Source organism: Micromonospora sp. NPDC023869, from assembly GCF_055559695.1.
In genome coordinates, this window is the sequence record NZ_JBVHKD010000006.1 from 1 (window position 1) to 115,343 (window position 115,343).

87 protein-coding genes and 1 pseudogene (1 of these 88 running past the window's edge) are annotated in these 115,343 nt (G+C 71.3%); 33 read left to right on the plus strand and 55 right to left on the minus strand.

The genetic code is table 11. From position 1 onward, the window contains the following. Positions 1–235: 235 nt before the first annotated feature. Positions 236–1,444 (minus strand): epoxide hydrolase family protein, encoded by a 1,209-nt coding sequence (locus tag ACZ31C_RS18070; protein ID WP_465796256.1) that lies wholly within the window; start codon positions 1,442–1,444, stop codon positions 236–238. A gap of 63 nt (positions 1,445–1,507) precedes the next feature. Between ACZ31C_RS18070 and ACZ31C_RS18075 the strand changes: the two genes are divergently transcribed. From ACZ31C_RS18075 to ACZ31C_RS18085, 3 genes are all read left to right on the plus strand, one after another. Beyond that, positions 1,508–2,506 (plus strand): helix-turn-helix transcriptional regulator, encoded by a 999-nt coding sequence (locus ACZ31C_RS18075; RefSeq protein ID WP_465796257.1) that lies wholly within the window; start codon positions 1,508–1,510, stop codon positions 2,504–2,506. Between the two features lie 97 nt (positions 2,507–2,603). After that, complete coding sequence (locus ACZ31C_RS18080) at positions 2,604–4,049, plus strand: PepSY-associated TM helix domain-containing protein (protein WP_465796258.1); 1,446 nt, start codon at positions 2,604–2,606, stop codon at positions 4,047–4,049. A 239-nt stretch (positions 4,050–4,288) separates the two neighbouring features. Then, positions 4,289–6,151 (plus strand): adenylyl cyclase, encoded by a 1,863-nt coding sequence (locus ACZ31C_RS18085; RefSeq protein WP_465796259.1) that lies wholly within the window; start codon positions 4,289–4,291, stop codon positions 6,149–6,151. Between the two features lie 54 nt (positions 6,152–6,205). Here ACZ31C_RS18085 and ACZ31C_RS18090 read toward each other — a convergent pair whose 3' ends face one another. The 3 genes from ACZ31C_RS18090 to ACZ31C_RS18100 form a co-directional block, all read right to left on the minus strand. Further along, positions 6,206–6,703 (minus strand): GNAT family N-acetyltransferase, encoded by a 498-nt coding sequence (locus ACZ31C_RS18090; RefSeq protein ID WP_465796260.1) that lies wholly within the window; start codon positions 6,701–6,703, stop codon positions 6,206–6,208. A gap of 134 nt (positions 6,704–6,837) precedes the next feature. Next, on the minus strand, positions 6,838–8,022 hold the full coding sequence (locus tag ACZ31C_RS18095; RefSeq protein WP_465796261.1) for a macrolide family glycosyltransferase: 1,185 nt from the start codon (positions 8,020–8,022) through the stop codon (positions 6,838–6,840). 17 nt (positions 8,023–8,039) lie between these two features. Next, a complete protein-coding gene (locus ACZ31C_RS18100; protein ID WP_465796262.1) occupies positions 8,040–9,215 on the minus strand; it encodes an acyl-CoA dehydrogenase family protein in 1,176 nt (391 codons plus the stop codon). 129 nt (positions 9,216–9,344) lie between these two features. Here ACZ31C_RS18100 and ACZ31C_RS18105 point away from each other — a divergent pair, with 129 nt between their 5' ends. From ACZ31C_RS18105 to ACZ31C_RS18115, 3 genes are read left to right on the plus strand one after another with little or no spacing between them, the layout of a single operon-like run. Continuing rightward, complete coding sequence (locus tag ACZ31C_RS18105) at positions 9,345–10,010, plus strand: TetR/AcrR family transcriptional regulator (RefSeq protein WP_465796263.1); 666 nt, start codon at positions 9,345–9,347, stop codon at positions 10,008–10,010. A 37-nt stretch (positions 10,011–10,047) separates the two neighbouring features. Next, complete coding sequence (locus ACZ31C_RS18110) at positions 10,048–11,466, plus strand: aldehyde dehydrogenase family protein (protein WP_465796264.1); 1,419 nt, start codon at positions 10,048–10,050, stop codon at positions 11,464–11,466. Continuing rightward, positions 11,463–12,539: a zinc-binding dehydrogenase gene (locus ACZ31C_RS18115; protein ID WP_465796265.1), complete on the plus strand. Its 1,077-nt coding sequence runs from the start codon at positions 11,463–11,465 to the stop codon at positions 12,537–12,539. Before ACZ31C_RS18110 ends, ACZ31C_RS18115 begins: the two co-directional genes overlap by 4 nt. An 83-nt stretch (positions 12,540–12,622) precedes the next feature. Here the strand turns inward: ACZ31C_RS18115 and ACZ31C_RS18120 are convergent, their stop codons facing one another. Further along, on the minus strand, positions 12,623–14,209 hold the full coding sequence (locus ACZ31C_RS18120; RefSeq protein WP_465796266.1) for an alpha/beta hydrolase-fold protein: 1,587 nt from the start codon (positions 14,207–14,209) through the stop codon (positions 12,623–12,625). Between the two features lie 357 nt (positions 14,210–14,566). Between ACZ31C_RS18120 and ACZ31C_RS18125 the strand changes: the two genes are divergently transcribed. From ACZ31C_RS18125 to ACZ31C_RS18155, 7 genes are all read left to right on the plus strand, one after another. Next, on the plus strand, positions 14,567–15,313 hold the full coding sequence (locus tag ACZ31C_RS18125; protein WP_350696820.1) for a FadR/GntR family transcriptional regulator: 747 nt from the start codon (positions 14,567–14,569) through the stop codon (positions 15,311–15,313). A gap of 73 nt (positions 15,314–15,386) precedes the next feature. After that, the gene (locus tag ACZ31C_RS18130; RefSeq protein WP_465796267.1) at positions 15,387–16,430 is read left to right on the plus strand and encodes an aromatic ring-hydroxylating dioxygenase subunit alpha; all 1,044 of its coding nucleotides are present in this window, start codon (positions 15,387–15,389) and stop codon (positions 16,428–16,430) included. After that, the gene (locus ACZ31C_RS18135; RefSeq protein WP_465796268.1) at positions 16,427–16,645 is read left to right on the plus strand and encodes a hypothetical protein; all 219 of its coding nucleotides are present in this window, start codon (positions 16,427–16,429) and stop codon (positions 16,643–16,645) included. The genes ACZ31C_RS18130 and ACZ31C_RS18135 overlap by 4 nt, the downstream gene beginning before the upstream one ends. Beyond that, on the plus strand, positions 16,642–17,601 hold the full coding sequence (locus tag ACZ31C_RS18140) for a PDR/VanB family oxidoreductase (protein WP_465796269.1): 960 nt from the start codon (positions 16,642–16,644) through the stop codon (positions 17,599–17,601). The genes ACZ31C_RS18135 and ACZ31C_RS18140 overlap by 4 nt, the downstream gene beginning before the upstream one ends. A gap of 24 nt (positions 17,602–17,625) precedes the next feature. Next, the gene (locus tag ACZ31C_RS18145; protein ID WP_465796270.1) at positions 17,626–18,420 is read left to right on the plus strand and encodes an IclR family transcriptional regulator; all 795 of its coding nucleotides are present in this window, start codon (positions 17,626–17,628) and stop codon (positions 18,418–18,420) included. Between the two features lie 89 nt (positions 18,421–18,509). Then, on the plus strand, positions 18,510–19,376 hold the full coding sequence (locus tag ACZ31C_RS18150; RefSeq protein ID WP_465796271.1) for a PaaX family transcriptional regulator: 867 nt from the start codon (positions 18,510–18,512) through the stop codon (positions 19,374–19,376). A gap of 188 nt (positions 19,377–19,564) precedes the next feature. Continuing rightward, positions 19,565–21,721: a DUF6351 family protein gene (locus tag ACZ31C_RS18155; protein WP_465796272.1), complete on the plus strand. Its 2,157-nt coding sequence runs from the start codon at positions 19,565–19,567 to the stop codon at positions 21,719–21,721. A gap of 62 nt (positions 21,722–21,783) precedes the next feature. Here ACZ31C_RS18155 and ACZ31C_RS18160 read toward each other — a convergent pair whose 3' ends face one another. Next, positions 21,784–22,245 (minus strand): MarR family winged helix-turn-helix transcriptional regulator, encoded by a 462-nt coding sequence (locus tag ACZ31C_RS18160; protein WP_131052760.1) that lies wholly within the window; start codon positions 22,243–22,245, stop codon positions 21,784–21,786. A gap of 83 nt (positions 22,246–22,328) precedes the next feature. On the opposite strand from ACZ31C_RS18160, the gene ACZ31C_RS18165 reads away from it, so the two are divergent. The 4 genes from ACZ31C_RS18165 to ACZ31C_RS18180 are packed head-to-tail and all read left to right on the plus strand — an operon-like array spanning position 22,329 to position 26,230. Further along, positions 22,329–23,255: an SDR family oxidoreductase gene (locus ACZ31C_RS18165; RefSeq protein ID WP_465796273.1), complete on the plus strand. Its 927-nt coding sequence runs from the start codon at positions 22,329–22,331 to the stop codon at positions 23,253–23,255. A 24-nt stretch (positions 23,256–23,279) separates the two neighbouring features. Then, positions 23,280–24,161: an amidohydrolase family protein gene (locus tag ACZ31C_RS18170; RefSeq protein WP_396745545.1), complete on the plus strand. Its 882-nt coding sequence runs from the start codon at positions 23,280–23,282 to the stop codon at positions 24,159–24,161. Between the two features lie 16 nt (positions 24,162–24,177). Then, positions 24,178–24,630, plus strand: coding sequence for a MaoC family dehydratase (locus ACZ31C_RS18175; RefSeq protein WP_449949452.1), 453 nt, complete (start codon positions 24,178–24,180; stop codon positions 24,628–24,630). A 58-nt stretch (positions 24,631–24,688) separates the two neighbouring features. Next, positions 24,689–26,230 carry an acyl-CoA synthetase gene (locus tag ACZ31C_RS18180; RefSeq protein ID WP_465796274.1) on the plus strand — a complete coding sequence of 514 codons (1,542 nt, stop codon included), beginning with the start codon at positions 24,689–24,691 and terminating at the stop codon, positions 26,228–26,230. On the opposite strand, the gene ACZ31C_RS18185 is transcribed toward ACZ31C_RS18180, so the two are convergent. The 19 genes from ACZ31C_RS18185 to ACZ31C_RS18275 all read right to left on the minus strand — a co-directional run bounded on the left by ACZ31C_RS18185 (position 26,136) and on the right by ACZ31C_RS18275 (position 50,419). Continuing rightward, positions 26,136–27,023, minus strand: coding sequence for a PaaX family transcriptional regulator (locus ACZ31C_RS18185; protein ID WP_465796275.1), 888 nt, complete (start codon positions 27,021–27,023; stop codon positions 26,136–26,138). The genes ACZ31C_RS18180 and ACZ31C_RS18185 overlap by 95 nt on opposite strands. A 36-nt stretch (positions 27,024–27,059) precedes the next feature. Further along, positions 27,060–27,860, minus strand: coding sequence for an ABC transporter ATP-binding protein (locus tag ACZ31C_RS18190; protein ID WP_396745533.1), 801 nt, complete (start codon positions 27,858–27,860; stop codon positions 27,060–27,062). Beyond that, positions 27,853–28,677, minus strand: coding sequence for an ABC transporter permease (locus ACZ31C_RS18195; protein WP_465796276.1), 825 nt, complete (start codon positions 28,675–28,677; stop codon positions 27,853–27,855). Before ACZ31C_RS18195 ends, ACZ31C_RS18190 begins: the two co-directional genes overlap by 8 nt. After that, positions 28,674–29,474, minus strand: a complete 801-nt coding sequence (locus ACZ31C_RS18200) for an ABC transporter permease (RefSeq protein ID WP_350696835.1) — start codon at positions 29,472–29,474, stop codon at positions 28,674–28,676. Before ACZ31C_RS18200 ends, ACZ31C_RS18195 begins: the two co-directional genes overlap by 4 nt. 66 nt (positions 29,475–29,540) lie before the next feature. After that, positions 29,541–30,512 carry an ABC transporter substrate-binding protein gene (locus ACZ31C_RS18205; RefSeq protein ID WP_465796277.1) on the minus strand — a complete coding sequence of 324 codons (972 nt, stop codon included), beginning with the start codon at positions 30,510–30,512 and terminating at the stop codon, positions 29,541–29,543. A gap of 153 nt (positions 30,513–30,665) precedes the next feature. Continuing rightward, entirely contained in the window at positions 30,666–33,455 is a 2,790-nt protein-coding gene (locus ACZ31C_RS18210) for a helix-turn-helix transcriptional regulator (RefSeq protein ID WP_465796278.1), read from the minus strand. Positions 33,456–33,514: 59 nt separating this feature from the next. Beyond that, positions 33,515–34,162 (minus strand): TetR/AcrR family transcriptional regulator, encoded by a 648-nt coding sequence (locus ACZ31C_RS18215; RefSeq protein ID WP_465796279.1) that lies wholly within the window; start codon positions 34,160–34,162, stop codon positions 33,515–33,517. 120 nt (positions 34,163–34,282) lie between these two features. Next, on the minus strand, positions 34,283–35,554 hold the full coding sequence (locus ACZ31C_RS18220) for an ABC transporter substrate-binding protein (RefSeq protein ID WP_465796280.1): 1,272 nt from the start codon (positions 35,552–35,554) through the stop codon (positions 34,283–34,285). Between the two features lie 14 nt (positions 35,555–35,568). Then, on the minus strand, positions 35,569–36,693 hold the full coding sequence (locus ACZ31C_RS18225; RefSeq protein ID WP_465796281.1) for a branched-chain amino acid ABC transporter permease: 1,125 nt from the start codon (positions 36,691–36,693) through the stop codon (positions 35,569–35,571). Then, positions 36,690–37,568, minus strand: a complete 879-nt coding sequence (locus ACZ31C_RS18230; protein ID WP_465796282.1) for a branched-chain amino acid ABC transporter permease — start codon at positions 37,566–37,568, stop codon at positions 36,690–36,692. The genes ACZ31C_RS18225 and ACZ31C_RS18230 overlap by 4 nt, the downstream gene beginning before the upstream one ends. Before the next feature lie 16 nt (positions 37,569–37,584). Then, positions 37,585–38,310, minus strand: a complete 726-nt coding sequence (locus ACZ31C_RS18235; protein WP_465796283.1) for an ABC transporter ATP-binding protein — start codon at positions 38,308–38,310, stop codon at positions 37,585–37,587. Continuing rightward, positions 38,307–39,134 (minus strand): ABC transporter ATP-binding protein, encoded by an 828-nt coding sequence (locus tag ACZ31C_RS18240; protein WP_465796284.1) that lies wholly within the window; start codon positions 39,132–39,134, stop codon positions 38,307–38,309. The genes ACZ31C_RS18235 and ACZ31C_RS18240 overlap by 4 nt, the downstream gene beginning before the upstream one ends. 219 nt (positions 39,135–39,353) lie before the next feature. Then, on the minus strand, positions 39,354–40,253 hold the full coding sequence (locus tag ACZ31C_RS18245) for an alpha/beta hydrolase family protein (RefSeq protein WP_465796285.1): 900 nt from the start codon (positions 40,251–40,253) through the stop codon (positions 39,354–39,356). Positions 40,254–40,386: 133 nt separating this feature from the next. Then, positions 40,387–42,498 (minus strand): cellulose binding domain-containing protein, encoded by a 2,112-nt coding sequence (locus ACZ31C_RS18250; RefSeq protein WP_465796286.1) that lies wholly within the window; start codon positions 42,496–42,498, stop codon positions 40,387–40,389. Between the two features lie 244 nt (positions 42,499–42,742). Further along, positions 42,743–44,371 carry an acyl-CoA dehydrogenase family protein gene (locus ACZ31C_RS18255; protein ID WP_465796287.1) on the minus strand — a complete coding sequence of 543 codons (1,629 nt, stop codon included), beginning with the start codon at positions 44,369–44,371 and terminating at the stop codon, positions 42,743–42,745. A gap of 83 nt (positions 44,372–44,454) precedes the next feature. Then, positions 44,455–45,705, minus strand: a complete 1,251-nt coding sequence (locus tag ACZ31C_RS18260) for an MFS transporter (RefSeq protein WP_465796288.1) — start codon at positions 45,703–45,705, stop codon at positions 44,455–44,457. A gap of 116 nt (positions 45,706–45,821) precedes the next feature. Then, a complete protein-coding gene (locus tag ACZ31C_RS18265) occupies positions 45,822–46,961 on the minus strand; it encodes a glycoside hydrolase family 26 protein (RefSeq protein WP_465796289.1) in 1,140 nt (379 codons plus the stop codon). Continuing rightward, positions 46,955–48,847 (minus strand): glycosyltransferase family 2 protein, encoded by a 1,893-nt coding sequence (locus ACZ31C_RS18270; RefSeq protein WP_465796290.1) that lies wholly within the window; start codon positions 48,845–48,847, stop codon positions 46,955–46,957. Before ACZ31C_RS18270 ends, ACZ31C_RS18265 begins: the two co-directional genes overlap by 7 nt. Before the next feature lie 51 nt (positions 48,848–48,898). After that, positions 48,899–50,419 (minus strand): glycosyltransferase family 39 protein, encoded by a 1,521-nt coding sequence (locus tag ACZ31C_RS18275; RefSeq protein WP_465796291.1) that lies wholly within the window; start codon positions 50,417–50,419, stop codon positions 48,899–48,901. Positions 50,420–50,958: 539 nt separating this feature from the next. Between ACZ31C_RS18275 and ACZ31C_RS18280 the strand changes: the two genes are divergently transcribed. From ACZ31C_RS18280 to ACZ31C_RS18300, 5 genes are all read left to right on the plus strand, one after another. Continuing rightward, positions 50,959–52,350 carry a glycoside hydrolase family 43 protein gene (locus ACZ31C_RS18280; protein WP_465796292.1) on the plus strand — a complete coding sequence of 464 codons (1,392 nt, stop codon included), beginning with the start codon at positions 50,959–50,961 and terminating at the stop codon, positions 52,348–52,350. Between the two features lie 85 nt (positions 52,351–52,435). After that, positions 52,436–55,177: a beta-L-arabinofuranosidase domain-containing protein gene (locus ACZ31C_RS18285; RefSeq protein WP_465796293.1), complete on the plus strand. Its 2,742-nt coding sequence runs from the start codon at positions 52,436–52,438 to the stop codon at positions 55,175–55,177. A 260-nt stretch (positions 55,178–55,437) separates the two neighbouring features. Continuing rightward, a complete protein-coding gene (locus ACZ31C_RS18290) occupies positions 55,438–58,392 on the plus strand; it encodes a family 43 glycosylhydrolase (RefSeq protein WP_465796294.1) in 2,955 nt (984 codons plus the stop codon). A gap of 94 nt (positions 58,393–58,486) precedes the next feature. After that, positions 58,487–60,898, plus strand: coding sequence for a carbohydrate binding domain-containing protein (locus tag ACZ31C_RS18295; RefSeq protein WP_465796295.1), 2,412 nt, complete (start codon positions 58,487–58,489; stop codon positions 60,896–60,898). A gap of 39 nt (positions 60,899–60,937) precedes the next feature. Then, positions 60,938–61,570 carry a hypothetical protein gene (locus ACZ31C_RS18300; protein ID WP_465796296.1) on the plus strand — a complete coding sequence of 211 codons (633 nt, stop codon included), beginning with the start codon at positions 60,938–60,940 and terminating at the stop codon, positions 61,568–61,570. Positions 61,571–61,644: 74 nt separating this feature from the next. Here ACZ31C_RS18300 and ACZ31C_RS18305 read toward each other — a convergent pair whose 3' ends face one another. The 4 genes from ACZ31C_RS18305 to ACZ31C_RS18320 form a co-directional block, all read right to left on the minus strand. Next, complete coding sequence (locus ACZ31C_RS18305; protein WP_465796297.1) at positions 61,645–64,641, minus strand: glycoside hydrolase family 95 protein; 2,997 nt, start codon at positions 64,639–64,641, stop codon at positions 61,645–61,647. A gap of 392 nt (positions 64,642–65,033) precedes the next feature. After that, entirely contained in the window at positions 65,034–65,627 is a 594-nt protein-coding gene (locus tag ACZ31C_RS18310) for a hypothetical protein (RefSeq protein ID WP_465796298.1), read from the minus strand. 232 nt (positions 65,628–65,859) lie between these two features. Then, entirely contained in the window at positions 65,860–66,621 is a 762-nt protein-coding gene (locus tag ACZ31C_RS18315; RefSeq protein WP_465796299.1) for an SDR family oxidoreductase, read from the minus strand. Then, a complete protein-coding gene (locus ACZ31C_RS18320) occupies positions 66,618–67,643 on the minus strand; it encodes a zinc-dependent alcohol dehydrogenase (protein WP_465796300.1) in 1,026 nt (341 codons plus the stop codon). Before ACZ31C_RS18320 ends, ACZ31C_RS18315 begins: the two co-directional genes overlap by 4 nt. A gap of 224 nt (positions 67,644–67,867) precedes the next feature. On the opposite strand from ACZ31C_RS18320, the gene ACZ31C_RS18325 reads away from it, so the two are divergent. Continuing rightward, positions 67,868–68,563 carry a FadR/GntR family transcriptional regulator gene (locus tag ACZ31C_RS18325; protein WP_131052578.1) on the plus strand — a complete coding sequence of 232 codons (696 nt, stop codon included), beginning with the start codon at positions 67,868–67,870 and terminating at the stop codon, positions 68,561–68,563. Positions 68,564–68,579: 16 nt separating this feature from the next. Here ACZ31C_RS18325 and ACZ31C_RS18330 read toward each other — a convergent pair whose 3' ends face one another. The 5 genes from ACZ31C_RS18330 to ACZ31C_RS18350 form a co-directional block, all read right to left on the minus strand. Then, on the minus strand, positions 68,580–69,455 hold the full coding sequence (locus ACZ31C_RS18330; RefSeq protein ID WP_465796301.1) for an amidohydrolase family protein: 876 nt from the start codon (positions 69,453–69,455) through the stop codon (positions 68,580–68,582). Then, on the minus strand, positions 69,452–70,777 hold the full coding sequence (locus ACZ31C_RS18335; protein ID WP_465796302.1) for an enolase C-terminal domain-like protein: 1,326 nt from the start codon (positions 70,775–70,777) through the stop codon (positions 69,452–69,454). The genes ACZ31C_RS18330 and ACZ31C_RS18335 overlap by 4 nt, the downstream gene beginning before the upstream one ends. Before the next feature lie 75 nt (positions 70,778–70,852). After that, a complete protein-coding gene (locus tag ACZ31C_RS18340; RefSeq protein WP_396746787.1) occupies positions 70,853–71,890 on the minus strand; it encodes an ABC transporter permease in 1,038 nt (345 codons plus the stop codon). Then, positions 71,883–73,424 carry a sugar ABC transporter ATP-binding protein gene (locus ACZ31C_RS18345; RefSeq protein ID WP_465796303.1) on the minus strand — a complete coding sequence of 514 codons (1,542 nt, stop codon included), beginning with the start codon at positions 73,422–73,424 and terminating at the stop codon, positions 71,883–71,885. Before ACZ31C_RS18345 ends, ACZ31C_RS18340 begins: the two co-directional genes overlap by 8 nt. After that, positions 73,421–74,482, minus strand: a complete 1,062-nt coding sequence (locus ACZ31C_RS18350) for a sugar ABC transporter substrate-binding protein (protein ID WP_465796304.1) — start codon at positions 74,480–74,482, stop codon at positions 73,421–73,423. The genes ACZ31C_RS18345 and ACZ31C_RS18350 overlap by 4 nt, the downstream gene beginning before the upstream one ends. A gap of 903 nt (positions 74,483–75,385) precedes the next feature. On the opposite strand from ACZ31C_RS18350, the gene ACZ31C_RS18355 reads away from it, so the two are divergent. After that, a complete protein-coding gene (locus ACZ31C_RS18355; RefSeq protein WP_465796305.1) occupies positions 75,386–76,753 on the plus strand; it encodes an extracellular catalytic domain type 1 short-chain-length polyhydroxyalkanoate depolymerase in 1,368 nt (455 codons plus the stop codon). A gap of 604 nt (positions 76,754–77,357) precedes the next feature. Next, positions 77,358–78,731, plus strand: a complete 1,374-nt coding sequence (locus ACZ31C_RS18360) for a glycoside hydrolase family 10 protein (RefSeq protein WP_465796306.1) — start codon at positions 77,358–77,360, stop codon at positions 78,729–78,731. 77 nt (positions 78,732–78,808) lie between these two features. Here ACZ31C_RS18360 and ACZ31C_RS18365 read toward each other — a convergent pair whose 3' ends face one another. The 3 genes from ACZ31C_RS18365 to ACZ31C_RS18375 form a co-directional block, all read right to left on the minus strand. Beyond that, complete coding sequence (locus tag ACZ31C_RS18365; RefSeq protein ID WP_350696862.1) at positions 78,809–79,798, minus strand: LacI family DNA-binding transcriptional regulator; 990 nt, start codon at positions 79,796–79,798, stop codon at positions 78,809–78,811. A 412-nt stretch (positions 79,799–80,210) separates the two neighbouring features. Then, positions 80,211–82,298 (minus strand): family 43 glycosylhydrolase, encoded by a 2,088-nt coding sequence (locus ACZ31C_RS18370; RefSeq protein WP_465796307.1) that lies wholly within the window; start codon positions 82,296–82,298, stop codon positions 80,211–80,213. Positions 82,299–82,631: 333 nt separating this feature from the next. Next, positions 82,632–83,186, minus strand: coding sequence for a MarR family winged helix-turn-helix transcriptional regulator (locus tag ACZ31C_RS18375; protein WP_465796308.1), 555 nt, complete (start codon positions 83,184–83,186; stop codon positions 82,632–82,634). A 42-nt stretch (positions 83,187–83,228) separates the two neighbouring features. Between ACZ31C_RS18375 and pip the strand changes: the two genes are divergently transcribed. Continuing rightward, a complete protein-coding gene (gene pip / locus ACZ31C_RS18380) occupies positions 83,229–84,197 on the plus strand; it encodes a prolyl aminopeptidase (protein ID WP_465796309.1) in 969 nt (322 codons plus the stop codon). Positions 84,198–84,282: 85 nt separating this feature from the next. Here the strand turns inward: pip and araA are convergent, their stop codons facing one another. The 7 genes from araA to araB form a co-directional block, all read right to left on the minus strand. Next, the gene (gene araA, locus ACZ31C_RS18385; protein WP_131052426.1) at positions 84,283–85,785 is read right to left on the minus strand and encodes an L-arabinose isomerase; all 1,503 of its coding nucleotides are present in this window, start codon (positions 85,783–85,785) and stop codon (positions 84,283–84,285) included. Between the two features lie 27 nt (positions 85,786–85,812). Then, positions 85,813–86,802 carry a galactofuranose ABC transporter, permease protein YjfF gene (gene yjfF, locus ACZ31C_RS18390; RefSeq protein WP_396746813.1) on the minus strand — a complete coding sequence of 330 codons (990 nt, stop codon included), beginning with the start codon at positions 86,800–86,802 and terminating at the stop codon, positions 85,813–85,815. A gap of 156 nt (positions 86,803–86,958) precedes the next feature. After that, positions 86,959–88,023 carry an ABC transporter permease gene (locus ACZ31C_RS18395; RefSeq protein WP_465796310.1) on the minus strand — a complete coding sequence of 355 codons (1,065 nt, stop codon included), beginning with the start codon at positions 88,021–88,023 and terminating at the stop codon, positions 86,959–86,961. A 76-nt stretch (positions 88,024–88,099) separates the two neighbouring features. Then, positions 88,100–89,641, minus strand: a complete 1,542-nt coding sequence (locus tag ACZ31C_RS18400; protein WP_396746819.1) for a sugar ABC transporter ATP-binding protein — start codon at positions 89,639–89,641, stop codon at positions 88,100–88,102. A gap of 185 nt (positions 89,642–89,826) precedes the next feature. After that, positions 89,827–90,831: an ABC transporter substrate-binding protein gene (locus ACZ31C_RS18405; protein WP_350696870.1), complete on the minus strand. Its 1,005-nt coding sequence runs from the start codon at positions 90,829–90,831 to the stop codon at positions 89,827–89,829. 127 nt (positions 90,832–90,958) lie between these two features. Then, the gene (locus ACZ31C_RS18410) at positions 90,959–91,651 is read right to left on the minus strand and encodes an L-ribulose-5-phosphate 4-epimerase (RefSeq protein ID WP_350696871.1); all 693 of its coding nucleotides are present in this window, start codon (positions 91,649–91,651) and stop codon (positions 90,959–90,961) included. Next, positions 91,648–93,330 carry a ribulokinase gene (gene araB, locus ACZ31C_RS18415; protein WP_465796311.1) on the minus strand — a complete coding sequence of 561 codons (1,683 nt, stop codon included), beginning with the start codon at positions 93,328–93,330 and terminating at the stop codon, positions 91,648–91,650. The genes ACZ31C_RS18410 and araB overlap by 4 nt, the downstream gene beginning before the upstream one ends. Positions 93,331–94,334: 1,004 nt before the next feature. On the opposite strand from araB, the gene ACZ31C_RS18420 reads away from it, so the two are divergent. After that, positions 94,335–95,978 carry a glycoside hydrolase family 27 protein gene (locus tag ACZ31C_RS18420; protein ID WP_465796312.1) on the plus strand — a complete coding sequence of 548 codons (1,644 nt, stop codon included), beginning with the start codon at positions 94,335–94,337 and terminating at the stop codon, positions 95,976–95,978. A 162-nt stretch (positions 95,979–96,140) separates the two neighbouring features. Here ACZ31C_RS18420 and ACZ31C_RS18425 read toward each other — a convergent pair whose 3' ends face one another. The 4 genes from ACZ31C_RS18425 to chvE form a co-directional block, all read right to left on the minus strand. After that, on the minus strand, positions 96,141–97,418 hold the full coding sequence (locus tag ACZ31C_RS18425; protein ID WP_465796313.1) for an ROK family protein: 1,278 nt from the start codon (positions 97,416–97,418) through the stop codon (positions 96,141–96,143). Positions 97,419–97,561: 143 nt separating this feature from the next. Next, positions 97,562–98,812, minus strand: a complete 1,251-nt coding sequence (gene mmsB / locus ACZ31C_RS18430) for a multiple monosaccharide ABC transporter permease (RefSeq protein WP_465796314.1) — start codon at positions 98,810–98,812, stop codon at positions 97,562–97,564. Continuing rightward, positions 98,809–100,347 carry a multiple monosaccharide ABC transporter ATP-binding protein gene (mmsA, locus tag ACZ31C_RS18435; RefSeq protein WP_350696876.1) on the minus strand — a complete coding sequence of 513 codons (1,539 nt, stop codon included), beginning with the start codon at positions 100,345–100,347 and terminating at the stop codon, positions 98,809–98,811. Before mmsA ends, mmsB begins: the two co-directional genes overlap by 4 nt. 110 nt (positions 100,348–100,457) lie before the next feature. After that, entirely contained in the window at positions 100,458–101,594 is a 1,137-nt protein-coding gene (gene chvE / locus ACZ31C_RS18440) for a multiple monosaccharide ABC transporter substrate-binding protein (RefSeq protein ID WP_396746838.1), read from the minus strand. 631 nt (positions 101,595–102,225) lie between these two features. Between chvE and ACZ31C_RS18445 the strand changes: the two genes are divergently transcribed. Together ACZ31C_RS18445 and ACZ31C_RS18450 are read left to right on the plus strand one after the other, a co-directional pair. After that, positions 102,226–103,539 (plus strand): hypothetical protein, encoded by a 1,314-nt coding sequence (locus ACZ31C_RS18445; protein WP_465796315.1) that lies wholly within the window; start codon positions 102,226–102,228, stop codon positions 103,537–103,539. 241 nt (positions 103,540–103,780) lie between these two features. Beyond that, positions 103,781–104,389 (plus strand): DUF998 domain-containing protein, encoded by a 609-nt coding sequence (locus tag ACZ31C_RS18450; protein ID WP_465796316.1) that lies wholly within the window; start codon positions 103,781–103,783, stop codon positions 104,387–104,389. 216 nt (positions 104,390–104,605) lie between these two features. Here the strand turns inward: ACZ31C_RS18450 and ACZ31C_RS18455 are convergent, their stop codons facing one another. From ACZ31C_RS18455 to ACZ31C_RS18470, 4 genes are read right to left on the minus strand one after another with little or no spacing between them, the layout of a single operon-like run. Then, complete coding sequence (locus tag ACZ31C_RS18455; protein ID WP_465796317.1) at positions 104,606–105,754, minus strand: serine hydrolase domain-containing protein; 1,149 nt, start codon at positions 105,752–105,754, stop codon at positions 104,606–104,608. Positions 105,755–105,758: 4 nt separating this feature from the next. Further along, entirely contained in the window at positions 105,759–106,586 is an 828-nt protein-coding gene (locus ACZ31C_RS18460) for a carbohydrate ABC transporter permease (RefSeq protein WP_396746850.1), read from the minus strand. Next, positions 106,583–107,554 (minus strand): carbohydrate ABC transporter permease, encoded by a 972-nt coding sequence (locus ACZ31C_RS18465; protein ID WP_465796318.1) that lies wholly within the window; start codon positions 107,552–107,554, stop codon positions 106,583–106,585. Before ACZ31C_RS18465 ends, ACZ31C_RS18460 begins: the two co-directional genes overlap by 4 nt. After that, positions 107,551–108,912, minus strand: a complete 1,362-nt coding sequence (locus tag ACZ31C_RS18470) for an ABC transporter substrate-binding protein (protein ID WP_449947103.1) — start codon at positions 108,910–108,912, stop codon at positions 107,551–107,553. Before ACZ31C_RS18470 ends, ACZ31C_RS18465 begins: the two co-directional genes overlap by 4 nt. A gap of 371 nt (positions 108,913–109,283) precedes the next feature. Here ACZ31C_RS18470 and ACZ31C_RS18475 point away from each other — a divergent pair, with 371 nt between their 5' ends. The 3 genes and pseudogenes from ACZ31C_RS18475 (at position 109,284) to ACZ31C_RS18485 (ending at position 112,318) form a co-directional block, all read left to right on the plus strand. Then, complete coding sequence (locus ACZ31C_RS18475; protein ID WP_449947101.1) at positions 109,284–110,369, plus strand: LacI family DNA-binding transcriptional regulator; 1,086 nt, start codon at positions 109,284–109,286, stop codon at positions 110,367–110,369. 13 nt (positions 110,370–110,382) lie between these two features. Beyond that, positions 110,383–111,339: pseudogene (locus ACZ31C_RS18480) on the plus strand (glycoside hydrolase family 68 protein); the annotation flags it as partial. 64 nt (positions 111,340–111,403) lie between these two features. Next, positions 111,404–112,318 (plus strand): carbohydrate kinase family protein, encoded by a 915-nt coding sequence (locus ACZ31C_RS18485; RefSeq protein WP_465796539.1) that lies wholly within the window; start codon positions 111,404–111,406, stop codon positions 112,316–112,318. Between the two features lie 27 nt (positions 112,319–112,345). Here the strand turns inward: ACZ31C_RS18485 and ACZ31C_RS18490 are convergent, their stop codons facing one another. From ACZ31C_RS18490 to ACZ31C_RS18500, 3 genes are all read right to left on the minus strand, one after another. Further along, complete coding sequence (locus ACZ31C_RS18490; protein ID WP_465796319.1) at positions 112,346–113,311, minus strand: AraC-like ligand-binding domain-containing protein; 966 nt, start codon at positions 113,309–113,311, stop codon at positions 112,346–112,348. 179 nt (positions 113,312–113,490) lie between these two features. Next, complete coding sequence (locus ACZ31C_RS18495; RefSeq protein ID WP_350696888.1) at positions 113,491–114,030, minus strand: flavin reductase family protein; 540 nt, start codon at positions 114,028–114,030, stop codon at positions 113,491–113,493. Beyond that, on the minus strand, positions 114,027–114,929 hold the full coding sequence (locus ACZ31C_RS18500) for a DUF1684 domain-containing protein (protein ID WP_465796320.1): 903 nt from the start codon (positions 114,927–114,929) through the stop codon (positions 114,027–114,029). The genes ACZ31C_RS18495 and ACZ31C_RS18500 overlap by 4 nt, the downstream gene beginning before the upstream one ends. A gap of 348 nt (positions 114,930–115,277) precedes the next feature. On the opposite strand from ACZ31C_RS18500, the gene ACZ31C_RS18505 reads away from it, so the two are divergent. Beyond that, positions 115,278–115,343: the start of an ABC transporter ATP-binding protein gene (locus tag ACZ31C_RS18505; protein WP_465796321.1), read on the plus strand. 759 nt of this gene lie beyond the right edge of the window; only the first 66 of its 825 coding nucleotides appear in the window; the start codon lies at positions 115,278–115,280; the stop codon falls past the right edge of the window.

Sequence of the window (115,343 nt, forward strand, 5' to 3'; positions counted from 1 at the left end):
ACCGATCAGACCGACCCCACCCCGATCGCCGCATAACATCAAACCGGATCCCGCGATGGCCGTCTCTTACACCACTCGCGCGGACGCGACCGCCCGTGTCCTGCCGTATGCCAGCCCGCCGCGGTAGCCCCCATCCACACGGATGGGGGCTACCGCCGATCGACTGTTCCGGGCGGGAACGGCCTGGTCGGACCGCAGGCGTGAATCCCGCGATCAGCGCAGCGTGATCCCGCGGTCAGCGCAGCGTGCCGAAGAACGTGCGCAGGTCGGCGACGAAGAGGTCCGGCTGCTCCAGGGCGAAGAAGTGCCCGCCGGTGTCGTACTCGGCCCAGTGCACGACGTGGTGGTCGCGTTCGGCGAGTCGCCGGATGGTGACGTCGCGGGAGCGGGACACCAGCACCCCGGTCGGCACGGTGGACCGCTCCCCCACGCCCCAGTCGCCCGCCGCGTCGTCCCCGGAGGCGTCGTCGCCGTACGCGTCGCCGTACGCGTCGTCGGACCAACCGGCGGCGGTGATGTCCTCGTAGTAGACCTGGGCGGCGGAGCCTGCCGTGCCGGTGAGCCAGTACAGGGTGACGTTGGTCAGCAGCCGGTCCCGATCGATCACGTCGTCGAGGTGACTGTCGGCGGGCCGGTCGGTCAGCCGGTGGAACATCTCCACGATCCAGGCGAGCTGGCCCACCGGCGAGTCGTGCAACCCGTACGCGAGCGTGTGCGGTGACTTCGCCTGGATCTGGAGGTACCCGTCGTTGTAGGCGGTCAGCGCGTCCAGCCTGGCCCGCTCGACGTCGGTGAGGTTGTCGAGTTCGCCCTCGGCCCCGGACGGGAAGGTGAGCAGCGCGTTGAGGTGCACGCCGACCACCCGCTCCGGGGCCAGCCGGCCGATCGCCGGGGCGACGTACGAGCCGGTGTCGCCGCCCTGCACCCCATAGCGGGCGTAGCCGAGCCGGTCCATCAGCTCGACCAGCGCGCCGGCCATCCGCTCGCTGCCCCAGCCCGGCCCGGACAGCGGGGCGGAGAAGCCGAAGCCGGGCAGCGACGGGATCACCAGGTGGAAGGCGTCCGCCGGGTCGCCGCCGTGCGCGCGGGGGTCGGTGAGCGGCCCGACGGTGTCCAGGAACTCCAGGAACGAGCCGGGCCAGCCGTGCAGCAGGAGCAGCGGGGTGGCGTCCGGCTCGGGTGAGCGTACGTGCAGGAAGTGCAGCCGCTGCCCGTCGACCTCGGTGAGGAGGTGCGGGAGCGTGTTCAGTTCCGCCTCGTGGGTGCGCCAGTCGTAGCGGGTACGCCAGTGCTCGGCCAGGTCCCGGAGGTGATCCACCGGTACGCCCCGGGCCCAGCCGACGTCGGGCAGCTCGGGCCAGCGGGTCGCGGCCAACCGGGCGTGCAGGTCGACGAGCTGGGACTGCGGGACGTCCAGGCGGAACGGGACGATGTCATCGGTCATGGGGTCGACGCTAGGAGCCGGTTAGGTCAGTTCCGGTCCTAAGCCGGTGGCATCCTCGATCACATGTCGACGCCCTCCGCACGCCTGCTCCGGTTGCTGTCGCTGCTCCAGACGTACCGCCAGTGGTCCGGCGCGGAGCTGGCGGCGCGGCTCGGGGTGACCGCGCGGACCGTGCGCCGCGACGTCGACCGGCTCCGCGAGCTGGGCTACCCGGTGCACGCCACGCAGGGCACCGGCGGCTACCGGCTCGGTGCCGGGGCGGCGCTGCCGCCGCTGCTGCTCGACGACGACGAGGCGGTGGCCGTGACGATCGGGCTGCGGACCGCCACCGCCAGCGCGGTCAGCGGCATCGGCGAGACCGCGCTGCGCGCCCTGCACAAGGTGGAGCAGGTGCTGCCGTCCCGGTTGCGGCACCGGGTCAGCGGCCTGCACCGCGCCACGGTCCGCGCCGAGGGCCCCGGCCCGACGGTCTCCCCGGACGTGTTGGTGGCCGTCTCCGACGCGTGTCACCGGCGGGAGCGGCTGCGGTTCGACTACACCAGCCATCACGGCGACCGGTCCCGGCGCACCGTCGAGCCGCACTCGCTGGTGAGCTGGGGCCGGTACTGGTACCTCGTCGCCTGGGACGTCGACCGCGAGGACTGGCGCTCGTTCCGGGTCGACCGGCTGCGTCCGCGTACGCCCACCGGGCCCCGGTTCGTCGCCCGCGAGCTGCCCGACGTGGACGCCAGCGCCTACCTGGCGCGGACGCTGTCCACCGGGCCGTACCCGGTCCGGGTCACCGTCACCATGCACGCCCCCGCCGCCGTGGTGGCCGAGCGGGTCTGGCCGGGCATGGGTGCGGTGGAGGCGGTCGACGAGCGCCGCTGCCTGCTGCACCTCGGCGCGGCCACGGCCGCCGATCTGGCCTGGATGATCGCGGTGCTCGGCGTCGACTTCACCCTGCCCGGCCCACCCGAGCTGGTGACAGCCCTGCGCGAACTGGGCGAGCGCTGCCACCGGGGCGTGCCGCGCGACGACCGCGACGACGGCGGGAACCGCGACGGCCCGGCGTCCGACTAGAGGGCTGAGCGGCGGGCAACCGGGCGACGGCAGCAACACCGACCCGAAGGGCACGGGCGCGTCCGCAGCAAGACCTTCTAGTCCGATCGGAAAAGCCATGTCTCTGACCGAAGTCTCCGGTGCCTCCACACCGGACTCCACGCCCGCCGTCGAGCCGTCGCCCGCCCGCCCGCAACGACGTCTCTCACCGCTGGCCGCGCTCCTGGTTCGCCTGCACTTCTACGCGGGGGTGCTGGTCGCGCCGTTCCTGGTCGTCGCCGCCCTGACCGGTCTGGCGTACACCGTCACCCCGCAACTGGACCGGATCCTCTACGGCGAGGAGTTGACCGTCGCCGCGGTCGGCGACCAGCCGAGGCCGCTGGCCGAGCAGATCACCGCCGCGCGGGCCGCCCATCCGGACGGCAGCCTGTTCGGCGTCTCCCCCGGCAGCGGTGAGCACACCACACGGGTGGTGTTCGCGATGCCCGAACTGGGCGACCGGCAGCACACCGTCTACGTCGACCCGTACACCGCGCAGGTGCGGGGGCAGTTGACCACCTGGTTCGGGTCCACGCCGGCCACCACCTGGCTGGACGACCTGCACCGCAACCTGCACCTCGGCGACCTCGGACGGCACTACTCCGAGATCGCCGCGAGCTGGCTCTGGGTGCTGGCGCTGGGCGGGATCGCCCTGTGGTGGCGTCGGCGCGGCGGACGAGGCCGGGCCACGCACATGCTGGTGCCGGAGATCTCCGCCGGCAAGGGCGTCCGGCGTACCCGGAGCTGGCACGCCACCGTCGGAGTCTGGCTCACGGTGGGGCTGCTCGTGCTCTCCGCCACCGGGCTGACCTGGTCCCGGTTCGCCGGCGGGAACTTCGCCGCCGGCCTGGACGCGCTGGACGCCGGCCGTCCCGCGCTGTCGACCAGCCTGACCGGCGTACCGGCCGACGCGGGCGGCGAGCACCACCACGGTGGGGCGCCGACGGAGACGGCCGACCCGGCCGCCTTCGACCGGGTGGCGACCGCCGCCCGCGCCGCCGGTCTGGACGGGCCGATCGCAATAACCCCGGGCGAGCCGGGCAGCGCCTGGACGGTCGCCCAGTCCGACAACACCTGGCCGGTGAACCTGGACCAGGTGGCCGTCGACCCGGCCGGCGGTACGGTGACCGCCCGTCTCGACTTCGCCGACTGGCCGCTGTTGGCGCAGGTGAGCGCGCTCGGCGTACAGGCGCACATGGGTCTGCTCTTCGGTGTGGTCAACCAGGTGCTGCTCGCTGCGCTCGCCGTCGGCCTGCTCTGCGTCATCGTCTGGGGCTACCGGATGTGGTGGCAGCGCCGCCCCACCCGCACCGACCGGCGGGCGTTCGCCGGGGCGCCACCCGCCCGGGGCGGTCTGTGCGGGCTGCCGCTGTGGGTGCTGCTGGTCGGCGTTCCGGTCACCGTCGCGCTGGGCTGGGCGCTGCCGTGGTTCGGCATCCCGCTGCTCGGCTTCCTGGTCGTCGACACGATCCTGGGGCTGGCCGCCCGGCGGCGCGGCCGGACCGCGACACCCGTCACGCGGTGAGCTGTGCCGTCCCGGTCGGGAAATCCGGCCGGGACGGCGCCCGGCGGATCCACGTGGTGGACGCCCACGGAAATCGATGCGTCCCGACCATGGCGCGCGGCGCGGTTACGGGGTAGAAACATCTCGACCCCTGATTCTTCACACCGTGATACAAGTCCGCCCCGTCGAGAGAGCGCTCTCACGGGTTCACCGCGTCGTCGGGCCGGAGATCGCACCGCCCCGACGGGAAGGACGAACGAATGCCGACTCGACCACACCGCCGGCGGCTCGGTCGCGCGCTGGCCTTCGGCCTCGTGTTGACCACCGCCGCCGTCACCATCACCACCCCGGCCGGCGCAGGCCCACCCCGACCGGTCACCCCGAACTTCGGGCCGAACGTCACGATCTTCGACCCGAGCATGCCGGTCAGCCGGATCCAGGCCACCCTCGACGCGGCCCACACCGCCCAGGTCGACAACGAGATGGGCACCACCCGGCACGCGTACCTGTTCCGACCGGGTAGCTACGGCACCGCCGCGCAGCCGCTCCAGATCAAGGTCGGCTACTACACCGAGATCTCCGGGCTGGGCGCCTCCCCCACCGACGTGGTCATCAACGGCAAGATCGAGGCGTACAACCGGTGCCTGACCGAGGGAGGCACCGGCAACTGCATCGCGCTGGTCAACTTCTGGCGCACGCTGTCCAACCTGTCGCTGCGCATCAACGCCGCCGGCCAGGACGACTGCCGCGCCTCGGCCAACTTCTGGGCGGTCTCCCAGGCGGTGTCGATGCGTCGGCTGGACATCAGCGGCGGTGGACTGTCGCTGATGGACTACTGCACCAACGGGCCGCAGTACGCCAGCGGCGGCTTCATCGCCGACTCCCGGCTGCCGGCCACCACCAACGGCTCGCAGCAGCAGTGGCTGACCCGCAACAGCGAGGTCGAGAGCTGGTCCAACGGGGTGTGGAACCAGGTCTTCTCCGGTGTGGTGGGCGCGCCCGACGACGCCGGGTTCCCCGACCCGCCGTACACCACCCTGGACACCACGCCGGTCAGCCGGGAGAAGCCGTACCTGTACGTCGACGCCAAGGGCAAGTACCAGGTCCGGGTGCCCGCCGCCCGCCGCGACACCCGGGGCATCACCTGGGCCAACGGACTGACGCCGGGACACACCATCCCGATCGGTGACTTCTTCGTCGCCACGCCGTCCGACTCGGTGCAGACGATCAACTCGCAGCTCGCCCGGGGCAAGCACCTGCTGCTCACCCCCGGCGTCTACGACGTGGCCCGCAGCATCGAGGTGCGGCGGCCCGACACGGTGGTGCTCGGCATCGGGCACGCCACGCTCACCGCCGTGAAGGGAGCCGTACCGCTCGACGTCGCCGGGGTGCCCGGCGTGGTGGTCGCCGGAGTCACCATCGACGCCGGCCTCACCGAGTCGCCGGTGCTGCTGCGCGTCGGCCGCAAACACGGCCGCGACCACAGCACGCCGAAGAACCCGACCACGCTCTCCGACGTGTACTTCCGCATCGGCGGGCCGCACATCGGCAAGACCGACACCGCGCTGGAGGTCAACAGCGACCACGTCCTGATCGACCACACCTGGGTGTGGCGGGGGGACCACGGTGTGGAGGGCTTCACCGAGGGGGTCAACGGCGACACCGACCGCTGGCGGACCAACACCGGACGGTACGGCGCGGTCATCAACGGCGACCACGTCACCGCCACCGGCCTGTTCGTGGAGCACTTCCAGCGGTACAACACCGTCTGGAACGGCGAGCACGGCACCACGGTCCTTTATCAGAACGAGCTGCCGTACGACCCGCCCACGCAGGCGGACTGGATGAACGGCACGGTCAACGGGTGGGCCGGCTACAAGGTCGCCGACCGGGTACGCCACCACACCCTGTACGGCGGCGGCGTGTACGTGTTCAACCAGAACAACCCGTCGATCCGGACCGAGAACGGGTTCGAGGTGCCGGTGCGGCCGGGGGTCCGGCTGCACCACATCATGACGGTGAACCTGAGCGCCGGCACCATCGACCACGTGGTCAACGGGGTGGGCGAGGCCGCCGACATGGACCGCGTCGGCGCACCGGTCTATCTGCGCCAGTACCCGTAGGAGTGTAAGGAGGGGTCCCCTGCTAACGCCTGGTGCATAGCAGGGGACCCCTCCTTACACCACGACCGGGCTGCGGCGCTCCAGGAGGACGACGTCGCGCCAGCGGCCGTGGTGCCGGCCCACCCGTTCCCGGGTGCCGACGACGCGGAAGCCGGCCCGCCGGTGCAGCGCCAGGCTGGCGACGTTCTCCGGGAAGACGCCGGACTGGATGGTCCAGACACCGGCCGCCTCGGTCGAGGCGATCAGCCCGTCGAGCAGCAGCCGGGCCACGCCACGCCCCTGGGCGGCCGGATCCACGTAGACGGAGTGCTCCACCACCCCGGCGTACACCGCCCGGGTCGAGGTCGGCGACACCGCGATCCAGCCGAGCACCACATCGTCGGCGTCCACCGCGACCAGCCGGTGCGCCGGCAGCCGACCGGCGTCGAAGGCGGCCCAGATCGGCGCGACGGTCTCGAAACTGGCCTGCCCGCCGTCCAACCCGACCTGGTAGATCGCCAACACCCGCGCAGCGTCCCCACTGCCCATCGGTCGAAGCCTGACGTCGGCCATGAGACTCCCACTCCCCCTCGTGAGGCACCTCGCCCCGATCATCGTGGCAGTGTGGCTGTTCGACACGCCGACCCGGGAACAGCCACACCGCCACGATCACCCGCACCGCCACAATGAGACGCACCGCCACGGCGTCAGCGGGAGGCGAAAAAGGTCTCGACCGCGTCGGCGGCGTGCCGCACGCCGCCGTTCGCCTGCACGTCGGACCGGACCATGTCCAGCCGACGCCGCAGCTCCGGGTCGTCGGCGACCGCGTCCACCGCCGTACGCAGCGTCTGCGCGGTGACCTCCTCGGCCGGCAGCAGTCGGCCGACCCCGGCCGCGACCAGCCGGTCGGCGTTGGCGAACTGGTCCACCGCCTGCGGGATCGCCACCGTGGGTACGCCGCACCAGAGCGCCTCGGTGCAGCCGCCCATCCCGGCGTGTGTGACGAACGCCGAGGCGTGCGTCAGCACCGCCACCTGCGGTACCCGACGGTGCACCTCGACGTGGTCCGGCAGGGGCCCCAACGCGGCCGGGTCCACCTTGTCGCCGACCGCGAGCACCACGTGCCAGCGGGAGTCGGCGAACCCGTCCAGACACGCGCGATAGACCGGCATCTGATCGTTGTACGCGGTGCCGAAGGAGACCAGCAGCACCGGCCGCCCGTCGGCCGGTGGCGTCCAGCCCGGTTCGGCGAGCCGGGCGGGGTCGAGGCACGGGCCGACGAAACGTACCCGCTGCCGCGACACCCGATCGGCGTACGGCTGCATCACCTCGGGGATCAGCGCGAGGACGTGCGACGGGCGACTCAGGTACGCGTGCCCGTCCTGCTGGACGCTGTTGTCGGCGAGCCACCGCTCCAGCGTGGCGTAGTAGTCGCGCCCGGACTCCGAGGCACGCAGGGCGGTGTAGAAGTCCGCCATGTCCTCGTCGTAGCCGTCCCAGGCGACCATCGCGGGCGACAGTTGCACGGCCGGTACGCCGTACCGGGCGCCGAGCAGCGGCCCCGCCAGCCCGCCGATGTCGTACAGCACGAGGTCCGGTCGGTCATCGTCGTAGCGGGCGGTCAGCCGGGGCAGCACCGCCACGGCCTCGTCGAGGAAGACCCGCATCGCCCTACCCGGGTCCTCCGGCCAGGCGGTGTCGCCCTGCGGCAGGATCGTCGGATGGGCGAGCGGCTCCGCCCCGGACGACGCGACCAGGTCGGTCAGCGGTGCGCCGACGGCGTACGTGACCCGGTGGCCCCGGTCGACGAGTTCCCGGATCAGGGCCAGCGAGGGATAGACGTGACTCGGCGCGGTGCTGCCGATCATGGCGATGTGACGGGGTGCGGGCATGCCGACGATTCTGACGACTATCCGGCCAGATGCCCGCCGATTTTCGTGTAGCCGCGCAGCAGGTCGCGGGCGATGATCAGGCGCTGCATCTCGTCGGTGCCCTCGAAGATCCGGTACAGCCGCACCTGCCGGTACCAGCGTTCGATCGGCAGTTCCCGGGTGTAGCCCATGCCGCCGTGGATCTGGAGCACCCGGTCCACCACCCGGTTGACCATGCCCGCGCCGTAGAGCTTCGCCATGGAGGAGGCGTGCCGTGGGTCCAGACCCGCGTCGACCGTCCAGGCGGCACGAAGGATCAGCCACCGGGCCGCCTCCAGCTCGGTCTCCGAGTCGGCGATCATCCACTGGATGGCCTGGTTGGCGCCGATCTTCGTGCCGAAGGTCTCCCGCGTGTTGGCGTGCTCGATCGCCATCCGCAGCGCCCGCTCGGCGATGCCGACGGCGTGCGAGGGGATGGTGTAGCGCCCCTTGCCGATCCACTCCATGCCGAGAGCGAAGCCCTGGCCGATCTCGCCGAGGATGTTGCGGTGCGGCACGCGTACGTCGTCGAAGACGAGCGACGCCGGTCCACCCTCGCCCATCGTCGGGATGAACTCCGACCGCCAGCCCATCGCCCGGTCCACCAAAAACGCGGTCGCTCCGCCGTTGCGGGCGCCCCGCTCGGGGTCGGTGACCGCGATGACGATGGCGAAGTCGGCGTCGTTGCCGCCGGTGATGAAGGTCTTCTCGCCGTTGAGGATCCAGTCGTCACCGTCGCGGCGGGCGCGGAACCGGATGTTGGCCGCGTCCGAGCCGGCGCCTGGCTCGGTGATGGCGAAGCAGGAGAGCCGCTCCCCCTCGATGGTCGGCAGCAGGAACTCCTTCTGCTGCTCGTCGGTGGCGTGGAAGAGGATGTTGTCGGCCTCGCCGCCGAACCGGAACGGCACGAACGTACGGCCGATCTCGGTCCAGATCAGCGACTGGACGACGGCGGGCAGCTCCATGCCGCCGTACCGCTGCGGGGTGGCCAGGCCCCAGAAGCCGAAGGTACGCGCCTTGAGCTGCAACTCGCGCAGCTCGGCGCGTTCCAGGCCGGGCTGGTGGGCCCGTTCCCGGCGCAGCAGCTCCTGCTCCAGCGGCATGACCTCGCGGGTGATGAAGTCGCGGGCGGTGTCGCGGATGGCCCGTTCCTCGTCGGACAGTCCGAAGTCCATGTGCTCACCCGTCCTTTCGGTTGGGCTGGTGACGTCTCTGCGTTTAAACTAGCGCTGCAAGTTTTCGGCTGTCCAGACCTGCGGTGTGGCAGAGTTCCGCCACAGAGCACCGACCCGAGGAGGAAGCCCATGCCCCGGCCACGACAGGCGCTGCTCAGCCGAGAGCGGATCGTCGAGGCCGCGGTGGCGCTGATCGACGCCGACGGGCTGGCCGGCTTCTCCACCCGTCGCCTCGCCGCCGACCTCGGCGTCCGGGGACCCTCGCTCTACAACCACTTCGCCACCAAGGACGCGATCCTCGACGCGGTGGCCGACAGCATCACCGGTCAGGTGGACGTCTCGTACTTCGGCACGGTCGACTGGCGGGTGGCGCTACGCCGGTGGGGCCACACCTACCGCGCGGCCCTGGCCGCCCACCCGAACATCGTGCCGCACCTGGCACAGGGACCCGGACGCCGACCGGCGGCGCTGGCGATGGCCGACACCGTCTACGGCGCACTCGTCACGGCGGGCTGGCCACCGGCCCGGGCAACCCACATCGGCGCGCTGATGCGGTATTTCGTGACCGGCTCGGCACTCGGCTCGTTCGCCCGGGGCTTCGTCGAGGACCCGAGCCTCTACGCCGACCAGTACCCGCACCTGAGCCAGGCGTACCGGCTCGCCGAGCACCAGCAACAGGTCGACGAGGGCGCCTTCACGCTGGGCCTGGACGCCCTGATCGAGGGGTTGTCCCGCAGCTACGAACGCACGGTGGGCCCGCTGTCACCCCTCCCGCCGACCGACGAGGCGTACTAGGGTCGAAACTTCCACTGCTAGGCGAGGTGAGGGCCGCATGGATCTCGCACGGACCGACTTCTACCTGGACGGGCGCTGGGTCACGCCGGGCGGCGGAGAGTCGCTGGAGGTGCACGACCCGACGACCGAGGAGGTTGTCGCGACCGTACCGGCCGGCACCGCCGAGGACGTGGACCGGGCGGTGGCCGCCGCCCGCGCGGCGTTCGGGAGCTGGTCGGCGACCGACCCGGCGGACCGGGCCGCCCACCTCGACCGGCTGCACGCCGAGCTGACCGCCCGCGCATACGACATCGCCCGCACCGTGGTGCGGGAACTCGGCACCCCGCTCAAGGTCGCCACCCGGGTACAGACCGGCCTGCCGCTGACCGTGCTGCGCAGCTACGTCGACCTGGCCGCCCGGCCGCCCGCGCCGGAGACCGTCGGCAACACGCTCGTGGTGCGGGAGCCGGTGGGCGTGGTCGGCGCGATCACCCCGTGGAACTACCCGCTGCACCAGGTCGTGGCCAAACTCGCGCCGGCTCTGGCCGCCGGGTGCACGGTGGTGCTCAAGCCGAGCGAGCTGACGCCGCTGACGGCGTACCTCCTCTTCGACGCCGTGCACGCCGCAGGCCTGCCGCCGGGCGTGGTCAACCTGGTCACCGGCACCGGTCCGGTGGTGGGCGAGGCCATCGCCGCACACCCCGACGTGGACCTGGTCTCCTTCACCGGCTCGACCGCCACCGGTCGGCGCGTCGCGCACCTGGCCGCCGACCGGATCGCCCGGGTCGCGCTGGAGCTCGGCGGCAAGTCCGCCAACGTGATCCTCGACGACGCCGACCTGGCCACCGCCGTCAAGGTCGGTGTCGGCAACGCCTTCCTCAACTCGGGGCAGACCTGCACCGCGTGGACCCGGATGCTGGTGCAGCGGACCCGCTACGACGAGGCCCTCGACCTGGTGGCCAAGGCCACCGAGGGTTACCAGCTCGGCGACCCCCTCGAACCGGCCACCCGGCTCGGTCCGCTGGTCTCGGCGCAGCAGCGGGACCGGGTCCGCGAGCACGTCGTCCGGGGGCTGGCCGACGGTGGCCGGCTGGTCGCCGGTGGGCCGGACGCCCCGGTGCCGGACCGGGGCTTCTTCGTCGCCCCGACGGTGATCGCCGACGTCGACCCGGACAGTGCTCTCGCTCAGGAGGAGGTCTTCGGGCCGGTGCTGGCGGTCATCCCGGTCGACGACGACGACCACGCGGTGACCGTGGCCAACAACTCCCGGTACGGACTGGCGGGCGCGGTCTGGTCCGCCGACGAGGAACGGGCGCTGCGGGTGGCCCGGCGGCTGCGGACCGGTGCCGTCGACATCAACGGGGCGCCGTTCAACCCGATGGCCCCGTTCGGCGGCTACAAGCAGTCCGGTCTCGGGCGCGAGCTGGGCAGCCACGGGCTGGCGGAGTTCTGCGAGATCAAGGCGATCCAACGGTGAGGGGCGTGGTGGCCCGGGCCGCCGACGCGCCGCTGCGGGTGGAGCCGGTCGAGCTGCCCGAGACCGGCCCCGGGCAGGTACGGGTCGGCATCCGGGCCTCCGGCGTGTGCCACTCCGACCTGTCCATGGCGAACGGCACCCTGGCCGCGCCGTACCCGCTGCTGCTCGGACACGAGGCGGCCGGCGTGGTGGAGGAGGTCGGCGACGGCGTGGACCGGGTCTCCCCCGGCGACCACGTGGTGCTCAACTGGGCACCGGCGTGCCGGTCCTGTTGGTTCTGCCGACGCGACGAGCCCTGGCTGTGCCGGCGCAACGGGGCACCCGCCGTGGCCCGGGGACACACCGAGGACGGTCGGCCGCTGCACGTGACGCTCGGTCTGGGCGCGCTCGCCGAGCAGGTGCTGGTGCCGCAGGAGGCCGCCGTGGTGGTGCCGCCCGAGCTGCCGTTCCCGGCCGCCGCGCTGCTCGGCTGTGCGGTGCTCACCGGGGTCGGCGCGGTGCGGCGTACCGTGCGGGTGGCCGCCGGCGACTCGGTGGCGGTGATCGGTCTCGGCGGGGTCGGGCTGTCGGCGGTGGCCGCCGCCCGCGCGGCCGGTGCCGGTGTGGTGATCGGCGTGGACGTCGCCCCCACCAAGGCCGAGTTGGCCGCCGCCGCGGGCGCCACCGACTTCCTGCTCGCGGACGACTCGTTGGTCCGCGCGGTCCGGGGGCTGACCGGCGGTCGGGGCGTCGACCACGCGGTGGAGTGCGTGGGGCGGTCCGCCACCATCCGCAGCGCCTGGCAGAGCACCCGCCGGGGCGGCCAGGTCGTCGTGGTGGGGATGGGCGGCAAGGAGGACATCGTCGGCCTGAGCGCGTTGGACATCTTCCACTCCGCGCGGACGCTGCGCTCCTCCGTCTACGGATCCTCCGACCCCGACCGGGACGTGCCGGAGCTGGCGCGGGCGGTGCTCGACGGCACGCTCGACCTGAGCTACCTGGTCACCGACCGGGCCACTCTCGACGAGGTGCCGGCGGCGTTCGCCCGGATGGCCCGGGGCGAGGGCGCCCGGACGGTCGTCCAGTTCGACTGAGCGCCTCCGGGCCGGTGGACGACGACGGTCCGTGATGGCATCCCTCGGAGGAATGCCACCACGGACCGGTCGGGTGCGTCAGGTCAGCCGGCCTGCGCCGGGCTGCTCTCGGCGGTGTTGTAGAGGCTGTCGCCCTGGTAGCGGGCGGTCACCGGCTCGGTCAGCGGGCCGCTGACGTTGCCCTTGAACTCGGCGACACCGTTGCGCACGGTCGCCGAACCGAGGCGCTTGTCGCCCGCGTAGAAGTCGACCTTGCCGGAGGGCTTGCGGTCACTGGTGGTCACCGAAACGACCTCGGCGGTCGCGATGATGCGGTACCGGTGCGAGTTGCCGGCCCGGATCGACTCGACGTCCAGGTCGACGGTGGTGCTCCGGAACGCGACGGTCCGCAGGTAGTCGTTGAGCATCTGCCGCCACACGTCCCAGACGTGCACACCGTCGATGTTGAACTCGGTCACCTCGACGCCGGCCGCACGCCAGTTCTCGGTGCGGGCGACCGAGTCGGGCGCAATGTTGATCAGCCAGTCCTGGAGACCGGTGCCGACGTGGATGCCGCCGGACACGGCCTTCATCCGCGCCACCTGCTCCGCCGAGGGGTTCACCGCACCGCCGGCCGCGCCCCACGCACCGTGGTAGCCGACCAGGTCGGTGTTGTCGTACAGCAGCGTGATGGCGCGGGCGCCACCGGCGGAAAGACCACCGAAGGCGCGGTCCTCGGCGCGGGTGGAGACGTGGTAGTTCTTCTCCACGAACGGGATGACGTTGTTCCGCAGCTCGTCGACGTAGCCCTGGTTGCCGTCGGGCAGGCCGTTGAAGTCGGTCGAGACGATCACCATCGGCAGCGCCTTGCGGTCCCGGATCGCGTTCTCCAGGATCTCGTGGGCCACGCCCTCCATGGTCCAGTCGGTGGCGTTGCCGCCGCCGCCGTGGCTCAGGTAGAGCGTCGGGTACGCGGTGGCGCGCTTGGCGTCGTAGCCGTGCGGCAGGTAGACCACCACGTCGTGCTTGCCCACCGGGTTGGTGGACAGCGGCGAGTCGTACCAGCGCTGCTCCAGCTTGCCGGCCTTGTTCGCGGCGACCGGCGCCTGGTAGCTGTTGTCGTAGGTGGGGAAGCGCTTGCTGTTCGGCACGTAGACCCGGCTGAGCAGCGCACCCGGCGCGGTCGCGTGCGGCGTGACCTCCAGCGGGTTGGCCGGGTCCGGGTGCAGCGTGCAGCCGCTGGCCGTCGGGCTGTCGCAGTCGTGGGTGAACGCGTACCGGAAGGTGCCGGAGGGCAGCGGCGTGGTGAAGGTCCACACCCCGTCGCGTCCCTGCTGCATCGGCAGCGGACGCCACGGGTCGGCGAGGATGTCGCCGGGCTGCCACTGCGCGCCGGTGCGGGCGTCACCGCAGCCCACGCAGGTCACGCTCGCGGGCTGGGAGAACCACCACTCGCCGTAGATCTGGACCGACTGCACCCCGGCGGGCGCCTCGTAGCGGAAGGTGACCGAGTGGCCGGTGGGGGCCTGGTTGGTCTGCACGACCTTCGGTCCGAGGTCGGCGGCGGGGGCCGCGGACGCCGCGGGAGCCGCGAGGGCTCCGGAGGCGACCGTCAGCCCGGCGACGGCCGAGACGGCCAGCGCGCGGCGCAGCCGGCGGGTCGGCGCGGCTTGAGGATGAGCAACGGGCATGTGTGCGTTTCCCTTCATCGGCTGGTCGCCCGGTTGTTCCCGGGGATGTCGCACGGGCGACCAGTGGTGGGTGCTGACGAGTCCGTCGCTCCCCTGGTGTGTGACCGGTCCGTGACGGTCCGATGAGGACCGGCACGGGCCGGACGGCGCGCCAGGGCGCTTCGATCCCGGTGCGGTGCGGGGTCGCACCGGGCCCGTCGTGCGGCTCCACCTGCTGATTAACGTGATCGTCACACAAAGGTGATATCTTTGTAAACACACTGGTGACACCTTTTGCCGCCGATCCGCACCGCGCCGACCTGGCCGCCGGTACGCGGCGCGCTAGTCTCTCCGCAGGCGAGTGATCGGGGATCCTTGATGGGCGAGGCGACACGCGACGCGGCGCGGGCCGCAGCGCCGGTGCTGCACGACGCCGTGCTCGACGCTCTCGGGTTGGAGATCACCAGCGGTCGGCACGTCGCCGGACAGGCGCTCACCCTGGAGCAGTTGCAGCAACGCTTCGGCGTCTCGCGGACCGTGATGCGGGAGGCGATGCGGATCCTGGAGTCGTTGCACCTGGTGGCCTCCCGTCGCCGGGTCGGCCTGGTGGTCCAGCCGATGCACCGGTGGCGGGTGCTCGACCCGCGCGTGATCCGCTGGCGGCTCGAAGGGCCTGGCCGCGCCGCGCAGTTGCGGACGCTCACCGACCTGCGGGTGGCGGTCGAACCACTCGCCGCCGCCGGGGCAGCCCGGCACGCCACCGCCGAGGAGCGACAGCGACTGCGCGCGTTGGCCGCCCGGATGCGGCAACTCGGTGAGGCCGGTGAACTCGACGCGTTCCTCGCCGCCGACGTCGAGTTCCACGCGCTGCTGCTCCAGGCCTGCCTCAACGAGATGTTCACCGCGCTGACCGGGGTGATCGCCGAGGTGCTCGCCGGCCGGACTGAACACGGGCTGATGCCCAAGTGCCCCCGACCGGTCGCCCTGGACCTGCACGAGCAGGTCGCCAACACGGTCGCGGCCGAGGACGCCCGGGGCGCCGAAACCGCCATGCGGGAACTCGTCGAGGAGGTACGCGACGCGATCGGCACCGCCGACGCGACCGCCCCGACTTTCACTGAGTGAGAAGGCGACTCCCGACCGACCGGCCGCGCCCGGGACCATCCGACTGACCGTCGTACGTCGACAGGAGGTCCGGATGCCGTTCGCACGTGACCAGTGGTACGTGGCCGCGTTCAGCACCGAGGTCGGGCGGGACCTGCTCGCCCGTACCGTGCTGGGCGAACCGCTCGTGTTGTACCGCACCGAGTCCGGCACGGCGGTGGCGCTCGCCGACCGGTGTGTGCACCGGCGCTACCCGCTGTCGGAGAGCCGCCTCGACGGGGACACCGTGGTCTGCGGCTACCACGGCTTCACCTACGACCCGAGCGGCGCCTGCGTCTTTGTACCCGGGCAGCAGCGCATCCCCCGGACCGCGCGGGTGGCCGCGTACCCGGTGGTGGAGCAGGACACCCTGGTCTGGGTCTGGATCGGCGACCGGGACCGGGCCGACGCGTCCACCATCCCCCGCGCGCCCTGGCTCGGCGACCCGCGCTACACGACGGTACGCGGCATGGCGCCGCTGGACGCCCGGTACGGCCTGCTGGTGGACAACCTGATGGACCTGTCCCACGAGACCTACCTGCACGGTGGCTACATCGGCACACCCGAGGTGGCGGACACCCCGATCACGACCGAGGTGGACGAGGATCGCGGCGTCGTCTACGTCAGCCGGCACATGGACGACGCGGCGTGCCCGCCCTTCTACGCCCGCTCGACCGGCATCCAGGGCCGGATCACCCGCTGGCAGGACATCGAGTACCACCCGCCCTGCCTGTACCTGCTGCACAGCCGGATCGCCCCACAGGGCGTCTTCCCACCGGCCCAGGGCGACGACGACCAGGCGTTCCACGCCGAGATCGTGTACGCCATCACCCCGTCGACCGAGCACACCACGTACGACTTCTGGGCGGTCGCCCGGGACTTCGCCGTGGACGACGAGTCGGTCAGCGAGTACCTGTACCAGAGCAACCACACCGTGGTCATGCAGGACGTCACCGCCCTGAACATCCTGGAGCGGGTGATCGCCGGCGAGCCGGAGCGGTACCAGGAACTGAGCATCAACATCGACACCGGCGGGCTGGCCGCCCGACGGCTGCTCGCCCGGATGGTCGAGTCGTCCACGGTGGAGGCGCCCCGGTGACCGCGCCGGTCGGCGGGCTCACCGGCGAGCGGGTCTACCGGATCCACTGGCTGCCGGGCACCGACACGCTGCGCGGCACCTGCCACTGCGGCGCCGAACGGATCGCCGAGGAGCCGATGCAGTTGTGGGAGTGGCTGCTCGCCCATCCCCGGGACCATCGGCCGCCGACGGCGACCGCCCCGTCCCCGCCGCAGCGCGCGGTGGTGCCGGCATGACGCCGACGACGCTGGTGGTCGCCCGCCGCGAGGCGGTGGCCACCGGCGTGGTGGTGCTGACCCTGTGCCGCCCGGACGGTGGCGAGGTGCCGGGCTGGACCCCGGGCGCGCACGTCGACCTGGACCTGGGGCCGGGACTGGTACGCCAGTACTCGCTCTGCGGCGACCCGGCCGACCGCACCGCGCTGCAGGTGGCGGTGCACCTGGCGTCGGACGGGCGCGGCGGTTCCCGGCACGTGCACGAACGCCTGCTGCCCGGCGCGACGGTCCGGGTGGTCGGGCCGCGCAATGCCTTCCGGCTGGTCGAGGCCGACCGCTACCTCTTCCTCGCCGGGGGCATCGGCATCACCCCGATCCGGCCGATGGTCGCCGCCGCCGACGCCGCCGGTGCCGACTGGCGACTGGTGTACGGCGGACGCAGCCGCAGCACCATGGCCTTCGCCACCGACCTACGGCAGACGTACGGCGACCGGGTGCGGCTTCATCCGCAGGACGAGACGGGCCTGCTCGACCTCGACGCGCTGATCGGCGACGCGGACGACGCGGTCGTCTACTGCTGCGGGCCGGAGGGGCTGATCGACGCGGTGCAGCAGCGCTGCCGAGCGTGGCCGCCCGGCCGGCTGCACGTCGAGCGGTTCGCCCCGACGGTGCAGGCCGGTGGTACGGGCGCACGGGCCGGTACGGGCGACCACGCCGTGGAGGTCGACCTCGCGCTCTCCGGCCGGACCGTGCACGTGCCGCCGGACACCTCGATCCTGGCCGCCCTGGAGCAGGCTGGTACGCAGGTGCTCTCCTCCTGCCGCGAGGGCACCTGCGGCACCTGCGAGACGACCGTGCTCGACGGTGTGCCGGAGCACCGCGACAGCCTGCTCACCGAGGAGGAACGGGCCGCCGGGGACACCATGCTGATCTGCGTGTCCCGGGCGCGTACCCGGCGGCTCGTGCTGGAGCTGTGACCGGTCGACGGGGATGATGGCGGGGTGCAGGCACGGCCCGGACGCTCGGTCACCAGCAAGGTGCTGGCGCTGCTCGACGCGTTCAGCCCCGGCGAACCGGCGCTGACCCTGAGCGAACTGGCCCGGCGGGCCGAGCTGCCGCTACCCACCGCGTACCGCCGGGTCGCCGAACTGGTGGCCTGGGGCGCGCTGGAACGGGGTGACGACGCCCGCTACCGGGTCGGCCTGCGCCTGTGGGAGATCGGTTCGCTGGCGCCGCGCGGGCTGGGGCTGCGCGAGCTGGCGCTGCCGGTGCTGGAGGACCTGTACGAGGTGACCCACGAGAACGTCCAGCTCGCCGTCCGGCAGGACCTCGAACTCGTCTTCATCGAGCGGATCGCCGGACGGCACGCGGTGCCGGTGCTGACCCGGGTCGGCGGTCGCTTCGCGCTGCACGCCACCGGTGTCGGGCTGGTGCTGCTGGCGCACGCGCCGGCGCAGGTGCAGGAGCGGGTCCTCGCCGCGCCGCTTACGCGGTACACCGAGCTGACCGTCACCGATCCGGTGCGGTTGCGCCGCCAGCTCGCCGAGGTGCGCCGCGCCGGGTACGCGATCAGCGACCGGCAGGTCACCATGGACGCCCTCTCCGTCGCCGCGCCGATCGCCGGGCCGGACGGGGTGGTGGCGGCGATCTCGCTGGTGGTGGCGTACGACCGAGCCGATCCGCTGGCACTGGCGCCGCTGGTGCAGGCGGCCGGTCGGGTGGTCTCCCGGTCGCTGGGTCGCCCGTCCGCGTCGACCCGGCCGGGGCCGTTACCCCGACGTCCCCCTACGCAGTAGCTTGTCCGGGTGCGTGTTCTCCCCTCTCCGGCCCGTCGTCCCGGCCCGACCGGGTCGCCCGGTGGCCCGCCGTGTTGACCGAGGGCAGGGTGCGGCAGCCGGAGCCCACCACGCCGTCGGATCGGGCGGCGGTGGGTCGGGCCCGGGCACAGCGGCTGCTGGTGACGCTGCTCGGTGACCACTGGCATGCCGGCCGGTCCCCGCTGCCCTCCGGCGGGCTGGTCGCGGTGCTCGCCGAGTTCGGCATCGCCCCGGCCAACGCCCGTGCCACGCTCGCCCGCCTGACCCAGCGCGGCATGCTCGAACGCACCAAGGAGGGCCGGCGGACCAGCTACCGGCTGACCGAGTCGGCGTCGCAGACCCTGCGCCGGGGTGCCCGACGCATCTTCGCCAGCAGCGACTCAGACGACTGGGACGGCATCTGGACGCTGCTCGCCTTCACGCTGCCGGTGGACGACGCGCACCAGCGCCGGCTGCTGCGGGCCCGGCTGCGCTGGCTGACGTTCTGGCCGTTGTACGACGCGACCTGGGTGACCCCGCACGACCGGTTCGACGAGGTGTACGAGCAGCTCGGCGAGTTGGGCGTCACCGACGCCGTGGTGCTGCGCTCGCGGGACGTCGAGCTGCTGCCGAGCACCCGCGCCCGGCTGGAGGCGGCCTGGCGCATCGACGTGCTCGCCGACGGCTACCAGCGATTCCTAGAACGCCACCGGACGGTGGCACGGCGGGCCGAGGCCGGTGCGCTGGGCCCGTCGGCGGCGCTGGTCGCGCGGACCGAGCTGGTCAACGACTGGCGGGCGCTGGTGGGCGACGATCCCGACCTGCCGGCCCGGTTCCTGCCGCCGTCCTTCCCTCGCGCGCAGGCGCGGGTGATGTTCCTACGCACCGCGCAGACCCTGGCCGAGCCGGCGCAGCAGCGCTTCGAGGAACTCGTCCGCACTCCCGAGCGGGGCTGACCGGACTTCCGCGCGGGGCTGACCGGACTTCCGCGCGGGGCTGAGCAGAGCCGACGACGCCGCCGATCTTCGCCATCCATAGATACGATGCAGAATCGTTGACGCGCGATCAGATTTCGCATTATGTTCGCCACACGTGCCTGACCAGCAGGTCCAGCCGTCCGTCTCCGGCTGAAAGGGGTCCCGTCATGCCCACCGATCGACCTCAGGAGCGCACCAGACCACGATCCTGGAAGGGAGCGCTGGCCGTGGCCGCCACGGCGGCGCTGCTCGCCGGCTCCACCGCCCCGGCCCTCGCCGCACCGCCACCCCACGCCGGTCCCGCCGACCGCGACTTCGAGGTGACCGTCCTGTCCGGACGGGCCGACACCGTCAGCGGCGGTGACGCGCTGGTGCGCGTCGCGGTGCCGCGCACCGTACCCCCGCACCACGTGAAGATTCGGCTCGACGGCCGGGACGTCACCGACCGGTTCCGGGCCACCGACGACAAGCGCACGCTGCTCGGTCTCGTGGACGGGCTGGCGCTGGGCGCCAACGAGCTCGAGGTCCGCGCGAACGGGCAGGGCCACGGCCGCCCCCGCGCCACGCTGACCCTGCGCAACCATCCGGCCGCCGGGCCGGTCATCTCCGGCCCGCACATCCCGCTGTTCTGCACCGCGTCGGGCAACCCGTGGAACCTGGGCCCGGTGGACGCGGACTGCCACGTGGCGCAACCCCGGGTCACCTACCAGTACCGCACCACCGCCGGGAACTTCGTCGCGCTGCCGGACGGCCCGCTCCCGGCCGACGTCGCCACCACCACGACCAGCGACGGCCGCACCGTGCCGTACGTGGTCCGGGTCGAGCGCGGCACCATCAACCGCGCGGTGTACGAGATCGCCCTGCTACACCAGCCGGGCACCGCGTCGCCCGACCCGTGGACGACCACCGACGGGTGGAACGACCGACTGGTCTACACCTTCGGCGGCGCCTGCGGCATCGGCTACACCCAGGCCACCAGCACCGGCGGGGTGATGAACCACAGCCTGCTCAGCCGGGGCTACGCGGTCGCCAGCGCGACGTTCAACGTCTTCGCCAACAACTGCAACGACGTCACCTCCGCCGAGACCGCGATGATGGTCAAGGAGCACTTCGTCGAGTCGTACGGGGTGCCGCTGTTCACCATGGGCTGGGGCGGCTCGGCCGGCACCATGCAGCAGTTGCTGATCTCCAACGCGTATCCGGGCATCCTGGACGGGGTGATCGGCCAGATCGGCTACCCGGACGAGCGCTCGGTGACCATCACCGGGCACGAGTGCCGGTTCATCACCCAGGCGGCCCCGGCGGCCGGGCTGTCCACCGCCCAGCGCACCGCGGTGACCGGCTTCGCCAGCCCGAACACCTGTGGCGGCTACCAGAACTTCGACAGCGTCGACTGGCCCGCCACCTGCCCGAGCCACGTCCCCGCCGGGCTGCGCTACCACCCGGTGACCAACCCGGACGGCATCCGCTGCGCGATGGCGGACTTCATCTCCAACGTGTACGGCGTCGACCCGGCGAGCGGCGCCGGACGGCCGATCGTCCCGGACACCGTCGGCGTGCAGTACGGGCTGCGCACCCTGGACGCCGGGGTGATCAGTCCGGAGCAGTTCGTCCGGCTCAACGAGGGCATCGGCGGCCTGGACGTGGAGGGCAACCGCACCCCGCACCGCACCTCGGCGAACGTCGACGCGATCGAGGTGGCGTACGCGACCGGGCGCGTCAACCAGTTCGACGGCGGCCTGGGGTGGACGCCGATCATCGAGACGCGGGGCTACACCGACCCGAGCGGCGACTTCCACGACCGCTTCCGCTCCTGGACCATGCGGGAGCGACTGCTCGCCGCCAACGGCCACACGGACAACCACATCAGTGTCACCAGCGCGTCCGGGGCGGCCGCCTCGACGAGTCAGACCCAGGCGCTGGTGGACATGGACGCCTGGTTGACCGCCCGGACGGCGTTGGCGGCGAGCCGGCCGCACCTGGACGAGGCGGCACTGACCCGGCTCTCCCGTCCGGCCGGGCTGGCGGACCACTGCGTCGCGGCGGACGGGGAGCGGATCGTCGAGACGTTGACGCTCGACCCGGCGGCCCGGTGCAACCAACTCTTCCCGTTCCACCGCAACCCGCGCGTGGAGGCGGGCGGGCCGACCAGTTCCGCCGTGCTCAAGTGCCGGCTCGCGCCGCTGGACCGGGCGGCGTACGGCGTCGACTTCACCGACGAGCAGTGGCAGCGGTTGCGGGCGGTCTTCCCGGACGGGGTCTGTGACTGGTCCCGGCCCGGCGTCGGTCAGGTCCCGCTGACCGGCACCTGGATCCGCTTCTGAGCGCACCGGTGTCGGGCGGCGTCATCCGGCGTCGCCCGGCACCGGCTCGGTCCGACACCGGCTCAGTCCGGGAAGGCGAGCAGGCGCAGCAGTTGCGCCAGCCGGGCGTGGTCCTCGGGGGTGACCGCGGCCAGCAACCCCAGCTCCACGGCGTGCGCGGAGGACTGGGCGCGGGCGAACAGCTCGCGCCCCTCGTCCGTGGCGACCAGGACGTTGGCGCGCCGATCGGCGGGGTCGGTGCGGCGCTCGACCAGGCCGCGTCTCTCCAGGTCGTCGATGAGCGCCACCACCTGGCTCGGGTCCAGCCGGAGGAACTCGGCCAGCTCCCGTTGGGTGGGGCGGGTGTCGTCGGCGGCCAGCGCGAGCACCGAGTACGAGCGGGCCTTCAGGCCGTGTTCGGCCAGGGCGGCGTTGGCCGCGGCGAGGGTGAGCGCGTTGGCGCGCACCAGCAGGAAGCTCAGATCCCGGCCGAGCACGCTGTCCCGCAGGCCGTCGGCCGGTCGGGCTCTCTCGGGAGGGGGCACGGCGACGATGATAGCAAGCCTCACCAATAATTGACTTTCTCAACGATTCATGTTCCGATCGATCTCGACGCGAAGGAGTGCCCATGTCCCTGGACGGCAAAGTCGCAATCGTCACCGGAGCCGGACGCGGTCTCGGCCTCGCCTACGCCCGCCAGTTGGCGGAGCGGGGCGCCGCGGTCGTGGTCAACGACGTGGACGAGCAGGCGACCGCCGACGCCGTCGCGGCGATCCGGGCGGCCGGCGGACGTGCCGTCGCGGTGGTCGCACCGGTCGGCCCCACCGAGACCGCGCAGGCCCTGGTCGCCACCGCGGTCGAGAGCTTCGGTCGGCTCGACATCCTGGTCACCAACGCCGGAGTACTACGCGACACGGTGCTCTGGAAGATGACCGACGAGGACTTCGACACCGTGATCGGCGTGCACCTGCGCGGCACCTTCACCACCGTGCGCGAGGCCGTGCGGCACATGCGCCAGGCCGGCGAGGGCGGGCGGATCATCTGCATCGGCTCCCCCACCGGCCAACGCGGCACCTTCGGCCAGACCAACTACGCGGCCGCCAAGGCCGGCATCGTCGGCATGGTCCGGACCTGGGCGTTGGAGCTCAAGCGGGCTGGCATCACGGTCAACGCCGTCGTCCCGGTCGCCGCGACCGCGATGACCGCCACCGTCCCCTACTTCGCCGCCGCGGTCCGCGCCGAGGCCGCCGGTGAGCCGATGCCCGCCTTCTTCCGGCACGACCTCGGCTTCGGCACCTCCGACGACGTGGCCGGGTTGGTCGCCTTCCTCGGCTCCGACAGCGCCGCCGAGGTGACCGGCCAGGTGATCGGCGTGGGCGGCGACCGGATCCAGATCTGGACCCACCCGGAGGTCGCGCTCACCGCCCACCACGAGGGCGGCTGGTCGTACGACGCGCTGGTCACCGCGTGGCCGACCGAGTTCGCCGGTGCGCTGCGCAGCGTCGGCGAGCGCTTCCCTGAGTTGCCCGAGGAGTTCCGCGACACCGCCTCCTGACCCGCCGGACGAAGGTTCCCGAGCATGTACCAGCCCGCGATCGACCTGGACGCCGTCACCGCGATCGACATGCACGTACACATCGAGATCGACGACCACGGCCACGCCTCGCTGCCCGATCCGCTCGTCGCCGCCGCCTCGAAGTACTTCCGCACCGACGGCCCGCGTCCGGCGGTGGACGCGGTCGCGCAGTACTACCGCGAACGGAACATGGCGGCCGTGGTGTTCAGCGTCGACGCGCGGACGCAACTGGCGCACCCGCCGCTGTCCAGCGCCGACATCGCCCGTGCCGCCGCCCAGCACGCCGACGTGCTCGTGCCGTTCGGCTCGGTCGACCCGCGCACCGGCGAGGCGGCTTTGGAACTCGCCGCCCGGCTGATCGAGGACGAGGGCGTACGCGGGTTCAAGTTCCACCCCACCGTGCAGGGCTTCGACCCGAGCCACGAGGAGTACGCGCCGCTGTGGGGCCTGATCGAGAAGGCGGGACTGCCGGCGTTGTTCCACACCGGGCAGACCGGCATCGGCGCGGGACTGCCCGGCGGCTACGGCTTCCGGCTCGGGCTGTCCAACCCGATGCTGCTCGACCCGGTCGCCGCCGAGTTCCCGGACCTCCAGATCATCATGGCCCACCCGTCGGTGCCGTGGCAGGACGAGGCGCTGTCGGTGGCGACGCACAAACCGAACACCTGGATCGACCTGTCCGGCTGGAGCCCGAAGTATTTCCCGGCCGAGCTGGTGCGCTACGCCAACTCGATCCTCAAGAGCCGGGTGCTCTTCGGCACCGACTACCCGCTGCTCACCCCGGACCGCTGGCTGCGGGACGTGGCGAGCACCGACCTCAAGCCCGACGTGCTGCCCGGCATCCTGAAGGACAACGCCGCCCGGCTGCTGCGCCTGGCCGGATGACGACGGAAGGACACCCGTGACCACCACCATCGCCTACGACCAGCTCGCCGGCCTCGGCGGCACCGACCTCGGGCACACCGAGTACCGGACCGTCACCCAGGACCAGATCGACCTGTTCGCCGACGCGACCGACGACCACCAGTGGATCCACGTCGACCCGGAACGCGCCAAGGACGGCCCGTTCGGTGCGCCGATCGCCCACGGCTTTCTCACCCTCTCCCTCGCCGTGCCGTTCTGGACGGAGTTGCTCGACGTGACCGGCGTGTCCACGAAGGTGAACTACGGCCTGGACAAGGTGCGCTTCCCGGCACCGGTGCGGGTCGGGTCGCGGGTCCGGATGCGGGCCGTCGTCGCCGAGGTCACCGAGGTGGCGGGCGGCTACCAGATCGCCGTCGACCAGACCATCGAGATCGACGGCGGGGGCAAGCCCGCCGTCGTCGCGCGGGGGATCTACCGCTTCTACGCCTGACCTGCCGGGACCACAGCCGCCCGGCCACCCACCGCCCTCCACCACCAGGAGACTGCTGATGCACCACCAAGGGATCGGCGGCTGGCTGGCCAAGCGCCGACTCAAGTCACCGGAGAAGATCGCGCTCGTCCACGGCGAGCAGGCGACCATGACGTACCGGCAGCTCGCCGACGCCACGGACGGTGTCGCGGCGGCGCTGCGGCATCTCGGCGTCGGCAAGGGGGACACCGTCGCGTACCTGGGTGAGAACAGCCCCCAGTTCCTCCAGGTGATGTTCGGGACCACCCGGCTGGGCGCCGCCTTCGTGCCGGTCAACACCCGGCTGGCGACTCCCGAGATCACTCACGTGCTCAGCGACAGCGGTGCCCGGGTGCTGGTCCACGACCCCGAGTTCACCGCCCGGGTGGCCTCGGTCGCGGCGGCGTCCCGGCCGTCGCACGTGGTGCCGACCGGCCCCGGGAGCGCGGAGGCCCCGGGCCTCGATCGGCTGGCCGAGACCGCGCCCCGGGACGACGCGCCCGAACGGATCACCATGCGGGACCCGGCCGCGATCGTCTACACGTCGGGCACGACCGGGCGGGCCAAGGGCGCCGTGCTGACCCACGGCAACCTGACCTGGACGGCGCTGAACTGCATCGTCGACTACGACGTGGTGTCCACCGACATCGCCCTGATGATCTCGCCGCTGTTCCACGTCGCCTCGCTCGGCATGGGCGCGCTGCCGATCCTGCTCAAGGGCGGCACCCTGGTGCTGGAGAAGGGTTTCGAGCCGGGACGCGCGCTCGCCCAGATCGCGCGGCACGGCGTCACCATGCTCAGCGGCGTGCCGACCACCTTCCAGCTGATGGCCGACCACCCGGACTGGGCCACCACCGACCTGTCCACCCTGGGCAAGCTCACTTGCGGCGGATCGGCGGTGCCGGTCCGGGTGCTCAACGCGTACGAGGAGCGGGGCCTGTCGTTCTCGCAGGGCTACGGCATGACCGAGGCGTCACCGGGAGCCACCTCGCTGCCGCCGGCCATGACCCGGGCGAAGCAGGGCAGCGTGGGCCTGCCGCACTTCTTCACCGAGGTACGCGTCGCCGACACCGACGGCGGCCCGGCTCCCGCCGGCAGCATCGGCGAGATCGAGATCGCCGGCCCGAACGTGTTCCGGGGCTACCACCGGATGCCCGAGGCGACGGCCGGCGCGTTCACCACGGACGGCTGGTTCCGCTCCGGTGACCTCGGCTACCTGGACGACGACGGCTACCTGCACATCGCGGGCCGCCTCAAAGACATGATCATCTCGGGTGGGGAGAACATCTACCCGGCCGAGATCGAGCTGCTGCTCGGCGAGATCGACGGGGTGACCGGTGTGGCGGTCATCGGCGTCCCGGACGAGCGCTGGGGCGAGGTGCCCTGGGCGATCATGACGATCCGGGCGGGTGTCGCCGTGGACGTCGACACCGTCCGCGACTTCCTGGACGGCAAGGTGGCCCGTTACAAGCTGCCCAAGAACGTCGTCATCGTGAACGAACTGCCGCGGACCGCGTCGGGGAAGGTGCGGAAGGCGGACCTGCGGAGCCGCTTCGGCGGGTGGTGGCAGCGCGAGTGGTGACCAGCGCGGCGAACTCCGCGGCGGAGGCGTCGGCCAACCGTTCGTGCATCCGTCGGTAGACCTGCGTCGACCGGGCGGCCGGCCACTGCGCGTCCATGAACTCGCGCGGTAGTCGCGGATCGGCGCGCAGCAACGCGAGCCAGTCCGCCACCAGCATCGTGCGGACGGTGAGCGCGCTGGGTGCCTGCGTCGCCGCCTCCGGGTCCTCCCACACCTCGATGAACGCCAGGTGCTCGCGCCGGATCGCCTCGATGTCCCAGGCGGCCCGGACGCTCTCGGCGATCGGGAACCCGGCCAGTTCGCGGGCGTGGAAGGCGATCACCGTGTTCGGCGGCAGGTCCTGACACAGCGGCTCCAGGGACCCGGCGAGGTCGACCTCGCCGGGCGCCAGCCACAGCCCGTCGCGCAGCGGCGCGAAGCCCTCCCAGGTCAGCGTGGACCGCAGCCGGTGACGCAGGGTCCGCTGCCCCTCCGGGATGGTGAACGTGACGAGGGTCCAGCCGGTGCCCTGCGGATCGAACGGGCGTGGGCCACGGACCCGCTCGGTCGCCTCGCGCAGCACCGCCACGCCGTGCTCGGTGAGCGAGAACTGGATCTCCCGGCCGCTCTTGCTGCGGGCGAGGATGCCGGTCTGCACGAGCCGGTCGAGGGTGGCCCGGGTCGCCGGGGCGGCGACCCCCGCCCCCTCCAGCACCCCGATCAGGACACTGGCGCGAACCGGCCCCGGATCGTCGTCGACGACGTGTTCACCGAAGAATGCGAGCAGCAGTTGCTTCGGCTGACGACTGCGCACAGTCCTCCCTCTCGGACGGCTCCGACCTGGCCACGGTCACGGGGCGACGGTCTGGGCGCCCTTGGCGCGCCGGATCTGGTCGTAGACGTGGGTCCGCAGCTCCGTGAAGCGGGGTAGCGCGCGAGTCGTGATCTGGTCACGCTCCGGCGGCAGGTCGATGGCGAGATCCTCCTGCACCCAGGTCGGCGACTTGGACAATACTAGAACCCGTTCGCCCAGGTAGACCGACTCGTCGATGTCGTGGGTAACGAAGACAATCGATATTTTGCGGGTCGCGTGCAGCTCCCGCACCAGGTCCTCCAGGTCCGCCCGGGTCTGGGCGTCGACCGCCGCGAACGGCTCGTCCATGATCAGCACTTCCGGCTCGTACGCGACCGCCCGGGCGATCGCCACCCGCTGCTGCATGCCGCCGGAGAGCTGCCAGGGGTGGCTGCGGGCGGCGTGCCCGAGGCCCACCGCCTCGATCGCGTCGGTGACCAGCCGCTCGCGCGCCGCCCGGGACAACTTCTTGTGCCGCAACGGCAGTTCGACGTTGCCCCGCACGGTCAGCCACGGATAGAGGCTGCGGCCGTACTCCTGGAAAACGACGGCCATGGCGGGACTCGGGCCGGTCACCGGGGTCCCGTGCATCTCGACCAGCCCGCCGGTGGGCCGCAGCAACCCGGCCAGGCATTTCAGCAGCGTGGTCTTGCCGCAGCCGGAGGGGCCGACGATGCAGACGAGTTCACCGGCGGCCATGGTGAAGCTGACGTCCCCGATCGCCTCGACGTCGCCGGACGCGGACTCGTACACCTTCCGTAGGTGCTCCACCTTGAGCAACATGTCCCGCTCAGGCACGGTTGACCTCCCTGATTCCGTGGTACCAACGCAGCACCCGCCGTTCGACGACACCGAAGGTCACGGCGAGCAGGACGCCGACGAGGCCGAGCAGGAGGATGCCGCTCCACATCTCGGCGATGAGGTAGTTCCGCTGGAAGTACGCGATCCGGTAGCCCAACCCGGCGGACGAGGCGAACATCTCCGAGATCACCATCAGGATCAGCGCCACCGAGAGCCCCTGCCGGACGCCGGCCATGATGCGCGGGCTCGCCGCCGGCAGCACGAGGAAGCGCAGCCGCTCCCACCAGGTGATCCGGAACGAGTCGGCGGTCTCGGACATGACGCTGTCGGTGGCCCGGACACCGTCGATGGTGTTCAGCAGGATCGGCCAGACGGCGCCGGAGACGATGACCACCACCTTCATCGTGTCGGTGATGCCCAGCAGCAGCATCACCACCGGGATCAGCACCGGCGGGGGGATGGCCCGGAAGAACTCCAGCAGCGGCTCCAGCAGTTCGCTCAGCCACCGGAACAGTCCGATGAGCGTGCCGAGGGCGACGCCGATCACGATCGACGCGGCGATGCCGAGCACGAGTCGATAGAGGCTGGGCAGCACGTCGTGGACGAAGGCGGGGCCGACCCAGGTCTCCCGGAACGCCTCGCCGATGGTGAGCGGGCCGGGGAAGAACCGGTTCGTCGACACCGTCGACGCCGCACCCCAGACCACCAGGAGCAGGAAGGGCAGCCCGAGCGAGTAGAGGAAGCCCGACGCGACGCGGGACGCGACATCACGCCCGCGCGGCCGGGCGGCGATCCGTTCGGCGCGCGCGGTCATCGGGGCTCCTCGCCTCGGACGGACTGGTGCCAGGACAGTGACCGCCGCTCGACGAACCGGAAGACGAGGTTCACCAGCAGCCCGAGCAGGCCGGTGACCACCACCAGGGCGTACAGGCCGACCGCGTCACCGGCCGAGCGGGACAGCTCGATCATGCGTCCCAACCCGGGGTTGCCGATCACCATCTCCGAGGTGATGGCGAGGATGAGCGCCACCGCCGCGCCCAGCCGGACACCCGTCATCAGGTACGGCAGGGTGGTCGGCAGCACGAGATAGGTCAGGCGCTCGCGCCGGGTGAGCCGGAAGCTGCGCGCGGTGTCCCGGGCCACCGCGTCGACGTCCGCCACGCCATAGATGACCTGCACGAACACCTGCCAGAAGGACGCGTAGATGATGATCACGAGCGCGGCCTTCATCTGGATGCCGAACATCAGCACGGCCAGCGGGATGAGTGCCACCGAGGGGATCGGGCGCAGGAACTCGACCATCGTGTGGGTCGCGCGACGCAGGACGGGCACCAGCCCGACGAGGGTGCCCAGGACGACCGCGGCGACCGTCGCCACGGTCAGCCCGATCGCCCACGAGGTCATGGTGTGACCGAGCCGCCGCCAGAAGGCGACGTCGCGGAACTCCTCGGCGAGCCGGACGAGCACGTCCGTGACGTACGGCAGGTACTGCGAGTTGACCAGGCCGAGCGTCGGCACCAACTGCCAGACGACGAGGAATCCCACCAGACCTGCGGCGCCCAGCAGCACCTTGCGTGGCGGGCGGGTCCGCCGGATGGATGACACGTGCATGTCGCTCCCGTGGTCGGCGGCGACGCCCTCCCCGGCGGTCGGCCGGGAAGGGCGGGACCGCGAGGGCTACTGCTGCTGGATGAGACGGTCGAAGTTCGGCTGCCGATCGAGCACCTGGTACTTGCCGGCGAGCGTGGCGAGCGTGGTCAGGCTCTCCCGGTCCAGGTCCCAGCCGAACTCGGGCAGTCGTACCGAGTCCGCCACCGGCTCGGGAAGCTGCAAATTGTCCTTGATGGCCTGCCGGACGTCCGCCTCGTTGGCGGGGTCCTGCGCCCACTGGAGCGTCTCCTTCATCGCCGTCGAGAAGGCGGCGATCAGCTCGGCGTCGGACTCGGTACGCTCCTTCGTGGTGATCGTGGTCAGCGTGGCGAGCCCCGGGACGACCTCCTGATAGGGCGCGACCACGAAGGCGTCCCCCCGGCCGCGCAGCTGCGTGACGAACGGCTCCGGCACCCAGGCGGCGTCGATGTTGCCGGCCTCCAACTGGGCCGGCGCGTCCGGGAACGCGACCTCGACGAACCTGATGGTGGACGGGTCACCGCCGTCCTTCTCCACCGCGGCCATGATGGTCACGTCACCGGCCGCGCCCAGACTGTTCACCGACACCCGCTTCCCGGCGAGCTGAGCGGGCCGGGTGATGCCCGACGCCGCGGACGCCACGACGGCGTTGATGTCGTCGCCCTCGGCGTACGAGGACGCGTAGTTGCCGATCATCACCACGCCGAGGTCCTGCAGGTCGGCCCGGAACGGACCGAACGGCTGGCCGATGGCGAACTCGATGTCACCGTTGATCAGCGCCGGAATCGCCTGGGCACCGCCCTGCGCGGGCAGCACCTCGACCCCCAGCCCGTGCTTGGCGAAGATGCCCGCCTTGATGCCGCCCCACAGCGCGGCGGTCTCGGTGATGGGTAGCGCCGCGACCCGCACCTGGCGCAGGTCGCCGTCGGACGGCTCGGTGCCGGTCGCGTCGGAGTCGGTACATGCGGTGAGGGCGATCGCGACGGCGGCGACCAACCCGAAAGTGATGACCTTCTTCATGGACGGGGCCCTTCCTGGGCGGGGGCGGTGGGGTGCGTCGACACGGCGGATGCCTCGAAGGTGCGGACGCGTTCGGGTGTGAGTGGGGTCACCCTGCCGTGGTGGCCATGTTCAGTCACCCGAGCACCAGATGTCAAGAATTTCTGACGCCCGTCATGAATAGGTTGAATATTGCGGTGGTGTCCCGTCCAACGCGCGGGTCAGCTCGGTACGCGACCGCACGCCGAGCCGGTGGAATACGTTGCGCAGGTGATGGTCGACGGTCCGGGTGGACAGGAACATCCGATCGGCGATCTCCCGGTTGGTGGCGCCCTCGGCGACCAGCCGCGCGATGCGGAGCTGCTGGCCGGTGAGCAGCCGTTCGGCCGGGCGCTGCGGCACACCGACCGACTCCCCCGCCGCCCGCAGCTCGGCCGTCGCCTGCTCGGCCCAGGTCTGCGCGCCGAGCAGCACGAACGCCTGCCGGGCGCGGTGCAGGTACGCCCGGGCGTCGCGCGGTCGACGGCGACGCCGCAGTTCCCGGCCGAACAGCAGCTCGGTGCGGGCCCGCTCGAAGGTGGCGACGTCGGCCGGGTGCAGTCGCAGGGCGGCCCGGAACGATTCCTCCGCCTCGGTGCTGCCCCGGGGCGCCAGCAGCGCGTGGCACCGCGCGGAGAGAGCCCGTCGCGACGAGCTGGTGGTACTGCCGACCCAGCGGTCGAAGACCGCCAGCGCGGCGTGGGCCTGCGCGGGACGACCGGCGCAGGCGGCGGCCTCCACCAGATGCGGCGTCGCCATCACCTGCACCAGGACCTGACCCCGGCCGGTGCCCGGGCGGGCCAGCGAGGTGAGCCGGTCGGCAGCGTCGGCGTACCGGCCGTCCACCAGGTCGAGCACGGACAACGCCCACTGGGCCAGCGCGTACGGGCGGCTGCCCGGCGCGGCGCTGTCCCCGATCTCGGCCACGTACCGCAGGCCGGCGTCCCGGTCGGCACGGACCGCGGCGAGCACGGCGAGCAGACCGAGGTGCACCCCCGCGCTGGCATGCTGGTCACCGGAGCGGGCCAGCAGGAGCCCCTCACGGCAACTGTGTGCCGCCGCGTCGTGCCGGCCCAACCAGTACTCGCTCATCGCCCGCAGTTCCAGGGCGCGCGGCAGCAGGCACACCTCGCCCCGGGTCCGGGCCAGTTCCACCGCGCGGTCGGCGAGCCGGTGCGCGGCGGCGTCCACCGCCACCAGCAGGCCGGCGACGGCCGCGCCGGTCAGCGCGGTCGGGGTGAGGGCGACGCCGGACCGGCCGCCCAGGACGACCGCCCGGCGCAGCAGCGGCCCACCGCGCGCGTGTTCGCCCCGCAGTGTCGCGGCGACTCCGGCGACCAGGGTGGTCAGTAGTTCCGCCTCCGGGTCCTCGGTGTCGCGACGCTTCGCGGCCGGGTGGCGGGCGACCTCGGCGTAGCGGTACTGCTCCCCGGAGAAGCACACCGCCTCGCCGGCCCGCAGCAGGGCGAGCCGGGCCGCCGCGCGATCGGTGCCGGTCAGCGCGTCGGCGGCGGCCAGCAGCACGGGCAGCGCGGTGGACGGCGTGCCGCAGCGCAGCCGTATCTCGCCGCGCAGCAGGGCGGACCGGCCGCCGAGAGCGACCTCCCGGGGCGTGACCGGTCCACCGAGCCCGGCGCCCTCCGGCGGGTCGGGCAGCGCCCGCAGCAGGGCGCGGGCCTGGCCGGTGCGCCCGATCGTCCAGGCATGACGGGCGGCGGTGAGCCGCCGCTCGGCGGCCAGCGCCGGGTCGTCGGTCAGCTCGGCGGCCCGGGCCAGCGCCGCCGCCGTGTCGACCGAGTACCCGCCGTCGTCGGCGACCGCCACCAGATCGGCGGCCAGCACCGGGTCCGGGGCGTCGGTGGCGGCGGCCCGGTGCAGCGCGCGGCGCAGCCGCTGACCGGGGGCGCCGCAGGCAGCGGCGAGCAGCAGGTGCGCCGTCCGCCGCTCGGTCGCCGAGGCGGTGGCCTCGACCATCGCGCGGGCGAGCGGTCGGGGGAAGGTGACGTCGCCGTACGGGCCGGTCCGCACCAGCCCCGCCGTCTCGGCCGGGGCCAGCGCCTCGACGGCCGTGCCGGCGGTCCGGGCGGCTCGGGCCAGCACGCCGGAGCCGATGTCGGCGGCGAGCGCGGTCAGCAGCAGGACGCGTCGGGTGTCGGCGGGCAGCCGGTCCAGCATGGCCCGGTACGCGCGGCCGAGGTTGCCGTCTGCGGGCGGCGCGCCGGGCAACGGCTCGCGCCCGAGCCACTGGCCCCGGGTGAGCGCGTCGGCCAGGTCCACCAAGGCCTGGGGATTGCCGGCGCCGATCGCGGCCAACGTGGCGAGCACCGAGTCCGGCGGTGGTCCGGGGCACCGGGCGGCGAGCAGCGCACGACTGGCGGTCTCGTCCAGCGGCGGCAGCCGACGGCTGGGAATCCCGGCCAGCGGACTGCCGTCACCGGCGGTGAGCAGGAGCGTGACCGGCAGGTGCCGCAGCCGCCGGGCCACGAAGGCCAGGATCCGGGCGGTCGGCGCGTCCCCGGTGTCCAGGTCGTCCATCGTGCACAGCAGCGGGCGCTCCCGCGCGGCACGGCCCAGCAGTCCGAGGACGGCCACGGTGAGGGTGAGCCGGTCGCCGTCGCCGCAGCCGTCCCCGGTCAGCGCGCGGTGCAGCACCCGACGCTGCCGCTCGGGCAGGTCGGCGGCGTGGTCGCGGACCGGATCGAGCAGCCGTTGCAGGCCCGCGTAGGGCAGCTCGGCCTCGTCGGCCAGTCCGGCCGCGCTGAGCACCGTCCGGTCGGCGGCGTGCCGGTGGGCGTACGCCAGCAGGGTGGTCCGGCCCGCGCCGGGCTCGCCGTGCAGCAGCAGGGCCGCCCCCGGTGGTGTCGCGAGCAGGTCCCGGATCTGCCGACACTCGTGTTGCCGACCGCAGATGAAGGTTATTTGCACTCGTGATGCATTAACCATGCATCGAGTCTCGCCCACGTCGGGCGGCTTGGAAAGGGGGATCAGGCTTCGGCGACCGTCCTGAACAGGGCCTCCACGGTGCGGGTCAACACGGCGCGGGCGGCGTCCACACCGAGACCGAGGCCGTCGCGCAGCGTCGACCAGGCCGGCCAGGTGCTCGCGGCCACCACTGCGTGGACCAGTTGGTCGCGACCGGCGCCGGCGCGCGCCAGCTCGGTGGCGAACAACTCCTCGACCTCGTCGCGTACCCGGGCCAGGTGCTTGAGCCGGTTGCGACGCAGTTGCGCGGAGAACGGCTCGCGCATCTGGGCCGCCCGCGCCGCCGGTGCGATGAGTTGCAGCAGCTTCGCCCGCTGCCGGCAGTACGCGTCCACCCGCTTGGCCAGCGGCAACGTCGGCGAGATCGGCCGCCAGGCGGCGTCCTGCTGGCGCAGCAGCTCCCGGCCGCTCGCCTCGAACAGGGTCTCCATGTCCTTGAAGTTGGTCCAGAGCGTCCGCAGCGAGATCCCGGCCCGCTCGGCGATGCGCTCACCGGTCGGGCGCAGGTCACCCTCGGAGATCAGGGCCAGGTGCGCCTCCACGATGGCCGCCCGGGTGCGCTCGGCCCGGGCGGTCCGCCCGTCGACGCGGCCTGTCGCCTCGGCCGCCGTCGGTGTCGCCGCCCGACCCGCTGCCTCGGCCCTGCCCATCCGCGCCCGCCTCCCCCACCGTCACGTTCCGTCGTGCGAGCCGAGTCTAGACGCGTGCGACGGCGGGGGTTTGCGCCCGATATGCCGTGCTGCGTATCCGGCGAGTCGGAGTACCGGCGGTCAGGTCGTCGGCACCCCGTCGGCCGGGGGTGTCACCGGCGGCGCGGTGTACTCCTCGACCGGCCCGTCCTCCTCGTCGGTCTGGTACGTGGGGCCGAAGTAGCGCTGCACTCCCCCGTCGACCCGGCTCAGCCGGCCGCCGCCGTACCCGGAGTGGTCGGTGGCGGAGAACCGCAGCGGCGCCACACCCGGGCCCTGGAAGCCACCCCGGGCGACGGCCGCCAGCAACCCGTCCCGGGTCAGCTCGGGCCCGGCGGCCAGCAACACCTGCACGAAGAGGTACCCGACGGCCATGCCGTAGACGACGTTGCCGTCGAGCTCCGCGCCGCCGTTGTATTCGGCGTTCACCCGGCTGAAGAGCTGGATCCACGGGTCGCCGGTGTCGGTGGGCATCGGCAGGTAGTTCAGCCCGATCATCCCCTCCAGCAGACCGGCGGCGTCGCCGAGCTGACGGGCCAGGGTCGGCTGGTCGGCGCCGACGTTCGAGACCAGCCACTGCGGGCGGAAGCCCAGCCGGGCGGCGGTGCCGACGGAGAGCGCGGTGAAGCCCGGCACGGTGGCCAGGATGACGACCTCGCAGCCGGCCGCCTTGAACGCACCGATCTGCGGCGCCACGTTGGTGTTGCTGGTGACGTACGTCTGCCGGGCCACGATCGCCTCGGCGCCCAGCACCTTTTCCACACCGACCAGGGCGTCCCGCCCGAAGTCGTCGTCCTGACCGAGGAAGCAGACCTTCCGGCCGGGCAGCGTGGTCCGCACGTGGTGGGCGAGGATCTTGCCCTCGACGGTGTAGTCCGGGTTGAAGCCGAAGGTGCCCGGGTAGCGGTCGGGCTGGTCCCAGTTGCGGCTGCCGGAGGCGACGAAGAGGTCGGGGACCCGGTTGGTGTGCAGGAAGTCGAGCACGCCGGTGTGGGTGGGCGTACCGAGACCGTTGAGGATCGCGAAGACCCGGTCCTGGAGCACCAGTTGCCGGACCACCTGTTGGGTGTTCGCCGGGTTGTACCCGTCGTCCACGAACCGGTAGGTGATCTTCCGGCCGTGCACGCCGCCGTTGGCGTTGACGTGGTCGAAGTACGCCTTCGTGGCCGGGGCGATCTTCGAGTAGCCGGCCGACGCCGGACCGGTCAGCGGCATGTGGGTGCCGACGACGATCTCCGTGTCGGTGACTCCGGGGACGGTGCCGGAGGAATCGTCGCCGCCGCAGGCCACGGAGCCGGCGAGCAGGACGAGCGCGGTGGCGGTCGCGAGACCGCGTCGTGTCGTGGAGCGCATGGGACACCGACCTTTCATCGGTCCGGTGGTGCGGGGTGGTGGGTGGGGTGTGCCGGCTGTCGTTTCCGCAGCGCCCGGCCCAGTCGGGACAGGGCGCCCTGCACGCCACCGGGCGCGGCGATCATGACGACGATCAACGTGCTGCCGAAGATCGCCAACGGCAGGTTGCCCTCCAGTCGTCGGGCGGTCGCCGGGGCGAGGGTGAGCAGGTCGGTCACCGAGTGCGCGAGGTCGGGCAGAGCGACCAGCGCGACGGCGCCCCAGACCGCGCCGGCCAGCCGGCCGAGGCCGCCGATGACCACCGCCATCAGCAGGAACAGCGACAGGGTCAGGCCGAACGCGCCGGGCGACACGCTCTGCGCCAGCACCGCCAGCAGGGCACCGCCGAGACCGGCGGCGGCGGCGCTGACCACGAACGCGACGACCTGGGTACGGGCCACGTGGATGCCGGCGAGGCGGGCGGCCACCTCGTCGTCGCGTACCGCCCGGAAGGCGCGGCCGTACCGACTGCGGACCAGGTTCGCCAGCAGCACCAGGCAGAGCAGGGCCGCCGTGGCGGCCGACCACAGTTGCCAGCGCTCGTACGGGAACGCGGTCCCCAGGGCGGCCGGTGCCGGGGCGGTCGGCACCGCCAGGCCCTGTTCACCGTTGAGGAGACCGTCGAAGGTGACCGCCGACGCCGGCACCACGACTGCGACGGCCAGGGTGAGCCCGGCCAGGTACGGGCCGCGCAGCCGGGCGGCGGCCACCCCGACGACCGCACCGACGACCACGGTGACCAGCACCGCCGCGCCCAACGACACCGGCAGCACCGCGCCGGAGGTGACGCCTCGGTCGGCGAAGGCGCGCTGGCACAGCGCGACGGTGTACGCGCCGGTGGCCATCAGCGCCCCGTGCCCGAGGGAGAGCTGCCCGCACAGTCCGGTCAGGACGGTCAGCCCGGCGGTCGCACAGACGTACGCGGCGACGGTGGCCAGTTGGAAGTTGCGGAACGGGTCGAGCTGGTAGCTGAGGACCAGCACCACCAGCGCGGCGACGAGTGCCACGGCGAGGTGTCGCAGCAGGGTCGGCACCGGCCGGACTCCGGCGCGCGTGTCGACGGCGGGGCGGGGCGGCGACGCCGCCCGGGTGGCGCTCACACCCGCCTCGCGTTCACCGGGGCGAACAGGCCACCGGGACGCAGCAGCAGCACCGCCAGCAGCAGGGCGAGCACCGCGAGGGGAATGAGGTCGCCGCCGGCGTACCCGCTGACGTAGGAGAGCAGCAGCCCCACGCCCAGACCGCCGACGACCGCGCCGGGTGGGCTGTCCAGCCCGCCGACCACCGCTGCGGTGAACGCGGTGACGAAGACCAGGTCCATGGCGTGCGGGTGCAGGCCCAGTTCGGTCGGCACCACCAGCATGCCGGCCAGGGCGCCGACGCCGGAGGCCAGCGCCCAACCGAGGGTCCGCATCCCGGCCACGTCGACCCCGAGCAGCCGGGAGACCTCGGGCGCGAACGCCGCCGCGCGCATCCGCAGGCCGACCGCCGTCCGGGTGAAGATCCAGACCAGGGCCGCGCCGACCACGCCGACGGTGGCGAGGACGAACAGGTCGTACGGCGAGAGCACGGCCAGGCCACCGGCGGTCAGCGCGGTACGGCTCAGCGGGGCCTGGACCGGCAGGTACTCGTTGCCGTGGACCATGCCGAGGACGGCCTGGATCAGCAGCACCAGCCCGAGCGCGACGATCACCGGGTTGAGTGGTGAGCGGTGGTCCACCAGCCGCATCACCGCCACGTCGACGAGTGCGCCGAGCAACAGACCGGCGACCAGCGCGGCGGCGAACCCCACCCAGTACGAGCCGGTGGCGGCGGTCACCGCGTACCCGGCGTACGCGGCGGCGACGGCCATCGCGCCCTGGGCGAAGTTGACGATGCGGGCGGCCCGCCAGATGAGCACCAGGGCGAGGGCGAACGCCGCGTACACCGCCCCTCGGGACAGCCCGTCGAGGGTGAGGAAGAGGAAGCGGTCCAACGATCCTCCTTCTGCGTCAGAACCCGAGGTAGGCGTGGCGCAGGTCGGCGTCGTCGCGGAGCCGGGCCGCCGGGGCGGCGAGCACCACCCGGCCGAGCGCCATCACGATGCCCTGGTCTGCGACGGCGAGCGCGCTGCGGACGTTCTGCTCGACCAGCAGCACGGTCAGCCCGGTGTCGTCGCGGAGCCGCCGCAGCAGCGCCATGGTCTGCGCCACGACCCGAGGTGCCAGGCCGAGCGACGGTTCGTCGAGCAGCAGCAGCCGGGGTCGGGCCACCAGGGCCCGCCCGAGCGCCAGCATCTGCCGTTCCCCGCCGGAGAGCTGGTGGCCGAGGTGGCGTCGGCGCCGGGCCAGCGGTGCGAAGAGGTGGTAGACCTCGTCGAGGGCGCGGGCGGCGTCCGCCCGGTCCGCCCGCCACAGCGCGCCCAGCCGCAGGTTCTCCTCCACCGTCAACTCGCCGATCACGCCACGCCCCTCCGGGACGTGCGCCAGGCCGCGCCGGACCAGGTGCTCGACCCGGACGCCACGCAGGTCCTCACCGGCGAAGCGGACCGTGCCGGCGGTGGGACGCAGCACACCGGAGAGGGCCCGCAGCAGGGTGGTCTTGCCGGCGCCGTTGGCGCCGAGCACGGCGGCGATGGTGCCGGTGGTCACCCGCAGGTCCACGCCGTGCAGCACCGGCACCGGGCCGTAGCCGACGGCCAGCGCCTCGACGCTGAGCAGAGCCGGCGGCGCGCTCACGACGCGGTCCCGCCGGGGTGCGCCGCGTCCTGCGGCACCGTCGCCGCGTCCTGCGGCACGGCCGCGCCGAGGTAGGCGTCCAGCACGGCCGGGTCCTCGCGGACCTGCTCCGGCGTTCCGGTCGCGACGACCCGGCCGAAGTCGAGCACCACGATCCGGTCGCAGACCGCCATCACCAGGTCCATGTGGTGTTCCACCAGAAGGACGGCACAGGGGTCGGCGGCCCGGTGCGGGAGCGCGCGGACCAGGTCCGCCAGGGCGGCCACGTCCTCGCCGCCGAGCCCTCCGGCGGGCTCGTCGAGCAGCAGCAGCCGGGGGCGGGCGGCCAGCGCCCGGGCCAGGCCGACGCGTTGGCGGATGGCGAGGGGCAGGGTGTCGGGTGCCGCCGAGGCGTACGCCGCGACGTCCAGCTCGGCCAGGACGGTCATCGCGTGCCGGCGCAGCCGACGCTCGTCGCGGTCGCTGCGGGGCAGCCCGAGCAGCGCCGGCAGCAGGCCGGTCCGGCTGAGGTGCGAGGCACCGGCCATCACGTTCTCCAGCACGCTGAGCCCGGCGAACAGCCCGGTGCCCTGGAGTGTCCGGGCGATGCCGAGCTGGTTGAGGCGGTGCGGTGCGGGCCGCAGCGACCGGCCGTCCAGGGTGAGCGTGCCCCGGTGCGGGGTGACGAAGCCGCAGACCACGTTGAACAGCGTGGTCTTCCCGGCGCCGTTGGGGCCGATCACGCCGACCACCTCGCCCGGGGACACCCGCAGTGAGACGTCGTCGAGCGCGGTGAGGCCGCCGAACCGCACGCCGACGTCGTGCAACGCGAGGCCGTCGGTCATCGACCCACCTCCTCGCGTCGGGCCAAACTAATTACACTCGGAGTGTACGTTTCTCCGTGATGGCGTCAAGCCCTCGCAGCCCGTGACGACGGTGCCGGGAAAGCCACCGAGCGGTGTCACCAGGCACGCCACCGATCGCCGTTCCATGCACTCCTCATGCACGGTGAGGCCGCCGGTCGGTGGACCGGCGGCCTGCGATCCGTGGTGGCGCGCGTCGGATCAGTGCGGGCAGGTGGTGCGGTACTCCTCGACGGCCAGGCCGCCCGGCCCCGGGCAGAGGAACTGCTCGTACCGGGTGTCGTCGTCGACGAACCGCTTGAGCCAGGCCACCGCCTGCTTGGCGGTCGGCGTGTTCACCGTGTTCGGGAAGAAGTGCCCCGCGTTGTTCAGCTCCAGGTACGCCTTCTCCGCCGAGGCCGGGATGCTGGTGTAGAACGGCTCGGAGTGCGTGGCGACCGGAGCGGTGCTGTCGCTCTCCCCGCCGATGATCAGCGTCGGCACCCGCAGGTTCGACCAATTCTTGGTCAGGTTCCACGGAGCCAGCGGCACGGCGGCCTGCAACGACGGTCGACTCGCGGCGGCCTCCAGGCTGCCGCCGCCGCCCATCGAGTGACCGGCCACCGCCAGCCGATCGGCGTCGATCCGGCCGCGCACCGAGCTGCGCTGGGTCAGGTAGTCCAACGCGGCCAGGAGCTGACGCCCCCGGCTGGCCGGCTGGTCCAGACGGGTGATGGTGTCGATGCCGATCACCACGAACCCGTGCGAGGCGATCCGGGGACCGAGCCAGCTCAGGCTCGACCAGGAGGCGGTGTAGCCGGGCGAGATGGCGACCGCGCCGAAGGTGCCCTCGCTGGTGCTGGTCGGGTAGTAGATGACGCCGCCGCCGAAGCCACTGACGCTCAACGAGGAGACGTTCGTCGAGGAGGTGGCGAATGGACCGCGACTCGCCTCCAGGATCGCGTCGGTCGGTGCCGGGCCGCGCTCGTACGGGCTGGCGGCCTGGGCGGGCGCGGCGGTGGCGACGAGGCCACCGGTGGCGGCCAGCACGGCGGCCGTCGCCAGCCGGGCCACCAGGGTCGCGGAACGGGAACGGGAACGGGTGGTGGTGGATGATCGCACGTCGGGCACTCCCTCGGTCCGGGCGGTATCGACTGCGATCAGTGTTCGAGATGTCCGGCCGGCAGCGCATCGGCAAAATCGCCAGTCACCGGGGTCGCCGGTGGACGGTCTCCACCGGCGACCCCGGCCCGGTTCACCGCACCGTGCAGAGCGTGCCGTTGAGCCGGAAGGCGGTCGGCGTCACGTTCGGGCCGCTGTACGCCCCGACGAACCCGGCGGTGACCGTGCCCCCGGCCGGAATCCGGCGGTTGTCGTCGGTGCCGGTCACCCGGACGGAGGTGCCGACCTGTTCCCAGGTGGCGTTCCAGCCGCTGCTCACCTGCTGCCAGCTCGTCGGCCAGGTCCAGGTCAACGTCCAGCCGTCGACCGCGCCCGCCCCGGTGTTCGCCACCTCGACATCGGCCACGTAACCGTTGCCCCAGTCCGTGGTGCTGGCGAACCGGACGGCGCAGTTGCTGGTCGCCGGGCTCCCGGTGGTGAAGGTGAGCGGCGGGGACGCCCAGGAGACCCGGCCCGCGGTGTCGCGGGTCAGCACGTTGACCGTGTACCGGGCGCCGGGGACGAGGTTGTCCACGGTGAGACTGGTGCCCGAGGTCTCCCCGAGCTGTTCGCTGACCGCACCGTGCTGCCGGTACACCTCGTACTTGGCGATCGGGGCGGCGCCCCGGGTGGCCGCCGGCCAGGAGATGGTCGCGCTGCGGTGGGTGACGCCGTCGACCGTGGGTCGGCCGGGTGCGCCCGGCTGACCGCCCGGCGCGGCGGCCGGACGCACCACGAGCGTGGTCAGCGAGTACGGCGGCAGGATCCGGCTGGTCGCGCTGCCGGTCTGCGCGGTGGCGACGGCGGTGGCGCCGTTGGTGTGGGTGTGCACCGTGGGCGCGGCGGCCGACGGGGCGAACCCGGCGTAGTCGATGTCGACCTCCCGCGCGTTGTCCGGGTCCTTGTTGATCAGCAGCACCGCGACCTCCCCGTTGGCCCGGCGTACCGCGTGCGCGGCGACCAGCGGGTCACTGGTGCCGGCCCGGACGAACTGGTCGCCGGTGCGCGCGAACCGGCTCATCATGGTCAGCCCGTGGTACGACGCGAACGGCGTGTTCAGCGGCGGCTCGCAGACCGACCCGTCCGAGGTGCAGGTGCCGCTGGAGAGCATCCCGAAGTCGCCGTAGTCGGTCTGCCCCGCCACGGTCGTCACCTTGCCGATGCCGTTGCGGACGTTCCACCACTGCACGGTGAAGACCCCGTTGGCCAGCAACCCGCTGTAGGCGTCGGCCAGGAACAAGGCGGCCGGTTGGCTGGTCATCCCCTCGGCGGTCACGTTCACCTCGGTGAGACTGATGCCGATGCGGTCCGCGTCCGGTCCGGCGTACCGGCTGATCTGCTGCCGGAGCAGGTGCACCGCGTCGGTGATGTGGCTGGTCCGGGGCAGCGACTCGGCCGGGCTGCCGCCCGGGTACCAGTGCACGTCGACAAAGTCGATCTTCGGTCCGGCGATCGACAGCACGGTCTGGTTCCAGGGGCCCGGGTCCGCGCCGGCGGTCAGCCCGTCGGGCCAGTTCGCCGGCATGGTCAGCACCGCGCCGACCTTGATGTCCGGGTCGACGGCCTTCATCGCGTCGGCGTACTCGACCACCAGGTTCGCGTAGTAGGTGGCGCTCTTGTCCGGGTGCTCGTCGGCCTCCCAGGCAGAGCCGTAGTGACCGTTGCCGTAGTTCTCGTTGCCGACCGCCCAGTAGCGGGCGCCGTACCCCTTGGTCACGTTGGCGTAGCGCACCCAGTCGGCCGCCTCCTGCGGTGTGCCGGTGCCGTAGTTCGCAATGATCATCGGCTGGGCGCCGGCCCGGCGTACCCCGGCCATGAAGGTGTCGAAGTCGGTGTTCGGCGCGACGTACCCGCCCGGTGCGGTGTGGTCGCGCCAGTGGTAGATGTCGGCGTACGAACCGCCGGGGTACCGCATCATCTGCACGCCGGCTGCGCGCAGCAGGTCCGAGGTTTCGGTGGTGCCCAACTGCGAGTCCCAGATGGCGTGGTTCACGCCGAGGGCGGTGTCCGGCACGGCGGCCAGCCCGGCCCGCGCGTTCACCGTCACCGCCACCGGTGCCGTCGCCGCGCCGACGCTGGGCGGCGCGACACCGAGCAGCGCGCCGGTGGCGAGCAGCAGGCTCGCCGCCAGGGCCGCCCGGCCGCGCCGGGAGAGTCGCAACGGCGGGTTCAGAGGTCGAACACCGTGCCTGTTCGAGATGGTCATGGTCGTCCTTCGTGTGTTCACGGCGGCGACCCGCCCGGCCCGGCGTCCGAGGCAGGCAGCCTCGGACGCGGGCGGACGCCACGACAACAGCTCGTCCGCCGCCTCCCGGGAGGCCGTGGCGGCTCCGGGTGCCCCTGAGGCGACGGTCAGCGCGCTCACGCGACCGGCATCGACGCATCAGAATCCCACACGCTCCGACGTGGACTCAACGACGCGCCGGACCGATCCGGTGGCAAGCCAGCGGTCAGGCCACCTCGGGGGTGGCCCGGTCGATGATCGCGGCGAAGTCGACGCCGGCCGGCAGGGTGCCGTACGCGTGCCCCCGGTCGACGCCGAGGCGGGAGGCGCAGAAGGCGTCGGCGACGGCCGGATGACCGTGGCGCACCAGCAGCGCGCCCTGCAACACCAGGGCCAACTGCTCGACCACCCGACGGGCCCGCACCTCCAGGTCCACCGGGTCGTCCAAAGCGACCTGGAGCTGGTGCACCGCGGCGTCGAGTCGGGAGTCCACACCGGCGGCCATGCCCACCTCGGCCTCGAACGCCGCCCGCACCTCGGGCTGCCCAGCCAGCGCCCGCAGCACGTCCAGCGCGGCGACATTGCCGGACCCCTCCCAGATCGAGTTCAGCGGCGACTCGCGGAACAGCCGGGGCATCCCGGACTCCTCGACGTACCCGTTGCCGCCCAGGCACTCCAGCGCCTCGGCGGCGTGCCCCGGCCACCGCTTGCAGACCCAGTACTTGCCGACGGCCAGGGCGATCCGCTTGAATGCGGTCTCCACCGCGTCACCCCGCACCGAGCGGTCCGTCGCCCCGGCGAGGCGCATCATCAGCACGGTCGCCGCCTCGGACTCCACCGCGAGGTCGGCCAGGACGTTACGCATCAGCGGCTGGTCGGCCAGGTACCGGCCGAAGACCTGCCGGTGCGCGGCATGGTGCGCGGCGGTGATCACGCCCTGCCGCATCCCGGCCGCCGCGCCGATCACGCAGTCCAGCCGGGTCAGGTTGACCATGTCGATGATGGTGCGGACGCCCCGCCCCTCGTCGCCGACCCGCCAGGCGACCGCCTCGTCGTACTCGACCTCGGCGGAGGCGTTGGACCGGTTGCCGAGCTTGTCCTTGAGGCGCATCAGCCGCATCGGGTTGCCCTCGCCGTCGGGCAGCACCCGGGGCACCAGGAAGCAGGTCAGCCCATCCGGCGCCTGGGCCAGGGTGAGGAACAGGTCGCTCATCGGCGCCGAGGTGAACCACTTGTGCCCGACCAGCCGATAGCTGCCGTCGGCCTGCGGGCGCGCGGCGGTGGTGTTCGCGCGCACGTCGGAACCGCCCTGCTTCTCCGTCATCGACATGCCCGCCAGCAGTCCCCGCTTGCCCAGCGGCTCGCGCAGCCCGAAGTCGTACACCCGGGCGGTGAGCAGCGGCTCGTAGCGGTCGGCCAGCTCCGGCGCGTGCCGCAGTGCCGGCACCACGGCATAGGTCATCGAGATCGGGCACCCGTGACCGGCGTCCGGTCGCCAGGTGTAGAACTTCGCCGCCCGCGCGACGTGTGCGCCGACCCGTGGGTCGGCCCAGGGCGCGGCGTGCAGCCCGTGGCCGACGGCGGTCCGCATCAGCTCGTGCCAGGACGGGTGGAACTCCACCTCGTCGACCCGACGGCCGTAGCGGTCGTGGGTACGCAGCGTCGGCGGGTGTTCGTTGGCCAGCCGGCCGTGTTCGGCGGCGGCCTCTCCGCCCGCCAATCGGCCGAGTTCACGCAGGTCGGCCGTTGCCCACTCGGCGCCCTCGCGGGCCAGCCCGGCCAGCAGCGCCGGGTCGTCGGCGACGTCGTGGCCGACCAACGGCGGAACCTGGTTGAACACCTCGTGCGTGGCCACGTGCGGGACTCCCCTCGGCGGTGCGGGCGCGAACCATCATCCAGTCTCCACCGGCGCGGGCCGGTAACCCCGAACGTGGCCGGTCAACGCCGCAGGGACGGTGAGGTCAGTGCCACCAGCCCGGCCACCGCCAGCACCCCGGCGCAGCCGTGCAGCACCGTCGAGACCCGCGCGGCCTCGGCGAGCGAGCCGAGCAGGTTGGTGGTCAGCAGCAGTGGAAGGCTCTGCACGAGCACCAGCACGGACTGCACCCGGGCCAGGTGCGTGACCGGGGCGGCGGCCAGGATCAGCGGGCCGATGTGGGTGCCGAAGAGTCCGGACCCCGCGCCGACCGCCACCCCGGCCGCCACCGCCGACTCCGGCGAGCCGCCCGCCGCCAGCGCGGCCACTCCGGCGGCGGCCACCAGCAGTCCGGTGGCGGCCGCCCGGCCGGCGCGGGGCAGCGCGCCACGGGCCAGCACCGTCACCGCGGCGGTGGCCGTACCCAGCGCCACCGCCGCGACGACGGCACCGGTGACCTGCGGCGACCACACCCGCTCCCGGGCCAGCAGCGGCACGAGCAGCGAGGAGACCGGCAGCAGGAACCCGGCGGCGACACCGGTGAGCAGCAACGCGGGACGCAGGGCACCGCGCGACGAGACGACCCGTACTCCGTCCAGACAGGCCCGCCACAGCGACGGCGCCGGGTCCGTGGGCGGCTCCGGGTCCGCACGGGCTCGTAGGTCCGCCGCTCGCGGCTGCGCCGACCGACCTGCCTGCGACCGCAGGGCCAGCAGGACCGACAGCATCACCAGGCAGGTCACGGCGTTGGTCAGGGCCGCGCCGGCCAACCCGGCCCCGGCCAGCAGGAGACCGCCCAGCGACGGCCCGGCGAGCAGAGCGAGTTGGCCGGCGAGTTGGCGGGCCGACATCGCGCGAGCCAGCGCGTCCGGCGGCACGAGACGACGGGGCATCGAGCCCGTGCTGGGCAGATAGAAGGCGTCCACGACCCCGATGGCCACGGCGGCGAGCAGCAGCGGCAGCCGTGGGTCGGTCGAGGACCACGCGGCGGCGGCCAGCGCCAGCGTCACCGCGACCATCACCGCGTCCGACACGACCATGACGCGCCAGGCGCCGACCCGGTCGGCCACCGCGCCACCCACCAGCAGCAACAGCGCGCGGGGCAGGTTGATCGCGGTCAGCACCACCGCGGCGAAGCGGCCCCCGTGCCCGGCCGCCACCCAGGTCATCGCGAAGGCCATGGCCTGTACGCCGACCAGACTCAACGCGGTCCCGCCGAGCCACGCCCAGTACGCGCCGGGCACCGCCGACCGGACACCGATCGCCGCAACCACCACAGTCCTCCCCGTCCACCGCCGACGCGCCAGGCCGGCACCGCTGGTCGCGGTACCGGCCGGTGTCCCGGTGAGGCACTGTGCGGCCTCGACCCGGTGGAGGGTCAAGCCGCGCGCTAGTCCTCCAGTTCGGTGCGCGGGATCAGGTCGGGCGACCAGGTGAAGCGGTAGCGTTGGTCGGCCACCCCCTCGGCGAAGGCCTTGGTCACCGCCGGGGAACTGACGATCCGCCAGTCCCGTTCCTTGTTCACCTCGAACCAGATCAGCCCGATGATGTCCGCGTGACGCGGCAGCGACCGGAACGTCTCGGTAATCCACTCGGCCTTGCGTCCCACCATGTCGGAGGCAGCGGTCTCGGTGATGACCAACGGCTTGCCGGTGAAGGTACGGATCTCCTTGATGGTCTCGGCGAAGATCGCGTCGAAGGTGCGGTACTTCGAGAAGGCGCCCATCCCGTAGTAGCCCGACAGCCCCACCCAGTCGACGTAGTCGTCGCCCGGGTAGAGGTCGGCGAGGTCCGGCGTCGAGTTGCTCCACCTGGCGTTCGGGCTCCACACCCAGATCACGTTCGTGGCACCGGCGGCCTCGAAGAGGTCGTGCACGTGGCGCCAGGCCTCGACGTAGTCGCCCGGCTGGTTGCCGTTGGCCATCTCGCACCACGGGTACCAGTTGCCGTTCATCTCGTGCGCGAACCGGATCGCCACCGGATGCCCGAGCGCCTTGATCCCCTCGGCCCAGGACCGCAGGTACCGGTCGAAGTCGCCGCGGGTGATGTGGGACAACCGGTAGTCGGGCTGGTTCGAGCGGAGCTTGTCGATCTTGTGGCGCTCGGTCCCCTTCTCGCGGGCCTCCTCGTCCAACCGGTAGTCCCACGGTTCCCACGCCAGCATCGGCAGCATGCCGCGGTCGCTGATGCCCTCGAAGAGCGCCGGGTCGAAGGTGTCGGTCGCCCAACCCGAGCCGAAGAGCATGACCTGCGGCTGGTGACGCGCCGCCGCGGTGAAGGCGTCCACCGGCGTGAAGTCGTACGGCCCCTCCTTGGTCGCGACACCGACGAACGTCTTCCCGGCCGGCGGGAAGACCGCCGCCGGTGGCGACACAGCGGGCGACGGAGCGGCGGTCGCCTCGGCGACCAGGGCCCGGGACGGGTCGGGTCGCTTCCCCGCACCGTTCATCGGCGCGATCGCGAAGGCGTAGGCCAGCAGGAGCGCACTCAGCAGCGCCACCGTCACCCGTGGCACGGTCAGCCTCACCATGGTGTCCCCGGTTCCACCGCAACCCGGGCCTTCCCCCGGGCGCGCTCCGCCTGCACGGTGCCGGACTCAGCGGGTACGGCCGGCTCGGTCCGGGCCGTCAGGCTCGACCCGAGTGCGATCAGCGGCGGGCCCAGACCGGTCAGGATGGTCAGGATCGGCCACACCCGGAGCAACGTGAAGTCGTTGTCCAGCGCGAAACTGGCGGCGAGCAGGCCGGCGGCGGCTGCCGCCCAGCACAGGTGCAGGCGAAAGGTGCCCAGCGACTCGGTGGTGCGCAACCGGCCCTTCGCGGTCACCACGAAGCCGAGCTTTCGGCGCAGCAGCGCACCGAAGCCGGCGGCGACGTAGATCGGACCCGCGAAGAGCGCCAGCGCCATGCCCACCAGGCCGATCTCCTCCCGCTCGTGCGGCGCGATGTTGAATCGGCGCAGCCAGAGCCAGAGCAGAAACCAGGTGCCGATGGTCGAGCCCCAGAGCACCGACCACACGGCGACGTCGAGTCGGGCCGCGCTGACCCCGGTGAGCAGGTACATGGCCGTCGCGAGGTTGCCCAGCAACAGGCTGACCGCCACGCTCGGGTAGTAGAACTGGAGCAGCCGGTACTGCCAGCGCCGGCGGGAGCGCAGTTCGCGCGGCGCGCGCAGCTCGGGACGGACCAGGATCTCGCAGATGCCGGCCGCCCAGCGCTTCTGCTGGTTGAAGTAGTCGGCCCAGGACGTCGGACCCTCCCCGATCGCGACCACGTCCGGGGTGTAGACGCCCTTCCACTGGTTCCCCGTCTGCGGATTCCTCGCGGCGTGGATCCGGATGCTGGTCAGGTGGTCCTCGATGATCGAGTCCTGGTAGCCGCCGACGCTGCGCCAGGCCGCCGGACGGTACAGGTGACCGGTGCCGGTGAGCAGCGGCGCGTCCAGCCCGTTGCCGCCGCGGGCGATGAGCCCGTTGTACAGGTACTGCTGCACCGAAGCGCCGTGGGCGACCAGGTTCTGGTGCATGTTGCCGTAGACCTGCGGCGTCACCACGAAGGCCACGTCCGGGTCGCGGAAGTAGCCGAGCGTACGTTCCAGGAAGTTCGTCATCGGGACGTGGTCCGGGTCGACGCTGGCGACCACGTCGTACCGGTGCTCGTGCTCGGCCCGCCAGGCGTTGTGGTTGCCGGACTTCGTCCGGGCCCGGAACTCTCCGCTGGGCTGGTTGTACTCCGGCCGTCCGGATCGGCTGAAGTGGCGTACCCCGAGTCGCGCCGCCATCTCCTTCACCGCCGGGTCGTCGCCCTCGTCGAGGATCCAGACGTCGACCCGTCCGCAGTACACGATCTGCCGCATCCGACGCAGGGTCCGCTCGGCGACGTCGAGCGGCTCCTTGCTGGGCACGATCGTGGTGAGCAGCGCGACCCGCAGGCCGACCGGCGGGTCGACCGGGACCGGGTCCCGGGCGTGGTAGGCGAAGACCCAGACGACCATGTTCTGCGCGAGGCGGATCAGCTCGACGCCGACCACCACGCAGAAGCCGAGCCGGGCAGCGGTGGTCTGCCAGCTGCCGAGCCCGGTCACGTCGGACCCCGGCACATGTCCGGGGAGCAGCAGCCAGCCGACGAGCAGCAGGCCGGCCGCGCTGTTGAGCAGCACCAGCAGCGTCAGCATCAACCGCGCGGCGGGCGAGAGTACGTGCCGGAACTCGACGGCCGCCTGCGGATCCCGGGGCGTGACCAGCGGTCCGGCGACCGCCCCGCATCTCGCGTAGGCCAGCCGGGCCCGGATGTTGAGCTGGCGACGGTCCGGACGTCGGGCGGGTGGCGGTCGGTCCGGAGCGACCTCCGGGGATCCACCTCCGGGGCTCGCTTTCGGTGTGGTTCGAGACAGGCGTGTGTCGACGACGACGCCCACGTTGCCTCCCAAGGCTCCGGCCACCGAGGCGGCCACGAAGAACACGAAGAGTTACAGTTGGTCCCGCTCGCTCACCAGCAGCGCCAACGTGAGGCCGGTGGGTCGCCAGACCTGCGCCACCTGATACCGGGTGCGTAGCAGTTGTTCCTTGGCACCGCCGAGGGCGTGCACCGGGTCGGTCCGCTCGCCGAGTCGGACCACCCACAGTCGCCGGGTACCGGTCAGGCATCCGGCCACGTCGGCACATTCGGCGACCGGAAGCCGGCCTCGGAGGTGTCGTGGACCGGCGGCGAGGACGTCCTGCGGCCGACGGTCGGCCGGCAGGTAGTGCGCCACCACGTGCCGGCCGACCCAACCGCCCTCCGGGTCGGCGGACTCGTAGACCACCCCGTCGCCCGGTTGCAGTCGTCCGTCGATGATCTCCGCGAGCTGCCGGGTGGCCTGCTCGTGTCCGTCGGGCTCGCGCCCCGCGACCTGGATCGGCGCGCCGATCACGGCGATCGCCGCCACCACCCCCGCGGCCCACCGCAGGCGCACCCTGGCGAGGGCCGCCGCACCGAGCGTGGCCCACGCGGGCAGCGTGAAGAGCATGAACTGCGGCAGCCAGACCGGTGCCACCTGCGCGACGATCAGCAAGCCGAGCGGCGGCACCACCGCCCAGGTGGTGTAGATGGCGGCGGGATAGCGCATCGGCAGGCTGAACAGCGCCAGCGCGAGCAGCACCATCCCCAGCGCGGTGACACCGAACAGTTCCCTGGGGGTCGCGGCAAGCGCGTCCAGGCTCGGGCTCGACAACCTCGGCAGCCGGCCGCCCTGCACGATCGCGTGCCACAGCAGGCCGGCGGCGGGCAGCACGCCGACGCCCGCCGCGACGAGCCATCGGCCGGTCACGGCACGCCGGAAGGCGAACACCGTCCAGCCGTGACCGACGAGCAGCAGGAGCGCGATCACGTTGCACAGACCCAGCACCACCACCGAACCGGCGTAGAGCGCGAGACGTCCGAACCTTGGCCGGTCGACGGCCGACTGGAGCATCCAGGAGGCGAGCACCGCGGCGAGCAGGGTCAACGCGTACGGCTGGGCCTCCTGCGCGTACCGGGCCGAGGTCGGCAGCAGGGCAAAGACGACGCCCGCCAGCACGCCGGTGCCCGGCGTGAACAGCCGGGACGCCATCGCACCGACGAGCGCCGCCGCCCCGGTCATGGCCAGGATCGAGGGTCCGCGCAGCGCGAGGTCGGAGGTGCCGAAGACCTCCGACCAGCCCCGCACCAGGAGGTGGTACGGCACCACGGTGACGTCGACCGAGCGGAGCAGGGACCAGGTGTCCCGCCAGGACGACGCGGCGCTGCCCCAGGTGGCGAGTTCTTCCAGGCGCAGGCCGGGTGCGCCGGCCCGCACGGTGCCGAGCGCGCCCATCAGCAGCGCCGGCAGCAGCCATGCGGCAACCCGCCACCAGCGGGTGTCGGTCACCGGCCGGACCGGGCCGCCGTCCCGGCCCTCCCCCCAGGGGTCCTCGTCGCTGGCCTCCGGCGACGCGAGCCGGGGCAGGACGATGGTGTCGGCGTCCCTCATCGTGCCCTCACACATCTGGCATGGGTTCCGTCGTCCAGGAGCGTATTGAGCGGATTTCACCACGAGGTCTATATGCCGCAAACACCGCCAAACCGGTATCAGGATCCCAAAGAACGCAATCAGCCCAGGCGGCCGGTCGGCACCGCCGGTAGGATGCCGCCTCGCGCGGCTGTCGCACCAGACCCGGACGGCGGACGAATGCGAGGCTTCGACGCCCGCCGATCCGAGTCTTGCGCGCCCGTTAACCGCATCGTATTGTTAGCGATAACATCGACATCGGCGCATAACACAGTCGAAACCTCAGGCCCGTGGAGACGGGCGAGGGCCGCCCATCGCCGCAGGCAGCACACGATGCACCGCCCGTGTGACGAGGGCCCACCACGGCTCCGCCCACTCCCGCGCGCGCCGAGGTCTCGACGCCTCGACCTCCCGCGGCGACGCGGTCTGAACGCACGCCACCGCCTGGGCTCAAGGGCCGCCCCCAGTCCTTGACGTGCCGGAGTCACGTCCCCGTCCCCACCCCGAGAAAGGTCAGCACGATGGCTCTGACTCGACGAGCATTCACGCTGGGCGCGATCGCCACCGCCGGTCTCACCGCCTCCGGCCTGGCGATCAATCCGCATGCCGCATCGGCAGCCACCTACACCGCATACCTGAAGACGTACTTCACCGAGTCACCGAACCAGTCGGCGGCCGACTACGGCCTGCACCTCGCGGTCAGCCGGGACGGCCTGAACTGGTCACCGCTCAACCAGAACAACCCGGTCGTCACCCCGACCGCCGGTGACCTGGGACTGCGCGACCCGTTCATCTTCCGCAAGCAGGACGGCACCTTCGTGGTCGTCGCCACCGACCTGTTCGGGCTCAACTTCGGCCGCAACAGCCAGTACCTGCACGTGTGGGACTCGACCAACCTGACCAGCTTCACCGGGTACCGACGGATCCAGATGCACACCTACGCCAACGTGCACACCTGGGCACCGACGGTGTTCTGGGACGCCGGACGCGGCCAGTACGCCATCGTCTACTCGGCCAACACCACCACGGACCTGTTCCTGGTGAACTACACCAGCGACTTCCGCACCGTCAGCGCGCCGCAGACCTACTTCAGCCCCGGCTTCCCGGTGCTCGACGCCGACATCCACGTCGACGGTGGTGTGACGTACATGTACTACAAGAACCTGTCCAACGGGAACCTGTACGGCGCCCGGTCGAACACCGGCGCCCCGAACAGCTTCACCACCTACACCAGCGGACTGCGGCAGGGCAACGCGATCGAGGGCGCCCACCTGCTCAAGCGCAATGACGGGTCGGGCTGGTGGCTCTGGGGCGACTCGTTCAGCCCGATCAACAACGACTTCTACCTCTGGGGCACGAGCAACATCGGCGCCAACTCGTGGTCGGTGCTCAACCAGCGCGACTACACGCCGCCGCTGAACTCCAAGCACGGCTCGATCGTCGGCATCACCGAGGCCGAGTACAACGGCGCGGTCAGCCGTTGGGGCCTGCCGAACTGGGTCCGGTTGAAGTCCTGGAACCTGCCCGACTACTTCGTGCGGCACTCCAACCGGGCGATCCGCATCGACCCGTACCCGTTCGATCCGCACCGCGACCAGATGTGGCGGATGGTGCCCGGCCTCGCCGACTCGGCCGGGGTGTCCTTCGAGTCGATCAACGTGCCCGGCAGCTTCCTGCGGCACAGCGGGTACGTGGCCCGCCTCGACCCCAACGACAACAGCGCGACCTTCCGCGCCGACGCCACGTTCTACCGCACCGCCGGGCTGGCCGACGGCGCCTGGTCGTCGTTCCGCTCGTACAACTTCCCCACGTACTACCTGCGCCACGCCGGATACGTGCTGCGCATCGACCCGCTCAGTTCGTCCTCCAGCGTCGCCGACCGTCAGGACGCCACCTTCCGGGTCACCTCGTAATGCCGTACCCACGGTGGCCGGGCCGTCGCCCCGGCCCGGCCACCGTCCGCCCGAGTCGCTCCCGTCCCCGCACCCGGAGGCCGTGATGCCCCAACCGTCCCTCAATCGTCGCCACCTTCTCCAGGCCGCCGGAGTGGCGGCCGTCGCCGGCACGATCGGCCCCGTGCTGCGCGGCCAGGCCGCCGGTGCGGCGATCCCACCGGCCCGGCCCGACATCGGCGTCTCCGCGTACGCCTTCGACGCGGGCCAGGTGCGGCTGACCGCCAGCCGCTGGCTGGACAACCAGAACCGGACGCTGAACTACCTGCGCTTCGTGGACGTGAACCGGCTGCTCTACAACTTCCGCGCCAACCACCGCCTCTCCACCGGCGGCGCGGCGGCGCTCGGCGGTTGGGAGGCGCCCACCTTCCCGTTCCGGACCCACTCCCAGGGGCACTTCCTGACCGCCTGGGCGCAAATGTGGGCCGTCCTGGGCGACACCACATGCCGCGACAAGGCCAACCTGATGGTGGCCGAGCTGGCCAAGTGCCAGGCCAACAACGCGGCGGCCGGGTTCAACACCGGATACCTCTGCGGCTATCCCGAGTCCGACTTCACCGCCGTGGAGAACCGCACGCTCAGCAACGGCAACGTGCCGTACTACACCATCCACAAGACCATGGCCGGGCTGCTCGACGTGTGGCGGCACATCGGCAACACCCAGGCCCGCGACGTGCTGCTGGCGCTCGCCGGCTGGGTCGATTGGCGCACCGGACGGCTCAGCTCCACCCAGATGCAGGCCATGCTGGGCACCGAGTTCGGTGGCATGAACGCGGTGCTGACCGACCTGTATCAGCAGACCGGTGACGGGCGCTGGTTGACCGCCGCCCAGCGCTTCGACCACGCCGCCGTGTTCAACCCCCTCGCCGCCAACTCCGACCAGCTCAACGGGCTGCACGCCAACACGCAGATCCCGAAGTGGATCGGCGCGGCCCGCGAGTTCAAGGCCACCGGCACCACCCGCTACCGCGACATCGCCAACAACGCCTGGAACCTCACCGTCAACACGCGCACGTACGCGATCGGCGGCAACAGCCAGGCCGAGCACTTCCGCGCGCCGAACGCCATCGCCGGGTACCTGCGCAACGACACCTGCGAGCACTGCAACACGTACAACATGCTCAAGCTGACCCGGGAGCTGTGGCTGCTCGACCCGAGCCGCGTCGCGTACTTCGACTTCTACGAGCGGGCCCTGCTCAACCACCTGATCGGCGCGCAGAACCCGGGCGACAACCACGGTCACGTCACCTACTTCACGCCGCTGCAACCGGGTGGCCGCCGGGGGGTCGGCCCGGCGTGGGGCGGCGGCACCTGGAGCACCGACTACAACTCCTTCTGGTGCTGCCAGGGCACCGGCCTGGAGAGCAACACCACGCTGATGGACGCGATCTACTTCCACAACGGCAGCACCCTGACGGTGAACCTGTTCATGCCGTCGGTGTTGAACTGGTCGCAGCGCGGCATCACGGTCACCCAGTCCACCAGCTTCCCGGCCGGCGACACCACCGCGCTGACCGTGACCGGCAGCGTCGGCGGGTCGTGGACGATGCGGATCCGCATCCCGGCGTGGACGCAGGGCGCCACGGTCAGCGTCAACGGCACGGCACAGAACATCGCCACCACGCCCGGCACGTACGCCGCCCTCACCCGCAACTGGACCTCGGGTGACACGGTGACCGTACGCCTGCCGATGCGGGTGGTTCTGGAGCCGACCAACGACAACCCGACCGTCTCGGCGCTGCGGTACGGCCCGGCGGTGCTCTCCGGCAACTACGGCAACACCGCGCTGTCGGCGCTGCCCGCCCTGGTGGCCGGCTCGGTGACCCGGACCAGCAGCACCGCGCTCACCTTCACCGCGACCGCCAACGGGTCCACCGTCAACCTGATCCCGTTCTATGACGCGCACGGCCACAACTACACCGTCTACTGGAGCACCGGCGGCTCGGGCGGCACCGGCGATGCGACGTTCCGGCTGGTCAACGCCGCCAGCGGACTGGTGCTCGGGGTCGAGAACATGTCCACCGCCGACGGCGCTCCCGCCCTGCAGTGGGGCGACACCGGCACCGCCGACCACAACTGGCAGCTCGTGGTCGACGGCGCGACGGTGCGGTTCCGCAACGCCAACAGCGGCAAGGTGCTCGGTGTGCAGGACATGTCGACCGCCGACAACGCCCAGGTCCTGCAGTGGGGCGACACCGGCACGGCCGACCACCGGTGGACGGTGGTGGACTCAGGCGACGGGTCCCACAAGATCCGAAACGGACACACCGGCAAGCTGCTGGCCGTCCTGGGCGGTTCGACCGCCCAGGGCGCGCGGGTGGTGCAGGACCCGGACAACGGCACGCCGGACAACCTGTGGCGGTTCCTGCCCAACGGCGCGCGGCGGGTCCAGAACCTGGCCAGCGGTCTGGTGCTGGGCGTGCAGAACATGTCCACCGCCGACGGTGGCCTGGTGATCCAGTGGGGCGACACCGGCACCGCCGACCATCTCTGGACCGCGCTCGTGGACAGCAACGGCTACCTGCGGTTCCGCAACTTGCACAGCGGCAAGGTGCTGGGCCTGGAGAACAGCGGCACCGGCACCGGCACGCGGGTGGTGCAGTGGGCCGACAACGGCACGGCGGCCAACCGCTGGCGACTGCGGTACGGCTCGGGCGGCGCCTTCCGGATCCAGTCCGGCAACGGCGGACGTGTCCTCGGCGTCAGCGGTTCCTCGTCCGCCCAGGGGGCGCAGATCGTGCTCGCCGACGACAACGGCGGCAACGCCAATCTCTGGCGGTTCGTCTAGTCAGAAACAGTGTGGAGTGTGGAGTGTCGAGGGCGGGGTCGGCCCCGCCCTCGACACTCTGGGGCGGCCCGACTCGTGGGAGCGCACCCAGGAGGCATCGATGACGGTGTTACGCGGACATTTCAGGCGAGTATCGCGGAAACTCTTGACGATCCATGTTAACGCTAACAAGCTAGGGGCCCCGTCACCTCGCTTCTGGAGTTCGTATGCAGGTGTTCGTCGGCTCCCGCACGCCCCGCCTCCGATCCCTCATCAGGCGGATGAACATCGACACCGTCCTCGCCCCGTTCCGGCAGCTCAGCACCTCAGTCGCCCGTCGACGGGCCACCGCCCTCACCGCGACCGCCGCGCTGCTCGGCGCCGGACTGGTCACCACCGGCGGCACCGCACAGGCCGCCGAGCCCTGGTCGCCCCGGTCGTCGTACACCTCGACCGACCGGGGCGACGGCACCTACACGGTGCCGTTGTTCCGAGCCGACGTGCCGGACATCGGCGTCGAGCGGGTACCGGCCGCGGAGAACGCCGAGGGCCGGGACATCTACTACATGATCAGCACCACCATGCACCTGAGCCCGGGCGCACCGATCATGAAGTCGTACGACCTGGTGAACTGGGAGATCGTCAACTACGTCTTCGACCGGGCGAGCATCGGCGACTCGTTCTCGCTGCGCAACGGCCAGAACTCGTACGGCCAGGGTCAGTGGGCGTCGTCGCTGCGCTACCACGACGGCATGTTCTATGTCGCCTTCAACACGAACAACCTCGGCGGCGCCTACATCTATCGCACCGACGACATCGAGAACGGCGCGTGGCAGCGGACGGCCCTCGGTCGGGGCCTCCACGACCCGTCGCTCTTCTTCGACCGGGACGGCACGGCGTACATCTTCTACGGCAACGCGAACATCAGCGCGGTGCGGCTCAACTCCGCGCTGACCGCCATCGTGCAGGACTACCCGAACGTCTTCACCGCGAGCGACTACGCGGGCCAGCCCTTCATCGGTGGCCTCTTCGAGGGCGCCCAGTTCTACTACATCAACGGCTACTACTACGCGGTCATCATCACCTGGCCCTCCGGCCAGGGGCGTCAGGTCGTCATGCTCCGTTCGCCGGAGCTGCTCGGGCGCTACACCTCGGAGGGCGGGGTGAACACCTACGAGGCGCGCGGAGTGCTCAACTCCAACGGCTTCGCGCAGGGCAGCCTCGTGCCGATCGCCCGGGAGGGCGGCAGGACCGACTGGCACGGCATGTTCTTCCGGGACACCTTCCCGATCGGGCGCATCCCGGCGCTGATCCCCGCGACCTGGTCCGAGGACGGCTGGCCGACCTTCGGCAACAACGGCGTGGTGCCGGTCGAGGGCCCCTTCGCCAAGCCGATCGCGCTCAGTCCCGCGCAGGAGCGGTTCGAGCGGCAGAAGTCCATCGTGGTCTCGGACGACTTCGCCAACGACGCGCCGCACAAGGCGTACATGGACGAGGAGTGGACCATCCCGGCGGCGCCGGAGGTCGACGAGTCGCTGCTCGGCGTGCAGTTGCTGGAGAACGCCGGTTTCGAGGCCGGGACGGTGTCGCCCTGGGCCGCGCAGTTCGGCGCGACGCTGGCACTGGACACCGGCGACCCGGCCGCCGGCTCGTCCGCGCTGAAGGTCAGCAACCGCACGGTCAACGGCTCCGGCCCGAACCAGTTCCTCAACGGCAAGATGCAGCACGGCGTGACCTACACCGTGTCGGCGAAGGTCAAGTACACGTCGGGCCCGAGCAGCGTACGGTTCAACCTGGCCGCAGACTGGGGCTCGGGCGTGCAGGTGATGACGTTCGCGAGCGTCCCGGTCGGGCAGTGGACGACCATCACCGGCCAGTACACCGTGCCGGCCACCGCGAACCTGAACAACTTCAAGTTCGCCGTGGAGACGCCGTGGGCCAACCCGCAGCCGCCGTCCTCCAGCGTGGAATACCTGATCGACGACGTCTCGATCGTCGGGCAGCCGCTCACCACCGAGCACCCGACCGAGGCCGAGATCAAGCCCAACGGATCGCGGCTGGACATGGCCTGGGAGTGGAACCACGCGCCGGACAACCGCTACTGGTCGCTGACCGACCGGGAGGGCTGGCTGCGGCTGACCACCGGCAAGGTGGTCACCGGGAACTACGTCTACACCAAGCTCTCCAACCGCGCCGAGCTGGCCTGGTTCGAGGAGGCCCGCAACACGCTGTCGCAGCGGACGTTCGGACCCCGGCAGTCCGCCGAGACCCGGATGGACATCTCCCGGATGGCCGACGGTGACGTCGCGGGCCTGGCCGCCTACAACCGGGGCTTCTCGTACGTGGCGGTCAAGCGTGCCGGCGGGGTCAACACACTCGGCGTGGTCAACCGGGGACAGCCGTTCGCCGTCGACCTGGACCAGGCGACGGTGGAGAACTTCCTCCCCGGCACGACGGTGTCGCTCGGCGACGCCACCGAGGTGCACGTCAAGGCGGACCTCGACTTCGCCTCGCCGACCGGGCAGCTCTGGACGACGTTCTACTACAGCCTGGACGGGGTGGCCTGGACGCAGCTTGGCAACCGCGTGGGTCCGCAGACGCTGGACGGCAGCCTGGCCCACTTCATGGGGCACCGGGTCGGCCTGTTCAACTACGCGACCCAGCAGACCGGTGGTCACGTCGACTTCGACCACTACCTGCTCAGCGACACGCTCACCGCGCAGAACCGGCCGCTGGACACCGGAGAGTTGGACGCCGCCATCGCGTACGCGGCGACGCTCGACGAGTCGGCGTACCCGGCCGACGCCTGGGCGGCCATGCGTGCCACCCTGACCGCCGCCACGGCGGCCCGTGCCGGCACGTTCGGCACCCAGAACCAGATCGACGCACCGGAACGGGCTCTCAGCTTCCAGTTGGCCCGGCTCGGGGTGCTGCGTGACGACACGTTGCCGGTGACCGTGACCGCGCAGACGCGGTGCGTCGGCGGAAAGGCGTACCTGGCGGTGCAGGCCCGCAACGACCACGACGCGCCGGTGGACGTGGTGCTGGAGAGCGCCTACGGCCAGCGGTCGGTCCCGAACGTGGCATCGGGTGCCAACGCGTTCCAGCAGTTCGCCACCCGCACCGCAGCCGTCCCGGCGGGTACGGCGACCGTCCGGGTCACCGGGACGGTCGACGGCAGGGACGTGACCACCGTGCGCACCTCGGCGTACCCGGCCGGCACCTGCGGCGGCTGATCCCGCCCGTCCGATCTGCCCCGGAGCCGGTCCCACGCCGGCTCCGGGGTGCCGATGAACTCCCCTGCCCGTTCCACACCAAGGAGGACATCTCGTGACACCTCGTCCACGAACGGGGGCCCGCCGACGGGTCGCCGCCATCGCGACGGCCGGCGTGATGCTCGCCGGATTCGTCGCGGCGGCACCGGTCCAGGCCGCCGACACGAACCTCGTCGTCAACGGCGGGTTCGAGAACGGCCTGGCGAACTGGTTCGTCAACAACGGCAACGCCACCGACAGCGCGACGCTCTCCCCCACCACCGACGCCTACGCCGGGTCGAGCGCGGTGCGGGTCACCAACCGGGCGACCACCGGATCCGGCCCGATGCAGGACCTCTCCGGCAAGGTCCAGGCCGGGCAGACGTACACCCTGAGCGCCCGGATCAAGTACGAGAACGCGGCCTCGCCCGCGACGAAGCAGTTCTTCGCCACCATGCACTACGGCGGCTCCACCTACACCAACCTGGTCAGCGTGACCGCGAACCGCGGTCAGTGGGCGCACGTCAACGGGCAGTTCACCATCCCGGCGAGCCAGGGTGTCTCGACGGCGCGCCTGTTCTTCGAGACCCCGTGGACGAGCAACCCGGCCGCCGACCCGAACGTGCACCTGATGGACTTCACGCTCGACGACGTGTCGGTGGTCGGCGCCGCGCCGCCTCCGCCGGCGTCGAAGACCATCGAGGTGGTCGGCAAGCTGCCCGGCGAGCACAACCCGTTGATCGGGCACAAGTTCGGTGCCGACGGGTACGGCTTCGTCCACGACGGCCGGGTCTACATGTACATGACCAACGACACCCAGGGGTACGCGCCGAACCCGACCACCGGTGTCTCACCGGGCATCAACTACGGCGACATCAACCAGATCACCGTGATCTCCACGACCGACATGGTCAACTGGACGGACCACGGTGAGATCCAGGTCGCCGGGCCGAACGGCGTGGCGCCGTTCACCAACAACTCCTGGGCGCCCGGCATGGCCAAGAAGGTGGTCGACGGGCAGGAGAAGTTCTTCCTGTACTACGCCAACGGCGGCGGCTCCAGCAACGTCATCACCGGTGCGTCGCCGGTGGGGCCGTGGACCAGCGAGCGCACCAGCACGCTCATCGACGGCCGCACCCCGGGTGCCGAGGCGGTCGCCTGGAAGTTCGACCCCGCTCCCTTCGTGGACGACGACGGAGAGGCGTACCTCTACTTCGGCGGCGGTCCGGCGGCGACCACCATGCCGGCGGCCGAGCGGTTCAACAACCCGAAGAACCTGCGGTCGATCAAGCTCGGTGACGACATGGTGTCGACCGAGGGTTCGGCGGCGGTCGTGGACGCTCCGGTGGCCTTCGAGGCGGCCCAGGTGTTCAAGCGCGAGGGCAAGTACTACCTGTCGTACTCGTCGCACTTCGGCGGCAACGACTTCGGTGGTAACCAGACGCCGCTGCCCGGCTACCCCGGCGGTGGCCAGATCGGCTACATGATCTCCGACGACCCGATGGTCTGGCCGAAGGAGACCTACGCGGGCGTGCTGTTCCCGAACCAGTCGCAGTTCTTCGGCACCGGCACCGGGGGCAACAACCACCAGTCCGCCTTCGAGTACGAGGGCAAGTACTACTTCACCTACCACGGCCCGACGCTGAACAAGCGCATCAACGGCAACACCACCCAGGGCTACCGCAGCCCGCACATCCAGGAACTGAGCTTCAACGCGGACGGCACGATCCGTCAGGTGGTCGGCGACTACGCCGGTGTCGACCAGGTCCGCGACTTCGACCCGTACCGGGTGTTCGAGGCGGAGACCTTCGGCTGGAGCAAGGGCATCGCCACCGCGAAGATCGACGGCGGTTCCGCGCAGTTCGGCGACGCGGCACCCAACCTGGTCGTCCGCGACATCGACAACGGCGACTGGACCGCGCTCTCCTCGGTCGACTTCGGCGCCGGGGCCAAGAGCCTCACCGCCAAGGTCCGGCCGCTGGTGGCCGGCGGGTCGATCCAGCTCCGGCTCGGTGACGTGGCCGCGCCGGTGGTGGCCACCATCCCGGTCGACGGGGCGATCGGCGAGTGGACGGAGCTCAGCACCGCACTCGACGGCGTGAGCGGGGTGCACGACGTCTACTTCACCTACGCGGGGCCGGCGGGTGCCGACCTGTTCGAGATCGACACCTGGGCGTTCGAGGCGGCCACCGCCGAGTTGCCGGTGACGGTCAGCGTGCAGGCGCGGTGCGTCGGCGGCAAGGCATACGTGGCGGTGCAGGCCCGCAACGACCACGACGCGCCGGTGAACATGGTGCTGGAGACCGCGTACGGGCAGCGGTCGGTGTCGGCCGTGGCACCGGGTGCGAGCGCGTTCCAGCAGTTCACCACCCGGACGGCCGCAGTCCCGGCGGGTACGGCGACCGTCCGGGTCACCGGGTCGATCGACGGCACGGACGTGACGACCGTCCGCACTGCCGAACACGCCGCCGCCACCTGCGGTAGCTGAGCATTCCCACTGTCGATCACGAGGAACACGGAGATGCAGATGAGAACAGACAATCGGAAGCGGTTGCTGGCGGCGGGTGCCGCCGGGGCCTTGCTGGTGGGGTCGGTGGCGATGGCCGCGCCGGTGTCGGCTGACCCGGGTGACACCGGTGACGTGACGGTCACCGTGGAGATCGAGGAGTTGGTGGAGCCGGGTGTCCTCGCCATGTCGATCGCGGGTGACTCGGTGGCGTTGACCGAGGACGGGTCGACGTTGCTGGTGCGTCAGTTCGTCGGCGGGTTGCCGACGGTGACGGTGACCGACACGCGTACTGCTGACGAGGTGCCGGAGGGTGCGGCGTGGGCGGTGCTGGGCAGCGCGACGGACTTCACCGGTGGTGCGGGTCAGGAGCCGATCGGTGCGGGGCACCTGGGGTGGAAGCCGCGGTTGGTCGACGGTGGGGACACCGGTCTGGTCAGTGAGGGTGAAGAGGTCGTGACGGTGTTGGACGAGCCGACGCAGCCGGGCAACAACGTGGGTCTGGTCGACCAGGAGTTGCTGGTCTCGACGTTCGACTCGGGTGCGGTCGCGGGTGGGGCGTACTCGGTCGACGCGGACCTGTTCCTGCGGACCCCGGCCGACGTGGCCGCGGGTGAGTACACCTCGACGTTGACCCTGTCCCTGTTCGAGTGATCCGCTGAGGGCGGGGCCGCCGGTCCACGGCGACCCCGCCCTCGTTCCCCGTCGCGCCGCCCCGGACCGGCGCGTCAGGCCGCGATGGCGATCGCGAAGACGTGCATGGTCGGCACGTTGGCCGCCGGGCGGGGGCTGATGTTGGGCAGCTCGACCCGGGCGACCTCCTTGTTCTGCAACGTCACACCGACGAAGTAGACGCAGGCGGCCGTGTTCTGCCGCTGGTTGTTGGGCCGGTTCTGGTACGCCGTGACCACGGCCGCGGTGGCTCCGCTGTGCGGCCCGCCGTACCAGTCCGGAGTGCTCAGCGTGAAGGTCTGGCGGGTGCCGTCGGCGTACACCACCGTGCCGGTGCCGGACACCGCACCGTACGTGCCGGTGGCGAGGAAGCCGAGCGTACGACCGGTGCCGGTGACGCTGATCGCCTGCCCGGAGGCGATGGCGTTGTCCGCACCGCCCGGCGCGACGTTGGGCCAGCGGAAGGTCACACCGTTGCGGCTCAGCGTGGCGCCGGGGGTGACACCGGCCGCGGCCAGGGCCTGCGCGGAGAGCGAGGCGCCGTTGCCGTCGAAGTTGCCGACTCCGGTGTTGGTGTCGTTGGTGGTGCTGACGTTGGTGAAGCTCTGCTCCAGCGTCGGGAGGGCGACGCCCTGCCCGGTGGCCCGGTAGGTGCGGCCGGCCTGCACGGTCACCTCGACCAGGTCGGACTCGATCCGCGTGGTGCGCGCGGGCGTGCCGTCGGCGACGTCCACCACGGTGTACGTGGTGGCGAAGAGCCGGCCGCGCAGCCGTACCGTGCCCGCGCGGTCCGGCCGGACCAGGATCTCGCCGGCCTGGCCGTTGCTCCACGTGATGCCGACGGTGTGTCCGCCCCGGGCGCGCAGCCCGGAGACCCGCCCGTTCGGCCAGGCGGTCGGCAGGGCCGGCAGCACGTGCAGTTCACCGGCGTGGCTCTGGAGCAGCATCTCGGCGACACCCGCGGTGGCACCGAAGTTGCCGTCGATCTGGAACGGCGGGTGCAGGTCGAACATGTTCGGCGCGAGCCGGGCCGGGGTGGCGAGGAAGCGGATCAGGTCGTGGGCACGGTTGCCCTCCTCCATCCGGGCCCAGAAGTTGATCTTCCACGCGAGTGACCAGCCGGTGCCGTCGTCGCCCCGGATCTCCAGGGTGCGCCGGGCCGCCGCGAACAGTTGCGGGGTGCCGCGCCGGGTGATCTGGTTGCTCGGCGCGAGCCCGTACAGGTGTGAGATGTGCCGGTGGGTCCGCTCGGTCTCCACCCAGTCGTAGAGCCACTCCATGATGTTGCCCCGGGAGCCGACCCGGTTCGGGGCCAGCCGGTCCCGGGTCGCGCGGACCTGGGCCCGGAACGTGGCGTCCACGCCGAGGATCTCGCTGGCCCGGGCGCAGCCGTCGAAGAGGTCCCGCAGGATCTGGTTGTCCATGGTCGGACCGGCACACACGCTGGCGTCCGCGTGGTGGCCGATCTCCGGCGAGTTCGACGGGTTGGTGACCAGGTAGCCGAGGGTCGGCTCGGTCACCAACGTGTCGAGGAAGAACTGCGCGGCACCCTTCATCGCCGGATAGTTCGCCCGCAGGAACTCGACGTCGCCGTTGAACAGGTAGTGGTCCCAGATCAGGGTGGCCAGCCACGCGCCGCCGGTCTGCCACATGCCCCAGAACGCGCCGTCCACCACCGAGGTGGCCCGCCAGGCGTCGGTGTTGTGGTGGGTGACCCACCCGCCGGCGCCGTACTGCACCTGGGCGGTGCGGGCGCCGCTGACCGCCAGGTCACGGACCATGTCGAAGACCGGCGCGTGGCACTCCGCCAGGTTCGTGGTGTTAGCCGGCCAGTAGTTCATCGGCAGGTTGGCGTTGATCGTGTACTTGGAGTCCCACGCCGGGGTCAGCGAGTCGTTCCAGATGCCCTGGAGGTTGGCCGGCTGGGTGCCCGGCCGGGACGACGAGATCAGCAGGTACCGACCGTACTGGAACAGCAGCGCGGAGAACTGCGGGTCGTTGACGCTGTTGTGCTGCGCGATCCGTACGTCGGTCGGCTGATCGGCGGCGGCGGTCCGGCCGAGGTCCAGGCTGACCCGGCTGAACAGCGCCTGGTAGTCGGCCACGTGCCGGCTGCGGAGCTGGTCGTAGCTGCTGGCCCGGGCGGCGGTCAGGTGTCGGCGCGCGATGCCCTGGTAGTCGCCGCCGACGTTGCGGTAGGTGACGTAGCTGGAGCCGATCGAGATCAGCAGGGTCACGCTGGTGGCGTTGGTGACCCGCAGCGTGCCGCCGGAACTCGTCACGGTGCCGCCGCTGACGGTGGCGTTGGCCAGGGCGAGGAACCGCACCGCGCCGGTGACGCCCTCCTGGTTGCCGGAGACGCCGTCGAGGGCGATCGTGGTGCCGTCGGGGCTTGTGAGCGTCGTCCGCTGCGGGCTGTCGAAGGTGGCGGTGAAGAAGATCGACCCGCTCCGGTCGGCGGTCAGGCGCATCGCGATGACCTGGTCCGGCGCGCTGGCGAAGACCTCGCGCTGGTAGCGGATGCCGTTCATCACGTAGCTGACCGAGCTGGTCGCGGTGGTCAGGTCGAGCTGCCGCTCGTACTGCGACGCGCCGCCGGAGGTGGGGAAGGTCAGCCGCAGGTTGCCGACGAGCTGGTACGCCAACTGTCCGACCGGGTTGCCGAGCATGTTCTGGTTGATCAGGTTCTGGGCCTGCGTCCACTGGTTGGCGAAGACCAGCCGTCGGATCTCGGCCAGTGCCGCCAGTCCCCGGGTGTTGCTCGGGTCGTGGGGGCCGCCGGCCCAGACGGTGTCCTCGTTGAGTTGCAGCCGTTCGGCGTCGACGTTGCCGAACACCATGGCGCCGAGTCGGCCGTTGCCGATCGGGAGCGCGCGCAGCCAGTCGGTCCCGGCGGACTCGTCGTACCACAGTGCCAGGTCCCCGGCGGCGAGCACCTGGGCTGGTGGGGCGGAGTCCGCGCGGGCCAGGGCGGTCCACGGCAGCGGCAGCAGGGCGCCGCCCGCGCCGGCCGCGCCGATCTTGAGAGCCTGCCGTCGGGTCAGGTCTGACATCGATCCTCCAACCGGTGGCCCGAAGGCCACGCCGGTGCGCGGGAACAGGGTGAAAGCCGATGTGCCGGATCTGCTCGGTGACGTCGGGCGGGCGTGTCGGGCGAAACCCGAGGGCCACGGAGACAGCCAGACATCTGATGTGTTTCGCGAAGGTTACCCGGCGGCGACAAAATAGGCAATGGTCGATGACGACCTGTCGCGCCCGCCGCCAATTCCCTGTGGACCATGACGAAGTGCAGGCAGAACGGGGCGACGAGGCGGCTCGCCAGACTCTCGCGCACGGCCGGTGCGGTCAGCGCGCACACGGATGACGTCCGCCCCACCCACGCCAACCCAAACCAGATACATCATATGTATGGTCGGGCGGCGGGTCGGCGGCGAGGAGACCCGGATCAGCGCCGGGCGGTCGAACCGTCCCAGTGCGTCGCACCCGGCCGGACATCGCCGAGCCGCGCCAGGGCCGCGCTGCGGTCCACGGCGGACTCGGCGAGGGCGAGCCGCCGCACGTGCTCGGCGACCCGGTCGGGGAACCGGTAACGACTGCCACACCGGACGACCAACCGACGGTCGCGCAACTCCCCCAGACCTCGCCGGACCTGCACGAGGGTCAGGTTGCACAGCGCCGCCGCCGCGTCGGCGTCGAAGTCCGGGCCCGGATACAGGCCGAGGTACCGGACCAGCCGCTGCCCACTGGCCGGCAGATCGCGGTAGGCCAGGTCGAAGGCGGCGAGCAGGCACGCCGCGGGGTCGACGCCGACCGACCCACCCACCAGGTCGAGGGTGGAGACGGGCACGGTGGCCCCTCCACTCCGCTGGTCGACAGCCGACTCCGGCCCGCAGGCCTCGTCGATCACCGTGGTCAGCAGGCGCTCCATCCGGTCGGCGCGGTCCACCACCTCGGCGGTGTCGGACGGTCGGGCCGGGCTTGCCGACGGGTGCCGGTCGGTGCGGGCGCCGACGGACGCGGTGGTGGCAGGTAGTCGCATGACAGGCCTCCCTTCCTCAGACGTCAGGTGGCGTGGCGGCGGACGCCCGCCGTCCCGCGCGCGGACCCGGTGGGCGTCGCGGGACCGGCTCGGCCGGCCGGGACGGTGGACGCCGAGCACCCGGGTGAGCACGTCGCGAGTGAGCGGAAGCCTGCACTCCTGACGGCAAAAGGTAGTCTGTGAGCGATAACATAGCAAGGTGTAGATGTTCTTGAGATGAGGTCGACGCACGTCACCGGGCCAGCCAGCCACCGTCGACCGGGATGACGGCGCCGTGCACGTACGCGGCCGCGTCGGAGGCCAGGAAGACGGTGACTCCGGCGAGGTCGTCGGGGTGCCCCCACCGCCCGGCCGGGATCCGCTCCAGGATCGCCCGGTTGCGTTCCGGCTGGTCCCGCAGCGCCCGGGTGTTGTCCGTGCCGATGTAGCCCGGCGCGATCGCGTTGACATTGACCCCGTGCGGTGCCCACTCGTTGGCCAGCGCGCGGGTCAGTCCGGCGATCCCCGACTTCGCGGCGGCGTAGCCGGGCACGGTCACGCCGCCCTGGAAACTGAGCATCGACGCGGTGAATATGATCTTGCCGCTGCCGCGCCGGATCATGTCCCGGCCCACCTCGCGGGCGAGGACGAAGGGCGCCGACAGGTCGACCTCCAGCACGTGGTCCCAGTCCGCGTCGGAATGCTCGGCAGCCGGCGCACGACGGATCGTGCCGGCGTTGTTGACCAGGATGTCGACGGGCCGGTCGTACGAGACGAGCCAGTCGCCGAGCGCCCGGACGGCGGCCCGGTCGGACAGGTCCGCCCGGTACGACACGAACCCGCGCCCGTGCGCCGCCACCCGGTCGGCCACCTCACTGCCGGTCTCCTCCAGCGACGCGCTCACCCCGATCACATCGGCGCCGGCCGCCGCCAGGGCCTCCGCCATCGCCAGCCCGATGCCGCGTCGCGCGCCGGTCACCACGGCCAACCGGCCGCTCAGGTCGAACAGGTTCACGCGTCTCCTCCACAGTCCACGAGTACCTTGACGTCACCACCGGCGGCGAGCGCCTCGAAGGCCCGCGCCACGTCGGCCAGCGGCACGATCCGCGAGACGAGCCGGTCGGCGGGCACCTGACCGGTGTGTACCAGGCGGACCGCCTCGGCGTAGTCAGTGCGGTCGTAGACCCGTACCCCGATCACCTCCAGCTCGCGCCAGAAGATCCGGTGCAGGTCCACCTCGCGGGGGGTGGGGTGGATGGCGACCACGACGAGCCGTCCCCGGACCGCGAGCAGGTCGGTCGCGGTGCGGACGCCGGCGGCCGAGCCGGAGACCTCGAACACCACGTCGACGCCGGCCCCGGCGGTCGCCTCCTGGACGTGCCGCGCGACGTCGACCGTCGCCGGGTCGACGGCGGTGAGGCCGAGGTCGGTGGCGAGTTCCCGGCGGCGCGGGTCGAGTTCGAGCACGGTCACCGCGGCACCGGTGGCCTGGGCGACCGTGGCGATGAGCAGGCCCACCGGTCCGGCGCCGACGACGACCGCGTGTTCGCCGGCGACCAGCCGGGAGCGGCGCACGTCGTGCACCGCCACCGCGGTCGGCTCGACGAGCGCGGCGTGGACCAGCGACAGGTCCGCCGGCAGCGGCACCAGGAGCCGCGCGGGTACGGTCCACGACCGTTGCATCGCGCCGGGCGAGTCGATGCCGACGAAGTCGAGCCGATGGCAGATGTGCGTGTGTCCGGCACGGCAGGCCGGACACTCACCGCACCAGTCCAGCGGCATCACGGTGACCGGGTCCCCCACCCGGAATCCCTCGACGCCCGCGCCGACCTCGGCCACCCGGCCCGACATCTCGTGCCCGATCACCGCCGGTACGCGCACCCGCTGGTCCATCGCCCCGTGCGCGATGTGCAGGTCCGTGCCGCAGATCCCGGTGTACGCGACGTCGAGGCGTACCTGGCCGGGGCCGGGCGGCACCACTGCGGCCTCCTCGACGACGAAGGTCTGCTCGCCGACGTACTGCGCACTGCGGTTCACGCCGCCTCCTGTAGGTCTTTCCGGTGGGCTGTCGTTCTCCCGCCGGCCGCTCGGCCGGACCGACCGAGCACCGGTCCCGGCGGTTCCCCGCTGAGACGCCGAGGGTGCCGCGAGGGCACCAAACGTCCGATGTATCTATAGTGGTGAGGGCTGCCGCTGCCTGCCGCAGGCGGTGGTGGGCCCATGTCGACGCCGCATGGCGGGCCGGTCCGAAGGGGGCGTGGATGGCACTGACCGACGACGCGATCGCCAGGATCCGCAGCATGATCCAGAGTGGTGAGCTGCCGCCGGGCGCACGGCTGCCACCGGAGCCGCAACTGGCCGCGCAGATGGGGCTGTCCCGCAGCGGGGTCCGGGAGGCGGTGAAGGTGCTCGAGTCGGCCCGGGTGCTCGACGTGCGTCGCGGCGACGGCACGTACGTCACCAGCCTCGCCCCGCGCCTGCTGCTGGAGGGCCTCGGCGTCGCGGTGGAACTCCTGCGCGACGACACGTTGCTGGAGGTGATGGAGGTCCGCCGGATGCTGGAGCCGGTGGCGACCGGCCTGGCGGCGCTGCGGATGACCGACACCGACCTCGACGAGCTCGCCCGGATCCTGGAGGACATGCGGGCCGCCGCCGACGACGCCGAGAAGCTGATCCAGTTCGACACCGCCTTCCACCACACCGTCATCGCGACCACCGGGAACGAGACCCTCACGTCGCTGCTGGCCGGGCTCTCCAGTCGGACGCTGCGGGCGCGGGTGTGGCGCGGGTTGATCGAGGGCAATGCCGCCCACAAGACGATCGACGAGCACCACGCCATCTATCTCGCGCTGCGGTCGCGCGACCAACTGCTCGCGCAGGCCAGCGCCCTGATGCACGTGAACACCTCCGAGGCGTGGCTGCGTACGGTGCTCGCCGCCAAGGCGGCGGACGCGTGATCCCGGCACGGCCGGGTCACCCGGCCGTGTCGGCGGGTTCGGGCCGCCGGGTCAGTCCGTAGGTCCGCACGGCGGTGCCGGCGAAGACCTCCTGCCGGTCCCGCGCCGACAGCGGCGGCAACGCGGCCTCCAACGCTCGACGGACGCCGGGGTAGTCGGACCTGAGCAGACACACCGGCCAGTCCGAGCCAAACATCAGACGATCCGGGCCGAACTCGGCGATCGCCACCGCGACGAACGGGCTCAGGTCGGCCGGTGACCAGTCCGGCCGGGCCTCGGTGACCAGGCCGGACAGCTTGGCGGTGACGTTCGGGTTGGCGGCCAGCGCGGCGAACGGGTCACGCCAGGCCCGCAGACCCGCCGCTCCCGCGTCGATCCGGGGCTTGCCGAGGTGGTCGAGGACGAACCGGAGCTGCGGCACCGCCCGTGCCGCCCGGACCGCCGCCGGCAACTGGTCGGCCCGGATCACCAGGTCGAACGCGAGCCCGGCATCGGCCACCTCGGCGAGACCCCGCCGCACCTCGGGCCGGTCGAGGTAGTCGGGGTCGGCCTCCCCCTGCACCTGCGGGCGTACCCCGACCAGCAGCTCACCGCCGCGCAGCCGCCGGTAGCCCGCGACGGTTGCGGAGACGTCGCCGGCCGCGATGTCGAGCCAGGCCACCACCCCGAGGATCGGCGGCGTGTCGGCGGCGTGGCCGAGGAACTCGGCCGCCTCGTCGGGGTGGCAGCGACCGCCCTCCACCAGCACGGTGCCGTCCACGCCGGTCGCGGTCAGCTCGCGGGTGAGGTCCGCCGGGGTGAACGGGCGACGGATGGTCGTCAGCGCGGGGTCGTCCAGCCAGTGGTAGCCGTGGTCCGGTTGCCACAGGTGGTGGTGGGCGTCGACGATCATGCGGCCGGGGCTCCCGCCACGACCGGCGCGGTGGTCCACTCCGGGCCGTCGGGGAACCGGTAGTCGGTCAGCGCGGCGGGGACGATCTGGGCGCTCATGCCCGGTACGCGCGGCGCGAGGTAGCGTCCACGCTGCACGCGTACCGGGTCGGCGAAGTGCTCGTGCAGGTGATCGACGTACTCGATGGCCCGGTCGTCGGTGGTGCCGCTGAGCGCCACGAAGTCGAACATGGCCAGGTGTTGCACCAGTTCGCACAGCCCCACGCCACCGGCGTGCGGGCAGACCGGCACCCCGAACTTCGCGGCGAGCAGCAGGATCGCCAGGTTCTCGTTGACCCCGGCGACCCGGCAGGCATCGATCTGCACCACGTCGACGGCATCGGCCTGAAGGAGCTGCTTGAACATCACCGCGTTGTGCATGTGCTCACCGGTGGCCACCTTGACCGGGGCGAGGGCCTTGCGCACGGCGGCGTGCCCGAGCACGTCGTCCGGGGAGGTCGGCTCCTCGATCCAGTACGGGTCGAACGGCGTCAGCTCCCGCATCCACCCGATGGCCTCGGGCACCCCCCAGATCTGGTTGGCGTCGACCGCGATGCGGACGTCCGGTCCGACCGCCCGGCGGGCGATGCCCATCCGGCGTACGTCGTCGGCCAGGTTCCCGCCGACCTTGAGCTTGATCAGCCGGTACCCGTCGTCGACCGCCTCCCGGCAGAGCCGGGCGAGCTTCTCGTCGTCGTAGCCCAGCCAGCCCGGGGTGGTGGTGTAGGCGGGGTAGCCCTCGGCCAGCAGACGCTGCTCCCGCGAGGCCCGCCCACCCTCGGCGGCACGCAGCAGGTCCAGCGCCTCGTCCTCGGTCAGCGCGTCGCGCAGGTAGCGGAAGTCGACCTGCGCGACGATCTGCTCCGGGGTGAGGTCGGCGAGCAGCTTCCACAGCGGCTTGCCCGCCCGGCGGGCGGCGAGATCCCACACCGCGTTGACCAGCCCGCCGGCCGCCATGTGCACCACCCCCTTCTCCGGGCCGAGCCACCGGATCTGGCTGTCGCCGACGAGCCGACGGGCCAGCGCGCCGGGGTCCGCGAGTACCTCGTCGACCGGCTGACCGACCACCATCGAGGCGAGCGACTGGACGGCCGCCACCTGGATCTCGGTGCCGCGCCCCACGGTGAAGACCAGCCCGTGCCCCTCCGCGCCGGTCGATGTCCGCAGGATCAGGTACGCGGCGGAGTAGTCCGGGAAGGGGTTCATGGCGTCCGACCCGTCGCGGTGCCGGGACGTGGGGAACCGTACGTCGATGGTCTCTACGGACGAGATGCGCTCACTCACCGAAACTCCTGAGGGTCGAACGGCTGGCCGGGTCGGGCCCGGACTCGGGGTCTGTGGTGCGGCGGACCGCCGGCCTCATGTCTGCGCCTTGCCTCCGGTGATGCGGGAGACCACCAGGGCCACCAGGATGACGGTGCCGTTGAGGAAGTTCGTCCACTGTGCGGGCACCCCGGCCAGCGTCAGCACGTTGATGATCATGAACAGCAGCAGGACGCCGGTGAAGGCGCCGAAGACGCTTCCCTTGCCTCCGTTGAGACTGACGCCGCCGATCACCGCCGCCGCGAAGACCTGGAAGATCGCACCGCTGCCCTGCGCCGCCGGGACCGCCGCCAGGCGGCCGCTGATCAGCAGACCGGCGAGCGCGGCGAGGACGCTGGCCACGATGAGGGCGACCCACAGCACCCGGTCGGTGCGGATGCCCGCCGCCCGGGCGGCGTCGGCGTTGCCGCCGATGGCATAGAGCGCCCGGCCGGCTCGGGTGTAGCCGAGGACCACGATGCCGACGGCGACCAACAGCAGCGACACCCAGATCGAGGCCGGCACGCCGACCCACGTCGCGGAACCCAGATAGGTCATCGACTCGGGCAGCGCGAAGAAGGTCTGGCCGCCCGAGATACCGGTGAGCAGGCCGCGCAGGACGATCAGCATGCCCAGCGTGACGATGAAGCCGTTGAGACCGAAGCGGACGATGAGCAGACCGTTGAAGGCCCCGACGAGCGCGCCGACGAGCAGGACCACCGGAACCGCCCAGGCGTCCGGCACCACGTCGAGCCCGAGACCCCGGGTGAGGGCGGGGTCGATGACCAGCCACGCGGCGATGCCGGGCGCCAGGCCGAAGGTGGACTCCAGCGACAGGTCCATCTTGCCGGTGATCAGCACGATGGTCTGGGCGAGCACCACGATGGCGATCTCCGACATGCTCTGCAGCACGTTGATGATGTTGTCGCTGCTGAGGAAGACCGGGTTGACGATCGACCCGACGATGGCGACCGCGATGATCGCCGGCACCAGCGCCAGGTCGCGTAGCCGGGCGACAGCCAGACTCCGCGACGCGGACCGGGACGGTGGTGGTGCGGCCGCTGGCGGTGTGGTGGGAGTCAGCGTCTCAGACATGGTGGAGGTCCACCCCTTCCATGGCGGCTACCAGATCGTTGTCGCGCCAGCCGTACGCCATCTCGCCGACCACCCGGCCCTGGAACAACACCAGCACCCGGTCGCAGATCCGCAGGTCGTCGAGTTCGTCCGAGACCACCAGCACGGTGGTGCCGCGTCGGCGGACCTCGTCGACGACACCGAGCAGCGTCTGCTTGGACCGGACGTCGACACCGGCGGTCGGGGTGATGAGCACCAGCAACTTCGGCGCGCTGGCCAACGCCCGCCCCATCACCACCTTCTGCTGGTTGCCGCCGGACAGATCGGAGACCGGCACCTGCGGCCCGGACGCCTTGATCGCCAGGTCGGCGATGGTGTCGCGAGCCAGCGCGTCACGCCTGGCCGGCGAGATGAGGCCGCGTCGCGCGACCCGGTCCGGCACGGTCATCGTGACGTTCTCCGCGATGGACAGCAGCGGCACCAACCCCTCCCGGTGCCGGTCCTGCGGCACCAGCCCGACCCCGGCGTCGAGGGCGTCCGGCACGCTGCCCGGCCGCAGGGTGCGACCGTCCACCACGACCGTTCCCCCGGCTGGGCGGGCCAGGCCGACGATCGCCTCGGCGACCTCGACCTTCCCGCTGCCGCCGCCGCCCGCGATGCCGACCACCTCGCCCGCCCGGGCCTCGAGCGACAGTCGCGCACCGGAGGCGGTGGCCAGATCACGCACCGAGAGCAGCACCGGCGCGTCGGCCGCGAGCGGGCGGTGATCCGCCTCGGGCATCGTCACGTCCTCACCGGTCATCGCGGCGACCAGCTCCGGCCGACTGAGCTGCGCCACCGGGGCCGTCAGGATGTGCCGCGCGTCGCGGAAGACCGTCACCTGGTCGCAGATCTCGTAGATCTCCTGTAGGTGGTGGCTGATGAACAGGAATGTCACGCCCTGGGCCCGCAGGTCCCGGATCCGGACGAACAGCCGGTTGATGCCCGCGCCGTCGAGCTGGGCGGTCGGTTCGTCGAGGATGATGAACCGGGCACCGAAGGAGAGCGCTCGGGCGATCTCCACGAACTGCCGCTGCTCGACCGAGAGCGACGCGGCGGGCTGACGTACGTCGACCTCGACCGACCACGTCGCGAGCAGTTCCTCGGCCTGCCGGCGCAGCCTCGACCACTGGATCAGACCGGCCGCGCCCCGGGCGTGTCGGTGGAGGAACAGGTTCTCCGCCACGGTGAGGGTGCCGATGATGGTGGACTTCTGGTAGACGCAGGCCACCCGCTTCCGCCACGCGTCGCGGTCACCCAACGGCGGGGCCGGCCGACCGTCGAACGCCACCGCGCCGCCGTCGGCGGCCTGTAGTCCGGTGAGGATGCCGACCAGCGTCGACTTGCCGGCGCCGTTGCGTCCGACCAGAGCGTGCGTCTCGCCGGGCCGGACCACGATGCCCGCGTCGAGCAGGGCCACCGTCGATCCGAACCGCTTGGTGATGTCCACCGCCTCGACGATGGGCCGGGCGTCGCCGGCCGGCCCGTCGGCCGCGCGGTGCGGGGCGGTACTCATGCGGTGTTGCCCCACAGGGAGGCGTCGTCGAACTTGAGCGTCGGCTCACCCGCGATCGGCGCACCGTCCGCCGTCACCAGCGGCGCCGGGAGCTGGTCTTCCAGCAGGCCGTCGCGTACCTGGATGATGGTGCTGCCGTGGTCGGTCGGGCCGGGCTGGAACGTCTTGCCGTCCATCGCCGCCTTCACGTACTCCAGCCCGTACTTGGCGTACAGGTCGGCAGGCTGGCTGACGGTGGCGTCGATCAGACCCTCGCCGATGTTCTTGAGCTCCTCCGGGATGCCGTCGTTGGAGACCACGAAGACGTGCTTCGGGTCGCTCGGCGGCACCTGGAGACCGCGCTGCTTGAGGATCTGCAACGTGCCGGACAGGGCGAACGAGGACTGCATGTAGATGCCCTTGACGTCCGGGTCCGAGGCGAAGCGGGTCTGCAGCTTCGACGCCGCCACGTCGGCCTTCCAGTCGGTGGCCTCGCCGAAGACGGTGATGCCGGGGAAGTCCGTGCGCATGCACTCGTTGAACGCCTCGGTGCGGTCCCGGCCGTTGATCGAGTCCAGGCCGCCCTGGAGCATCACGACCTTGCCCGTGCCGCCGAGCTTGGTGCCGAGGAACTGGCAGGCTTTGATGCCGTACGCGCGGTTGTCGGCGCGGACGACCATGAACACCTTGCCGGTGTCCGGTCGGGTGTCGATGGTGACCACCGGGATGTCCCGACTCTCCAACTGCGTCAGGGTGGGCGCGATGGCGGCGGTGTCCTGCGGTGCCATCACCACACCCTTGACCCCCTGGCTCATGAAGGCCTGGGTGTTCGAGATCAGGTTGGCGATGTCGTTCTGCGAGTTGGTGGTCTTGATCTCGACGCCCAGTTCGTCGGCGAACTGCGGCACGTACCTGATGTAGGAGTTCCAGAAGTCGGTGTCCGAACGCGGGTAGTCGACGCCGACGAGCTGCGCCGAACCGCCCGAGCCGGTGCCGTCGTCGCCGCACCCGGCCACGAGAGTGGCCGAGGCAGCGAGCAGCACGGTCAAGCCCCCGCTCAGCAGAGCCCTACGTTCCATGGTGTGTCCTCCGTATCGGGATGCCGTCGACGGCGCAGACGCCGCGACCACCGGGGCGCGGCGACGGACGTCCGACGGAACAGGTGCGATCAGGCTGCGGTGATGTCCACAGGAGACAGGTGCGATCGTCGCCGCAGGTGTTTCAGGGCGAGCCGGAGGCGATGCCACCGCCGCTGTCCGGCATCGGGCCGTCGGTGGCGTTCGTGATCCGCGGGCGGGTGGCCGGGGCGAGCCGGGGACGGGACATGGGGATCCCTCCAAAACACGGACGGCGTGTGGGTGGTGTCGCTGGCACGGCTTAGACATCAGACGTTATTCGTTTCGGGCGCACAGCGTCAACGCCTAGATCTCCCACGAAGGCCGATTAATCCACAGGGATGCGACGGGGCGTGGCGCGTAAGGTCGCGATACATCACATCAATGCAGCAGCGCTGCGCATGCTCGCTCCCGGGCCGCCGGATCGGCGGGCCGGACCGATGTTGGCGATCACACCACGGTGATCGATCGGTGCCCCGTCAGCACATCGACAACTCTGCGAACGTTAACATCGACATCCCTCGTGTTGCTAGCGTGTTTCGCGACCGGCCACGGCACGCCCGAGAAGCCCGGCGACCGAGGACACGTTCGCCGCCGCGTCACCGCCGCCCGGGCAGCGGCCGACCGAAAATATCGATCAATCTCATCGTGTTGCTGGCGCTCTCGGCGCGACTCCATACTTTGGCTTGCGCGCGAGCCGCGAATCGGCACGAAAGTGTCATCGTCACGGCGAGGTGAGCGGATCCCCTCCGCAGGGCAGCACCTCCCGCATCGCGACGCCCGGTCCCCGCCCCCCGGTCGATGTCGGCTGACCCGACGTCCACCGTGCCCGGGTTCCGGCGTCGACCCCTATCACCGGAGGTGAACATGACCCGAACGAGAGCCGGGCTGCTGGCATCCCTGGCCACCGCGTTACTCCTCGCCGTGGCGGGCGTCGCCCTGTCCCCGTCACCGGCCGTCGCCGCGTCGCTGGTCGAGGTGACCAGCTTCGGCAACAACCCGGGCAACATGCGCATGCACATCTACGCGCCGGACAACCGGCCGGCCAATCCGGCGATCGTGGTCGCCATGCACGGCTGCGGCGGATCCGGCACCGGCTTCTACTCCAGCAGCGAGTTCGCCCGGCTCGCCGACCAGTACGGCTACCTGGTCATCTATCCCACCGCGACCCAGCAGGCCGGTTTCGGCAACTGCTTCGACGTGTGGTCGGCCGCCTCGAAGCGCCGCGACGGCGGCAGCGACCCGGTCTCCATCATGTCGATGGTCAGCTACGCCCAGCGGCAGTACGGCGGCGACCCGCAGCGGGTCTACGCCACCGGCAGTTCCTCCGGCGGCATGGCCACCCAGGCCCTGCTCGCCCTCTACCCGGACGTGTTCAAGGCCGGCGCGGCCTTCATGGGCGTGCCGTTCAACTGCTTCGCCAACGCCGCCGACTTCCCGCCGACCAACAGCCAGTGCGTCAACGGCCGGATGGACCGCACCCCGCAGCAGTGGGGCGACGCGGTGCGGCAGGCGTACCCCGGCTACAGCGGTCCGCGTCCCCGCATCCAGCTCTGGCACGGGACCAACGACACGCTCATCCCGTTCCAGCTCCTGCAGGAGGCGGTCGAGCAGTGGACCAACGTCTTCGGGTTGAGCCAGACGCCGACGTCCTCGGACACCCCGCAGGCAAACTGGAACCGGCGGCGGTTCGCCAACTCCTCCGGCACGGTCCAGGTCGAGGCGTACAGCATCCAAGGCGCCGGGCACACCCTGCCGTCGACGGGCATGGCCCGGGCCGCCATCGACTTCTTCGGCCTGACCTCCACCCCCACCACTCCCCCGCCCACCACCCCACCCCCGACCACCCCGCCGCCCACCACCCCACCTCCGACCACGCCGCCGCCCACCACTCCGCCACCGACCACCCCGCCGCCGGGCGCCACGACCTGCCGGGTGCAGTACTCGGCCGACTCGTGGAACAACGGTCTCGTCGGCACGGTGACCGTCACCAACAACACCCCGAACCCGGTCAACGGCTGGACGTTGCAGTGGACCTGGCCGAACGGCCAGCAGGTCACCAGCGCGTGGAACGCCACGGTGACCCAGAGCGGCAGCCAGGCGACCGCGCGCAACGTCGCCTGGAACGCCACGATCCCCGGCAACCAGAGCGTCAGCTTCGGTTTCCAGGCCACCCACAGCGGCACCAACAACCCACCCACCGGCTTCACCCTCAACGGGCTCGGCTGCCAGTGAGCGACGCCGGTCGACGACCCCGCTCACGCCACGACACGGGCGCGGCGACGTCGACCGGTGGTGGCACCCGGATCTGATCGAGACCCGACGGCGACCCGGCCGTCACCGAGTACGCGGCCCGGTGCCGCGGGCGCGCCACCCGCGCCCGTGGCACCGGGCCCGCTCGATGTGCTCGTGCTCATCCACATCACGCCCAGCGCCCGAGCGGACGCCGCCCGAACAGGCGACTTTCACATATTTACCGCTGTCACTTGAGCGTGTTATCGATAACATGCTAACTTCCGGTCGAGGGGTGCAGGGCACGCTCCTTCGAGGTCACCGACCCGGCCGGCAGGGCACGCCGGCCGATCTCCGCACCCGCCGGTGACCTGTCCGGGTCCGCCGCCACGGCGTCGCGCGCCGGCCACCTGATGTGGACCGGGCCGCCTGGACCGCGCAGGCAGCACCGATCCCGCTCATGGCGGCCGGGTCACCCGCGCGCGTGCGAACACCACCGATCACACCAGCACCCGACGGGTCGTGCCATGGTCGCCCCCGGGTGTGGTCGCCGCTCGTTCGTCACACGGACCGAGAGGCGCTCCGACCACCACCAGAGAGGTCTGTCATGAATCACAGATCCACCGACGACAGGGGCCCGGTGATCCGACCGCGCACCCTGCTGCTGGCCCTCGCGGCGGGCGCCGCGCTGGTCGCTCCCACCGTGCTGGTCGCCCCGGCGGCCAACGCCGCCGCCAGCACACTCGGCGCGGCGGCGGCCCAGAGCGGTCGCTACTTCGGCGCCGCCACCAACTCGTTCATGCTCAACGGTCAGCACGCCACGATCCTCAACCGCGAGTTCAACTCCATCGTGGCCGAGAACGAGATGAAGTGGGACGCCACCGAACCGCAGCAGAACGGCTTCAACTTCACCGGGGGCGACCGGCTCGTCGCGCACGCCCGGGCCAACGGCATGTCGGTACGCGGACACGCCCTGGTCTGGCACGCCCAGCAGCCGGGCTGGGCGCAGAACCTCTCCGGCACCGCACTGCGCAACGCCATGACCAACCACATCACCCGGGTCGCCGGCCACTTCCGGGGTCAGATCCACTCCTGGGACGTGGTGAACGAGGCGTTCGCCGACGGCGGTGGCGGCGGCCGGCGTGACTCCAACCTCCAGCGCACCGGCAACGACTGGATCGAGGTCGCGTTCCGGACCGCGCGGGCCGCCGACCCGGGCGCCAAGCTCTGCTACAACGACTACAACACCGACGGGGTCAACGCGAAGTCGACCGGCATCTACAACATGGTGCGTGACTTCAAGTCCCGTGGGGTGCCGATCGACTGCGTGGGCTTCCAGTCGCACCTGGGAACCACGCTGTCCAGCGACTACCAGGCCAACCTGCAACGCTTCGCCGACCTCGGCGTGGACGTGCAGATCACCGAGTTGGACGTGGCCCAGGGGTCCAACCAGGCGAGCATCTACGAGCGGGTCACCCGCGCCTGCCTGGCGGTGGCCCGGTGCACCGGCATCACCGTGTGGGGCGTACGGGACAACGACTCGTGGCGGCGCAACGAGAACCCGCTGCTCTTCGACGCGAACGGCAACAAGAAGCCGGCGTACCAGTCGGTGCTCAACGCGCTGAACAGCGTCAGCGGACCGAACCCGACCACCCCGCCGCCCACCACCACCCCGCCCCCGCCGACCGGTGGCGGATGCACCGCGTCGGTGTCGCTTAACTCGTGGAACGGCGGCTTCGTGGCCACCGTCAAGGTCACCGCCGGCAACTCCGCGATCCGTGGCTGGACGGTGCGGGTCGCGCTGCCCGGCGGGACCGCGATCACCGGCACCTGGAACGCCCAGGCCAGCGGCAGCAGCGGCACGGTGAACTTCGCCAACGTCGGCTACAACGGTCAGGTCGGCGCCGGTGGCAGCACCGAGTTCGGCTTCCAGGGCACCGGAACGGGCCCGTCCGGCACCCCCACCTGCACGGCGAGCTGATCACCCACCGACAGCGGGTCCGGTCCGGCATCGCCGGGCCGGACCCTGGCTGTCCGACGGGTACGCGCCGGACCGCCTCAGCGGGCCGGCGGCTTACCGACGCTCTGCCGGGAGACCAGGGTCGGCGCGACGGTCTCCCGCAACGCGCCCCCGCTGGCCGACTCGATCTGGGTGAGCAGCATCTCCAGGCTGGCCCGGGCCACCGCGTCGAAGTCCGGCCGCACGGTGGTCAGCGGCGGGATGAAGTACGCGGCCTCCGGCACGTCGTCGAAGCCGACCACGCTGATGTCGTCCGGCACCCGGCGGCCGTGCTCGTGCAACGCCCGCAGCACCCCGAGCGCGAGGTGGTCGTTGGCGGTGAAGACCGCGGTGACGTCCGGCATCCGGGCCAACATCTGCCCGCAGCGGTAACCGGCGGCGGCGGACCAGTCCGCCGGCACCAGCGGTGGGATCTCCGCCCCGGCCGCGAGCAAAGCCTCCCGCCAGCCCTCGATCCGGCCCGCGCTGTCGAACCAGTCGGACGGACCGGAGACGTGCCACACCGTACGGTGCCCGGCTTCGAGCAGGTGCTGGGTGGCGGCCCGGGCACCGGCGGCCTGGTCCACCGTCACCAGCGGCATCGGTCGGCGCGGATCCCCGTCGACGGTGACCAGCGGCACGTCCTTCGGCAGGCGCTCCAACGCCTCGCCGGCCGACTCCACCGGCGCGATCACCACGATGCCGGCGACCCGGTGGGCCAGGTGCCGCTCCACCGCCGCCGAGATGGACCGGTGGTCGAGGTCCCGGACGCTGCCCACGCTGACCGCGAAGCCGGACTCGGCGGCGACCTGTTCCAGCGCGGTGAGCAGCGATGCCGGACCGTAGAGGGTGGTGTTCTGGGCGACCACCCCGATCACCTGCGAACGACCGGTGACCAACGCGCGCGCCGCCCGGTTGGGGCGGTAACCGAGCTCGGCGATGGCCGCCTGGACCCGCAGTCGGGTCTGTTCGCGGACGTTCGGGTGGCCGTTGAGCACTCGTGACACCGTCTGGTGCGAGACACCAGCGAGGCGAGCCACGTCCGTCATCGCAGGATCGCGTACGGCCATCTCAGACTCCCCGCATGTCGGTCGGCGCCGAGACCGGTCGACGCTGACTGGAACGGCTAGGGTACAAAGATCCCCTCTCGCGGTACCCACACCGGCCCGTGCCGTCCGAGTGGAGAGCGCTCGATCACGCACAGTCTACGTCAGCGCCGATCCCGATCGGTGCCAGGCCGTGGGCCGAGTCCGCGTCGCGCCGAGGGCTTCGGCATCCGACCCGGTCGACGGCGTACACCGGGGATCCCGCATGACGTGCTGTACCGGGACGCGGGTGGTGCCCGGCCGGTCGCCGGGCACCACCCCCTCGGTCACCGGAGCGCGGTGACCGTCCGTACCGGCGGGCGGCGCGGTCGGAGGTACGCGCCGCACCCGCCCCGAGGGCAACCTGACATCGAGGTCAGGGCGTGGCCAACTCGAAGCGTCGCACCGTCACCGCACCACCAAGGGCGCTGGTGGCGAAGTTGAAGATGCCGAACCGGTACCCCATGAAGAACGTCCAGTTGTTGTTGAGCGTCAGGGCGTTGCCCAGCGAGACGAAGTTGACCCCGTCGGTGCTGTACGAGAAGCGCGCCTGCCGCCCGGAGCCGGGTCTGATGTCCGCGTTGGCCCGTAGCCAGATCCGGCCGCCGGAGACCGCGGCACTGGCGATCTCGCTGCCGGTGCTGGTGGTGCTCCAGTTGCTGCCCATGGTGAGGCCGTTGGTCATCACCACCCGGGTCGCCCCGTTGTCGCGGCGAACACCGATCCAGGCCGAGTTGTCCCGCAGCATGGCCAGGCCGGTGCGGTCCCCGTCGCGCATGGTGGAGTAGTCCAGCTCGACCGTCGCGGTCGAGGTCGGGCCCTGGATGCGGTGCGTGACGGTGTTGCGGGCCCGGTAGAGGTCGTTGGTGACGGTGGCGGTCTGCAGGCGCAGCCCGTTGTTCACCGAGAACCGGCTGGTGTCGGGGTTGTGGTTCCACTCCCACTGCACGCCGAGCTGGGTGCCGGCGAACGTGTCCACGCCGGTGAGCGGCTTGACCGGTCGCAGCGGCAGCGGGTTGGGGTAGTTCACGCCCCACGCGCCGTTGACCGTCTGCACCTGCGGCCAGCCGTCGGCGGTCCAGGTGATCGGCGCCAGCGTCGGCATCCGGCCGCCCGGGTACGCGTCGGTGAACGCCATGTAGTACCAGGCGCCGTTCTGGGTCTGCACCAGTCCGCCCTGGTGCGGCACACCGCCGCCGGAGATCGGCCCCTGCATGTTCAGCAGCACCTGCCGCTGCTCGTACGGGCCGAACGGGCCGTTGGTCGACTTGAGCACGTACTGGCCGTTGGCCGGACGGGTCAGCCAGATGTAGTAGGCGCCGTTGCGCTTGTAGAAGCGCGCGCCCTCCAGCGTGCCGATGCTCGACGGCGTCTGGTAGACCTGCTGGGCCCGCACCTGGGAGCGTCCGTCGGCGGAGAGCTGCGCCACGCTGATGGTGCCGTTGCCGTACGCGACGTACATGGTGTCGTTGTCGTCGATCAGCATGCCGGCGTCGTAGTAGCAGTTGGGAATGGTGGCGTGCCGGCTCCAGGTGCCGTCCACGGCGGAGGCGGTGTAGATGTGGGTCTGGGCGAAGTCGATGCAGCCCGCCCAGTAGTACGTCCGGTTGCTGGGCCGGTAGTTCAGCGTCGAGGCCCAGATCCCGTTCACGTACGCGTGCTGCCCACTGGGCAGGTCGTATTTGGTGCCGAAGTCGAGCCGGGGCACCGAGTGTCCGGCGAACTCCCAGTTCACCAGGTCGTACGAGCGCAGCACCGGCGCGCCCGGCGAGTAGTGCATGGTCGAGGCGGACATGTAGTAGACGTCGCCGACCCGGATGATGTCGACATCGGCGAAGTCCTGCCAGACCACCGGGTTGGTGAAGTTGCCGCCGGGGGTGCCCGGGTTGCCGGTGTCACCGACGCGCACCAGTTGCCACTGCTGGTTGGTGCCGCCCCAGTCGTCGTACTGGACGATGTTGCCGCCGTCAGCGGTCGAGGCGTTCTGCACCTCCACCGCCTTGTTGCTGTTGCGGTTGATCAGACGGACGTGTCCGCCGTCGGAGTCGGCGAGCCGGAACTGCTGGTTGGTGCCGTTGCCGTCGCTCCACTGCACGATGGACGCGCCGTTGGCGGTGGAGAAGTTGTAGACGTCCAGCACCTTGCCCGAGTGCCGGGACTTCAACCGGTAGTAGCCACCGCCGGAGTCGACGAACTGCCACTGCTGCTGATTGCCGTTGTTGCGCGTCCACTGGGCGATTCGCGCACCGTCGTTCGTGGCCAGGTTGTACACGTCCAGGGCCTTACCGCTGTTGCGGTTCACCAACACGTACCACGCGTTGGTGTCGACCGTCGCCGCCGCGGCCGGCGACGGTGCGACCGCCACCAGCGTGCCGCCCACCACGACCGCCGCCACCGCCGCGACGGCCCGGGACAACCACCCACGCCGACGCGGAACGACGCGGGGGACCTCGAAGGTACCCATGATCCTCCTTGGGAGAAGAGAGCCGAGCGACCACAGGGGACGGTCGCGGGGTAGATGCGTCCCGCGTGGTGTGATCGCTAACAACCGCCGCCGTGCCCACGTGCGGCGTCGTGATCGTTTGCTGCGAAGCGGAGCGCGCCTGGCCCGGCCGGCCGCAGATATCGTCCGTCTTCACTATCGACTGTGAGCGATAACAGATCCTTAGTCAAGACGTAACACCGACGACTTGCGCGGGGCCGGATCACGCACCCGGACACGACGAAGCCGTCGCCCGACGGGGCGGCGCGAAGGTGTCGTCCACGCCGGGCGGTGTGGCGGCAGGGATCGCGCCGATCACCGTCGACGCGACGGGTCCGGCGGGCCGTCTGCGCGGCGACCGCCCGCCCCGGCGGCCCCGCCCCGAACACCGAGCAGGCCAGGGTCGGCAGCGATGATCCGGTCGCGCATCGGGCGTCGGGCGAGCGCGGCCAGCGCCTCGTCCACGAGCACGTGCAGCGGCATCGACAGCTCGGCCTCCAGCTCGCGGGTCGCCGTGGTGGTGGCGGCGACCTCGGCCCGCAACGCCGGCAGGACCCGCCGCCCCTCATCGGTGAGCGTGACCATCCTGGTGCGCGCGTCGCGGCCGGGGATCGTCTCCACGAGCCCGGCACGCGCCATCGCGGCAACCGTCTGACTGGCCGCCGAATGGGTCACGTCGATCGCCGTCGCGACGGCCCGGATCGAGCACGGCCCGTCGTCGGCCACCACCAGGAGAACCGGCGCGAACCGCGCGCGCAGACCGGGAAGGCCGATCTCGGCGTACACCTGGCCGATGCCGCCGTCGAGCAGCTCCATGAGCATGGCGAGTCTCGTGCCGAGGACGCCGGGACCGGGATCGGAGGTTGCCATGGCGGGTACTGTAACAGCGCTGTCATATCGTGAGGAGCGCACATGATCGAGCCGTACGACACCGGGATGCTCGACGTCGGCGACGGCAACCAGGTCTACTGGGAGGTCAGCGGCAACCCCGAGGGCGTACCCGCCGTCGTCCTGCACGGCGGTCCCGGCAGCGGCAGCACGACCCGGCACCGACGGGCACTCGATCCGGAGCGGTTCCGCGTCGTGCTGTTCGACCAGCGCAACTGTGGGCGCAGCACACCGTCGGCGGCCGACCCGAGCACCGATCTGCGCGCCAATACCACCGCCCATCTCGTCGCCGACATCGAACGGCTGCGCGAGCACCTCGGCATCGCCCGCTGGGTCGTGTACGGCGGGTCGTGGGGCGCGACGCTCGCGCTGGCGTACGCGACGAACCATCCCGACCGGGTACGCGGGATAGTGCTGGTCGCGGTGACCATGACCCGACGGTCCGAGGTGGACTGGTTGTACCGGGGCGGCGGGCGGTTCTTCCCCGAGGCGTGGCAACGATTCGTCGCCCACGCGGGTCTGCCGGGCTACGCGCTGCCGACCGACAGCCAACCACCGATCGAACCGGTCCTGCTGCGCTACGGCCAACTCCTCGCCGACCCGGACCCGGCGGTGCGGGAACGGGCGGCCGAGGAATGGTGCGCGTGGGAGGACGCGCTGATCTCCGAGGAGAGCAACGGCAGACCCGGCCAGTACTCCGCCGGCGAGCTGCGACAGCGGCTGACCATGACCCGGATCTGCGCGCACTACTTCGGCAACGGCGCGTTCCTGGCCGACGGCGAGATCCTGCGCGACGTCCCGAAGCTGACCGGCATCCCCGGTGTGCTGGTGCACGGCCGCAACGACGTGAGCGGACCGGCGATCACGCCGTGGGAGATCGCGCAGGCGTGGCCCGAGGCACGCCTGCACGTCGTCGGGAACGCGGGGCACACCGGCAGCGAGACCATGCGGCGCGTCCTGTCCGAGGCGGCGGACACGATGGCGCGTACCTAGGAGACCCGACCCCGCGCCACGGGGGATGCGGGCGCGTGCGTCGGTGCCGCCCATGGGCGGCACCGACGCACTGCGGGTGCCGAGGTCAGAAGCCCCGGGCGAGGCGGTAGTACGCCTGGTTCCAGCGCAACTCGTCGGCGAACCGGCGAGACTCGGTGTTCGCGTCGATGACGACCAGCTCGGTGCGGCTCATCTCGGCGAGGTCATGCAGCTCCTCCACGCCCACCGCGTGCGAGAGCACGGTGTGGTGCGGGGCGCCGGCGGTGATCCACGCCTCGGCCGATCCCGCCAGGTGCGGGCGGGGCCGCCACACCGCCCGGGCCACCGGCAACCGCCGCAGCGGCTGCGGCGGGGGCACCACGTCCACCTCGTTGGCGACTAGGCGGAACCGCTCCCCCATGTCCGCCAGACCGAGCACCACCGCCGGTCCCGGCTCGGCGTCGAAGACCAACCGGACCGGGTCCTCCCGACCGCCGATGCTGAGCGGGTGGATCTCCACGTTCGGCTTGTCCGCGGCGATCGTCGGACACACCTCCAGCATGTGCGCGCCGAGGATCAGCTCCTCGCCCGGCGTGAGGTCGTAGGTGTAGTCCTCCATGAACGAGGTGCCGCCCTGCGCGCCGGCCGACATCGCCTTGAGCGTGTGGACCAGCACCGAGGTCTTCCAGTCGCCCTCGCCGCCGAAGCCGTAGCCGTCGGCCATCAGGCGCTGCACCGCGATGCCGGGCAGTTGACGCAGTCCGCCGAGGTCCTCGAAGTTCGTGGTGAAGGCCCGGAACCCGCCCGCGTCCAGGAAGGTCCGCATCCCCAGTTCCAGCCGTGCGGCATACCGCAGGGAGTCGTGCCGCTCACCGCCGGGACGCAGCTCGGCGGCGACCCGGAAGGTGTCGTCGTACTCCTTGACCAGGTCGTCGATCTGCGCGTCGGCGACCTCGTCGACCACCCGCACCAGGTCGTTAACCCCGTAGGTGTTCACCGAGACGCCGAAGCGCAGCTCCGCCTCGACCTTGTCCCCCTCGGTCACCGCGACGTCGCGCATGTTGTCGCCGAACCGCGCCAGGCGCAGCGAACGCATCGCCGACCAGCCGATCGCCGCCCGGGTCCACGAGCCGACGCGGGTGACCACACGCGGGTCGCTGACGTGACCGGCGATGGTCTTGCGGGCCACCCCGAGCCGGGTCTGGATGAAACCGAACTCCCGGTCGCCGTGGGCGGCCTGGTTCAGGTTCATGAAGTCCATGTCGATCTCGTCCCAGGGCAGCCGGACGTTCGCCTGGGTGTGCAGGTGCAGCAACGGAGTACGCAGCGCGTCCAGACCCGAGATCCACATCTTCGCGGGCGAGAAGGTGTGCATCCACGCGATGACCCCGACCGCACCCTGCACCGCGGCGTCCCGACAGACCTCCAGGATGTCCGCGCTGGTGGTCAGCACCGGCTTCCAGACCACCCGGGCCGGGATGTCCGGCGAGTCGTCGAGCAGGGCGGCGATCTGACGGGACTGCTCGGCCACCTGCCGGAGGGTGTCCTCGCCGTACATCGCCTGGCTTCCGGTGAGGAACCAGACCTCGGGTTCAGGATGCGTTGCCATGGGAGTTGCCTTCCGCGAGAGGGGCGGTCACTTGTAGCGGATGCCGATGAGGCGCTGGAGCAGGATGAACGCGAAGAGCAGGCCGCCAATAACGATCTTGGTCCACCAGGAGTTGAGGCTACCGTCGAACGTGATCAGCGTCTGGATCACGCCGAGCACCAGCACACCGAGCACCGTGCCGAAGACGTACCCCGATCCGCCGGTGAGCACCGTGCCACCGATCACCACGGCCGCGATCACGTCGAGCTCCATCCCGATCCCGATCAACGGCGCCCCGGAGAGCGTGTAGAACGAGAGCAGGATCCCGCCGATCGCCGAACACAGGCCACTGATCGTGTAAACCGCGATCCGGGTACGCCCCACCGGCAGCCCCATCAGCAACGCCGACTGCGGGTTGCCGCCGATCGCGTACACGTTGCGACCCAACCGGGTGTACGCCAGCACGTACGCGCCGATGAGCACCACCGCGAACGCGACCAGCACACTCACCGAGACGAAGTTGCCGCCCGGATTACCGATCCGGTACTGCGCCATCGTGGTCCAGAAACCGTCGGTGATGCGGATCGACGAGTCACTGATGAACGTACACATGCCCCGGGCGAAGAACATCCCGGCGAGTGTCACGATGAACGGCTGGATGTCGAAGAAGTGGATCGCACAGCCCATCAGGAACCCGAGCGCCGGCCCGATGAGCAACGCGATGACCAGCACCAACAACGCGGGCAGGCCAGACTGGAGCAGCCACGCCGAGACCATCGCCGTCATCGCGACCACCGACCCCACGGAGAGGTCGATGCCGCCGGTGAGGATCACGAACGTCATCCCCACCGCGACGACGAGGAGGAAACCGTTGTCGATGAAGACGTTGAAGATGACCTGGACGTTGGAGAAGGCCCGGTACTGGGACACGCCGATGGCGTACATGACCAACAGCAGGGCCAGCGTGGCCAGCACCGGCACGTGCCGCCGGGGCAGCCGCGCCCAGCTCGGCCCGGTGGTCAACGACGTGCTGCTCATGCCGTCACTCCGCTTCGCTGCGTGCCGCCATGAGACTCCATAGCACTGAACCGAAGATTCGCTCGCTGCCGCTCACTCATGCCGTCACTCCGCTTCGCTGCGTGCCGCCATGAGACTCCATAGCACTGAACCTGATGATTCGCTCGCTCCGCTCGCTCATGCCGTCACCTCCTCCTTCTGGCGCTGCGGCGTCGGGGCCGGCGGGGGTGGGGTGCCGCGCTTGCGGCGGTTGAACTTGGCGCGGAACGCCGGGGCCTGAATGAGGCAGACCGCGATCACGACGACCGCCTTGAACAGCAGGGCCGTCTGCGGCGAGATGTTCATGGCGTACACCGTGGTGGTGAGCGTCTGGATGATCAGCGCGCCGAGGATGGTGCCGCTGAGATAGAAGCGCCCGCCGGCCAGCGCGGTGCCCCCGATGACGACCGCGAGGATGGCGTCCAGCTCCACCCAGAGGCCGGCGGCGTTGCCGTCGGCACTGGACACGTTGGCCGTCATCATGAAGCCGGCGACCGCCGCGCAGGCCGCGCTGACCACGTAGACCAGGAAGACGATCCGGCCCGACCGGATGCCGGCCAACCGGCTGGCCTCCCGGTTGCCGCCCACCGACTCGATGATCATGCCGAGCGCGGTACGGCGGGTGAAGGCCGCGACCAGCAGCGCCGCGCCCAACGCGATGAAGATCGCCAACGGCAGGGTGAGGAAGTGGCCCAGGCCGATCGCCCGGTACGGCCCGGAGTTGATCGTGATGATCTGACCCTCGGTGATGAGCTGCGCCAGTCCGCGACCGGCCACCATCAGGATCAGCGTGGCGATGATCGGCTGAATACCGATCACCGAGACCAGTACGCCGTTCCAGGCACCGAGGACCAGCGCCACCCCGAGCGCCATCGCCAGCGCGGTCGCCACCGTGACGAAGCTGTTCTGGTCCGGCGCCTGACTGATGTGCAGGCAGGCGATGGCACCGCTGATGGCGCAGATCGACCCGACCGAGAGGTCGATGCCGCCGGTGGAGATGACCAGCGTCATGCCGAGCGCGACCAGGATCAGCGGCGCGCTCAACCGGAGGATGTCGATCGGGGTGCCGTACAGGTGGCCGTTGTTCATCTCGATCGACAGGAAGCCGGGGCGGTAGATCGTGTTCGCCGCCAGCATCACCACCAGGACGGCGATCGGCCAGAACAGCCGGTGCCCGAGAAGGGGCTTGATCCGCTCGCTCATGACGACACTCCGCTCCGCTCCGTGCCGCCATGAGGCACCACCACACTGAGCCCGACGATTCGCTCGCTCCGCTCGCTCATGACGACACCTCATCCCGCTGGGTACCGCTGGCGATGGTCTGCATGACCCGGTCGGCGTCCACCGTGTCGTCGTTGGTCAGGTGCGCGACCATCTCCCGGTCCCGCATGACCGCGATCTTGTGGCTGAGTCGCAGCACCTCCTCCAGCTCGGCGGAGATGAACAGCACCGCCATTCCGCCGTCGGAGAGCTGGACGACCAACTTCTGGATCTCCGCCTTGGCGCCGATGTCGATGCCACGGGTCGGCTCGTCCAGGATGAGCAGCCGGGGCTCGGTGATCAGCCACCGGGCCAGCAGCACCTTCTGCTGGTTACCGCCGGAGAGGTTGCGCACCGGCACCTCGGGGTTGGGCGGGCGGATGCTCAACGCCTTGATGTACTTGTCGACCAGTTCGTCCTGTCGCCGCCGCGGGATGGGCCGCAGCCAGCCACGGGCCGCCTGCATGGCCAGGATCATGTTCTCCCGGACCGACAGGTCGCCGATGATCCCTTCCGCGCGGCGGTTCTCCGAGCAGAACCCGATGCCGTGGTCGATGGCCTGCACCGGGTTACGCAGGCCGGTCGCGTCGCCGCTGACCGCCACCTGGCCCCGGTCGGCGCGGTCCGCGCCGAACAACAGCCGGGCCACCTCGGTACGGCCGGAGCCGAGCAGGCCGGCCAGGCCGACCACCTCGCCGGCGTGGATGGTCAGGCTGAACGGGGCCACCGCGCCCTTGCGCCCGAGGTCGGACACCTCGACGAAGGGCGTGCCACCCTCCAGGACCGCCAACTCCCGCCGGGGGTGCTCCTCAATGCGTTCGAGGACGTCGAGCTCCTTGCCGATCATCTTCTCCACCAGCGCGAGCTGCGGCAGCTCGGCGGTCGGGTACTCCCCCACCAGCGTGCCGTTGCGCAGCACGGTGATCCGGTCGGCGATGCCGTAGACCTGGTCGAGGAAGTGGGTGACGAAGAGGATCGCGATGCCCTCGTCGCGCAGCTGCCGCATGATCCGAAAGAGCTGTGCCACCTCACCGGCGTCCAGGCTGGAGGTGGGCTCGTCGAGGATGAGCACCCGGGCCTGTACGTCGATCGCCCGGGCGATCGCCACCATCTGCTGCACGGCCAGCGAGAAACTCGCGACCGGCGCGGTGACGTCGATGTCGAGATCCAAGCGGGTCAGCAGTTCCCGGGCCCGTCGCCGGACCTCGCCCCAGTGGACGGCGCCGAAGCGGCGCGGCTCCCGACCGATGAAGATATTCTCCGCCACCGAGAGGTTGGGGCAGAGGTTGACCTCCTGGTAGACGGTGCTGACGCCGGCCGAGGCGGCCTGCATCGGGCCGCTGAAGGCGACCTGCTCGTCGCCCAGGGTGATGGTGCCCTCGTCGATGCCGTAGACGCCGGTCAACACTTTGATCAGGGTCGACTTGCCGGCGCCGTTCTCACCCATCAGGGCGTGCACCTCGCCGGGGAAGAGCCGGAAGTCGACGTTGTGGAGTGCGCGCACCCCGGGAAAGGACTTGCTGATCCCGGTCATCGTCAGGACCGGACGGCTATCCGTCATCCCATCAGATCCTCTTCTGGGTTCTCGCGGTACGGAAGGGCCACGGAGCCCCCGTGGCGTCCGCCCGGTCAGCCGTGGGGCCGACCGGGCGGACGTGGCACGGGGGTGTCGGGCCAGGCGCCCAGTCCGTTGGGAAATGGGCGACGCTGCGGGGTCGCCACCTCAGCGGCGACCCCGGGCGTCGATCAGTACTTGCGGTTGGGCAGGGCCTCCTTGGCCTGCTCCTGGGTGAAGGTGGTCTCCTCGGTCTCGATCCGCGGCGGCACCTCCTCACCCGCCTTGACCTTCTTGGCCAGGTCCATCAGCTGTGGGCCGAGCAGCGGGCTGCACTCCGCGATGAAGTTGAACTTGCCGTCGGCCAGGGCCTGCATGCCGTCCTTGACCGCGTCGATGGTGATGATGGTGATGTCCTGGCCGGGCACCTTGCCGGCCGCGGTGATCGCCTCGAGGGCACCCAGACCCATGTCGTCGTTGTGCGCGAAGAGCACGTCGATCTTCGGGTGGGCCTTGAGGAACTGCTCCATGACCTGCTTGCCGCCGGCCCGGGTGAAGTCACCCGACTGGGAGGCGATGACCTTGAGCTTGGGGTCGGCGGCGATCGCCTCGGCGAAGCCCTTCTTCCGATCGTTGGCCGGCGCCGAACCGGTGGTGCCCTGGAGCTCGACGATGTTCACGTCGCCGGTCGCGGCCTTCTTCTCCTCGACCAGCCACTCACCGGAGAGACGACCCTCCTTGACGAAGTCCGAGCCGAGGAAGGTCTTGTACAGCGACTTGTCCGCCGAGTCCACCGCGCGGTCGGTCAGGATGACCGGGATGCCGGCGTCCTTGGCCTCCTTGAGCACCGTGTCCCAACCGGACTCCACCACCGGCGAGAAGGCGATCACGTCGACCTTCTGCTGGATGTAGTTGCGGATCGCCTTGATCTGGTTTTCCTGCTTCTGCTGGGCGTCGTCGAACTTCAGCTCGATACCCGCCTCCGCCGCCGACTCCTTGATGGAGTTGGTGTTGGCGGTCCGCCAGCCGCTCTCCGCGCCGACCTGGGAGAAGCCCAGGACGAGCTTGCCGTCGTCGCCACCGGCGTCGCTACCGGTGTCGCTGTTACCGCAGGCCGCCACGCTGCCGGCGAGCAGCACGGCGGCGGCGACCGCGATGGCGCGACGACGCGCCATCGGCATTCGCATGTTCCTCATCGGATCTCCTCGAGTGGGTGCGGTTGTCCACGCCGCCCGCCGTGCTGCACGGGCGGCCTGAGTCGGTGGTGCGGATCCTGTGCGGGTGGTGCGAATCAGATCGCGGGTCGCCGGGACCCGCGACCGGTCAGGAGTTCGCCGGAGGCGAGGGGCGTTGTCCGTAGACGTTCTGGTAGCGGTCGTAGAGCGCGTCGATGTCGGCCTGCGCCATCGGCACCGGTTGCCCGAGCGCGCGCGCCAGGTGCGCGGTCCGGGCGACGTCCTCGCACATCACCGCGGCCTTGACCGCGGAGCGGGCGTTGCGCCCGATGGTGAAGACGCCGTGGTTCTGCATCAGCACCGCGGGCGATCGGTGCCCGGTGAGCGTGCTGACGATGCCCTTGCCGATGTCGTCGCCGCCGATCAGCGCGAACGGGCCCACGGGGATCTCCCCGCCGAACTCGTCGGCCTGCGCGGTCAGGTGGCAGGGGATCGACTCGCCGCGTGCCGCCCAGGCGGTGGCGTACGTGCTGTGGGTGTGCACGACGCCGCCCACCTCGGGCATGGCGCGGTAGACGTACGCGTGCGCCGCGGTGTCGCTGGACGGCGACAACTCTCCCTCGACCGGTACGCCGTCGAGGTCGCAGAGCACCATGTTCTCGGCCGAGAGGTCGTCGTAGTCGACGCCGCTGGGCTTGATGACCATGAGATCGTGGCCCGGCACGCGGGCGGAGACGTTGCCGGCCGTCCAGGCGACCAACCCGTAGCGGGTCAGCTCGCCGTGCAGCCGCGCGACGCTGGCGCGCAACTCGGTCACCAGGGCGGTCAGGTCGTCGCTCATGCGGGCACCTCCACGGTCTCCTGCGGGGTCCCGGTCGACTCGACCGCCGCGTTGCGGATCGCCCGCAGGCGCAGCATCACGTCGTTGGCGCCACGGCCGAAGTGGTCATGCAGCGCGCGGTACTCGGCGTAGAGGGCGTCGTAGGCGCGTACCCGCTCCGGGTCCGGCTGGTAGACGGCCTCGTGCACGCGGCCCATGGTCTGCGCCGCCTCCCGGACCGAGGGGTACGCACCGGCGGCGACGGCGGCGTGGATCGCCGAGCCGAGCGCCGGGCCCTGGGCGGAACCGATGATGCCCAGCGGCCGGTTGGTGACGTCGGCGTAGATCTGCATGAGCAGCTTGTTCGAGGTGAGCCCACCGGCGATCACCAGGTCGTCGACGGGTACCCCCGCGCCGACGAACGCCTCCACGATCATCCTGGTGCCGTACGCGGTCGCTTCGAGCAGGGCGCGGTAGACGTCCTCCGGCCGGGTGGCCAGGGTCAGGCCGACGATCATCCCGCTCAGGTCGTGGTTGACCAGCAGCGACCGGTTGCCGTTCCACCAGTCCAGCGCGACCAGGCCGTGGGCACCGACCGGCTGGGCGGCGGCCAGCTCGGTGAGCCGCTCGTGCGAGTCGAGCCCGGCCGGGGCGGCGTGGTTGACGAACCATCCGAAGATGTCGCCGACCCCGCTCTGCCCGGCCTCGTAGCCCCACGCGCCGTCGCTGATGCCACCGTCGACGACACCGCACATGCCGGCCACCTCGGCCGGGGTGGTGCCGTTGACCACGTGGCAGGTAGAGGTGCCCATGATGGCCACCAGCCGGCCCGGCTCGATCGCCTGGGCGGAGGCCGCGGTCACGTGCGCGTCGACGTTGCCGACGGCGACCGCGACGCCCTCCGGTAGCCCGGTCCAGGCCGCGGCGGTGGCGGTGAGGCCGCCCGCCTTCGCGCCCAGCGGCATCAGCGGACCGTCCAGTTTGGCCACGAAGTCGCCGAAGTCGGGGTTGAGCGCGGTCAGGTAGTCCACCGACGGGTAGTTGCCATCCTGGAGGATGCCCTTGTAGCCGGCGGTGCAGACGTTGCGGGTCTCGACGCCGCACAGTTGCCACACGATCCAGTCGGCGGCCTCGACGAAGCGCTCGGCCCGGCGGTAGACCTCCGGGTCCTCCTCCAGGATCTGCAGGCCCTTGGCGAACTGCCACTCGGCGGAGATCTTGCCGCCATAACGGCCGATCCAGGGTTCGCCCCGCTCGTGGGCGAGCGCGTTGATCCGGTCGGCGTGCGGCTGCGCGGCGTGGTGCTTCCAGAGCTTGACCCAGGCGTGCGGGCGCTGGCGCAGCTCCGGCACCTCGCACAACGGGGTGCCGTCCGCGAGCGTCGGCAGCACCGTGCAGGCGGTGAAGTCGATGCCGATGCCGACGACGTCGGCCGGTTCGACCCCGGCAGCGGCCACCGCCGCCGGAACGGCGTGGCGCAGCACGTCGCGGTAGTCCTCGGGGTCCTGCAACGCCCAGTCGGGCGGCAGCGGGGTGCCGCCGTCCGGTAGGGCGGTGCTGATGACCGCTCTGCGGTATTCGTGCACCGCAGTCCCCAACTCGGCACCGTCGCGGACCCGGACCACCAGGGCCCGTCCCGACAGCGTGCCGTAGTCGACGCCGACGACGTACCGGTCGCCTGCTTCGTCCACTCCGCTCATCTTCACCTCCGGCCGATGACGGACCTCAGTGTTAACGCTCACATCCTGCGCCGTCAAGACACCTGCCGGCAACAGCTCCGTAACGGAGTACACCGAGGGATAGACCACCGTCAACAGGTTACCGAAGGGTGGCGCGCAGCGGTGCCCCCATCCCAGGTCACGCCGCATCCGGCGGATCGGCGTACGGGCCCGCGTGCGAGCGGACGCGGACCCCACCGACGCGCCCGGCGGGGCCGGGCCGTTCCGGAGGGCGGGACGGCGGCGCGACCGACCGCCGCACACCGCCCTCCGAGCCCTCTTCGGCCTGCTCGGACGGCCTGCCGGCCGGACCGCGCGGCGGCGGACGGATGCGCGCGACGACCGGCTAGCGATCATGGCGCGGCACCCCCACGCCGACCCTCCGCACACCCCGCCGGACGGGCCCGGCAGCCGCGTACGAGCTGCGCACATCCGTACGCCAGGAGGGCGCGCGGAAAGCGGCCCACTCCACCGCCCGACAGTCGGCGCAGGACCGTCCGGTCCCGGAAACCAGCCCGTTCGGTGGACCCCAGAATGAGCGTTAACATCGCGGATTCATCAGACGATCAAGGCGAGGCGGCGTCAGCGCCCCCACCCACGCGTACGCCGCTCGATCGCGAGACACATCGCCCCCCATTGACGTGCGCGATCACCTCGGCGGCCGCCGACTGCATGCACAGCGGACCCCCTTCAGCCACTCCGACTCCCGCTCCGAGTGATTTACAGAACTGAATGTCAGCGATAACATTCGCGACATCGATGCTGAGCGTGGCCGGCTGAGGACTCCGTGCGGCCACGGCCGACGGCGACCAGGCCCGCTGCCGCCGGTCACCGGCGCACCCTCGCCCGGCCGGTGCCCTGCCACCACCGGTGCGCCCACGGGCGACGCACCACGCACCCCGTACCGCCACCGCCGCACGGGCACGTCGTGGTCGGTCATCGACGAACGACACCTGTTGGCTCCCGTGACCTTGAAGGAGGTCCGCATGCGCGCACGACCACGATGGTTGGCCGTCCTGAGCGTCCTGATGTTGACGCTCACGGCCGTCGTCGTCGACGGGCTCCACTCGCCGAAACCCGCCCAGGCGCTCAACAACGGGGTGGCGCGTACGCCACCGATGGGCTGGAACACCTGGAACACCTTCGGGTGCAACATCAACGAGGCCCTGATCCATCAGATGGCCGACGCGATCGTCTCCACCGGGATGCGCGACCTCGGGTACAAGTACGTCGTCGTCGACGACTGCTGGTTCGACCCGAACCGCGACTCCCAGGGCAACCTCCAGGCCCACGCCGGGCGGTTCCCCAGCGGCATGAAGGCGCTCGGCGACTACCTGCACGCCCGGGGTCTGCTCTTCGGGATCTACCAGGTGCCCCGGGAGAAGACCTGCGCCCAGTACTTCGGCGCGTGGCCGGGCTCCACCGGCAGCCTGGGACACGAATACCAGGACGCCCGCCAGTTCGCCGCCTGGGGCGTGGACTTCCTCAAGTACGACTGGTGCTCCCCGTGGGGCACCATCAACGACCAGGTCGCGGGCTTCTCCCTGATGCGTGACGCACTGGCCGCCACCGGCCGACCGATCGTCTACAGCATCAACCCGAACAGCATCCACGAGAAGACCGGCCCGCAGCGCAACTGGGGCGACATCGCCAACATGTGGCGGACCACCGAGGACATCACCAACTCGTGGAACACCGGCCAGACCAACGGCTACCCGATGGGCGTGCAGAACATCATCAACGTCACCGTGCCCCTCGCGCCGTACGCCGCACCGGGCGCCTTCAACGACCAGGACATGATGGTGGTCGGCAACGGGGGCATGAACGACACCGAGATGCGCAGCCACTTCGCGCTCTGGTCGATCATGGCCTCGCCGTTGATCGCCGGCAACGACATCCGCAACGCCAACGCGGCGACCCTGGCCATCCTGCGTAACCAGCAGCTCATCGCCATCAACCAGGACCCGCTCGCCCTCCAGGCCGTGCAGGTGTCCCACGACGGCACCCGCCGGGTGCTGGCCAAGCGGTTGGCCAACGGCGACGTCGCGGTGGCCCTGCTCAACCAGGGCTCGTCCACGACCACCGTGTCCACCACGGCGGCGGCGATCGGCAAGTCCGGCAGCTCGTTCACGCTCCGCGACGCCTGGACCAACGGCACCTCGACCAGCACCGGCGCGATCTCCGCCAGCGTGCCGGCGCACGGCACGGCGGTCTTCCGGGTCAGCGGCGGCGGCACGACCAACCCGCCGACCACCTTCCGGCTGCGCAGCGAGTCCTCCGGCCGGTGCCTCGACGTCAACAACGGCGGCACCGCCAACGGCACCGCCACGCTGATCTGGGACTGCCACAGCAACAGCAACCAGAGCTTCACCCAGAACGGCCAGAGCCTCCAGGTGCTCGGCAAGTGCCTGGACATCTCCACCACCGCCACCGCCGGCAGCCCGGTGCAGATCTGGGACTGCAACGGTGGCACCAACCAGCAGTGGACCTTCAACGGCAACGGCACCGTCAGCAGCGTCCGGTTCCCGAACCTCTGTTTGGACGTGAACAACAACGGGACCGCGAACGGCACCACGGTCCTGGTCTGGAACTGCCACACCGCCGCCAACCAACGGTGGAGCCGGGCCTGACCCGGACCATCGGCGCGGACCCGTCGCCCGGCGTGACCGGGTGACGGGCCGGGCGGGTGCCCCGACACCCGCCCGGTCCGCCGCGCCCGGCGTCGACATCCTCAGCGGGTACGTCCCGACACGCGAGGCGCAGCGTCGGGGTGCCGAAGCTCCACCCGGCGCTCAGCCGCAGCGGGCGGGCGGCTCGCGGCGGGCCGTCGTCGGTGCGGCACACCGACCGGCGGTGGTCGCGTCCTGCGGCACCGACACGCAGATGCCCAACGGGTCGTCGAGCAGCGGGGCGAACCCGAGTTCGGCAGCGCCGACCAGGGTCGCGTCGTCACCGAGCGCGGCGGTACGCAGGCGCACGCTCTCCCGGGCGACCGGCAGCACGTTGCGGGCTATCCGGCTGCGCACCTGGGCCGCCGCGCCCGGGTACACGTCGCACAGCATTCCGCCGAAGACGACCATGCCGGGGTTGAACAGGTTGATCAGGTTGGCCACGCCGATGCCGAGCCAGTCCCCGATCCGCCGGAACGCCTCGCGGGCGGCCGGGTCGCCGCGATCGGCGTCGTCGGCGACCGACCGGATGGCCGACCGGCCGAACATCTCGGCGGGACGACCGGCGACGTCGAGCAGGGCCCGCTCACCCACCTCCGCCTCCAGGCAGCCGGACGAGCCGCAGCCGCACGGCCGCCCGTCGTACGGGTTCACCACCATGTGGCCCAGCTCGCAGCCGTAACCGCCGTGGCCACCGAGCAGCCGCCCGCCGACGATGATGCCGCCACCGACGCCGACGTCACCGTGCAGGTAGACGAGGTTGTCGAAGCCGACACCCGCGCCGCGCCGCTGCTCAGCCTGGGCGCCGAGATGGGCCTCGTTGCCGACCGCGACCGGCAGGCCCAGCCCGAGGCGGCGGCCGAGTTCCACGCCGAAGTCCTGGTCCACCCAGCCCAGGTCCGGTCCGAACCGGACCATCCCGTCACCGGGCCGGATCATCCCGCAGTACGAGGCGCCGATGCCCACGCATCGCGCCTGCGGCGGCGCGGCACGGTGCAGCTGGCGACCGAAGCGGGCCAGCACCGCCACCACACGGTGCAGGTCCGGCCCGGCGCGCGGGCGAACCGCCTCACGGCGGTCCAGGATCGCCCCGCCCAGGCCGACCCGAGCGGCCACCAGCCGGTCCACCGCCACGTCGAAGGCCAACACATAGAACCGGTCGGCCGAGGGCCGGACCATCAGCGAGGGGCGACCGGCGCGGCCGGTGTCGGTCGGCAGCTCCTCGTGGACCAGGCCCGCCCGGCTCAGCTCGGTGGTCAACGCCATGATGGTGCTGCGGTTGACGCCCATCCGCTCGGCCAGCCCGGCGCGCGACGTCGGGCCGTCGAGGTGCACGTGCCGCAGCAACGTGCCGGCGTTCCGCCGACGGATCTCCTCCTGGACCAACCCGACCTCCGACATCAGCGACGGTGCGTACGGCCGACGGGAGGGAGTGTGTCCAAGCAGTGGGACGACGTCAAGCGCGGGTCGACCGTGGACCGGTCGACCCGCGCCGGGGCCCGGTGTCGACGTCCTCGGACACGCCGAGAACGTCGACACACGGCCTAACGGCTCGCGCCGGCACGCCGCTTGTTGTAGACGTCGAAGGCGACGGCGACGAGCAGCACCAGGCCCTTCACCACCGACTGCATCGACTGGTCCACGCCCATCAACTGCATGCCGTTGCTCATCACCGCCATGATCAGACCACCGACCATCGCGCCGACGACCGTGCCGACGCCACCGGTGACGGCGGCGCCGCCGATGAAGGCCGCCGCGATCGCGTCGAGTTCGAACATGTTGCCGGCGGCGGGCTGTGCGCCGTTGGAGCGCGAGGAGAAGATGATGCCCGCCACGGCCGACAGGAAGCCCATGTTGACGAAGATCCAGAAGTTGACGGTCTTCACCTTGACGCCGGACAGCATCGCCGCGGGCAGGTTGCCGCCGATGGCGTACACCTGCCGGCCGAAGACCGTCCGCCGGGTGAGCATGCCGTACACCAGCACCAACGCGGCGAGGATGATCAGCACGATGGGCAGGCCCCGGGCGTGCGCGAGCTGCCAGGCGAAGTACATGACCACCGCGCCGACCAGCGCCATCCGCGCGACGAACAGCGCGAAGGACTCCACCGGCTGCTGGTAGCGGATGCGCGCCACCCGGGTCCGGAAACAGCTCACCACGTAACCGGCCACCGCGATGGCGCCGATGAGCAGTGTGAAGGCGTCGTACCCGTCACCACCGATGAGTCCGTTGAGGAAGCCCGCGGCGATCCTGTTGTACTCGGCCGGGAACGGCGACAGTGAGATGTTGTCCAGCACCCGCAGGGTCAGACCACGGAACAGCAGCATGCCGGCCAGGGTCACGATGAAGGCGGGAATGCCGACGTACGCGACCCAGAAGCCGTGCCACGCGCCGACCGCCAGTCCGACCAGCAGCGCGGCCACCACGCCCATCCACCAGGGTTGACCCTGCCGGATCACCACCACGGCGGAGACCGCGCCGGTCAACGCGACCACCGAGCCGACCGACAGGTCGATGTGCCCGCCGATGATCACGATGACCATGCCGATCGCGAGCACCAGGATGTACGAGTACTGCAGGACGATGTTGGTGATGTTGCCCGGGCTCAGCGAGAGCCCGTCGGTGAGGAACGCGAAGAGCGCGACGATGACGACGAGAGCGACAAAGATGCCGCTCTGCCGCAGGTTGTTCATGATGAGCGTACGAGGGTCGCTGCTGCCCACGTGCAGCGCGGCGGCCGGAGCACTCTCGGTCGACGGGCCCTTCGACACCGAGGAGGGCTTGGTGCTGGTCATCCGACGGTTTCCTTGTCCTTCGCCATGAGTTCCATGAGCTTCTCCTGGGTGGCCTCGCCGACCGGCACCATGCCGGTGATCCGCCCTGCCGACATCGTGTAGATGCGGTCGCACATGCCGAGCAGCTCGGGCAGCTCCGAGCTGATGATGATCACTGCCTTACCGGCGGCGACCAACTGGTTGACGATCGTGTAGATCTCGAACTTCGCGCCGACGTCGATGCCCCGCGTCGGCTCGTCCAGGATCAGCACGTCCGGGTCGGTGAAGAGCCACTTCGACAGGACGACCTTCTGCTGGTTGCCACCGGAGAGCTTGCCCACCACCGACATCACGCTCGGCGCCTTGATGTGCATGTCGCGCCGGCTGGCCTCGGCGACCTTGGTCTCCTCGTTGTCGTGCACCCAGCCGAGGTGGGCGAGCTTGCGCAGCCCGGCCGCCGAGACGTTGTGCCGGATGTCGTCGATGAGGTTCAGGCCGTACCGTTTGCGGTCCTCGGTGGCGTACGCGATGCCGTTGCGGATCGCCTCCGCGACGGACCGTGCCCGGACCTCGCGGCCGTGCATGAACAGTCGGCCGGAGATGTCCCGGCCGTACGACCGGCCGAAGACGCTCATCGCCAGCTCGGTCCGCCCGGCGCCCATCAGCCCGGCGATGCCGACCACCTCGCCGGCGCGCACGTTCAGGGCGGCGTTCTGGACGACCAGCCGGTCCTGCGTCGGATGCCGCACCGACCAGTCTTCGATCCGCAGCACCTCCGCGCCCGGCGACGAGACCCGGTCGGGATAGAAGCTGTCCAGGTCGCGGCCGACCATGCCACGGATGATCCGCTCCTGGGTCACCTCGCCGGAGGCCATCTCCAGCCGTTCCACGGTGCGGCCGTCGCGCAGCACGGTGGTCGAGTCGGCGATGGCGGTGATCTCGTTGAGCTTGTGCGAGATCATGATGCAGGTGATGCCCTGGTCGCGCAGCCGTCGCATCAGGTCGAGCAGGTGCGCCGAGTCGATGTCGTTGAGCGCGGCGGTCGGCTCGTCCAGGATGAGCAGCCGGACCTTCTTCGAGATCGCCTTGGCGATCTCGACCAGCTGCTGCTTGCCGACGCCGAGCTGCACCACCGGGGTCACCGGGTTCTCCGGCAGCCCGACCGAGGCGAGCAGTTCCGCGGCCTCGGCGTTGGTGCGGTTCCAGTCGATCAGGCCGCTACGGCCACGGCGCTCGTTGCCGAGGAAGATGTTCTCGGCGATCGACAGGTACGGCACCAGGGCGAGTTCCTGGTGGATGATGACGATGCCCCGGTCCTCGCTGTCCCGGATGCCACGGAAGTTCGCCGGTGCGCCGTCGAAGAGGATCTCACCGTCGTAGCTGCCGGACGGATAGACGCCCGACAGCACCTTCATCAGGGTGGACTTGCCGGCGCCGTTCTCGCCGCAGATGGCGTGGATCTCCCCCCGGCGTACGGCGAGGGAGACGTCCTGGAGCGCCGCCACCCCGGGGAACGTCTTGGTGATGTGACGCATCTCGAGGATGTGGTCGTCCATCTGCACCGTCCTGGCGATCTGTGTGGTGAGGGCTGTACTGGTAATCGGAGCGTCGATGCGGGTGGGGCTCGGCGGCGGACACCGCCGCCGAGCCCCCGGGGGTGTCGCCGTCAGCTCTTGGCCTGACCGGCGGCGACCTCCTCCGCGGTGAAGTAGCCGGAGTCGATCAGCACCTTCTGGATGTCGTCCTTGAAGACGGTCTCGACCGGCAGCAGGTACGACGGGACGACCTTGACCCCGTTGTTGTAGGTCTCGCTGTCGTTGGCCTCGGGCGTCTTCTCCTGGAGGAACGCCTCACCGGCGACCACGGCCTGCTCGGCCAGCAGGCGGGTGTCCTTGAAGATGGTGGAGCTCTGGATGCCGTCGTCGATCAGCTTGACCGAGGCGATCTCGGCGTCCTGCCCGGTGACCACCGGGATCTCGTCGGCGCCCCGGTAGCCGGCGTTCTGAAGCGCCGTGATGATGCCGCGGGAGATGCCGTCGTACGGCGACAGCACGCCGTCCACCTTGCTGTTGTCGTTGTAGCTGGAGGTCAGCAGGTCCTCCATCCGCTTCTGCGCGGCCTCCTGCTGCCAGCGCAGGATCGCCACCTGCTCGATCTTGGTCTGCCCGGACTTCACCTTGAGGGTGCCGGCGTCGATGAACGGCTTGAGGGTGTCCATCGCGCCGTCGAAGAAGAAGTGGGCGTTGTTGTCGTCCAGCGACCCGGCGAACAGCTCGATGTTGAACGGCCCGGTCTCCTCGCCCTTGCCGCCGTCCTTGGTCTGCAGGCCGAGGCCGACCAGGAGCGCGCTGGCCTGGGCCACGCCGACCTTGTAGTTGTCGAAGCTGACGTAGAAGTCGACGTTCGGGCTGTCCCGGATGAGCCGGTCGTAGGAGATGACCGGGATCTTCGCGTCGGCCGCCGCCTGGAGCTGTCCACTGAGGGCGGTGCCGTCGATCGCGGCGATGATCAGCACGTTGGCACCGCGCGTGATCATCTGGTCGACCTGCTGCGACTGGGTCGGGATGTCGTCACCGGCGTACTGGAGGTCGACCTTGTAGCCCTTGGCCTCCAGCTTCTCCTTGACGGAGTTGCCGTCGGCGATCCACCGCTCGGAGGTCTGGGTCGGCATCGAGACGCCGATGGTGAGGTCGGACGGCTTCTCGTCGCTGGTGTTGCCACTTCCGGCGCCGTCGCCACTGCACGCCGCCATACTCAGCGCCAGGGCGGCGCTACCGAGAGCGGCCAGAATTCTTCTGCTCACTGGCTTCCCCAATCTGGAACTCGCGCCGTCGCACCGGCTGCGCGGATCGCACTTCGGGGCCCAAGTGTTAGCGCTCACATTGCCCGGGTCAACACCTCGCCGGAAATCCAGCGGTCACGTTCTCGTAACGAAGCCAAGGCTCCACCGGTCGGCCGAATCACCGCAGGTCAAGGCGCTGAACATCGAAGGAAGTCGAGCGTCAGCACCCGCCACCCGAATATCGTCCATCGAGAGCAGAGAATACGCCAACTCGCGCCCCGGTGCGACGGGCAGGGCGTCGCCTCATCACATCTGTCGACTCGCAAAGGGAAACGGATCACCCGGTCGACGGAAGCCCATCAGCCGGTCACACACCGTGACCGGCCGGGCCTCGCGCTCCATGGTGGGCCGGACGTGCGGGGACGCATTCGGCGCACCGGCGCCGAAGCCCGCGACGCGTGCACCGACGACACCCGGGACGCACGGTCGGCTCCCGCGCCGTCACCGGCACAGTCTTGACATCGACCAGCCGGACGTCGATGCTCTGCTAAATCAGTTTAGCGCCCGTCCTCCCCCACACCACCGCAACCGGTCCGGGGCGCTGCCGCGGGACCTGCCCGCGGCAGCCGGACGCGTCCAACAAGGAGGGCCGATGAGACTGCGAAGGACGCTCACCGCCATGGCGGCGGTGGCACTTCTCGCCACCTCCGGCACGGCCGCGTACGCCGCGTCGAAGGGTCCCGGCGACAACGCCGGCGGCATCCGCAGTGTCACACCAATCACCACCGTCTACACGTACGGCCAGAAGGTCTCCGCCGTCGCCGTCGAGTACCCGCAGACGGTGAACCCCCGCGAGCTCGACAATTCCACCTTCTCGGTCTCCGACACCGTCTACAACTTCCGCTTCAACCAGATGGACGACCTACCCAAGCTGGCCGACCGCAAGGTCACCCACACCTACACGAACAACGCGCCCACCACCCGCGCGGACCGTCGTTCGGTGGACGGCCGGTACGTCATCGTCGAGCTGGACCCCGCCGAGAACCTCGGCTGGACCGTCATCGTCTCCAAGTGCCCGACCTTCCTGTGCAGCGTGAAGGTCAACACCGAGCTGCCCACCCGCGTGACGCAGCGCAAGGACGTGCACGCCCAGCCCGGCAAGGGCAAGGGCAAGGGTCCGGTGCAGGCCAAGGCCGCCCCGAAGACTCCGCGTGGGGTCACCGAGAAGCCGGTGAACCTGCTCGTCGACGACTTCCAGTACGGCTCGTACCTGAGCAGCGGCATGGTGCTGCCGTACCACTACCACCTGCCGAAGAACTACCAGCCCGGCAAGAAGTACCCGCTGATGGTCGTCCTGCCCGGGCACGGCATGGGCTGGGACGGCGACAACCTGGGCGTCCAGATCGCCGCCGACATCCCGGCCACCGCCTGGCTCCAGTCGAGCTGGACCGGCAGCCGCGAGGACGTCATCGTGCTCGCCCCGCAGAATCAGCGGGTCGGCCTGCCCGCCGAGGGTGACCTGCTGATCCGGCTGGTCGACCAGTTCGTCAAGGACCACGCGGTGGACACCGACCGGGTGTACGCCACCACCGTGTCGTACGGCTCCCGGCTGCTGTGGGAGGCGTTCGCCAAGCGTCCCGACCTGTTCGCCGGTGGTCTGGTGACCGGCGGCTTCCAGGTCGGCGCCGACCAGGCCAAGGCCATCGCCGCCGGCGAGGTGCCGCTCTGGATCACCCACGGCGTCAACGACCACCTGCTCAACATCTCGCTCGCCCGCAACTCACACGCGGCCCTGCGCGCGGCCTACGAGGCCCAGGGCAAGACGCCCGCGCAGATCGCCGAACTGCTGCACTACACCGAGTACGGCAACGAGGCGTTCTCGCTGCCCGACTACCACGCCGCCTACGGGCCGACGTACGAGGACCGCAGCATCCTCCAGTGGCTGTTGGCCCAGCGCAAGGGCTGACACACCGGCACCACCGGGCCCGCCGGTCACGACACCCGTCGTGGCCGGCGGGCCTCGTTCGGGTCCACGCGTCCCACGGCACCGCCTCGTCGATCATGGCGTTGTGGCTGCCGAATTACACCGACAGACGGCTTTTGTGCCCGCCACGACTCCATGATCGACGGAACCAACGCCGAGGAACGGCGCGGCCTGGTACGTGCCGGTGGCGTGGGAGCAGCGGGACGGCACGTACGGTGCGGGGATGCGAGTCGTACCGGGATGGGCGCTGGTCTCCGCCGTGGCGGCGCCGATCCTCCTGATCGGTGGGTGGACGCTGGGCGCGGCCCGCCAACCGGGCGGGTTCGACCAGGTCACCGGCACGATCAGCGCACTCGCCGCCGTCGGCGCGACCGACCGGTGGATCATGACGGTCGCGCTGGCCGGTCTCGGGCTGTGCCACTGTGTCACCGCCGCCGGGCTGCGTCCCCTCGCGCCCGCCGGGCGGGCCCTGCTCGCACTCGGCGGGGTGGCGACGCTGGCGGTGGCGGTGTTCCCGCTACCGGACGACGGCAGCGGGTCGGTGCCCCATACGCTCGCCGCCGCCGTGGCCTTCGGCGCGCTGGCGCTATGGCCGGCCCTAGCACGGGCAGCAGGCCGACGGACGCCGTGGGTGGGGCTGGCGGTCGGGTTGCTGCTGCTGGTGGCCTGGTTCGTGGCCGAGATGGCGGCCGGTGGTGGGCGGGTCGGGCTGGCCGAGCGGGTGGCGGCCGGCGCGGAGGCGTTCGCACCCCTGCTGGTGGCCGCCGCACTGCGGCGGACGGGCCGGAGTCGTCGGTCAGTTGGGACGGGCCGCACTGCGCCGGACCGGTGACGGCGGGGTCGACGCCACGGCTCGTCGGCCGTGACGTCGCCCCGGTCCGCCGAGGGCCTGTGTCGACGTCCCTGGCCGGCCTGCGGCGGGCCCAAGCGACGACCGGCCGCGTTGGAAATTGGTCCGGATACAACACCGGTATCCGGACCAATTCCCGCCTTGCCGGACCGCCGCCTGGACTCTGCCTCGGCTCGACCGAGGACTTCGACACAGGCCCTATTCGCTGAGGCAGGACAGCAGGGCGGCGGTGAGCAGGTTTGCCCGCTCGTCGATGGTGCCGCCCATCTGGTTGACCACGTAACCGAAGCCGACCCGGTGGTGGTCGTCGCCGAAGGCGAGGTGTCCGCCCGCGCCGTCGTGTCCGAAGCTGCGCTCGCCGAGCATCGGGCGCGGTGTCGAGTGGACGAGGAAGCCGGTGCCCCAGCGGTGTCCGACGTCGGGGAGTCCGTACACCTGTTGGCCGGCGACGCGGACGGTGACGGCGTCGTCGACGGACGCGGTGGTGAGCAGCGGTCCGCCGCCGACGTCGGAGACGCAGGCGGCGTAGAGGCGGGCCAGTGACTCGGCGGTGCTGATCCCGCCCGCACCGGGGACCTGGGCGGCCTGGATGGCCGGGTCGTTGAAGCTGACCAGGCCGTCGGCGTCGGCGGGGAAGGCGAACGCGCCGCCCATGGTGATCCCGCGTTCGGCGACCGGGTCGCCGGGTGGGAAGGGCTCACCCAGCGGCGCCAGCATCCAGGCGACCGCGTCGCGCTCGGCGGGCGGCAGGCCGACCCAGGTACGCAGACCGAGCGGTTCGGCGAGGGTCCGGGCGAGGTAGCTGCCGGGCATCTCCCCGGTGATCCGGCGGATCACCTCGCCGATCAGCCAGCCGTAGGTGATCGGGTGGTAGCTGTGGGCGGTGCCCGGTTGCCACAGCGGGGCCTGCTCCTCGATCGCCTCGATCACCGGGTCCCAGGCGAGCACCTCGGCGCGGGTGAAGGAGCGGTCCAGCGTGGGCAGTCCGGACTGGTGGGTGAGCAGCCAGCGCACCGGGATCTCGGCCTTGCCGTGCCGACCGAAGTCGGGCCAGTACCGGGTGACCGGGGCCTCCAGGTCGAGCCGGCCCTGCTGGACCAGCAGATAGGCGCAGATCGCCATGATCCCCTTGGTCACCGAGAAGACGACGGCTGGGGTGTCGGCGGTCCAGGGTCGACCGGAGCGCGGGTCGGCCAGCCCGCCGTACAGGTCCACGACCTTGTTGCCCCGCAGGTAGACGGCGACTGCGGCGCCGACCTCCCCGCGGTGGACGAAGTTGTCCCGGAACACGTCGGCGACGGGCCCGAAGCCCTCGTCGGCGTGGCCGTGGATCGGGGTGTCGTTCAACCCGTCATCCCTTCACGGAGCCCTGCAGGAGGGCCTTGATGAACTGGCGCTGGAAGATCAGGAACACGATGAGCGTCGGAGTGAGGATGAGCAACGATCCGGCGCAGAGCAAGACCAGATCGGTTCCCCACTGTCCCTGGAACGCGCCGAGGGCACCGGCCATGGTCCGTTTGGTGGCGTCGTCGACCATCACGATGGCGAGCAGGAACTGGTTCCAGGTCCAGAGGAACAGCAGGATGGTCAGCGAGGCGATGGCCGGGCGGGCCAGCGGCACGTGCACCCGCCAGAACAACTGCCAGGTGTTGCTGCCGTCGACCCGCGCCGCCTCGGACAACTCACGCGGCACGTTGGTGAAGTGGGCCCGCATCCAGAAGACCGCGAACGGCATGTAGAGGCCGATCAGCGGCAGGATGATGGCCCACCGGGTGTTGAGCAGGCCGAGGTCCCGCATCTGGTAGTACAGCGGGGTCACCACCGCCTCGAAGGGCAGGGTGAGGCCGAGCAGCAGCAGCCCGAAGGCGATGTGGCCGCCGGCGACCCGCAGGTGCCCGAGGCCGAACCCGGCCATGGTCGCGATGATCACCCCGAACGGCACCACCCCGGCCACGATCAGCATGCTGGACCCCAGCAGGGCACCCATGTTCGCGGCGGTGAAGGCGTCGACGAAGTTGCCCCACTGTGGATCGGAGGGCCAGGCCAGACCGGTGGGTACGGTGCCGCGTGGTTGCAGGGCCGCCGAGAGCATGCTCAGGAACGGCAGCAGGGTGACCACGACCAGGGCGATCAGGAAGACCCGTCCGGTCAGCCGCTCACTGCGGGTGGTCATGTTCATGGCTTCTCCCCCCGGGTCAGCCGCTGGATGGGCAGCACGCAGATCAGCACCAGCAGCATCAGCACCACGCCCAGGGCCGAGGCGAGCCCGACCTGACGCTGGGAGAAGGCCAGGCGATAGATCTCCAGGCCCGGCACGGTGGTCTGGATGCCCGGGCCGCCGCTGGTCGAGATGTAGACGATGTCGAAGCTGGCCAGCGCCGCGATGATGGTCACGGTGAGGCAGACGCCGATCTCCTGGCGCAGGCTGGGCAGGGTCACCGCGAAGAACTCGCGGATCGGGCCGGCACCGTCCATCCGGGCCGCCTCGTACAGCGACGGGTCGATCTTGCTCATGCCGGTGACCAGCAGGATCGTGCAGAGTCCGAGCATGATCCAGGTGCCGATCACGCCCACCGACGGCAGCGCGGTGCTGAACTCGCCGAGCCAGGCCCGGGTGATGCCGTCCAGCCCGACGGCTCGCAGGGCCTGGTTGACCAGACCGTTGCTGGACAGCACCCAGCTCCACGCGATGCCGGCCGCCACCAGCGGGATCACCTGCGGCAGGAAGAGCACGGTCCGGACCAGCGTGCCGCCGGGGCCGGTGGTGATGCGCCGGACCAGGCTGGCCACCACCAGGCCGAGGACGACCGGGATGAAGCTGAAGAAGATGATCAGGACGAAGGCGTTGCCGATGATCTTCAGCAGGTCGCGGTCGGTGAAGACGGTGACATAGTTGTCCAGCCCGACCCAGGTGGCCGCCCCGATGCCGTTCCAGCGGTAGAGCGAGTACTGCACGGTCATCACGAGCGGGCGCAGGACGAAGAAGCCGTACATGGCCAGGGCGGGTAGGACCCAGAGCCAGCCGCTCCACCGCACCACGCGGCCCCACCGCTTCCGGTGGGGCCGCATGGCGGGACGGGGGTCCGCCCCGCCGGGTCGGGCAGTGGTGCCCGACCCGGCGGAAACGCTGCCGAGGGCAGACGTCATCGGGACAGTTCCTTCTCGTACTCGGCCTGGACCGCCTTGACGTAGCCCTCCGGGTTCTGCTGGCCGGCGATCAGCTTCTGCATCTCCGGGGTGATAGCGGCGGCGAAGATGCCACCGGTGGCGTTGGCGGTGAAGTCCACCGCGCCGTTGTCGGCGCCGAGCTGCTGGGACGCCTTCAGCGTCTCGGCCAGTACGGTGCCCTCGGTCACCGGCGGCAGCGCCAGCTCGGCCGGGCCACCCGGGTGCGAACCGCCGACGTTGACCGAGATCTCGCGGGCCTTGTCGTTGGTGTGTACCCAGTTGAGGAAGAAGGCGGCGGCGTCGGCGTTCTTGGCCCGGGCACCGACACCGAAGGTGTTCGGCGCGGACATCGCCACGTTCTTGGCCTCGGCGGTCTCACCGGGGAAAAGGAAGAACCCGACGTCGCCGGCCATGTTCTTGTCCAGGTTCGCCGACTCCCAGTCGCCGTTGAACATGAACAGGCCGTTGCCCTTCTGGAACTCACCCATCATCGCGGTGTAGTCGATGGCGTTGGCGTCCTTCGGGAAGTAGCCGGCCTTGGCCCACTTCTCGATGGTCTGGGCAGCCTTCAGCGACGCGGGGGTGTCGAAGGTGGCACCCGGCTTCTGGAAGATCCAGTCCGCGATCGGGGCCGGGTCGCCGAACTGGTTCTGCAGCGCCTGGTACGGGAAGTTGATGCCGGCGGTGTTCTTGTTGAACTGCATGATCGGCTGGAGGTCGGCGGACTTGGCCTTGGCCAGCAGGTCCTCGAACTCGGCGATGGTGGTCGGCGGCTGGGTCATGCCCACCTGCTCGGCCTGCTTCTTGTTGTAGAAGACGCCGGTCACGCTGTAGCCGAGGCCCATGCCGTACAGCGAGCCGCTGCCGCGCTCCGCGCCGCCCTCGGTCAGCCGGAGCTGGACGAGCTGGGAGGCGGGGAACTTGTCCCAGCCGTGCGCGTCGAAGTACGGGTCGAGGTTCTTCAGCAGGCCGTCCTTGACCAGGTCGACCATGGTGGGCAGCCGGATGATGTCCGGCGCGTTGTCCGAGGCGAGCACCCGGGGCGCGTTCTCCACGATGACCGTGAACTGGTCCTCGCGGATGTTGAACGTGACGTTCGGGTGCTGCTTGGTGAACTCGTCGGCGAGCGCCTTGGCCAGCGGGAAGCCGGTCTCCGCGTACATCTCCAGGGTGATCGGGTCGGTTCCGAGCTCGGTGCTGACCGGGGCGCCGGAGTCCTCCGGCGCGTTCGGTTCCGAACCCGGCGCGCTACAGGCGGTGGCCGTCAGACCGACGGCGAGTAGTGGCACCATCAGTGCCAGCCGGCGACGGGTGAATCTGGTGGACAACTCCCGCACGTCAATGGCTCCCTTGACTCATCCGCACGTCCTCGCGGGTCGGCGACCAACGAGTACGCTCGCCACCACGGTCGGTGACGCCACGCCTGCGCGTCGCGCACCGCACCTCGGCTCGCGGTATCCGGTATGACCTCGGAGGTCGCTGTCGACAGCGACCTCCGCAGTGGCGAAACAACGTCGCTAAACTGATTTAGCAGAGCATGCGCGCGGCACCCCGGCCTGTCAAGGACGAGTTGGCAACGGTCCGGAAACAAGCGGTTCACCAGGGGCCTTCGCCGACATCCGACCCGCCACCGGTGAGCCGGAACGCGACTCGACCCAGCATGATGGGCAACGGCGGCGTCGTACGGACGACCGCGAACGGAGGACTCATGGGCCGCAACAGGGCAACACTGGCCGATGTCGCCCGACGGGCAGGGCTGTCCAAGACCGCAGCCTCGATGGTGCTCAACGGGCGCGAGGGCACCCGGCTCTCCGCGGAGGCACACCAGCGCGTCTTCGCGGCGGCGGAGGAACTCGGCTACCGCCCCAACGTGGCCGCTCGCAGTCTGCGTACCCGCAAGACGGCGACCATCGCCTTCGTCTCGGACATCGTCGCCACCACGCGCTTCGCCGGTGGCCTGATCCGGGGCGCGCTGGACGCCGCCCGCGAGCGCGACCACGTCCTGCTGATCACCGAGACCCAGGGCGACGCGGCGTTCGAGCAGTACGCCATCGAGGCGATCCTCGACCGTCAGGTGGACGGCGTGATCTATGCGGCGATGGCCACCCGCCGGCTGACCGTGCCGAAGGCGATCCTGAACGGCCCGGTGGTGCTGCTCAACGCCACCAGCTCGGAGGAGCTGCCCAGCGTCCTGCCCGACGACGAGCTGGCCGGCGCCACGATCGCCGAGACGCTGCTCGCCCGGGGGCATCGGGACCGGATCGCCCTGATCGGCCGCAACCGACCCAAGGAACGCGACCCGGAGATCTCGCTCGCCGCCGAGGCGCGACTGCGCGGCATCCGGGGCACTCTCGCCGCCGCCGGTGTCGCGCTGTTCGCCGAGGGCTTCTGCACCGAGTGGCTTCCGGAGCACGGCTACACCGCGACGCAGGCCCTGCTCGGCCGCCCGGACCGACCGAGCGCGATCATCTGCATGAACGACCGGCTGGCCTTCGGCGCGTACCAGGCGCTCGGGGAGGCCGGCCTGACGATCCCCGACGACATCTCGGTGATCTCCTTCGACGACGACCCGATCGCCTCCTGGCTGCGCCCGGGGCTGTCCACGGCCGCCATCCCCCACGAGCAGATGGGCCGCCGGGCAGTGGAGCTGCTGCTGGACAAGGACGACTCCGGCCCGGCCCTGGTCCCGATGCCGCTGCGCCGCCGCCGGTCGGTCGCGGCTCCGGCCGCGCGGACGCCGCTGCCGCGCACCGAGAGCGACGCCACCCCGAGGTCGCGGGCTAAACCGATTTAGTGATACCTTCCCCGCCATGCTTCGTCTGCCCGACCACTGGGTGTGGGACAGCTGGTACGCCAAGGACGACGACGGCCGGTGGCACGCGTTCTTCCTGCGCGCCTCCCGGGCCCTCCTCGACCCGGACCGTCGCCACCGCCGCGCCACGATCGGCCACGCCGTCTCCACCGACCTGCGCGAGTGGCGGCTGCTCCCGGACGCGCTGGTGCCCGCCGACTCACCGGGCTGGGACGACCTGGCCACCTGGACCGGCAGCACCCTACGCGGGCCGGACGGACGGTGGTATCTCTTCTACACCGGCGTCGGCCGCGCCGAGGACGGTCTGGTCCAGCGCATCGGCCTGGCCGTCTCCGACGACATGGTCACCTGGCACCGGCACGGCGACGCACCGCTGATCGAGGCCGACCCGACCTGGTACGAGTTGCTCGACCTGGACGCATGGTACGAGCAGGCTTGGCGCGACCCGTGGGTCTTCGCCGACCCGGACGGCGACGGCTGGCACATGCTGATCACCGCGCGTGGCAACCAGGGACCGGCCGCCGAACGCGGCGTCGTCGGTCACGCGACCTCGCCCGACCTGCTGAACTGGACGGTGCAACCGCCGCTGTCCGCGCCGGCCGGATTCGGTCACCTCGAAGTGCCGCAGGTCGCCGTGGTGGACGGGCAGCCGTTGCTGCTGTTCTGCACCAACCCCTCGACCGCGCCCGGTGAGTCCCGGGAGCGGCTCTGGCTGGCCACCGCGCCCACCGTACGCGGACCGTGGGACATCGCCGCCGCCCGACCGATCGCGCAGCCGCACCTGTACGCGCCCCGGCTGGTGTCGACCGAGGACGGTTGGGCACTGCTCGGTTTCGTCGAGCACGGCGACGGGACGTTCGTCGGCGAGATCAGCGACCCGGTGCCGGTGCGCTACGAACCCGACGCCGGTCTGGTGGCACGCGAACCGTTGCCGGCCACCGGCGGTGCCTGAGGTGGAGGTCGCCGACGACGCGCAGCCGCCGCCCGCCGGACCCGCGTCGTCCGCCAAACCGGCGGTGACCGTGATCGGTGAGGCCGTCGTCGACCTGGTGCAGCAGCCGGACGGCCGGTACGCCGCCCACCCCGGCGGCAGTCCGCTCAACGTGGCCGTGGGGCTGGCCCGGCTGGGCGTACCGACCGTGTTGCTCGCCCGCTTCTCCACCAACCGCTTCGGTCGACGGCTACGCGCGCACGCCGAGTCCAACGGCGTCGACCTGCGGCACGCCGTCGACGCCGACGAGCCGGCCACCCTGGGGATCGCCACGCTGACCGGGACCGGCGTGGCCACGTACGACTTCTATGTCGACGGCACCGCCGACTGGCAGTGGCGCACCGACGAACTGGCCCCGGCGCTCACCGGGCGGGGCATCGTGCACACCGGCTCGCTGGCCGCCTTCCTGCACCCGGGCGCCGACCGGTTGACCGACGCCCTGCGGGGCGCACGCGAGCGGGGCGCGCTCGTCAGCGTCGACCCGAACATCCGGCCCGGTCTGATCGGCAGCCCGGACGCGGCCCGGGTCCGCGTCGACGAGCTGGCCCGGATCGCGCACGTGCTCAAGGCCAGTGAGGAGGACGTCGCCTGGCTCTATCCGGGCCGGTCGACCGAGGACGTCCTGCGGCACTGGCGCGATCTCGGCGTGACGCTCGCCGTGGTCACCCTCGGTGCCGGAGGCGCGGCCGCCGCCTCCGCAACGAGCGGATTCCGGCAGCCGGCGCCGGTTGTCGCGGTGGCCGACACGATCGGCGCCGGTGACGCCTTCACCGCCGGACTGCTCGCCGCCCTGTCCGCCGCCGCGCCCGCCTGGTCCGACGACGACGTCCGGGCCGCGCTGCGGTGCGGCGTCGAGGTGGCCGCCGTGACCTGCACCCGAGCCGGTGCCGACCCGCCGTACCGGCACGAACTGGCGAGCCGGTTCCCGGCGGAGTCCTGACCCGGACGGCTGCCCGCAGGCGGTGTCTCAGCGCGGCAGGTCGGCGTGCATCCGCCGCCACTGCCCCGGGGTGAGGCCGTAGGCCGCGCGAAAACGCCGGGCGAAGTGGGTCGGATCGCTGAACCCCCACCGGCGCGCCACCACCGCGATGGTCAGGTTGCGGCTCTGCGGCCGTAGCAACTCCTCACCGGCGCCCTTCAACCGCTCCCCGATGATCCACTGCTCCAGGCTGAAGTCGGCCTGGGCGCAGACTTTGTACAGGTGGCGCAGGGAGACGTTGTGGGCCATGGCGATGGTCGCCGGCCGCAGGTCGGGATCGGCCAGGTGCTGCCGGACGTACGCCCGGACGAGGGTCAGCAGCGTTCCGACCCCGTCGACGTGGGCGTGCCGCGCGCTGGCGTACGCCGCCGAGGTGAGCAGGGCTCGGGCCAGCTCCACACTGGCCGCGCCCAGCACCGGTGCCGCCGGGTCGGCGCCGAGCCGGTCCGCTCGCCCCACCACGTCGACGACGTGCCGGGTGACCAGCGGATAGAGCGGACTGGCCGGCAGGTTGCCCAGGGCCCGCCGGATCACGTCCACCGGCAACGCGAGCCGGTCGATGGGGATGTGGAGGCACCCGGCGGCACCGTCGCCGGACCAGGAGAAGTCGTACGGGGCGGAGAGGTCCATCCCCATCAGCCCGCCCGGGGGGACCAACGCCCGGTGTCCTCCCTGTTCCTGCCGCCCGTCGGCACGCTCCTGCACGGAGAGCGCCACCACCGGCGTCACGTCCTGCCGGGTCTGCCGGGCGGTGCGCAGCAGCCGGATGCCGGACGCCTCGGTGGTGAAGACCGAGACCTCCCCGAGATCCCAGACGGCCATCCGGGCGTACACGTCTCCGCTCGGGTCCTCGTGAATCACGTGGCACGGCGCGGAGGCGTACGCCATCGTGGCGTGCACCGCCTCGACCCGGTCGACGACCGGTAGCTGCGCGGTGTCCAGGACGACGGCCATGAACTCACCTCGTCGGCTCGACCGGACCGGCTGCCGCGGCGTCGCGGTGGGCGGGCGTCGATGCCCGCACGGGGCCCGGCGCCGGCACACCGGGCGGTCAAGGATCCCATGCCGGCGTTACGAAGGAGAGAATCCCTGACGCTCTCGGGCGGTGCGGGCGCGGGGTGCGGCGTCGGTGGTCAGGCGGCGACCGGCCCGACCCAGCCGTCGGCACCGGGCACCAGGCCGGTGTAGCGGCCCCGGTGGTAGAGCAGCGGCGAACCGGCCGCCGGGCTGTGCACGAGTTCCGGTTCGGCCAGCACGATGGCGTGGCTACCGACCGTCACCCGGTCGATCACCCGGCACAGCAGCCAGGCGAGGGTGTCGTCGAGGAGGGGTACGCCCTCGGGACCGACCCGCCACCGGGTCGGCTCGGCGAACCGGTCGATGCCGCTGGTGGCGAAGGTGCGGGCGAGGTCCTGCTGGTGGTGGGCGAGCAGGTGGACACCGACGTGCCGGGCGGCGGCGACCGTGGGCCAACTGGACGAACCGAGGTTGAGGCAGAACGACACGACCGGCGGCGACAACGACACCGACGTGAAGGACGTGGCGGTGAACCCGACCGCCGGTGTCCCCGGCGCGGTCACCACGGTGACCGTGCTGGCCTGGTGCCGCAGCAGGGTCCGGATCTCGTCGGCCTCGGCGTCGAGGGGTGGCTGGTCGTCGGTGGGCGGTGTCACGGGTTCCTCCCGGGGATGGTGCGCTGCGGCTGGGGCACGTCGTCCTCCTGCCGCTCGTACGGGATCTTCTCGCCGGCCTCGACGGCGATCGGCAGTCGGTTCTCCGACGGCGGCAGAGGGCAGGTCGCGAAGTCGGTGTACGCGCAGGGCAGGTTCGTGGCGCGGTTGAAGTCCACGGTGACCCGACCCTGCTCGTCGGGCGGGTCGACGGTCAGGGCCCGGTTGGCGGCGTACGTGGTCACGCCGGAGGTCTCGTCGGTGAACAGCACCGACAGGCTTCCCGGCGACCAGCCGTTGAAGGCGGTCAGACGCAACGGCACACCGTCCACGGCGAACTCGATCGTGCCGGGAGAGTCGTACACGTGCTGGAGTCCTTCGACGGCGGCGCCGACGGTGGTCGGTCGGGGGCTGTCGAAGGGGACGAACCGTCCGGGCCGGACCCAGCGGGTCGACGGCGGGTACGCCGGGGTGCCGCGGAAGGCGGTCCGCAGCGGATGGTCGGGGCGGCGTGGACGCAGGATGTCGTACCCGCCCCGTCGGGCGATCTCCAGCACGCCGCCGTCGAGCCCGACGGTGACGCCGCCGCGCTCCGGGATCGGGCCGAACTCGTGCCGGCCGGTCACCGGCCGTCCGTCGACGAGGAGCGCCTCACCGTCGGAGAGTTCGACCACCACGCCGTCCGCGCCGGTGTGCCACCGCCCGGGCAGGTCGGCGACGCGCTCGGGGCGGTCGGTGAGCCAGTACAGCCCGGTCACGGCGAGGAAGCCGTGCGGGTCGGCCAGGTTCTCCTCGTGGCGGCGGTGCCACTCCTGCCATTCGAGGGTGAAGGCGTCGACGTGCGCCTCGGCGGCCTCGGGCGCGTCCGATGTCGCCGCCGAAAGCGGGTGGGGCCGGGTCATGTCGGGTTCCCTCCGTCGAGAATGGATCCGGCCGACGCCGGCCCGACCGCCTCGGGCGACCGGGTGCGCGGAAGGTGCCAGGTCGCCGGGCGACGCTGCCCGATCGACGCCAGGACGGTAGCGCGGGGTGTCCACACCGTCACCCTGCCAGGGACCGCGTTCACAGGCCACTCCCCCTCCGTCGATCCTCCGTCGGGAGCCACCCCGGAGACCGGGCGAAGGCCCCGGTGGACGGTGCCCACCCCGCGCTCCGGATCGCCCCTCCCGGCCGCACGAGATATACCCTACTCATCCGGTTGGTTATATGGGTATTGTGAGCCGACCCACCGGACGAGGCAAGGAGGTGGCATGCCGACGAGTGCCGCGCGACTCGCGCCGGGGCTGCACACGGAACCCGCGCCGGTCTCGATACGC

What these genes read in the sequence shown, in the direction of transcription:
- pip (WP_465796309.1), top strand. Translation starts at nt 83,229, where the DNA reads ATGATCGAGCCGTACGACACCGGGATGCTCGACGTCGGCGACGGCAAC.
- ACZ31C_RS18410 (WP_350696871.1), bottom strand. Translation starts at nt 91,651, where the DNA reads ATGAGCGACGACCTGACCGCCCTGGTGACCGAGTTGCGCGCCAGCGTC.
- ACZ31C_RS18100 (WP_465796262.1), bottom strand. Translation starts at nt 9,215, where the DNA reads ATGGACTTCGGACTGTCCGACGAGGAACGGGCCATCCGCGACACCGCC.
- mmsA (WP_350696876.1), bottom strand. Translation starts at nt 100,347, where the DNA reads ATGGACGACCACATCCTCGAGATGCGTCACATCACCAAGACGTTCCCC.
- ACZ31C_RS18450 (WP_465796316.1), top strand. Translation starts at nt 103,781, where the DNA reads ATGCGAGTCGTACCGGGATGGGCGCTGGTCTCCGCCGTGGCGGCGCCG.
- ACZ31C_RS18350 (WP_465796304.1), bottom strand. Translation starts at nt 74,482, where the DNA reads ATGGAACGTAGGGCTCTGCTGAGCGGGGGCTTGACCGTGCTGCTCGCT.
- ACZ31C_RS18300 (WP_465796296.1), top strand. Translation starts at nt 60,938, where the DNA reads ATGAGAACAGACAATCGGAAGCGGTTGCTGGCGGCGGGTGCCGCCGGG.
- ACZ31C_RS18275 (WP_465796291.1), bottom strand. Translation starts at nt 50,419, where the DNA reads ATGAGGGACGCCGACACCATCGTCCTGCCCCGGCTCGCGTCGCCGGAG.
- ACZ31C_RS18250 (WP_465796286.1), bottom strand. Translation starts at nt 42,498, where the DNA reads ATGACCATCTCGAACAGGCACGGTGTTCGACCTCTGAACCCGCCGTTG.
- ACZ31C_RS18070 (WP_465796256.1), bottom strand. Translation starts at nt 1,444, where the DNA reads ATGACCGATGACATCGTCCCGTTCCGCCTGGACGTCCCGCAGTCCCAG.
- ACZ31C_RS18205 (WP_465796277.1), bottom strand. Translation starts at nt 30,512, where the DNA reads ATGAAGAAGGTCATCACTTTCGGGTTGGTCGCCGCCGTCGCGATCGCC.
- ACZ31C_RS18130 (WP_465796267.1), top strand. Translation starts at nt 15,387, where the DNA reads ATGCCGTTCGCACGTGACCAGTGGTACGTGGCCGCGTTCAGCACCGAG.
- ACZ31C_RS18460 (WP_396746850.1), bottom strand. Translation starts at nt 106,586, where the DNA reads ATGAACATGACCACCCGCAGTGAGCGGCTGACCGGACGGGTCTTCCTG.
- ACZ31C_RS18405 (WP_350696870.1), bottom strand. Translation starts at nt 90,831, where the DNA reads ATGAGGAACATGCGAATGCCGATGGCGCGTCGTCGCGCCATCGCGGTC.
- ACZ31C_RS18360 (WP_465796306.1), top strand. Translation starts at nt 77,358, where the DNA reads ATGAATCACAGATCCACCGACGACAGGGGCCCGGTGATCCGACCGCGC.
- ACZ31C_RS18345 (WP_465796303.1), bottom strand. Translation starts at nt 73,424, where the DNA reads ATGAGTACCGCCCCGCACCGCGCGGCCGACGGGCCGGCCGGCGACGCC.
- ACZ31C_RS18095 (WP_465796261.1), bottom strand. Translation starts at nt 8,022, where the DNA reads ATGCCCGCACCCCGTCACATCGCCATGATCGGCAGCACCGCGCCGAGT.
- ACZ31C_RS18490 (WP_465796319.1), bottom strand. Translation starts at nt 113,311, where the DNA reads ATGGCCGTCGTCCTGGACACCGCGCAGCTACCGGTCGTCGACCGGGTC.
- ACZ31C_RS18500 (WP_465796320.1), bottom strand. Translation starts at nt 114,929, where the DNA reads ATGACCCGGCCCCACCCGCTTTCGGCGGCGACATCGGACGCGCCCGAG.
- ACZ31C_RS18200 (WP_350696835.1), bottom strand. Translation starts at nt 29,474, where the DNA reads ATGCACGTGTCATCCATCCGGCGGACCCGCCCGCCACGCAAGGTGCTG.
- ACZ31C_RS18155 (WP_465796272.1), top strand. Translation starts at nt 19,565, where the DNA reads ATGCCCACCGATCGACCTCAGGAGCGCACCAGACCACGATCCTGGAAG.
- ACZ31C_RS18165 (WP_465796273.1), top strand. Translation starts at nt 22,329, where the DNA reads ATGTCCCTGGACGGCAAAGTCGCAATCGTCACCGGAGCCGGACGCGGT.
- ACZ31C_RS18340 (WP_396746787.1), bottom strand. Translation starts at nt 71,890, where the DNA reads ATGTCTGAGACGCTGACTCCCACCACACCGCCAGCGGCCGCACCACCA.
- ACZ31C_RS18105 (WP_465796263.1), top strand. Translation starts at nt 9,345, where the DNA reads ATGCCCCGGCCACGACAGGCGCTGCTCAGCCGAGAGCGGATCGTCGAG.
- ACZ31C_RS18085 (WP_465796259.1), top strand. Translation starts at nt 4,289, where the DNA reads ATGCCGACTCGACCACACCGCCGGCGGCTCGGTCGCGCGCTGGCCTTC.
- ACZ31C_RS18330 (WP_465796301.1), bottom strand. Translation starts at nt 69,455, where the DNA reads ATGATCGTCGACGCCCACCACCACCTGTGGCAACCGGACCACGGCTAC.
- ACZ31C_RS18120 (WP_465796266.1), bottom strand. Translation starts at nt 14,209, where the DNA reads ATGCCCGTTGCTCATCCTCAAGCCGCGCCGACCCGCCGGCTGCGCCGC.
- ACZ31C_RS18465 (WP_465796318.1), bottom strand. Translation starts at nt 107,554, where the DNA reads ATGACGTCTGCCCTCGGCAGCGTTTCCGCCGGGTCGGGCACCACTGCC.
- ACZ31C_RS18125 (WP_350696820.1), top strand. Translation starts at nt 14,567, where the DNA reads ATGGGCGAGGCGACACGCGACGCGGCGCGGGCCGCAGCGCCGGTGCTG.
- ACZ31C_RS18110 (WP_465796264.1), top strand. Translation starts at nt 10,048, where the DNA reads ATGGATCTCGCACGGACCGACTTCTACCTGGACGGGCGCTGGGTCACG.
- ACZ31C_RS18400 (WP_396746819.1), bottom strand. Translation starts at nt 89,641, where the DNA reads ATGACGGATAGCCGTCCGGTCCTGACGATGACCGGGATCAGCAAGTCC.
- ACZ31C_RS18075 (WP_465796257.1), top strand. Translation starts at nt 1,508, where the DNA reads ATGTCGACGCCCTCCGCACGCCTGCTCCGGTTGCTGTCGCTGCTCCAG.
- ACZ31C_RS18240 (WP_465796284.1), bottom strand. Translation starts at nt 39,134, where the DNA reads ATGACCGACGGCCTCGCGTTGCACGACGTCGGCGTGCGGTTCGGCGGC.
- ACZ31C_RS18325 (WP_131052578.1), top strand. Translation starts at nt 67,868, where the DNA reads ATGGCACTGACCGACGACGCGATCGCCAGGATCCGCAGCATGATCCAG.
- ACZ31C_RS18395 (WP_465796310.1), bottom strand. Translation starts at nt 88,023, where the DNA reads ATGAGCGAGCGGATCAAGCCCCTTCTCGGGCACCGGCTGTTCTGGCCG.
- ACZ31C_RS18475 (WP_449947101.1), top strand. Translation starts at nt 109,284, where the DNA reads ATGGGCCGCAACAGGGCAACACTGGCCGATGTCGCCCGACGGGCAGGG.
- araB (WP_465796311.1), bottom strand. Translation starts at nt 93,330, where the DNA reads ATGAGCGGAGTGGACGAAGCAGGCGACCGGTACGTCGTCGGCGTCGAC.
- ACZ31C_RS18180 (WP_465796274.1), top strand. Translation starts at nt 24,689, where the DNA reads ATGCACCACCAAGGGATCGGCGGCTGGCTGGCCAAGCGCCGACTCAAG.
- ACZ31C_RS18265 (WP_465796289.1), bottom strand. Translation starts at nt 46,961, where the DNA reads ATGGTGAGGCTGACCGTGCCACGGGTGACGGTGGCGCTGCTGAGTGCG.
- araA (WP_131052426.1), bottom strand. Translation starts at nt 85,785, where the DNA reads ATGGCAACGCATCCTGAACCCGAGGTCTGGTTCCTCACCGGAAGCCAG.
- ACZ31C_RS18375 (WP_465796308.1), bottom strand. Translation starts at nt 83,186, where the DNA reads ATGGCAACCTCCGATCCCGGTCCCGGCGTCCTCGGCACGAGACTCGCC.
- ACZ31C_RS18195 (WP_465796276.1), bottom strand. Translation starts at nt 28,677, where the DNA reads ATGACCGCGCGCGCCGAACGGATCGCCGCCCGGCCGCGCGGGCGTGAT.
- ACZ31C_RS18310 (WP_465796298.1), bottom strand. Translation starts at nt 65,627, where the DNA reads ATGCGACTACCTGCCACCACCGCGTCCGTCGGCGCCCGCACCGACCGG.
- ACZ31C_RS18140 (WP_465796269.1), top strand. Translation starts at nt 16,642, where the DNA reads ATGACGCCGACGACGCTGGTGGTCGCCCGCCGCGAGGCGGTGGCCACC.
- ACZ31C_RS18365 (WP_350696862.1), bottom strand. Translation starts at nt 79,798, where the DNA reads ATGACGGACGTGGCTCGCCTCGCTGGTGTCTCGCACCAGACGGTGTCA.
- ACZ31C_RS18090 (WP_465796260.1), bottom strand. Translation starts at nt 6,703, where the DNA reads ATGGCCGACGTCAGGCTTCGACCGATGGGCAGTGGGGACGCTGCGCGG.
- ACZ31C_RS18425 (WP_465796313.1), bottom strand. Translation starts at nt 97,418, where the DNA reads ATGTCGGAGGTCGGGTTGGTCCAGGAGGAGATCCGTCGGCGGAACGCC.
- ACZ31C_RS18220 (WP_465796280.1), bottom strand. Translation starts at nt 35,554, where the DNA reads ATGCGCTCCACGACACGACGCGGTCTCGCGACCGCCACCGCGCTCGTC.
- ACZ31C_RS18445 (WP_465796315.1), top strand. Translation starts at nt 102,226, where the DNA reads ATGAGACTGCGAAGGACGCTCACCGCCATGGCGGCGGTGGCACTTCTC.
- ACZ31C_RS18280 (WP_465796292.1), top strand. Translation starts at nt 50,959, where the DNA reads ATGGCTCTGACTCGACGAGCATTCACGCTGGGCGCGATCGCCACCGCC.
- ACZ31C_RS18370 (WP_465796307.1), bottom strand. Translation starts at nt 82,298, where the DNA reads ATGGGTACCTTCGAGGTCCCCCGCGTCGTTCCGCGTCGGCGTGGGTGG.
- ACZ31C_RS18290 (WP_465796294.1), top strand. Translation starts at nt 55,438, where the DNA reads ATGAACATCGACACCGTCCTCGCCCCGTTCCGGCAGCTCAGCACCTCA.
- ACZ31C_RS18285 (WP_465796293.1), top strand. Translation starts at nt 52,436, where the DNA reads ATGCCCCAACCGTCCCTCAATCGTCGCCACCTTCTCCAGGCCGCCGGA.
- ACZ31C_RS18080 (WP_465796258.1), top strand. Translation starts at nt 2,604, where the DNA reads ATGTCTCTGACCGAAGTCTCCGGTGCCTCCACACCGGACTCCACGCCC.
- ACZ31C_RS18215 (WP_465796279.1), bottom strand. Translation starts at nt 34,162, where the DNA reads ATGGGCAGGGCCGAGGCAGCGGGTCGGGCGGCGACACCGACGGCGGCC.
- mmsB (WP_465796314.1), bottom strand. Translation starts at nt 98,812, where the DNA reads ATGACCAGCACCAAGCCCTCCTCGGTGTCGAAGGGCCCGTCGACCGAG.
- ACZ31C_RS18305 (WP_465796297.1), bottom strand. Translation starts at nt 64,641, where the DNA reads ATGTCAGACCTGACCCGACGGCAGGCTCTCAAGATCGGCGCGGCCGGC.
- ACZ31C_RS18420 (WP_465796312.1), top strand. Translation starts at nt 94,335, where the DNA reads ATGCGCGCACGACCACGATGGTTGGCCGTCCTGAGCGTCCTGATGTTG.
- ACZ31C_RS18355 (WP_465796305.1), top strand. Translation starts at nt 75,386, where the DNA reads ATGACCCGAACGAGAGCCGGGCTGCTGGCATCCCTGGCCACCGCGTTA.
- yjfF (WP_396746813.1), bottom strand. Translation starts at nt 86,802, where the DNA reads ATGAGCAGCACGTCGTTGACCACCGGGCCGAGCTGGGCGCGGCTGCCC.
- ACZ31C_RS18170 (WP_396745545.1), top strand. Translation starts at nt 23,280, where the DNA reads ATGTACCAGCCCGCGATCGACCTGGACGCCGTCACCGCGATCGACATG.